This window comes from Kaistia dalseonensis (genome assembly GCF_030814715.1).
Classification (GTDB): Bacteria; Pseudomonadota; Alphaproteobacteria; order Rhizobiales; family Kaistiaceae; genus Kaistia; species Kaistia dalseonensis.
Map to the genome: position 1 here is coordinate 745,642 of NZ_JAUSVO010000001.1, position 115,343 is coordinate 860,984.

General features: G+C 63.9%; 96 protein-coding genes, 4 tRNA genes and 1 riboswitch (1 of these 101 running past the window's edge). Of the genes, 69 read left to right on the top strand and 31 right to left on the bottom strand.

Annotation, left to right across the window (positions count from 1 at the left end; all coding sequences use genetic code 11):
• Positions 1–216 carry the end of a flavin reductase family protein gene (locus tag QO014_RS03405; protein WP_266347233.1) on the top strand. 333 nt of this gene lie to the left of the window's left edge, so 216 of the gene's 549 nt are visible here — the last part of the coding sequence; its start codon lies beyond the left edge, outside the window; its stop codon occupies positions 214–216.
• Between the two features lie 53 nt (positions 217–269).
• Entirely contained in the window at positions 270–1,898 is a 1,629-nt protein-coding gene (locus QO014_RS03410) for a GMC family oxidoreductase (protein WP_266347234.1), read from the top strand.
• Positions 1,899–1,917: 19 nt separating this feature from the next.
• On the opposite strand, the gene QO014_RS03415 is transcribed toward QO014_RS03410, so the two are convergent.
• Entirely contained in the window at positions 1,918–2,679 is a 762-nt protein-coding gene (locus tag QO014_RS03415; protein WP_266347235.1) for an IclR family transcriptional regulator domain-containing protein, read from the bottom strand.
• Positions 2,680–2,813: 134 nt separating this feature from the next.
• Here QO014_RS03415 and QO014_RS03420 point away from each other — a divergent pair, with 134 nt between their 5' ends.
• From QO014_RS03420 to pcaF, 3 genes are read left to right on the top strand one after another with little or no spacing between them, the layout of a single operon-like run.
• Positions 2,814–3,545 carry a 3-oxoacid CoA-transferase subunit A gene (locus tag QO014_RS03420; protein ID WP_266347236.1) on the top strand — a complete coding sequence of 244 codons (732 nt, stop codon included), beginning with the start codon at positions 2,814–2,816 and terminating at the stop codon, positions 3,543–3,545.
• 1 nt (position 3,546) lies between these two features.
• Entirely contained in the window at positions 3,547–4,218 is a 672-nt protein-coding gene (locus QO014_RS03425) for a 3-oxoacid CoA-transferase subunit B (protein WP_266347237.1), read from the top strand.
• A gap of 1 nt (position 4,219) precedes the next feature.
• The gene (pcaF, locus tag QO014_RS03430; RefSeq protein ID WP_266347238.1) at positions 4,220–5,422 is read left to right on the top strand and encodes a 3-oxoadipyl-CoA thiolase; all 1,203 of its coding nucleotides are present in this window, start codon (positions 4,220–4,222) and stop codon (positions 5,420–5,422) included.
• A gap of 105 nt (positions 5,423–5,527) precedes the next feature.
• Here pcaF and QO014_RS03435 read toward each other — a convergent pair whose 3' ends face one another.
• Both QO014_RS03435 and QO014_RS03440 read right to left on the bottom strand, forming a co-directional pair.
• Positions 5,528–5,770 carry a hypothetical protein gene (locus QO014_RS03435; RefSeq protein ID WP_266347239.1) on the bottom strand — a complete coding sequence of 81 codons (243 nt, stop codon included), beginning with the start codon at positions 5,768–5,770 and terminating at the stop codon, positions 5,528–5,530.
• 283 nt (positions 5,771–6,053) lie between these two features.
• A tRNA-Asn gene (locus QO014_RS03440) sits at positions 6,054–6,129 on the bottom strand.
• Between the two features lie 253 nt (positions 6,130–6,382).
• On the opposite strand from QO014_RS03440, the gene QO014_RS03445 reads away from it, so the two are divergent.
• The 8 genes from QO014_RS03445 to QO014_RS03480 all read left to right on the top strand — a co-directional run bounded on the left by QO014_RS03445 (position 6,383) and on the right by QO014_RS03480 (position 15,639).
• Positions 6,383–6,649: a hypothetical protein gene (locus QO014_RS03445; RefSeq protein ID WP_266347780.1), complete on the top strand. Its 267-nt coding sequence runs from the start codon at positions 6,383–6,385 to the stop codon at positions 6,647–6,649.
• 28 nt (positions 6,650–6,677) lie between these two features.
• Positions 6,678–6,894, top strand: a riboswitch (cobalamin riboswitch).
• A gap of 32 nt (positions 6,895–6,926) precedes the next feature.
• On the top strand, positions 6,927–7,115 hold the full coding sequence (locus tag QO014_RS03450) for a CbtB domain-containing protein (RefSeq protein ID WP_266347240.1): 189 nt from the start codon (positions 6,927–6,929) through the stop codon (positions 7,113–7,115).
• Positions 7,116–7,131: 16 nt separating this feature from the next.
• Complete coding sequence (locus tag QO014_RS03455; protein ID WP_266347241.1) at positions 7,132–7,872, top strand: CbtA family protein; 741 nt, start codon at positions 7,132–7,134, stop codon at positions 7,870–7,872.
• A 6-nt stretch (positions 7,873–7,878) separates the two neighbouring features.
• Positions 7,879–8,433: a bifunctional adenosylcobinamide kinase/adenosylcobinamide-phosphate guanylyltransferase gene (cobU, locus tag QO014_RS03460; protein WP_266347242.1), complete on the top strand. Its 555-nt coding sequence runs from the start codon at positions 7,879–7,881 to the stop codon at positions 8,431–8,433.
• Complete coding sequence (gene cobW, locus QO014_RS03465) at positions 8,430–9,446, top strand: cobalamin biosynthesis protein CobW (protein ID WP_266347243.1); 1,017 nt, start codon at positions 8,430–8,432, stop codon at positions 9,444–9,446. Before cobU ends, cobW begins: the two co-directional genes overlap by 4 nt.
• Before the next feature lie 4 nt (positions 9,447–9,450).
• The gene (gene cobN, locus QO014_RS03470) at positions 9,451–13,542 is read left to right on the top strand and encodes a cobaltochelatase subunit CobN (protein ID WP_266347244.1); all 4,092 of its coding nucleotides are present in this window, start codon (positions 9,451–9,453) and stop codon (positions 13,540–13,542) included.
• Entirely contained in the window at positions 13,539–14,162 is a 624-nt protein-coding gene (gene cobO, locus QO014_RS03475; RefSeq protein WP_266347245.1) for a cob(I)yrinic acid a,c-diamide adenosyltransferase, read from the top strand. Before cobN ends, cobO begins: the two co-directional genes overlap by 4 nt.
• 16 nt (positions 14,163–14,178) lie before the next feature.
• Positions 14,179–15,639, top strand: a complete 1,461-nt coding sequence (locus QO014_RS03480; RefSeq protein WP_266347246.1) for a cobyric acid synthase — start codon at positions 14,179–14,181, stop codon at positions 15,637–15,639.
• Here the strand turns inward: QO014_RS03480 and cbiB are convergent.
• Positions 15,614–16,597, bottom strand: coding sequence for an adenosylcobinamide-phosphate synthase CbiB (cbiB, locus tag QO014_RS03485; RefSeq protein WP_266347247.1), 984 nt, complete (start codon positions 16,595–16,597; stop codon positions 15,614–15,616). The two genes, QO014_RS03480 and cbiB, sit on opposite strands and share 26 nt — an antisense overlap.
• A 386-nt stretch (positions 16,598–16,983) precedes the next feature.
• On the opposite strand from cbiB, the gene QO014_RS03490 reads away from it, so the two are divergent.
• Positions 16,984–17,059: transfer RNA gene (locus tag QO014_RS03490), tRNA-Lys, on the top strand.
• A gap of 158 nt (positions 17,060–17,217) precedes the next feature.
• On the opposite strand, the gene QO014_RS03495 is transcribed toward QO014_RS03490, so the two are convergent.
• Positions 17,218–19,872, bottom strand: a complete 2,655-nt coding sequence (locus QO014_RS03495; RefSeq protein WP_266347248.1) for a calcium-binding protein — start codon at positions 19,870–19,872, stop codon at positions 17,218–17,220.
• A 393-nt stretch (positions 19,873–20,265) separates the two neighbouring features.
• On the opposite strand from QO014_RS03495, the gene QO014_RS03500 reads away from it, so the two are divergent.
• The 4 genes from QO014_RS03500 (at position 20,266) to QO014_RS03515 (ending at position 27,461) form a co-directional block, all read left to right on the top strand.
• Positions 20,266–22,008, top strand: coding sequence for a type I secretion system permease/ATPase (locus QO014_RS03500; RefSeq protein ID WP_266347249.1), 1,743 nt, complete (start codon positions 20,266–20,268; stop codon positions 22,006–22,008).
• The gene (locus QO014_RS03505) at positions 22,005–23,303 is read left to right on the top strand and encodes an HlyD family type I secretion periplasmic adaptor subunit (protein WP_266347250.1); all 1,299 of its coding nucleotides are present in this window, start codon (positions 22,005–22,007) and stop codon (positions 23,301–23,303) included. The genes QO014_RS03500 and QO014_RS03505 overlap by 4 nt, the downstream gene beginning before the upstream one ends.
• A gap of 322 nt (positions 23,304–23,625) precedes the next feature.
• Positions 23,626–26,013: a tetratricopeptide repeat protein gene (locus tag QO014_RS03510; protein ID WP_266347251.1), complete on the top strand. Its 2,388-nt coding sequence runs from the start codon at positions 23,626–23,628 to the stop codon at positions 26,011–26,013.
• A 137-nt stretch (positions 26,014–26,150) separates the two neighbouring features.
• Positions 26,151–27,461: a glycosyltransferase family 4 protein gene (locus QO014_RS03515; RefSeq protein ID WP_266347252.1), complete on the top strand. Its 1,311-nt coding sequence runs from the start codon at positions 26,151–26,153 to the stop codon at positions 27,459–27,461.
• A gap of 58 nt (positions 27,462–27,519) precedes the next feature.
• Here the strand turns inward: QO014_RS03515 and QO014_RS03520 are convergent, their stop codons facing one another.
• The 3 genes from QO014_RS03520 to QO014_RS03530 all read right to left on the bottom strand — a co-directional run bounded on the left by QO014_RS03520 (position 27,520) and on the right by QO014_RS03530 (position 31,231).
• Positions 27,520–28,611 carry an alginate lyase family protein gene (locus tag QO014_RS03520; protein WP_266347253.1) on the bottom strand — a complete coding sequence of 364 codons (1,092 nt, stop codon included), beginning with the start codon at positions 28,609–28,611 and terminating at the stop codon, positions 27,520–27,522.
• Between the two features lie 90 nt (positions 28,612–28,701).
• Positions 28,702–29,556: a glycosyltransferase family 2 protein gene (locus QO014_RS03525; protein ID WP_266347254.1), complete on the bottom strand. Its 855-nt coding sequence runs from the start codon at positions 29,554–29,556 to the stop codon at positions 28,702–28,704.
• A 172-nt stretch (positions 29,557–29,728) separates the two neighbouring features.
• The gene (locus QO014_RS03530; protein WP_266347255.1) at positions 29,729–31,231 is read right to left on the bottom strand and encodes an SGNH/GDSL hydrolase family protein; all 1,503 of its coding nucleotides are present in this window, start codon (positions 31,229–31,231) and stop codon (positions 29,729–29,731) included.
• Between the two features lie 217 nt (positions 31,232–31,448).
• Here QO014_RS03530 and QO014_RS03535 point away from each other — a divergent pair, with 217 nt between their 5' ends.
• From QO014_RS03535 to QO014_RS03585, 11 genes are all read left to right on the top strand, one after another.
• Positions 31,449–32,621, top strand: coding sequence for an acyltransferase family protein (locus QO014_RS03535; protein WP_266347256.1), 1,173 nt, complete (start codon positions 31,449–31,451; stop codon positions 32,619–32,621).
• A gap of 83 nt (positions 32,622–32,704) precedes the next feature.
• Complete coding sequence (locus QO014_RS03540; protein WP_266347257.1) at positions 32,705–33,226, top strand: acyltransferase; 522 nt, start codon at positions 32,705–32,707, stop codon at positions 33,224–33,226.
• A gap of 11 nt (positions 33,227–33,237) precedes the next feature.
• Positions 33,238–34,515 (top strand): polysaccharide biosynthesis protein, encoded by a 1,278-nt coding sequence (locus QO014_RS03545; RefSeq protein ID WP_266347258.1) that lies wholly within the window; start codon positions 33,238–33,240, stop codon positions 34,513–34,515.
• Positions 34,516–34,577: 62 nt separating this feature from the next.
• On the top strand, positions 34,578–35,207 hold the full coding sequence (locus QO014_RS03550) for an SGNH/GDSL hydrolase family protein (protein WP_266347259.1): 630 nt from the start codon (positions 34,578–34,580) through the stop codon (positions 35,205–35,207).
• 13 nt (positions 35,208–35,220) lie between these two features.
• Positions 35,221–36,012 (top strand): polysaccharide deacetylase family protein, encoded by a 792-nt coding sequence (locus QO014_RS03555; RefSeq protein WP_266347260.1) that lies wholly within the window; start codon positions 35,221–35,223, stop codon positions 36,010–36,012.
• 316 nt (positions 36,013–36,328) lie between these two features.
• Complete coding sequence (locus tag QO014_RS03560; RefSeq protein ID WP_266347261.1) at positions 36,329–37,342, top strand: acyltransferase family protein; 1,014 nt, start codon at positions 36,329–36,331, stop codon at positions 37,340–37,342.
• Positions 37,343–37,408: 66 nt separating this feature from the next.
• Entirely contained in the window at positions 37,409–38,890 is a 1,482-nt protein-coding gene (locus tag QO014_RS03565; protein WP_266347262.1) for an SGNH/GDSL hydrolase family protein, read from the top strand.
• A gap of 46 nt (positions 38,891–38,936) precedes the next feature.
• On the top strand, positions 38,937–39,518 hold the full coding sequence (locus QO014_RS03570; protein WP_266347263.1) for a serine O-acetyltransferase: 582 nt from the start codon (positions 38,937–38,939) through the stop codon (positions 39,516–39,518).
• A gap of 172 nt (positions 39,519–39,690) precedes the next feature.
• Positions 39,691–40,779 (top strand): O-antigen ligase family protein, encoded by a 1,089-nt coding sequence (locus tag QO014_RS03575; protein WP_266347264.1) that lies wholly within the window; start codon positions 39,691–39,693, stop codon positions 40,777–40,779.
• The gene (locus tag QO014_RS03580; RefSeq protein WP_266347265.1) at positions 40,776–41,894 is read left to right on the top strand and encodes an acyltransferase family protein; all 1,119 of its coding nucleotides are present in this window, start codon (positions 40,776–40,778) and stop codon (positions 41,892–41,894) included. Before QO014_RS03575 ends, QO014_RS03580 begins: the two co-directional genes overlap by 4 nt.
• Positions 41,895–41,990: 96 nt before the next feature.
• Positions 41,991–43,403 (top strand): SGNH/GDSL hydrolase family protein, encoded by a 1,413-nt coding sequence (locus QO014_RS03585; protein ID WP_266347266.1) that lies wholly within the window; start codon positions 41,991–41,993, stop codon positions 43,401–43,403.
• 170 nt (positions 43,404–43,573) lie between these two features.
• On the opposite strand, the gene QO014_RS03590 is transcribed toward QO014_RS03585, so the two are convergent.
• On the bottom strand, positions 43,574–44,836 hold the full coding sequence (locus tag QO014_RS03590) for a nucleotide sugar dehydrogenase (protein WP_266347267.1): 1,263 nt from the start codon (positions 44,834–44,836) through the stop codon (positions 43,574–43,576).
• Between the two features lie 542 nt (positions 44,837–45,378).
• Between QO014_RS03590 and QO014_RS03595 the strand changes: the two genes are divergently transcribed.
• From QO014_RS03595 to QO014_RS03620, 6 genes are all read left to right on the top strand, one after another.
• Positions 45,379–46,707 (top strand): UDP-glucose dehydrogenase family protein, encoded by a 1,329-nt coding sequence (locus tag QO014_RS03595; protein ID WP_266347268.1) that lies wholly within the window; start codon positions 45,379–45,381, stop codon positions 46,705–46,707.
• Between the two features lie 357 nt (positions 46,708–47,064).
• Complete coding sequence (locus QO014_RS03600) at positions 47,065–48,225, top strand: efflux RND transporter periplasmic adaptor subunit (protein ID WP_266347269.1); 1,161 nt, start codon at positions 47,065–47,067, stop codon at positions 48,223–48,225.
• A gap of 55 nt (positions 48,226–48,280) precedes the next feature.
• Positions 48,281–51,442, top strand: a complete 3,162-nt coding sequence (locus QO014_RS03605; protein ID WP_266347270.1) for an efflux RND transporter permease subunit — start codon at positions 48,281–48,283, stop codon at positions 51,440–51,442.
• A 110-nt stretch (positions 51,443–51,552) separates the two neighbouring features.
• On the top strand, positions 51,553–51,999 hold the full coding sequence (locus QO014_RS03610; protein WP_266347271.1) for a hypothetical protein: 447 nt from the start codon (positions 51,553–51,555) through the stop codon (positions 51,997–51,999).
• Between the two features lie 268 nt (positions 52,000–52,267).
• Complete coding sequence (locus tag QO014_RS03615) at positions 52,268–53,563, top strand: amidohydrolase family protein (RefSeq protein WP_266347272.1); 1,296 nt, start codon at positions 52,268–52,270, stop codon at positions 53,561–53,563.
• A gap of 64 nt (positions 53,564–53,627) precedes the next feature.
• The gene (locus QO014_RS03620; protein ID WP_266347273.1) at positions 53,628–54,416 is read left to right on the top strand and encodes an endonuclease/exonuclease/phosphatase family protein; all 789 of its coding nucleotides are present in this window, start codon (positions 53,628–53,630) and stop codon (positions 54,414–54,416) included.
• Between the two features lie 9 nt (positions 54,417–54,425).
• On the opposite strand, the gene QO014_RS03625 is transcribed toward QO014_RS03620, so the two are convergent.
• From QO014_RS03625 to moaC, 3 genes are all read right to left on the bottom strand, one after another.
• Complete coding sequence (locus QO014_RS03625; protein WP_266347274.1) at positions 54,426–54,662, bottom strand: hypothetical protein; 237 nt, start codon at positions 54,660–54,662, stop codon at positions 54,426–54,428.
• A 147-nt stretch (positions 54,663–54,809) separates the two neighbouring features.
• Positions 54,810–56,021, bottom strand: coding sequence for a molybdopterin molybdotransferase MoeA (locus tag QO014_RS03630; protein WP_266347275.1), 1,212 nt, complete (start codon positions 56,019–56,021; stop codon positions 54,810–54,812).
• Positions 56,018–56,515, bottom strand: a complete 498-nt coding sequence (gene moaC / locus QO014_RS03635) for a cyclic pyranopterin monophosphate synthase MoaC (protein ID WP_266347276.1) — start codon at positions 56,513–56,515, stop codon at positions 56,018–56,020. Before moaC ends, QO014_RS03630 begins: the two co-directional genes overlap by 4 nt.
• Before the next feature lie 317 nt (positions 56,516–56,832).
• On the opposite strand from moaC, the gene QO014_RS03640 reads away from it, so the two are divergent.
• The gene (locus QO014_RS03640; RefSeq protein ID WP_266347277.1) at positions 56,833–58,278 is read left to right on the top strand and encodes a Ppx/GppA phosphatase family protein; all 1,446 of its coding nucleotides are present in this window, start codon (positions 56,833–56,835) and stop codon (positions 58,276–58,278) included.
• A complete protein-coding gene (locus QO014_RS03645) occupies positions 58,275–59,036 on the top strand; it encodes an RlmE family RNA methyltransferase (protein ID WP_266347278.1) in 762 nt (253 codons plus the stop codon). The genes QO014_RS03640 and QO014_RS03645 overlap by 4 nt, the downstream gene beginning before the upstream one ends.
• Before the next feature lie 69 nt (positions 59,037–59,105).
• Here QO014_RS03645 and QO014_RS03650 read toward each other — a convergent pair whose 3' ends face one another.
• A complete protein-coding gene (locus tag QO014_RS03650; RefSeq protein ID WP_266347279.1) occupies positions 59,106–60,548 on the bottom strand; it encodes a DHA2 family efflux MFS transporter permease subunit in 1,443 nt (480 codons plus the stop codon).
• A 266-nt stretch (positions 60,549–60,814) separates the two neighbouring features.
• Between QO014_RS03650 and QO014_RS03655 the strand changes: the two genes are divergently transcribed.
• From QO014_RS03655 to QO014_RS03665, 3 genes are all read left to right on the top strand, one after another.
• Entirely contained in the window at positions 60,815–61,051 is a 237-nt protein-coding gene (locus tag QO014_RS03655; RefSeq protein WP_266347280.1) for a CysS/YqeB C-terminal domain-containing protein, read from the top strand.
• Positions 61,048–62,646 (top strand): citramalate synthase, encoded by a 1,599-nt coding sequence (cimA, locus tag QO014_RS03660; RefSeq protein ID WP_266347281.1) that lies wholly within the window; start codon positions 61,048–61,050, stop codon positions 62,644–62,646. The genes QO014_RS03655 and cimA overlap by 4 nt, the downstream gene beginning before the upstream one ends.
• 121 nt (positions 62,647–62,767) lie before the next feature.
• The gene (locus tag QO014_RS03665; RefSeq protein ID WP_266347282.1) at positions 62,768–63,067 is read left to right on the top strand and encodes a hypothetical protein; all 300 of its coding nucleotides are present in this window, start codon (positions 62,768–62,770) and stop codon (positions 63,065–63,067) included.
• Positions 63,068–63,112: 45 nt separating this feature from the next.
• Here the strand turns inward: QO014_RS03665 and QO014_RS03670 are convergent, their stop codons facing one another.
• A complete protein-coding gene (locus QO014_RS03670) occupies positions 63,113–63,724 on the bottom strand; it encodes an LOG family protein (RefSeq protein ID WP_266347781.1) in 612 nt (203 codons plus the stop codon).
• Between the two features lie 227 nt (positions 63,725–63,951).
• Between QO014_RS03670 and QO014_RS03675 the strand changes: the two genes are divergently transcribed.
• The 4 genes from QO014_RS03675 to pssA all read left to right on the top strand — a co-directional run bounded on the left by QO014_RS03675 (position 63,952) and on the right by pssA (position 69,270).
• Complete coding sequence (locus QO014_RS03675; RefSeq protein ID WP_266347283.1) at positions 63,952–65,481, top strand: LysM peptidoglycan-binding domain-containing protein; 1,530 nt, start codon at positions 63,952–63,954, stop codon at positions 65,479–65,481.
• Positions 65,482–65,612: 131 nt separating this feature from the next.
• Positions 65,613–67,580: an ABCB family ABC transporter ATP-binding protein/permease gene (locus QO014_RS03680; RefSeq protein WP_266347284.1), complete on the top strand. Its 1,968-nt coding sequence runs from the start codon at positions 65,613–65,615 to the stop codon at positions 67,578–67,580.
• A gap of 139 nt (positions 67,581–67,719) precedes the next feature.
• Positions 67,720–68,439, top strand: a complete 720-nt coding sequence (locus QO014_RS03685; protein ID WP_266347782.1) for a phosphatidylserine decarboxylase — start codon at positions 67,720–67,722, stop codon at positions 68,437–68,439.
• Positions 68,440–69,270, top strand: coding sequence for a CDP-diacylglycerol--serine O-phosphatidyltransferase (gene pssA, locus QO014_RS03690; RefSeq protein WP_266347285.1), 831 nt, complete (start codon positions 68,440–68,442; stop codon positions 69,268–69,270).
• A gap of 18 nt (positions 69,271–69,288) precedes the next feature.
• Here pssA and QO014_RS03695 read toward each other — a convergent pair whose 3' ends face one another.
• Positions 69,289–70,122, bottom strand: a complete 834-nt coding sequence (locus tag QO014_RS03695) for a DUF1194 domain-containing protein (protein ID WP_266347286.1) — start codon at positions 70,120–70,122, stop codon at positions 69,289–69,291.
• A 346-nt stretch (positions 70,123–70,468) separates the two neighbouring features.
• A complete protein-coding gene (locus QO014_RS03700; protein WP_266347287.1) occupies positions 70,469–70,684 on the bottom strand; it encodes a hypothetical protein in 216 nt (71 codons plus the stop codon).
• Between the two features lie 198 nt (positions 70,685–70,882).
• On the opposite strand from QO014_RS03700, the gene puuE reads away from it, so the two are divergent.
• From puuE to QO014_RS03715, 3 genes are read left to right on the top strand one after another with little or no spacing between them, the layout of a single operon-like run.
• Positions 70,883–71,794 (top strand): allantoinase PuuE, encoded by a 912-nt coding sequence (puuE, locus tag QO014_RS03705; protein ID WP_266347783.1) that lies wholly within the window; start codon positions 70,883–70,885, stop codon positions 71,792–71,794.
• Between the two features lie 58 nt (positions 71,795–71,852).
• Positions 71,853–74,108, top strand: coding sequence for a DNA topoisomerase IV subunit A (gene parC, locus QO014_RS03710; RefSeq protein WP_266347784.1), 2,256 nt, complete (start codon positions 71,853–71,855; stop codon positions 74,106–74,108).
• A 6-nt stretch (positions 74,109–74,114) separates the two neighbouring features.
• Positions 74,115–74,645 (top strand): ATP-binding protein, encoded by a 531-nt coding sequence (locus tag QO014_RS03715; protein WP_266347288.1) that lies wholly within the window; start codon positions 74,115–74,117, stop codon positions 74,643–74,645.
• 131 nt (positions 74,646–74,776) lie between these two features.
• Here QO014_RS03715 and QO014_RS03720 read toward each other — a convergent pair whose 3' ends face one another.
• The 5 genes from QO014_RS03720 to hemB all read right to left on the bottom strand — a co-directional run bounded on the left by QO014_RS03720 (position 74,777) and on the right by hemB (position 79,891).
• Entirely contained in the window at positions 74,777–75,523 is a 747-nt protein-coding gene (locus tag QO014_RS03720) for an arginyltransferase (RefSeq protein ID WP_266347289.1), read from the bottom strand.
• A gap of 78 nt (positions 75,524–75,601) precedes the next feature.
• The gene (locus tag QO014_RS03725) at positions 75,602–76,102 is read right to left on the bottom strand and encodes an RDD family protein (RefSeq protein ID WP_266347290.1); all 501 of its coding nucleotides are present in this window, start codon (positions 76,100–76,102) and stop codon (positions 75,602–75,604) included.
• Positions 76,103–76,218: 116 nt separating this feature from the next.
• A complete protein-coding gene (locus tag QO014_RS03730) occupies positions 76,219–77,451 on the bottom strand; it encodes a threonine ammonia-lyase (protein WP_266347291.1) in 1,233 nt (410 codons plus the stop codon).
• A 15-nt stretch (positions 77,452–77,466) separates the two neighbouring features.
• Positions 77,467–78,843 (bottom strand): branched-chain amino acid ABC transporter permease, encoded by a 1,377-nt coding sequence (locus QO014_RS03735; protein ID WP_266347292.1) that lies wholly within the window; start codon positions 78,841–78,843, stop codon positions 77,467–77,469.
• Positions 78,844–78,868: 25 nt separating this feature from the next.
• Positions 78,869–79,891, bottom strand: a complete 1,023-nt coding sequence (hemB, locus tag QO014_RS03740; protein WP_266347293.1) for a porphobilinogen synthase — start codon at positions 79,889–79,891, stop codon at positions 78,869–78,871.
• 235 nt (positions 79,892–80,126) lie between these two features.
• On the opposite strand from hemB, the gene QO014_RS03745 reads away from it, so the two are divergent.
• Positions 80,127–80,834: a M24 family metallopeptidase gene (locus tag QO014_RS03745; protein ID WP_266347294.1), complete on the top strand. Its 708-nt coding sequence runs from the start codon at positions 80,127–80,129 to the stop codon at positions 80,832–80,834.
• A gap of 51 nt (positions 80,835–80,885) precedes the next feature.
• Here QO014_RS03745 and QO014_RS03750 read toward each other — a convergent pair whose 3' ends face one another.
• Positions 80,886–82,178, bottom strand: a complete 1,293-nt coding sequence (locus QO014_RS03750; RefSeq protein WP_266347295.1) for a hemolysin family protein — start codon at positions 82,176–82,178, stop codon at positions 80,886–80,888.
• A gap of 274 nt (positions 82,179–82,452) precedes the next feature.
• On the opposite strand from QO014_RS03750, the gene QO014_RS03755 reads away from it, so the two are divergent.
• The 3 genes from QO014_RS03755 to ldtR all read left to right on the top strand — a co-directional run bounded on the left by QO014_RS03755 (position 82,453) and on the right by ldtR (position 84,621).
• The gene (locus QO014_RS03755; RefSeq protein ID WP_266347296.1) at positions 82,453–83,499 is read left to right on the top strand and encodes an enoyl-CoA hydratase/isomerase family protein; all 1,047 of its coding nucleotides are present in this window, start codon (positions 82,453–82,455) and stop codon (positions 83,497–83,499) included.
• Entirely contained in the window at positions 83,496–83,918 is a 423-nt protein-coding gene (locus tag QO014_RS03760; protein WP_266347297.1) for a DUF6163 family protein, read from the top strand. Before QO014_RS03755 ends, QO014_RS03760 begins: the two co-directional genes overlap by 4 nt.
• A 190-nt stretch (positions 83,919–84,108) precedes the next feature.
• Complete coding sequence (gene ldtR, locus QO014_RS03765) at positions 84,109–84,621, top strand: transcriptional regulator LdtR (protein ID WP_266347298.1); 513 nt, start codon at positions 84,109–84,111, stop codon at positions 84,619–84,621.
• Between the two features lie 270 nt (positions 84,622–84,891).
• Here the strand turns inward: ldtR and QO014_RS03770 are convergent.
• Positions 84,892–84,965: transfer RNA gene (locus QO014_RS03770), tRNA-Gln, on the bottom strand.
• Positions 84,966–85,551: 586 nt separating this feature from the next.
• Here QO014_RS03770 and QO014_RS03775 point away from each other — a divergent pair.
• The gene (locus QO014_RS03775; RefSeq protein ID WP_266347299.1) at positions 85,552–86,586 is read left to right on the top strand and encodes a GGDEF domain-containing protein; all 1,035 of its coding nucleotides are present in this window, start codon (positions 85,552–85,554) and stop codon (positions 86,584–86,586) included.
• A 16-nt stretch (positions 86,587–86,602) separates the two neighbouring features.
• Here QO014_RS03775 and uvrA read toward each other — a convergent pair whose 3' ends face one another.
• Complete coding sequence (gene uvrA, locus QO014_RS03780) at positions 86,603–89,530, bottom strand: excinuclease ABC subunit UvrA (RefSeq protein WP_266347300.1); 2,928 nt, start codon at positions 89,528–89,530, stop codon at positions 86,603–86,605.
• A gap of 262 nt (positions 89,531–89,792) precedes the next feature.
• On the opposite strand from uvrA, the gene QO014_RS03785 reads away from it, so the two are divergent.
• The 5 genes from QO014_RS03785 (at position 89,793) to QO014_RS03805 (ending at position 94,687) form a co-directional block, all read left to right on the top strand.
• Positions 89,793–90,317, top strand: coding sequence for a single-stranded DNA-binding protein (locus QO014_RS03785; protein WP_266347301.1), 525 nt, complete (start codon positions 89,793–89,795; stop codon positions 90,315–90,317).
• A 24-nt stretch (positions 90,318–90,341) separates the two neighbouring features.
• Entirely contained in the window at positions 90,342–90,845 is a 504-nt protein-coding gene (locus QO014_RS03790) for a mismatch-specific DNA-glycosylase (RefSeq protein WP_266347302.1), read from the top strand.
• A gap of 648 nt (positions 90,846–91,493) precedes the next feature.
• Complete coding sequence (locus QO014_RS03795; protein WP_266347303.1) at positions 91,494–93,485, top strand: tetratricopeptide repeat protein; 1,992 nt, start codon at positions 91,494–91,496, stop codon at positions 93,483–93,485.
• A 36-nt stretch (positions 93,486–93,521) separates the two neighbouring features.
• Positions 93,522–94,274, top strand: coding sequence for an MOSC domain-containing protein (locus QO014_RS03800; RefSeq protein ID WP_266347304.1), 753 nt, complete (start codon positions 93,522–93,524; stop codon positions 94,272–94,274).
• Positions 94,275–94,291: 17 nt separating this feature from the next.
• Entirely contained in the window at positions 94,292–94,687 is a 396-nt protein-coding gene (locus QO014_RS03805; RefSeq protein ID WP_266347305.1) for a DUF2306 domain-containing protein, read from the top strand.
• A gap of 43 nt (positions 94,688–94,730) precedes the next feature.
• Here QO014_RS03805 and QO014_RS03810 read toward each other — a convergent pair whose 3' ends face one another.
• A complete protein-coding gene (locus QO014_RS03810; RefSeq protein WP_266347306.1) occupies positions 94,731–95,390 on the bottom strand; it encodes a MarC family protein in 660 nt (219 codons plus the stop codon).
• 243 nt (positions 95,391–95,633) lie between these two features.
• Between QO014_RS03810 and gyrA the strand changes: the two genes are divergently transcribed.
• Complete coding sequence (gene gyrA, locus QO014_RS03815; RefSeq protein ID WP_370877086.1) at positions 95,634–98,384, top strand: DNA gyrase subunit A; 2,751 nt, start codon at positions 95,634–95,636, stop codon at positions 98,382–98,384.
• 171 nt (positions 98,385–98,555) lie between these two features.
• Here gyrA and QO014_RS03820 read toward each other — a convergent pair whose 3' ends face one another.
• Positions 98,556–98,786, bottom strand: coding sequence for a hypothetical protein (locus QO014_RS03820; protein WP_266347307.1), 231 nt, complete (start codon positions 98,784–98,786; stop codon positions 98,556–98,558).
• Between the two features lie 200 nt (positions 98,787–98,986).
• Here QO014_RS03820 and coaD point away from each other — a divergent pair, with 200 nt between their 5' ends.
• The 6 genes from coaD to tgt all read left to right on the top strand — a co-directional run bounded on the left by coaD (position 98,987) and on the right by tgt (position 104,682).
• The gene (gene coaD, locus QO014_RS03825) at positions 98,987–99,481 is read left to right on the top strand and encodes a pantetheine-phosphate adenylyltransferase (protein WP_266347308.1); all 495 of its coding nucleotides are present in this window, start codon (positions 98,987–98,989) and stop codon (positions 99,479–99,481) included.
• A 72-nt stretch (positions 99,482–99,553) separates the two neighbouring features.
• On the top strand, positions 99,554–100,072 hold the full coding sequence (locus tag QO014_RS03830) for a peptidylprolyl isomerase (protein ID WP_266347786.1): 519 nt from the start codon (positions 99,554–99,556) through the stop codon (positions 100,070–100,072).
• A 60-nt stretch (positions 100,073–100,132) separates the two neighbouring features.
• Positions 100,133–100,606, top strand: a complete 474-nt coding sequence (locus QO014_RS03835; RefSeq protein WP_370877087.1) for a peptidylprolyl isomerase — start codon at positions 100,133–100,135, stop codon at positions 100,604–100,606.
• Positions 100,607–100,857: 251 nt separating this feature from the next.
• Positions 100,858–101,607, top strand: coding sequence for an SDR family oxidoreductase (locus tag QO014_RS03840; protein WP_266347309.1), 750 nt, complete (start codon positions 100,858–100,860; stop codon positions 101,605–101,607).
• A gap of 865 nt (positions 101,608–102,472) precedes the next feature.
• Positions 102,473–103,555, top strand: a complete 1,083-nt coding sequence (gene queA, locus QO014_RS03845; protein ID WP_266347310.1) for a tRNA preQ1(34) S-adenosylmethionine ribosyltransferase-isomerase QueA — start codon at positions 102,473–102,475, stop codon at positions 103,553–103,555.
• Entirely contained in the window at positions 103,552–104,682 is a 1,131-nt protein-coding gene (gene tgt, locus QO014_RS03850; protein ID WP_266347311.1) for a tRNA guanosine(34) transglycosylase Tgt, read from the top strand. Before queA ends, tgt begins: the two co-directional genes overlap by 4 nt.
• A gap of 3 nt (positions 104,683–104,685) precedes the next feature.
• On the opposite strand, the gene QO014_RS03855 is transcribed toward tgt, so the two are convergent.
• Entirely contained in the window at positions 104,686–105,108 is a 423-nt protein-coding gene (locus tag QO014_RS03855) for a DUF4864 domain-containing protein (protein WP_266347312.1), read from the bottom strand.
• 153 nt (positions 105,109–105,261) lie between these two features.
• Between QO014_RS03855 and QO014_RS03860 the strand changes: the two genes are divergently transcribed.
• Positions 105,262–105,498 carry an Lrp/AsnC ligand binding domain-containing protein gene (locus QO014_RS03860; RefSeq protein WP_266347313.1) on the top strand — a complete coding sequence of 79 codons (237 nt, stop codon included), beginning with the start codon at positions 105,262–105,264 and terminating at the stop codon, positions 105,496–105,498.
• Here QO014_RS03860 and cobD read toward each other — a convergent pair.
• On the bottom strand, positions 105,479–106,483 hold the full coding sequence (cobD, locus tag QO014_RS03865) for a threonine-phosphate decarboxylase CobD (protein ID WP_266347314.1): 1,005 nt from the start codon (positions 106,481–106,483) through the stop codon (positions 105,479–105,481). The two genes, QO014_RS03860 and cobD, sit on opposite strands and share 20 nt — an antisense overlap.
• A gap of 26 nt (positions 106,484–106,509) precedes the next feature.
• A tRNA-Cys gene (locus QO014_RS03870) sits at positions 106,510–106,583 on the bottom strand.
• Between the two features lie 169 nt (positions 106,584–106,752).
• Here QO014_RS03870 and QO014_RS03875 point away from each other — a divergent pair.
• The 4 genes from QO014_RS03875 (at position 106,753) to QO014_RS03890 (ending at position 112,872) form a co-directional block, all read left to right on the top strand.
• Positions 106,753–107,436: a protein-L-isoaspartate O-methyltransferase family protein gene (locus tag QO014_RS03875; RefSeq protein WP_370877089.1), complete on the top strand. Its 684-nt coding sequence runs from the start codon at positions 106,753–106,755 to the stop codon at positions 107,434–107,436.
• 207 nt (positions 107,437–107,643) lie between these two features.
• The gene (locus QO014_RS03880) at positions 107,644–109,005 is read left to right on the top strand and encodes a TolC family outer membrane protein (RefSeq protein ID WP_266347315.1); all 1,362 of its coding nucleotides are present in this window, start codon (positions 107,644–107,646) and stop codon (positions 109,003–109,005) included.
• 173 nt (positions 109,006–109,178) lie between these two features.
• A complete protein-coding gene (locus tag QO014_RS03885; RefSeq protein WP_266347316.1) occupies positions 109,179–109,823 on the top strand; it encodes a PopZ family protein in 645 nt (214 codons plus the stop codon).
• 217 nt (positions 109,824–110,040) lie between these two features.
• On the top strand, positions 110,041–112,872 hold the full coding sequence (locus QO014_RS03890; RefSeq protein ID WP_266347317.1) for a valine--tRNA ligase: 2,832 nt from the start codon (positions 110,041–110,043) through the stop codon (positions 112,870–112,872).
• Positions 112,873–112,923: 51 nt separating this feature from the next.
• Here QO014_RS03890 and QO014_RS03895 read toward each other — a convergent pair whose 3' ends face one another.
• Both QO014_RS03895 and gltA read right to left on the bottom strand, forming a co-directional pair.
• Positions 112,924–113,682 carry a hypothetical protein gene (locus QO014_RS03895; RefSeq protein WP_266347318.1) on the bottom strand — a complete coding sequence of 253 codons (759 nt, stop codon included), beginning with the start codon at positions 113,680–113,682 and terminating at the stop codon, positions 112,924–112,926.
• A 230-nt stretch (positions 113,683–113,912) separates the two neighbouring features.
• Positions 113,913–115,205 carry a citrate synthase gene (gene gltA, locus QO014_RS03900; protein ID WP_266347319.1) on the bottom strand — a complete coding sequence of 431 codons (1,293 nt, stop codon included), beginning with the start codon at positions 115,203–115,205 and terminating at the stop codon, positions 113,913–113,915.
• Between the last annotated feature and the right edge of the window lie 138 nt (positions 115,206–115,343).

Here is a 115,343-nt window from a genome sequence, read left to right on the forward strand (position 1 = left end):
ACGGGCGTCGCCACATGGTTCCGTGCCCGGCGCCTCGGCCTGCTGCCGATCGAGGGTGCGACGCTGGTCGCGGCCGAACTGCTCGAGGGCGAGGCCCATCCGGAAGAGGCGCCGCCCGAGGCGCATTCGCTTGTCTACCTCGACCGGCGCTGGCATCGGTTGCACAAGGAACTGGACGGTTCCGACTCGCTTCTCGAAACGTCACATTTTCTTTGAGCGAGCCGGCTTCGCGCCTCGACTGAAGCCAGCGACCTCCGCGGAAAGACCTTATGCCCGACGCCAGCCAGCAGCCGGCCGATTTCGGCACGTTCGACGTGATCATTGTTGGCGCGGGTTCGGCCGGATCCGTGATCGCCAATCGCCTCTCGGCCGATCCGCGCCGCAAGGTTCTGCTCATCGAGGCCGGCAAGAGCGACAATCACCCCTGGGTGCATATTCCCGTCGGCTATCTCTTCGCCATCGGCAATCCGAGGCTCGACTGGGGCTTCAAGACAGAGGCGGTGCCGGGGCTGAACGGCCGCAGCCTGCTCTATCCCCGCGGCAAGGTGCTCGGCGGCTGCTCGTCGATCAACGGCATGATCTACATGCGCGGCCAGCGCCAGGACTATGATGGCTGGCGCGATCTCGGCAATCCGGGCTGGGGCTGGGCCGACGTGCTGCCGCTTTTCCGCCGCTCAGAGCATCATTTCGGCGCGGCCGATGAGGCGCATGGCACGACGGGCGAATTGCGCGTGGAGCAGCAGCGTCTCAAATGGCCGATCCTCGACGAGGTCGCGAAGGCGGCAGCGGAGATGGGCATTCCGGTTTCGCGAGATTTCAACGCCGGCGACAATGAGGGCGTCGGCTATTTCCCGGTGAACCAGAAGCGCGGCATACGCTGGAACGCGCGCAAGGCCTTCCTAGAGCCCGCTCGCCGCCGGCCCAATCTGGCGATCGTGACCGAATGCCATGTGCGGCGGCTGCGGCTCGACGGACGGCGCGTCACCGGCGTTGTCTTTTCGCGCGGCAACGCCCTTTTCGAAGCGCATGCCGGGCAGGAGGTAGTGCTCTCCGCCGGAGCGATCGGGTCGCCGCAGATCCTCGAACTCTCGGGCATCGGCAGGCCGGACGTGCTGGAGCGGATCGGCGTGAAACTGGCCCATGCCCTGCCGGGCGTCGGCGAGAATCTGCAGGATCATCTGCAGATCCGCACCATTTTCTCGATCACGGGCGCGCACACGCTGAACGACCGGGCTGCGACGCTGCACGGCAAGGCCGGCATTGCGCTCCAATATGCGCTGACTCAGAGCGGGCCGATGGCGATGGCGCCGAGCCAGCTCGGCATCTTCACCCGCAGCAGTCCGGCGCATGATCGCGCCAATATCGAATATCACGTTCAGCCTCTGTCGCTGGATGCCTTCGGCCAGCCCTTGCATCGCACGCCCGCGCTGACGGTATCGGTGTGCAATCTTCGTCCGACGAGCCGCGGATCGAGCCATGCCGCGGGCGCCGACCCGTTGGCGGCGCCTGCGATCCAGCCGAACTATCTCTCGACCGAGGCCGACCGCCGCGTGGCCGCCGACAGCATCCGTCATGCGCGCCGGCTGATGGCGCAGCCGCATCTGGCGCGCTACCGGCCGACCGAGATCAAGCCCGGTCCGGGCCCGGAGGATGACGAGACGCTGGCTCGGCTCGCGGGCGAGATCGGCACGACGATCTTTCACCCGGTCGGCACCGCCCGCATGGGCCATGACGGGGACGCGGTCGTCGGTCCTGATCTGAAGGTGCATGGGCTCGACGGGCTGCGCATCGCCGATTGCTCGGTGATGCCGACCATCGTCTCGGGCAATACGCACGCGCCGGCCGTGATGATCGGTGAGAAGGCGGCGGAGAACATCATCGCCGCAGGCAACCGATAGTCTTCCGTCGCGGTCGGGTTCAGCGGAGGATTTCCCGCATACGGGTGCTGACGTCCCGCAGCGCCGGCAGATAGCGCGCCACGAGTTCCTCGATCGGCTCGCTGCGGGCCGGCAGGCCGAGGTTGAGGGCTGCGACGGTAGCCCGTCGCGCGGTCGTGAGGGGCACCGCGATCGAGCGCAGGCCGATCTCGACCTCCTGGTCGATGACGGCATAGCCTTGCTGCCGGACATGGGCGATCTCGGCCAGGATCGCTTCCGGCTCGATCAGCGTATGCGGCGTGCGGCGGGGCAGGGGGGCGGAACCGAGACGCTCGCGCGCTTCGGCTTCGGGCAGGGCGGCGAGCAGCACCCGGCCCATTGATGTGCAGTAGGCCGGCAGACGCGAGCCGGGCATCAGCGCGATCGACATGACCTTCCGCTGTGCCGCGCGGGCAACATAGACGATCTCGGCGCCGTCGAGGATCGAGACCGACGAACTCTCGCCGATCGCGTCGGACAGCTCGTCGAGCAGTGGCTGAACCAGTTGCGGCAGCGGCATGGTGGCGAGGCAGGCCGTGCCCAATCGCAGCACGCGCGGCGTCAGCGTGAAGAATTTCCCGTCATAATCGGCATAGCCGAGATGGGCGAGCGTCAGCAGGCAGCGACGCGCCGTCGCCCGGTCGAGGCCAGAGGCGACGGCGACCTCCGAGATCGACTGCCGCGGATGATCGGGGCTGAACGTCTCGATGACGGCGAGGCCCTTGGCAAGGCCGCCCATGAGATCGCGTTCGGGAGTTGTCACGGGCGCAGACCTCTGCGTTTGAGCGATATGCGAACAAATGAATCATATCGCACAAATCAAATGGACGGAAGCACGAGCGCGGCCTATCGCTTCACCTCGCACCGGGCGTTTTGCGCCACGGAGGGAGACATCGCATGGACAAGACAGTCGCAAACCTCGCCACGGCGGTGGCGGGGATCGAGGATGGCATGACCGTGATGATCGGCGGCTTCGGTGGGGCGGGCTCGCCGATCGAGCTGATCCACGCGCTCATCGACCGCTTTCTCGCCACGGGCCATCCGAAGGACCTGACGATCATCAACAACAATGCCGGCAACGGCCATGTCGGCCTCGCCGCGCTGATCGAAGCCGGGATGGTGAAGAAGCTGATCTGCTCCTTCCCGCGTTCCGCCGATCCGGTGGTGTTCACCGATCTCTACCTGGCCGGCAAGATCGAGCTGGAGCTGGTGCCGCAGGGCACGCTCGCCGAGCGCATCCGCGCGGGCGGCGCCGGCATCCCGGCCTTCTATACGCCGACCTCCTATGGAACCGATCTCGCCAAGGGCAAGCCGGTCGAGGAATTCGAAGGGCGTGCTTACGTCCGCGAGCGTTGGCTGAAGGCCGATGTGGCGTTGGTGAAGGCGGAGACGGCCGATACGCACGGCAATCTCACCTACCGGGCTGCGGCGCGGAACTTCAATCCGCTGATGTGCATGGCGGCGGCCCTGACGGTTGCGCAGGCGCGGCGGGTCGTGCCGGCCGGCGGCATTGACCCCGAGATCGTGATCACCCCCGGCATCTTCGTGCAGCAGGTGGTCGAGGTGGCCGATCCGCAGCAGGAAGAAGATCTGAACCGCGCCAACGCCGTCTATCCGGGAGTTGCCTGACATGACCGCGAAGCTCTCCAACAACCAGATCGCCTGGCGCGCCGCGCAGGACATTACCGACGGCGCCTATGTCAATCTCGGCATCGGCTTCCCGGAGAAGGTGGCGCAGTATCAGCCGCCGGGCCGCGAAGCGATCTTCCACACCGAGAACGGCATCCTGAATTTCGGCGAGCCGCCGCCAAAGGGCCAGGAAGACTGGGACCTGATCAATGCCGGCAAGAAGGCCGTGACGCTGAAGCCGGGCGCCGCCTTCTTCCACCATGCCGACAGTTTCGCGATGGTGCGGGGCGGGCATCTCGATGTCGCGATCCTGGGCGCCTATGAAGTGGCCGAGAATGGCGATCTCGCCAACTGGTCCACCGGGCCGAAGGGCGTGCCGGCGGTCGGCGGGGCCATGGATTTGGTCCACGGCGCGAAGCGCGTCGCCGTCATCACCGACCATGTCACCAAGGACGGCAAGCCGAAGCTCCTGAAGCGCTGCACCTTGCCTTTGACCGGCGTCGGCTGCGTCACGCGGGTCTACACCTCGCTTGCCGTGATCGACATCGAAGGCGGACGCTTCGTCCTGAAGGAGAAGCTGCCGGCGCTGTCCTTCGACGAATTGCAGGCCGTGACCGGCGCCGAATTGCTGGTGTCCGGCACGGTTGCCGACTTGATCGTTCCGGAGCTTTGAGATGACCGACGTTTTCATCTGCGACTATATCCGCACCCCGATCGGCCGTTTCGGCGGCGCGCTTGCGCCGGTCCGGGCCGATGATCTGGGCGCCATCCCGCTGAAGGCCCTGATCGCGCGCAATACCGGCGTCGACTGGGAGGCGGTCGACGACGTGATCTTCGGCTGCGCCAACCAGGCGGGCGAGGACAACCGCAACGTCGCGCGCATGTCGCTTCTGCTCGCCGGCCTGCCGGTCGGCGTGTCGGGCACCACGATCAACCGTCTCTGCGGCTCCGGCATGGATGCGGTCATCACCGCCGCGCGTGCCATCAAGGCGGGCGAGGCGGAGCTGATGATTGCGGGTGGCGTGGAGAGCATGTCGCGCGCGCCCTTCGTCATGCCGAAGGCCGAAACGGCCTTTTCGCGCCATGCCGAGATCCACGACACGACGATCGGCTGGCGTTTCGTCAATCCGTTGATGAAGGCCCAGTACGGCGTCGATTCGATGCCCGAGACGGGCGAGAACGTGGCGGAGGATTTCAACGTCTCGCGCACGGACCAGGACGCCTTCGCCGTCCGCAGCCAGGCCAAGGCGGCAGCGGCGCAGGCGAACGGTCGGCTCGCCCGCGAGATTACGCCCGTGACCATCCCGCAGCGCAAGGGCGAGCCTGTCATCGTCGACAAGGACGAGCATCCGCGCGCCACCACGATCGAGGCGCTCGCCAAGCTGCCGACGCCCTTCCGCAAGGGCGGCACAGTGACGGCCGGCAATGCCTCGGGTGTCAATGACGGCGCGGCGGCGCTGATCCTCGCCTCGGCCGAGGCAGCCAAGAAATACGGCCTGACGCCGATCGCCCGCGTTCTGGGCGGTGCGGCGGCCGGCGTACCGCCGCGCATCATGGGCATAGGCCCCGCGCCGGCCTCCAAGAAGCTGATGGCGCGCCTGGGTCTCACCGCTGCGGATTTCGACGTGATCGAGCTCAACGAGGCCTTCGCCTCGCAGGGCCTCGCCACGCTGCGCGATCTCGGCGTCGCCGATGATGATGAGCGCGTGAACCGGAATGGCGGCGCGATCGCGCTCGGCCATCCGCTCGGCATGTCCGGCGCGCGGATCACCGGTACGGCCGCGCTGGAACTGGGCCTGATCGGCGGCCGCCGCTCGCTTTCGACCATGTGCATCGGCGTCGGCCAGGGTATCGCCGTCGCGCTGGAGCGAGTCTGACAAACGCCGGTAGGGGAGGCGCGAGCCTGCCCTCCCGTCTTGATTCGGTCGCAAGGCTATCGCGATGGAAGCGGCCGCGATTCGTAGGCGGCTATGCCGTCCGCGTTATTGGTCCAGCGGCTTCCTGGGCTCGCCCTTGAAGATGCACTGGCCCGAACGCTCGACATTCAGGTAGCGCACGCGACCGGTTGGGTTCGTCATGCTGACGCCGGCGCGGCCACAAGCCTCCTGCGTGGCGAATCCCTCGATCGTCGTGATGTTGGTCGACGCGATCTGAAGCTGGTCGGTGCCAACAGGCCCGCCCGGCGTCACCGCGAAAATATACGTCGTGATCACCAACGCCCACATGCCGAAAGCTCCCCGAATGGCCGGCCTTATTGTGGGCGCCCGGCAGCGAACGTTCAAGGGAGCGGAAACGAAGCGCGGTTCGCAGGCCCGGACAGTCGGGCGGATGTGTCCGCAGACGGCCGCCCGAAAAAGAACCGCCTTCCGTGGCAATCGCGAAGCAGCTTTGGCTGATGACGCACGACAAGTCGCCGTTCGAGCGTGAGCGGAGGCGTTGTCGCGCGTATAGCGACGCTTCAAATGAAAAAGGGGCCGGACGAATATCGTCCAACCCCTTGATCAAATCTGGCTCCGCGAGTTGGACTCGAACCAACGACCCGGTGATTAACAGTCACCTGCTCTACCAACTGAGCTATCGCGGAACAGCACTTCGTGCCGACGGGCGTGGCTATAGCAAAGCCGGCGTCGGCTTGCAAAGCCCAAAAAGCAGAGATTCACAGCTCGTCCCCAAAAGGGGCGGGATATTCGCGCGCCATCGGCTGGACGCCGTCATGCGCTCGTCCCATTTATGCGCTGTATTCCTTGCAGTCGGCGGCTGTATCGGTGAATTTATCCACCTGCGGCCACCCCGGCGCCACCACCACTTCAAGTCGCTCGCTCGAGAACAAGAACCCGATGCCATCCATCCGATTCGGAAAGAGATCGATCAAGCTCCCCGACAGTCGCCTCCTGCGAGTCGGGCTCGGCGGCACGTTCATCGCCGGAGGTTTGTTCAGTTTCCTGCCCGTGCTCGGTATCTGGATGCTGCCGGTCGGCCTGATCATTCTCTCGCATGATTTTCCGAGGATCCGCCGCTTCCGCCGGCAGTGGGAAGTGAAGATCTCGCGCCGGTGGGCGCGGTTTCGGGGGCGCTCGACGGCTGCCAACAGCCGGGCCGCCTGATCGGCTTGCGCGCCCCGCCTAATCCTTCTAGCTTCAAGGACGCGTTGGTTCCCCCGACGGATCTCAGATCCGGGGGGATGAAATGGGAATTCGGTGAGGCCTGACCCTGACGGGAGCCGATGCCGAAGCTGCCCCCGCAACTGTAAGCGGCGAGCGACCTCGCACCATGCCACTGGGAAACCGGGAAGGCGGCGAGGGAGCGGCGACCCGTGAGCCAGGAGACCAGCCTGCGCGTGAAGTAGACCAGCCGTCGGTGGGACGGCCCAGGAGATACGCAATGGTTACCTCGTCCAGTTCGATTCCCTCGATCCAGTCCGCCGCCTCGGCGCAGAGCCGCGCCGTGCCGGCCGTGCTCGCGCTCGCCTTTGGCGTTCTGCTCTTCCTCGGCACCGGCTTCGCCGCCCCGAGCATGATCCACAACGCGACGCACGATACGCGCCACGCGCTCGGCCTTCCCTGCCACTAGGCCGTCCGAGGACATCATGCTGAAGACCATCATCGTCAGCGCCTTTGGCGCAGGCTTGCTCGTGGGCGCGATTCTGACTGGCGTGCAGCTTGTCACGACCGAGCCGCTCATCCTCCACGGCGAAACGTTCGAAAAGGCGGCAGAGGCCGCACCAGCGGTCGCTGCGAGCGTGCCGCACGACCATGGAGCCGACTCGGTATCGCATGGGCCTGCTGCCGCCCCCGAGGCGCATCATCACGACGAAGGCGCCTGGGAGCCGACGGACGGTTTCGAGCGCTCCGCCTATACGCTGCTCGCCAATCTGCTGATGGGTGTCGCCGTATCGGCGATCCTGCTCGGCGTCATGACGCTGAAGGGCGGGCGCATCGATGCGCGGACCGGCGTGCTCTGGGGCCTTGGCGGTTTCTTCGCCGCCTCGCTGCTGCCCTCGCTCGGCCTGTCGCCGGAACTGCCGGGAACGGCCGCGGCCGAGATCACCTCGCGCCAGATCTGGTGGCTCTCGACCGCCGCAGCGTCGGCCGTTGGCCTCGCGCTGATCGTCTTCGGATCGGCATGGTTCTGGAAGGCCGCAGGCGTCGTCATTGCCATCGTCCCGCATGTGATCGGCGCGCCGCAGCCGCCGACGCTGGAAGCCGCCTATCCGGCGGCGCTCGGCGCGGAGTTCGTCGCCGCCTCGCTCGTCGTCAGCGCGCTGCTCTGGTCGCTCTCCGGCGTCTTTTCCGGCTGGCTCTACCAGCGCCTGTCGCGGAGCGACTGAGAGGCCATGTCCACACCACGACATCCGCCGAGAACGGCGCTCGTTCTCGGCGGGGCCCGCTCCGGCAAAAGCCGCTTTGCCGAGGACCTTGCGATTCGGACCGGGCTGGAGCCCGTCTATATCGCCACGGCCGAGGCGCGCGACGGCGAGATGAGCGATCGGATCGGGCATCATCGTGCGCGGCGCGGCGATCAATGGTCGACGATCGAGGCGCCACTCGCCCTCGTTCCCGCCCTCGTCGCGCAGGCGGATGTCGGCCGGGTCGTCCTGGTCGACTGCCTGACGCTCTGGCTCTCCAACCTCATGGAGGTTGGGCGCGATCCGCTGGCGGAAGGCGAGGCGCTGGCTGCGGCGCTTCTCGAAATCGCTGGTCCCGTCGTGCTCGTCTCGAACGAGGTCGGCAGTGGTATCGTGCCTATGAATGCGCTCGCGCGCCGCTTTGCCGATGAGCAGGGCCGGCTCAACCAGACCATTGCGCGGGCCGCAGCATCCGTCTTTCTCGTAGCGGCGGGACTGCCCGTTAGCCTCAAGCCCAATCCGCACCCGGAGTATTCGCTTTGACCCCCCGCATTCCCGCCACCATCGTCACCGGCTTCCTCGGCGCCGGCAAGACGACGCTGATCCGCAACCTGATCGCGCAGGCGAACGGCAAGCGCATCGCGCTCATCGTCAACGAATTCGGCGATATGGGCTTTGACGGCGAACTTCTCGCCGATTGCGGCGATGACGACTGCAAGCCCGATACGGTGATCGAACTCACCAATGGCTGCATCTGCTGCACGGTCGCCGATGATTTCCTGCCGACGATCGAAGCGCTGCTGGCGCGAGAGCCGGCGCCGGATCATATCGTGATCGAGACCTCCGGCCTCGCTCTGCCACAGCCTCTGGTCCGCGCCTTCACCTGGCCCTCGGTCCGCCATCGCGTCACCATCGACGGCGTGGTGACGGTCGTCGACGCGGCGGCGGTCTCGGAGGGGCGGTTTGCGGTCGACGAGGTGGCGCTGGCGGCGCAGCGGGCGGCCGATCCCTCGCTCGATCATGACGATCCGATCGAGGAATTGTTCGAGGACCAGCTCTCCTGCGCCGATCTGATTGTGCTCTCCAAGACGGACCTGCTCGATGCGGCCGCTATCGCCGGCGTCGAGGCGATCGTGCGCGAGGGATCGCGTGGTGCGGCGCGCAGCGTCCATGGCACGCCGAACGGCCTGCCCTCCGAAATCCTGCTCGGTGTCGGCGCAGCGGCGGAAGACGACGCCTTCGAGCGCAAGAGCCATCACGATCTCGAAGGCGAAGAGCACGATCACGATGATTTCGACAGCTTCGTCGTCGAGACGAAGGCCTGGCCGTCGATCGATGCGCTCGGCGATGCCGTCCGTCTGGCGATGGGCGCGGCCGGCGTGCTCCGGATCAAGGGCAGGGTGGTCGTGACCGGCAAGGCGGCACCGGCCGTCGTCCAGGCGGTGGGACCCCGCGTCGAGACCTATTTCGCGCCGGGCGACAAGGCCGGCCGTCTGGTGGTGATCGGCGCGCGCGGGCTCGACCGCGCCACCGTCGAAACGCATTTGAAGGCCTGAACCCATGCATCTCGTCGCCGGCGAAATGGAGCGGATCGACGATGGCGGCAGCGCCGTCGATCTCGACCAGTCGCCCGGCGACATCGTCATTCTATCGGCGGCCGATAGCGAACTCGCGGCGTTTGCCGCAGCCGCGAGCCGGGCGGGCGAAGGGCCGTCACTTCGCCTCGCCAATCTGATGCGGCTCAGCCACCCTTATTCGGTCGATCTCTATATCGAGAAGACTCTCGAAGGCGCCCGGCTGGTCGTGATCCGCATGATGGGCGGTGTCGGCTATTGGCCCTATGGGCTGGAGGCGATGCGGAAGCTCGCACGCGCCGGTGGGCCGAGGCTGGTGGTCGTTCCCGGCGAGGATCGCTGGGATGTTGGGCTCGAACCGTTCAACACTGTGCCGATCGATCAGGCGCGGCGGATCTGGCGCTATTGCGTCGAGGCGGGGCCTGAGAATATCGGCCGCGCGCTGGCCTTCGGCCGTTATCTGATTGGCGATGGCCGGATGCCGCCCGAGGCGGAGCCCTTGCCGCCTATGGGCTTCTACCGGCCGTCCATCGGTGTCGTCGACGAGGACGCGGCGCTGGACGTGGTTGCAGGACGGCCGGCGGCGTTGATCGTATTCTATCGCGCTCTGCTGGAGGGCGGCTCGACGGGTCCGATCGACGGCCTGGTCGCGGCACTGGACCGGCAGGGCATTGCGGCCGTGCCGGTTTTCGTCACCAGCCTGAAGAACGATGTCGTCGCCGGGCGGATGATGGCGCTGACGGACCGGCTCGATCCTGCGATCGTGCTGAACGGGACCGCGTTTGCGATCTCCAAGCCGGGGCACGGCCATGCACCGACCGTGCTCGACCGACCTGGCCGGCCGGTGCTGCAAATCGTCTTCGCCGGCACCAGCCGCGACGCCTGGGCCGAATCGAGCCGGGGGCTCGGCCCGCGCGATCTGATCATGAATGTCGTGCTGCCGGAGGTCGACGGTCGCATCCTGACGCGGCCGGTCTCGTTCAAGGAGGAGATCCAGCGCGACGACGTGACCGATAGCCGGATCGTCGCCTACCGTCCGGATTTCGAACGGATCGATTTCGTCGCTCGCCAGGCCGCCGGCTGGGTGCGGCTTGGAGGCAGGCGCGCCAGCGAGCGGCGGATCGCGCTCGTGCTCTCCAACTATCCCGACCGCAATGGCCGCATCGGCAATGGCGTCGGCCTCGATACGCCGGAAAGCGCGACGCGGATCGCCGGCGCGATGGAGGCGGCAGGATATGCGATGGAGGGTTTTCCCGGGACGGGCAGGGCGCTGATGCAGGTTCTGCTCGGCGGGGCGATGAACGAAGCTGTGGATCTGTCCTCTGAGACGTTGCCCAGCGGCCCGCTCCCCCCATCCGGTTCCGTCATCCCGGGCGAAGCGCAGCTTCGACCCGGGACCCATGCAGCCGTATCCCTGGCAGCTCGGGCGATCGATGCCTCGGCTGAATGGGTCCCGGGTCAAGCCCGGGATGACGGAACTGGTGAGGGGGGAGGCCACTTCGCGGAAGCTGGCCAAGCAAGACCCTCACCCCACCCTCTCCCGCAAGCGGGCGAGGGAGTCCGGGCGGAGCGCGTGCCCGCAGTCTTGCCCCTCGAGGCCTATCGCGCGTTCCATGACGCCCTGCCTGAAACCGTCCGCGCGGCGCTCGCCGATCGCTGGGGCGCCCCCGAGGCAGACCCGCACTTTGCCGATGGGGCCTTTCAGCTCGCCATCCATCGCTATGGCAATGTCGTGGTCGGCATCCAGCCGGCGCGCGGCTATGGCATCGATCCGAAATCAACCTATCACGATCCCGATCTCGTTCCGCCGCATCATTATCTCGCCTTCTACGCCTGGCTGCGGACCGCATTCGCCGCGGACGCCATCGTCCATGTCGGCAAGCACGGCAATCTCGAATGGCTGCCCGGCAAGGCGCTCGGCCTCTCCTGCGCATGCTGGCCGGAAGTGGCGCTTGGGCCGACGCCGCTGATCTATCCGTTCATCGTCAATGATCCGGGCGAGGGCGCGCAGGCCAAACGACGAAGCTCCGCGGTGATCATCGATCATCTGATGCCGGCGCTGACGCGGGCTGAGGCGCATGGCGCCTTTGCCGAGCTGGAGACGCTGATCGACGAATACCAATTGGCGTTGGGCGCTGATCCGCGCCGACGCGACTATCTCGAGCGCGAGATACTCGATCGCGCCGCGCGCCATGGCATCGACCGCGATTTGAATATCGGGCGCGAGGACACGGGCAAGGCGCTGCGCGCGATCGACGCCCATCTCTGCGACATCAAGGAACTGCAGATCCGCGACGGGCTGCACATTTTCGGGGCGAGCCCGCTCGACGAAGCTCGGATCGACACGTTGCTCGCCATCGCCCGCGTGCCGCGCTCCGGTGGGCGGCCCGAGAATGGCTCGCTCACGCGTGCCATCGCCGCCGATCTCGGGCTCGGCGGTTTCGATCCGCTCGCCTGCGATCTCGGAGCGGAATGGGATCGCCCGAAGCCGCAGGCGCTCGCCGAGATCACCGACGCGCCGTGGCGGACGGAAGGCGATGCGGTCGAGCGGATCGAGATGCTGGCAAAGGCCTTAGTGCGCCGCGACCTGCCCCCTCTCCCCGAAGGGGGGAGGGCCGGGGAGGGGGACCGCCCGCTCGATCTCGCCGATCCCGCATCGTCTCTTGCTGTCGATCCTGACGTATCGCGCCCTTTGCCGGGCGTAGCACCCCCTCTCCAACTCTCCCCCCTTCGGGGAGAGAGGGTTGTGCCGGCATCTGGCCCCGCCACGGCGCCCATCCTCGACTGGATTGCTTCCGATCTCGCCCCCTCGCTCGATCGCTCCGGCGGCGATGAGATCGCCGCCGTGCTGACTGCGCTCGATGGTCGTTTCGTGCCGCCCGGCCCTTCCGGCGCGCCGTCGCGTGGGCGGCCGGACGTGCTGCCGACGGGCCGCAATTTCTACGCCGTCGACACGCGCGCCGTGCCGACCGAAGCGGCATGGCGCATCGGCAAGCTCGCCGCCGAGGCGCTCGTCATGCGCTACATGCAGGATGAAGGCGAATGGCCGCGCTCGGTCGCGATTTCGGCCTGGGGCACGGCCAATATGCGCACCGGCGGCGACGACATTGCGCAGGTTCTGGCCCTGATCGGCGCCGAGCCCGTCTGGGAGGCGGGCACGGGCCGCGTCACCGGTTTCCGCGTGTTGACCCTCTCGGAACTCCGCCGGCCGCGCGTCGACGTCACGCTGCGGATTTCGGGCATGTTCCGCGATGCCTTCCCGGAGCAGATCGACCTGATCGATTCGGCCGTTCGCGTCATCGCCGCGCGCGAGGAGCCGGACGACGCGAACCCAATCGCCGCCGCGCGCCATGACGGGCAGGATCTGGCGCGGATCTTCGGCGCCAAGCCGGGCGCCTATGGCGCCGGGCTGCAAGCCATGATCGACGGCAATCTCTGGGAGGCGCGCGACGACCTCGCCGAGGCGTTCGTCGCCTGGGGCGGCTTCGCCTATGGCGCTGGCGTCGACGGCGCGCCAGCGGCCGATCATCTGCGCGCCCGCCTCGCCGCGACCGATGCGGTCCTGCAGAACCAGGACAATCGTGAGCACGACATTCTCGACAGCGACGATTACTACCAGTTCCAGGGCGGTCTCTCCGCGACCGTCGAGATGCTGAAGGGGCGGGCGCCCCGCCTCTACCATGGCGATCATGCGCGGCCGGAGAACCCGGTGGTGCGGCCGCTTTCCGAGGAGATCGGCCGGGTCGTGCGCGGCCGGGCGATCAATCCGAAATGGATCGCCGGCTGCATGCGCCATGGCTATAAGGGCGCCTTCGAGATGGCGGCGACGCTGGATTTTCTCTTCGCCTTCGCCGCCACGACCAATGCGGTCGGCGATCATCACTTCGATGCGCTCTACGACGCCTATCTCGTCGACGACACCGTGCGCGACTTCATCGCCGACGTGAACGCGCCGGCGCTTTCGGAGATGGCGGAGCGCTTCAGGCAGGCGATCGATCGCGGCCTCTGGGCGCCGCGCCTCAACAGCGCCTACGATCATCTGGCGCGGCTCACCGCCGCGAGCAAGGAAACAGCATGACGACCGAAATGACGGAAGCCGAGATCAACGCGCGCCACGCGGAGAAGATGAAGAAGAAGAAGGCGGTGCGAGACAAGATCCTCGCCTCGAAGACGGTCGAGAAGGGCCTGATCATCGTCCATACGGGCAAGGGCAAGGGCAAGTCGACCGCCGCCTTCGGCATGATCTTCCGCTCACTCGGCTATGGCTTCCCGGTCGGCATCGTGCAGTTCGTCAAGGGCTCGTGGGAGACGGGCGAGCGGATCGCGCTGGAGAAATTCGGCGACCTCGTCACCATCAACCGGCTCGGCGAGGGCTTCACCTGGGAAACGCAGGATCGCGAGCGCGACATCGCCGCGGCGCGTAAGGCCTGGGAGACGGCAAAGGAACTGATCAAGAGCGGCGCCTGTCACATCGTGCTGATGGACGAGCTCAACATAGTGCTGCGCTATGACTACCTGCCCGTCGACGAGGTCGTCGCCTTCCTGCGCGATGAGAAGCCGGCCGATGTCCATGTCATCATTACCGGTCGCAATGCGCCCGAGGCGCTGATCGAGATCGCCGATCTCGTCACCGAGATGGAACTGGTCAAGCATCCCTTCCGCTCCGGCGTGAAGGCGCAGAAGGGCATCGAGTTTTGAGCCGCGCCAGCTAGCGATGGCCACCCCCGCGATCATGTTTCAGGGCACGGGCTCGAATGTCGGCAAGTCGACACTCGTCGCCGGCCTTGCGCGGCTGTTCTCACGTCGCGGCCTAAGGGTCGCGCCGTTCAAGCCGCAGAACATGTCGAACAACGCCGCGGTGACCATCGACGGCGGCGAGATCGGCCGTGCGCAGGCGCTGCAGGCCCGCGCCGCCGGATTGCCGCCCAGCGTCCACATGAACCCCGTGCTGCTCAAGCCGGAGAGCGAGACCGGATCCCAGATCATCGTGCAGGGCAGGCGCTTCGGCACGATGAAGGCGCGGGAATATGGAAGCCGCAAGGCCGAATTGCTGCCGAAGGTCCTGGAGAGCTTCGCGATCGTCGGCCGAGATGCCGATCTGGTGCTCGTCGAAGGGGCGGGAAGTCCGGCCGAAATCAACCTGCGGCGCGGTGACATCGCCAATATGGGCTTTGCCGAAGCGGCCGACCTCCCCGTTGTGCTCGTCGGCGACATCGACCGGGGCGGCGTGATCGCCAGCCTGGTCGGCACGCGCGCGATCCTGCCGCGCGCCGATCGCGATCGCATCCAGGCCTTCCTCATCAACAAGATGCGCGGCGATGTTCGTCTCTTCGACGAGGGCATCACCGCGATCTCTGGCGCGACGGGTTGGGCCTCGCTCGGCGTCGTGCCGTGGTTTTCGGAGGCGGGTCGCCTGCCAGCCGAGGATATTCTCGATCTCGGCCGGAGCGCGCCGACATCGGGCGGCATCGTGATCGCCGTGCCGATGCTGCCGCGAATCGCCAATTTCGACGATCTCGATCCGCTGAAGCTCGAGCCCGGCGTCTCGGTCGTTCTGGTCCGGCCCGGCGACCCGATCCCGATCGCCGATCTCGTTCTCATTCCGGGCTCGAAATCGACCATTGCCGATCTCACCTTCCTGCGCGCCCAAGGCTGGGACATCGACATTGTCGCGCATCGCCGGCGCGGCGGCCGGGTGGTGGGCATCTGCGGAGGTTATCAGATGCTCGGACGGACCATCAGCGATCCGGACGGTATCGAGGACCCGCCCGGAACTGTTGCTGGCCTCGGCCTGCTCGACATCGAGACCGTGCTGACCGCCGACAAGACGACGGCGCCTTTTTCAGGGCGCGCTGCCGGATCGGAGAGGCCGGTCATCGGCTATGAGATCCATCTCGGCCGCAGCAGCGGACCGGATCGGGAGCGGCCCTGGCTAATGGGCGCCGGGGGCGGCGAGGGGGCGGTATCAGGCGATGGCCGCGTGCGCGGCTCCTATGTGCATGGGCTCTTCGCGGGCGACCAGTTCCGCCGCGCCTTCCTGGCCGAACTGGGCGCTGGACCGTCGAATCTTTCCTATGAGGCGGAGATCGAACGGGTCCTGGACCGGCTGGCCGACCATCTGGAACAGCATGTCGATTGCGACGCGATCCTCAGGATAGCAGCCAGAGCGCGATGATCGCGACCAGGACGCCGGCGAGTGCGGTGGCGGCGAAGAGCACGCGCGAGGCGCGCTTGATGTCGTTGACGGAGGCATCATGGCGGCCGGAATCGTTCAGGAAGGGATCATCCACGATCCGCTCGCCATAGCGGCGCGGTCCTGCGAGCGCGATGTCGAGCGCGCCGGCCATCGCCGCCTCCGGCCAGCCGGCATTGGGGGAGCGATGCTTGCCGGCATCGTCGAGCATGACGAGGAAGGACTGCTTGATGGTGCCGCCGACAAAGGGCGCCGCCATGGCGATCAGGAAGCCGGAAAGCCGGCTCGCGGGCAGATTCACCAGATCGTCGAGCCGCGCCGCCGCCCAGCCGAAGGCTTCGTGACGCGCGGTGCGATGGCCGATCATCGAATCGGCCGTGTTGATCAACTTGTAGGCGAAGAGGCCGGGCAGGCCGAAGATCGCCATCCAGAGCGCCGGCGCGACGAAACCATCGGAGAAATTCTCGGCCGTCGATTCGATCGCGGCGCGGGACACGCCGGCTTCATCGAGGCTGTCGGGATCGCGGCCGACAATCATCGACACGGCCTTTCGCGCCGCGCGCAGCCCGCCGTCCGCAAAGCTCTGGCGGACCCGGTCGACATGATCATAGAGGCTGCGGCTCGCCAAGAAGACCGAACCGATCACCGGAACGAACACGAACCCATGGTCGAAGCGGGCGAGGCTCCGCTCGATCAACAATCCTGCAGCCCAGGCCAGGGTGACCAGCACGACGATCGTGAACGTCCCCATAGCGCGGCGCAGCGCCTGTCCTGAACTGTCGCGATTGAGCCATCGATCAAATGCGCCGATCAGCGCGCCAAACCAGGTGACCGGATGCGGGATACGGCGCCAGATCCAATCGGGATCGCCGATCGCCGCATCGATCACGATTGCGGCGAGCACGAGCCAGAGCCGGGCTTCGAGCGAAAATGCGGTCATCGTCTCGTCCCCTGTCGCATATCGGCAAACGATGCCGGTATCTGTCTGGCTGCGACGAAGACGATGGCATTCCCGGTGGAGCGCGGCGGCAGTATCATAAGCACCCGCTCATTCGATCGCCTCTCCGGCGATAGTCGGTACGCGCACGTCACGTCATTTTGTGTCGGCGGGACGCGTGAGCTGGACGGAAGAAGTCCACCCGACAGCGGTCTCGCTGATCAGCCAATTTGGCGTCGCTCATCTGGTAGCCTGCACATGGCGCCACATCAACCGCTTGGCATCAAACACGGGAGAGGCTGGAAAAGGGGGCTGAAGCCGGGCCGCCCGCACTTGACCCCGGCCCCTCGGCCCACTAGGTTCCGCCCCAATTCGAGGCAAGCCTCGATGAGCCCGTAGCTCAGCCGGTAGAGCACGTGACTTTTAATCATGGGGTCTCGGGTTCGAATCCCGACGGGCTCACCATTTTCCCCAATGATGTCGATGCGCCGGTTTTGCCCAGCTACGCCCGTCTCCGGAGAGCATACGGCTCAACCGGGACGTCGCACGCCGCTTCGCCAATGCGCTCGACGTGTCCGCTGGGTTCCGTGGGAACCCAGCGGCAGGGCGACCTCTCGGTGCCGCTAGACCACCACGAAGTCTGTTTCGCTCAGCGGCAAGCCGGCGGTGACGGTCGCAAAGAGGATCGGCGCGGCGCCGCCGGGGCCGTCGGCATCCCATGAAATGCGGCCAGTCGCCTGATTGTAGACGATGTGCTCGTCGAAGGCGGCTTTGTCGAGGTCGCCGAGGTTGAGGCCCTCGAAGACGCTCGACGAGAGCGCGATCTTGTCCTCGCCTCTGGTGAAGTCGGCGATGATATCGGCGTTGGCGGCCAGGATCGGTGCATCGAAGAGGAAGATGTCATGGCCGTTGCCGCCCACCAGATAATCGTTGCCTGCGCCACCCGACAGCGTGTCGTTGCCGTCATAGCCGTATAGACGGTCATTGCCGTCGAGACCCCTCAGCACATTGTCGCCGCTCGTTCCGGTCAGGAGATTGGCGGCGCTCGATCCGGTGGCGTCGATGTTGCCCGTTCCCTGCAGGCGAATGTTCTCGAGGTTCGTGCCTTCGATCGAGTACGAAATGCTCGCCCAGACCGTATCATTGCCGCCATCGACCTCTTCGACGACCGTGTCCAACTCGTCGACATAGTAGTGATCGTCGCCATTGCCGCCCACCAACAGGTCGGCGCCCGGCCCACCACGCAGCGTATCGTTGCCATCCCCTCCATAAAGCGCGTCCGCTCCATCGCCGCCGTCCAGGATATCGTCCCCGGCCCCGCCGTAGAGCGTATCGTCTCCCGACTCGCCAGAGAGCGTGTCATTGCCATCACCGCCATAGATGATGTCATCGCCGCCGCCTCCATAGACGAGGTCGTTGCCCGCACCGCCGTCCAGAACGTCGGCGTGGACGGATCCAATGATCCGGTCATTTCCGTCCAGGCCCGATATGATCGCCCCGTGCGTCGAGGCGGTTGTTGCCCTCAGAATATCGGCACCGTCCGTTCCGGTTATGATCTCGGCATTCGTGCCGGATCCGGCGGCAATGGGCGCCATGACATAGGCGGCGACGTTGTCGAGCGTGAAGTTGGAGGCGATCACATTCGAGAGCGTGGCGAGCGTCACCCAGACGCCGGCGGTTTCGGATACCTGGACCAACGTGCTCGTTCCCGATTGGACGACCCGCAAATGTCCATCAGCGATGACGTCGTCGCGGTTCCAGCCATTGCGGGCCGCAAGCGCAGAGATGTCGATGACATCGCCGCCGGCTCCGGTCTGGAAGTCGGTGATCGTGTCGCCACCTTCGGAGGTATAGAGATAGACGAAGCGGTCGCTGCCTGCGCCTCCGGTGAGAACATCCTGGAGTTCGCCGCCCCAGATATAATCACTGCCGGCCCCGCCGGAGATCGTATCGTTGCCGAGCCCACCGAGAAGCATGTCGTTTTCGGCGGTCCCGATGATCGCATCATTAATGTTGGTCGAATCTTCAATATAGGTTGTATTTTCGACGGAAACAACACTCGGAAGGACGTTGTACCCGTGATAGAAACTCTCAAGATAGCTATTTATGATTGCATTGTTTTCGGGGCTTCCCGATATGACGATATTGTACTGAGTTGTGTCGCGCAGGGTCACGTTATCGACGAGCAATCCTCGCGCGTCATTGTCACCATACTCGTAGAACTGAAGTCCGCGATAGTTCCCCGCTCCTCCGCTGTTGGATATCGTATTATCGAGTCCGCGCATGCCGATCAGCAAGGCGGAGTAGAAGCCGAAGACATTGTCGTACAGGCCGTTCTCTGCCTCACTATGCCAGTCATAGGCGGAACCGCTCGCCCCGATCACCAGCGAATCCTTGCCGGTCAAACCGATATCGGCGCCGTATTTCGCCACCTCGGAGGAGTCCGGCACGGTTCCGACGCCGTTGTTGGAAATGCCGTGGCGAACGTCCTCGGCAAAGAGGCCGATCACGGTGGTGCCTGTCGACGCTGCCGAATGGACGGCGATCCCGTAATAATATTTGGCCGGATCGTCGGTGAGGTTGAGGGCGATGACGTCTTTGACCAGCGCATTGACGGAATCGACGATGTTGATGCCGGTGCCGTTCGAGTCTTTGACCGTCACGTTCTCGACGACCGGGTCGACCGCCGAGCGCACGTGAATGAGGTTCTGGGTCCACGTGGTATTCGGATCACCCGAAACGGTACCGTTCTTCAGTTCGAACGTTCCGCCGACATATTCGGAGGCGCGTATATTGGTCTGGTAGAGGTCCTGATTGACCAGGCTACCGGCGAATGTGACGGTATTGCCGTCGATCGAGGTGACCTGGAGGGCTTGGCCGAGCAAGGTCGTGTAGCCATTATCGGTTGAGTCGATATGGTCGCCGGGAATGGAATCGTCCGAGACGACCTTCACCCAATCGCCAACCTGCAGGGTGCTTGGCAACGTCGCGTAGGTGATGGTCGCATTGCCGGCCGCGTCGAGCCCGAGGGAAACGTCTTCGAGGGCGGTATGGGCGCCAGTCGCATAGATCACGGGCGTATTCGCCGCCTGAACCAGCGTCGATCCATTGAGATCGATTGTGATGTCCCGCGTCGAAATATCGACGACAAGGCTCTTCGAGACTGAAATCGTCGCGTCGGCCGGCAAGGTCAATGTGCCGCCATCTTTCATCGACGCCAATGCGCGGATGATGTCGTCCTGTGTAGCCCCAGCAGACAATTGAATGTTCGTTGTCATTTGCATGAGCCTCATGTAGAGATAGTGAATACATTAGTAGATATTTCGATCTGAAATCGATTACATAAAATTTGAATTACATTGTAATTGCCTTTGATTTATTTGTTTGGTATGCTTATCGTATATCATCTATACGATAAGTGATAGGTCTCTCATGAAAACGTGAGGGTGGTGTTTTTTTGTTCTGTCGTCATTCGACAGTCAGCCTGCTTTTGCGGCTTCGGCAGGCGGCGCGGCCGTCGGGATCGCGCGAGTGGGCGGATCGGACGGGGCCGGCCGGAATAAATTGAGTCGATTGCCGCGAGCTGCTGTAACGGATGCTGCAATGCGGTGTAGTTAGGATCGGCCGGTCGGGGCAGCGGGCGCGATGGCGGCAGGCGAGAGCGGATGGTGATGGCGGACGAACGTGATCTATCGAGCCAGGATCGTTTGAGGCGCGCAATACGTCTGTGCCGCGGCGAGCTCATATCGGTCGCTGCATTCTCCACAGTGTTTAACGTGCTCGTGCTGGCCGGCCCGATCTATATGCTGCAGGTCTATGATCGAGTCCTCGAAAGCCGCAGCGTCGCGACGCTGGTCGCGCTCAGCCTCGCTCTGGTCGGTGCCTATGCCTTGCAGGCCGTGATCGATATCGTCCGCGGTCGGCTTCTCATCCTGATCGCGGGCGTGTTCGACAAGAATGTGCAGCAGCCGGTCCACGACGCGACCATCGGTCTGTCCATTCTCGATCGTGGCAGCGCGAGTGCTCTGCAGCCGATCCGCGATGTCGATGCCATTCGCGCCTTCCTGATGGGCTCAGGGCCTGTCGGGCTAATGGACTTGCCCTGGGCACCAATCTTCCTGGTGCTGTGCTTTCTGATCCATCCGCTGATCGGCTGGATCGCCGCAGTCGGTGCGTTGATCCTGTTCTGTGTCGCGCTTCTGGCCGAGCGGTCGAGCCGGACCCAGCCACATTCGGCCATTCGTGACGGACGCCTCCGATATACGATGCTCGAATCCAATCGGCGCAACGCTGAAACCATCGTGGCGATGGGATTGTCCGGGGCGCTGGCCGAACGCTGGGAGCGCTCCAATGCCGACCATCTCGCCGCGCAGCATCGCACTTCGGCGACGATCAACGGCTACACCAGCCTCACGCGCGCTCTGCGGCTGCTGCTGCAATCAGCGATACTCGGAGCCGGGGCCTATCTCGTCATCCACCGCGATGTGACATCGGGCGCAATGCTCGCCTCGTCGATCATGATGACCCGCGCATTGGCGCCGATCGAGCAGGTGATCGCGAACTGGCGCGGCCTTATCGGCGCGCGCGAGGCCCTGCAGAGGCTCGCCAGCGATCTGGCGCGGGGTTCCCGGCTGGTCCCCCAGACGAGCCTCGCCGCGCCGAAACACACCGTCGAGGTGTCGCATCTCGTTTTGGCCCCTCCCGGTTCGCGATCCTCGATCCTGTCGGATATCAATTTTTCGCTGGTCGCCGGTGATGCACTCGCGGTCATCGGGCCGAGCGGAAGCGGCAAGACCACCCTCGCCAAGGCATTGCTCGGCATCTGGCATCCGCTCGCGGGTTCAGTCAGGCTCGATGGCGCCACCCCGGACCAGTGGGATCCCGTCAGGCTCGGCCCGCATGTCGGCTATGTGCCGCAGTCCGCCGATATATTCCCTGCCTCGATCGCGGAGAATATCAGCCGCATGTCGCTCGAGCCCGATTCCGATGCGATCGTGAAAGCGGCAAAGGCGGCGGGCATCCATCAACTGATCCTGCGGCTGCCGTCCGGATACGATTCCCAGATGGACGAGACCAACAGCGCGCTGTCGGCCGGGCAGAGGCAACGGCTCGCACTGGCGCGCGCGCTGTACAAGGATCCGTTCCTGCTGGTTCTCGACGAGCCCAATTCAAATCTGGATGGCGAGGGTGAGGTCGCCCTTCTCGAAGCGGTGCGCGCGGCGCGGTCCCGCGGCGCAATCGTCGTCCTGATGACGCATCGGCCGGCAGCGGTGGCGATCTGCAACAAGGTGCTTCTGCTGGCCGGCGGGAAACAGCGCGCCTTTGGCGAGCGCGACGAGATCCTCGGCAAGAATTTGCGACAGGCCCGGCCGCGCGCCGCCGGCGGCCCGAACCGGATCGAGGCCGCCGAATGACAAACGAACACGCCGAACTGCGACGACTGAAAATCATCGGCGGCCTGGCTGTCCTCCTGTTCGGTGGCGGCTTCATGCTGTGGGGTAGCTTCTTTGAGTTGTCGGGCGCGGTCATTGCCGATGGTCGCTTCATTGCCGAGAGCAACATCAAAAAAGTGCAGCATCCCAATGGGGGCGCCATCGCCGTCATGGCAGTGAAGGAGGGCGACAAGGTCGAGCAGAACCAGTTGCTCGCGCGTCTCGACGATACCGACGTGAAGGCCGAGCTCTCGATCATCGAAAACCAGATCGACCAGCTCGATGCACGGGTTGCGCGATTGATTGCCGAGCGCGACCAGAAGGCAGAACTGGCATTTCCGGACGCACTCGTCAGCCGTTCGAAGTCGGACGCCAAGCTGGCGGGTTGGCTGGACGACGAATCCCAGCTATTTCGGGCCCGGCGGGCCAGCATGGCCAGCCAGAAGCGCCAGCTTTCGGAGCGTGCGGGCCAGTTGTCGTCCGAAATCGACGGGTTGAAGGCCCAGGAGGTGGCGGTCGAACAGCAGGTCGCTCTCCTCGATACGGAGCAGACCGGAGCATCGTCCCTGCTCGAGAAGGGGTTCATCGAGGTGACCCGCGTGAATTCCCTCCGGCGCCAGGTGGCCAATCTGAAGGGCGAGCATGGCCGGCTCGTTTCGGAGATGGCGCGGGCGGAAGGGCAGAAGATCGAGCTGCAATTCAAGCTCGACCAACTCGACGACGACATGAGGTCCGAAGCGGGGGCTGCGCTGCGCGACACACAGGACAAGCTCCGAGAACTCGGCGACAAGCGCATTGCAGCGCAGGACCGGCTGAACCGGATCGATATCCGTGCCCCGCAGGCGGGCTATGTTCACCAACTCCAGTTTCATGTCGCGGGTGAGGTGGTCGAAGCCGGGGCGATCCTCATGATGATCGTGCCCGACATGGATCAGCTTGTCGTCGACGCGTCGGTCGCGCCGAAGGACATCGATCAGATCCATGTCGGCGCGCGCGCCAATGTTCGTGTCATGGCTGGCGACTACCGTTCCACATCGGAACTTGATGGCAAGGTCACGCGAGTCGGAGCGGATCTCATCACCAACCAGCAGACGGGCGTGAGCTATTATTCGGTTCGCGTCACCCTCGACCAGGGACAGGCGGCGCAACTGGGCGACTTGCAACTCGTGTCCGGCATGCCTGTGGAGTGTTTCGTTCAGACAGGCTCGAGAACCCCGCTGCAATATCTGACCAAGCCGTTGATCGACCAGATCTGGCGGACATGGCGCGAGCGGTAGCGCGTGGCAGGGCCCAGCCGGAAAACTCGATGGATTCACGGCCTTTTGACAGCCCGGTCTGGACGATGCGGCGGGTGGACGAGGCATTGTCAGGCGTCTGATCCGGGGCCGTTGAACGGGCTCCGATTGCCACCCCTTCAACCGGACGTCACATCAGTTCCATCGAATTGCGGTTGGATGGAACGGGCATGGACGGCCGTCCCATGCTTGTTTGGTCGGGCCTAAGATGTTCTGATGATGCGGTCGACGCGGACCGGGCCTCGTTTGGCCGACCGCCTTTTTGTGCGACCGGCGCCTGTGTCGCCTTTTTTCGAACGGATCATTGACCGCGATATTTGGGAAAGGAATTGCGATGCGTGTTGTATTGACGAGGGCGCTGTTCCTGCTTGGAATAGCCGCCATCGGGATCGGCAATCCTCTTTGGGGCGGCGTGGCTTTGGCCCAGAAAGCCGGCTCGGGCGTGGACGCCGATCGAGCCTATCTCTATCTCAAGGTCGCCGCTGATGGCGGTCAGACCGATGCTCAGGCCCGGCTCGGCGAGATGCTGGTCAAGGGCGACATGATCACGGCGAACGTGCCGCAAGGCATGAGCTATCTCGAGAAGGCCGCCGACGGTGGAAATGCTGGCGCTGCTCTTCTGCTTGGCGACATTCTCGTTCGCGGCACGTATGGGGTCGCCGCCGATCCAGCCAAGGGACGAGCCTTGCTGGAAAAGGCCGGCGAGCAGCGCGCCGATGCCAAGGCCAAGCTAGGGGAATATCTCCTGCGCGGCACCATGATGCCCGCCGATCCGAAGGCCGGCGTCACTCTGCTGCAAGCTGCATCTGACATGGGCTGGACACGCGCCACGACCGTTCTGGCGGACGCATATCTCAGCGGTAGCATCGCGGGCATTCCCGCCGATCAGGCGCGCGGCATTGCGCTTCTGCACAAGGCGGCGGACGCCAAGGACGCCGACGCCATGGCGAAGCTCGGCGAGTACCTGTTGCGCGGCCGCTATATGGATGCCAACGAAACGGAAGGCATGGCCTATCTGCGAAGTGCGGCCGCCGCGGGGTCTTCACGCGCTGATTTCGTCATGGCAACCTTTCTCCTGAAGGGCAGCGACAAGATGCCTGCCGATCAGAAGGCTGCGCTGGTGCTGTTTGACGCGGCGGTAGCCTCGGGAAACAGCGACGCCATGGCTACGTATGGCGACATGCTCCTGCGTGGTCGCACAGTTCCGCTTGACGCCGTGCGCGGCGTATCGCTCCTCAAGACATCAATGGATGCGGGCAACAGCCGTGCGAAATTCCTGCTCGGATCGGCCTATCTTCGCGGCATAGGTGTTGCGGTTGACGCGACGCAGGGTGAGAAGCTGCTGAACGAGGCCGTGCAAGACGGCTCTACCGAGGCGATGGCTGCGCTCGGCGAGGCGCTGGTCAAGGGCGATCCTCTGCCAAAGGATGTTGCCCGCGGCGTGCCGTTGCTGGAAAAGGCCGCAGCCAGCGGCAATGCGAGGGCCAACTACCTCCTTGGCGAGGCCTATCTGCGCGGCGGCTTCTCGCTGCTGCAATCGCCGGAGAAGGGCCGCGCCTATCTGCAGGCTGCCAGCGATGCCGGCTATCTCCTCGCCCAGCGAAAGCTCGGCGAGGAGCTACTCTCGGGGAATCAATTGGCGAATGACGTGGAGGGCGCGATTACCCGCCTGACCGCGGCAGCCGATGGTGGTGACTCGCGGGCTGCCTTCCGGCTCGGCCAGATCTATCTGACCGGGCGCGACGGCATCCCGCAGGATGCAGCCAAGGGCGAGGCGCTGCTCAGATCCGCCATGGACGAAGGCGATATCGATGCGACCGCCGCCTTGGGGGACCGGCTTTTTTCCAGCGATGCCGTCGACCGGCGCGCGGAAGGGCTGGCGCTATTGCAGCGAGCCGCCGATGAGGGGCAGGCGCGGGCCGCCTATCTGCTTGGCCGGGCCTATATGGACGGACATGCGGGTGTCACCGTCAACACCAAGGCCGGAATCGATTTGCTGCAGCGTGCAGCATCGTCGGGCTTTGGCTGGGCGTCGATCCGTCTTGGAAACGCGGCGCTGAAGGGGGAGGGGCAGAGCCGCAATACGGCGGCTGCTCGCGAGCATTTTAAGGCGGCCCTGGCTTCAGGCGCCACTTATGCCGTGATTCCGCTTGCGAATACTTATCTGAAGACCGGCCCGGGTGCCGCGGCCGATCCGAAGCGTGGTCTGGCTATCCTGAGCGAGGAGGCCGAGAAGGGCAACCTCGATGCCATCAGGCAGCTTCTCTCCTTCTACGGCGAGGGGCGGTGGCAGGTTACCGAGCCGAACCGTGCTCTCTGGTCCAAGAATTTCGCACTTCTCGAACGCTTCGGCACACCGGACGATGTCGCCGTCGAGACCGTCCTGACCGAGCTTCGTCGCTCCAGCAAGCCGGCGACCTATGCCAAGCTGGCCACCGCGATGGCGTCACTCCCCGCTAGCAACCAGTCGGGCATGATAGGCCGGGTCCTCAAGGTCAGCCCGAACGCGTTCGTCTACGTCATGCAGCAGCGTCTCAATGACAGCGGCAGGTATCGTGGACCGATCAATGGTCGACTGACGGGACAGACCATTCGCGCGATCAACGTGGCTTGTGCCGATGCCGCCGGCAGCGCGAATTGCGAGGCGCCGCTTTCGATCGCGACGGGCGCCTACATCGTCTCCAAATTCTAGCCGCTGCCAGTTTGCATTATTTGTGCGACGCAGTATAGTTATTGCGTTGCAAGACGTGGAGCATACGCGGGAACCGTGATCGCGGTACGCGTTACTGGCTTCGCGCCCGGTCCTAGCCTCCTTTCGCGAGTATTGCATTGCTCGAAGTTGTTAAAAAGCCGGCAGATGTCGCCGCCAAATTGCTCGCAAGCCAGCCGCTTTCAGGCCGTCGCATCCTTATCATCGTCGAGAATTTGCCTGTGCCGTTCGATCGCCGGGTCTGGCAGGAAGCCACCACCCTTGTGCGGGCCGGCGCGACCGTTAGCGTCATTTGTCCGTTCGGCAAGGGCTATACGGAGCCCTACGAGTTTCTCGATGGCGTTCATATCTATCGCCATGCCCTTCCGCTCGATGCGCGAGGCGCCAGTGGCTATATTCTCGAGTACTCCGCCGCGCTGTTCTGGCAGACGGTTCTGGCGTTTCGTGTGAACGGCAAGCAGGGCTTTGATATCATTCAGGGCTGCAATCCGCCGGATACGATTTTCCTGGTTGCATGGATATTTCGTCTGTTCGGCAAGTCTTTTGTCTTCGACCATCACGACATCAATCCGGAGCTTTACGAGGCCAAGTTCGGCCGGCGCGACTTTTTTTGGCGCATGCTGCTCTGGGCCGAAAAGTTAACGTTCAAGACGGCGCGTATTTCGATCGCGACGAATGAAAGCTACCGCAAGATCGCCATCGAGCGCGGCGGAATGAAGCCTGAGAATGTCTTCGTCGTCCGTAGCGGGCCGGATTTGCGGCGCGTCAAGGAAGTCGCGCCCAATCCGGAATTGCGCAAGGGGCGCGATTTCCTCGTCGGCTATGTCGGCGTGATGGGCGCGCAGGAAGGGATCGATCTGCTGCTCGACTCGGTCAAATACATCGTGAACGAGTTGAAGCGCACCGATATCCAGTTCTGCCTTGTCGGAGGCGGTCCGGAACTGGAACCGCTGAAGCAGATGGCCAAGGATCTCGGGGTCGATGACTACGTGACCTTCACCGGCCGCGCGCCTGACGCCGTCTTGTTCGAGGTGCTGTCGACGTCGGATGTCTGCGTGAACCCGGACAGGGTGAACGAGATGAACGACAAATCGACGATGAACAAGATCCTCGAATATATGGCCATCGGTCGGCCGATCGTTCAGTTCGACGTTACCGAGGGACGTTTCTCGGCCGGCGAGGCATCCGTATACGCTCTGGCCAATGATTCCCGCGATTTCGGCGACAAGATCGTCGATCTGCTCGATGATCCCGAGACGCGCAAGCGCATGGGCGCGATCGGGCGCGAGCGCGTCGAGCAGAATCTGTCCTGGGATCACGAGGTGCCGAAGCTGATCGCCGCCTATCAGCGTGCCTTCGGCTTGGTGAGCCCCGGTGTTGGGGGCCAGGTTCAGCAGCGATCCGACACCAAGGCGCGCGAAGGCGCCTGACGGTCGCGCGTCGCTCTCGATATCTGCCGCGTCGCTTTCGCGCGATCGCTCGCCCCAATCAGGGCGTGGAAACAGGCGCGGCGGGGACGGGTCCGTAAAAGCGCGTCTGAAGCGGGCCGACCGTCCGGGCGTATTGGCGCATCTTGATTGCCAGTTCGGGGTCGTTGACCTCGATCGTGGGCAGGATCACGTCGATCCAGACCAGTTCGTCCCTGACCCCCTGCATGAGCTGCTTTTGCGCCATCTTTGCCTCGAAGGCAGCGGGATCCGTGTTCGCATCCAGGGTAAAGCGGACGAGACGCAGCAGATCATCCATCTGGGCGTCCGACAGTTCATAACCGGTCTCGTTGGCGATGCTGACCAAGCCAGCGATCGGCAGCACTGCGAAGTTCATGTAGTGGAGCGCACGCTCGCCGCGTGCCATTTCCCGAGGCAGTGCGCCATCGTCGTCGACCGCGTCGAGCGCCCGATCCAACTCCTTCATGCCGGCCTGGAGCAGGCGACTGTCGCCCGTCAGGACGCCGACGCGCGCCTGTGCCAGGCCGGCCCAATGGCTGTGGTTGGCGACCTGTTTTTTCCACGCAGGCTTCTTCGGCGAGCGGAGGAATTCACTGTGGATGGACCAGGCGAGTTTCTTCAGCCATTGAATGACATCGCGATATTGCTCCGAGGCCGTATCGATATCCGGCGTCTGCCGTAGCGCGGACGTGATCGCGACGACAGCCCAGGCCTGCAGCATCGCCGCCTGCCTTTGCCCGACATCGTCATTCCGCTTGATGCCGCGGGTGAGCGCATTCGTCCGAGCCCAACCATCCAACTGGCGCAACAGACATGAAGTGCTCGGCGGCGGAGCACTCGCTGAGCCATTTGCAGCCGACGCGACAGCCCCGAATTGGACGACAAACTTGAGCAGATCGTCAAAGTCCCGCGTACGCTTGATATAGAGATCGTACTTGTCCGGATCGATCGTCGATTGTGAGCTCGTGTTCGCGTAGAACGACGCCAGATGCGAAACGTCCACCATCGGCGGGATGAGGCTCGGGCAATCGGCGGAATTGGGCTTCGATGTCGCGGCCTGCGCGACAGGTATGGCCAGCAGCGCATAGAGCGCCAGCGCACCCAGTCTACCGAAGCAGCGGCGCCCTACCATTCTTCGTTCCACATCAAATCTGGCGAACCTTGATCTTCGATCATGGCCGGTCTCTGCCCATCCTCATAGTCGTCGCGATATGCAATCCGACTATCGGAAAGGGGAGGGCGGAAGTGGCTTGTGCCCGGCGATATTGGCGCTGAGGAGCCTGGATGCCGGCATCTCGCCCTTCAGCGAGAGTGCGCCGCCGACCGCGATCTTGCGCACATATTCGAAGGCAATGCCGAAGTCGGCCAATGCGTGCCGCCGCAGCGCCAGGAGCGATCCGCGATAGTACTTCGCGCGCAGCGAACGGTCTTTGTCGCGGTGGCCGACGATTTCTGCATCGAGAAAGGCTGTGCGGCGGGAAACAAGGAAGGCGCGCAGGGCATATTCTATATCCTCGCCGCCATTGTTGCGCGTGCCCACGCCGAGATCCTCATCGAACGAACCAATGGCGATGGCGACCGACCCACGCAGAAATATGGTGTTCGAGGATGCGTTGCGCACGACATCGCGCACCTTGGCCGGACGGGTTTGACCAGCCACGGCCGCGAACGCCAACGGCTTGGTCGAATAGCTGCAGAAGAAGAAATCGAGCGGCTCTGCGCCACTGAAACGCGCCTGGATGCCGGCGAGAAGTCCGCTCGGATACCAGCAGTCATCGTCAGGAAACGCGATCAGGGCATCGGGCTCGACGAGCCCGCGCGAGAAGGCTGCACGAAGCAGGATGTTGCGCGCCGCCGACAGCGATATGATGGATCCATGGAGGATCGGAACGACGAAATCGGGAAGGGCCGGCACTGTCGCGAACTGCTCATCGGTGCAGTTCTGAATGAGCAGCAGAAGGGTTATGTCCCCGAGAGCCCCGGAGCCTTTTTGCTCGCCAATTGACGCGACCATTCTTGACAGCACGTCGGGAAGGCCATCCCTGAAAATGCTGGTCGTCAGAAGAACCGTGTTCATTGCGCGCTCGCCTGTGCCGATGCGTTGATCTCTAGAGCAGCGGACCGAAAAGTGAAATCCGACTCTCGGGTCGATTCGATGCGAAAACAAAGAGATAGATCACCTCTTTGCGTCCGGTAGGACAGATGGCGATCCACTCTTCGCGGAACCTGAAGCACCAAACTGTCTCTCATCATTTTTGTGCGCGCATCAGGCCGTCCCCCTCGATGGCGGGAAATTTCGCGATGGCCTTGCTGAGAGCCAGTGCTGCCATCGCATGTGCCTGTTCGGCGGGATGCGTTCCATCGGGCGTCGTAGCAGTCTCCGATGTCGCGAAGGGGGGAGGCCATAGGCCACTCATGGCCCCGAGCGCACCGTAGAGATCGAAGAAATAGTCGCCCGTCTCAGGCGAGGGCGCCTGACCGGCATAGACGCCGCGACGGAGCACATAGTCGCGCCACGCATAGCGCGCGCCATCTGGCCAGCGATCATCCGGTGTCCTGGGTGTCTGGCTGGCCGGTGTCAGCCATCCGTCAGTCGAATCCGTTCGGGGCGGGTAGGTGGTTCGTATGATCTTGGCGTGGGCGGCGGCATGGGTGCGCAGATAGGCCGTATGCGCGGTGATCAAACCGAGCAGACTGCCGGGCTGCCCTGCCGCGCCGAACCCGATCGAACCGAGGTCATTGTTACCACTATCGGTCAGGATGACGTCGGCCCGGCGAATCCAGCGGGCGCGTATCGCAAAGGCATCATAGTCGAGCACGTAGCGCATGTTCGTGCCGGAGACCGAGAGGTCGAAATATGAAAAACCGGCCGCGTTGAGCGCACGCTTGGCGAAGCACAATGCGCCATCGGCGTCGCCATCGTCGACGGCTTCCGAAATGATGCTGTCGCCATCAACCATGAAGACGGGGCGTCGATCGGTTGTCTTGCCCCATATGAAGGAGGGACTGAGCAAGACCGAGGCGACAGAGGGGAAATATGACCAGTCTGCTTCGAAAACGGCGTTGAACGGCGTGGTCTGGAAGATGACGGCGTCACCGAGATCCGGCCGGCTACGGAACGTGAGGGGGCGCAGCGTGCCCTCTGCCCGGTAATCCTCGGTCTGGACGAAGAAGCGTTCGCCGGCGGCCAGGCTCACGCCTTTGATCGGGTCTGAGCGGATGATCGCGCCCGGGGGCACCGATATCCAACTGCCGTCTTCGCCGATCTCGCCGCCCGCCGACCGGAAGGCGGGGTCGGCGCCCATGCGGTGCCAGGTGACTTGGGTCAGTGTCGTCTGCGGCTGCTTTGAATCGGTTCCCGTAATGCCCGTCAGGATCGAAGCCCGCAACCGCGTCGCTTCGCAAGAGCGTTCGGGGGACTGGCCGGAATAGGTCGATGGACCTGTATTGAGAACGAGGCCATTCCAATATTCGAGCGAAATCCCGCTCAGCGGAACATTGGTCTTGTGCGCCGTGCGAAAGGTCATGGCGCGGTTCTTGTTCACGGCGCTGGACCGCGTGTTGATTCGCGCTCTGACCGATCCCGACGCGATTCGGGCCGCGCTCGCATGATCGGCGCCGAACGTGGTGTCTGCGCTCGGCTGCGTCGCATTTTGCAGCGTCGCGGCGAGGAGCGGGGAGGCGGGCAGGGCGGCGGCAAGCGGAACGCCAGCCGCGAGGCTGCGCAAAACCGCACGACGAGAGATCGGCATTGACGGGATCGGCTCCTCGCTCCTGATGAGGACATCGCGCCACAGCATGTAGCGCATATTCGCGTGCGCTGCGGCAACGCATTGTGCTTTGCGATATCGGAAAGTAAAGTCACCAGGCAAATTCATGGTTGAAAGTGTCGTCTCCGCGGCCACGCTAACGGTATCCTAAGGCGCGGTCGATCCGATTGATTGGTTCGCTCTTCCGAAGGCATGCTCGATGAACGACCAGAGGATTCCCCTACCCCCGTCGGATGAGCCGCGGCGCGGATACCTGCGAGGCCTGGACGGCCTGCGCTTCGCTGCTGTCATAATCGTCGTGCTCGGCCATTTTCGGCTTTCGACCGCGATCCCTGGTGGCTTTGGAGTCACCATCTTTTTCGCGATCAGCGGCTTCCTCATATCGCGCCTGTTGCTGGCGGAGGAGACAAGAACCGGAGAGATCGCCCTCGGCCCGTTCTTCGCGCGTCGCTTCATCCGCCTCATTCCGCCGCTGATCATCATGTTCGCCGTGACGCTGCCAATCTACTGGCTCGTCGATCCCGGCTCGATTAATGTCGCGCAACTCCTGCTGGCGCTCTTCTATTTGGGCAATTTCTTCACGCTGGGCCAGGTCGTGGGCCTGCTCCCCGACGGCGGCGTGCACGGCTATGGCGTACTCTGGTCGCTTGCTGTCGAGGAGCACTTCTATCTGTTTTTTCCGCTGTTTCTCGTCTTCGTGCGGAATTTCAACACCCGCCTCTGGGCCCTGTGTTCAATCATCTTCGGAAGTCTGGTATTGCGGCTCATCATCTATGCGGCGATGCCTATGGCCGACGACGTGAACTACTATTTCACCTTCACGCGCTTGGATTCCATTGCTTGGGGCTGCCTTCTCACCCTGATGCTCGTCGATCCACGCATGAGGCAGGGCCTGCGGCCATTGCGGGGGCTGGGCGGTTTCGCCTTCGCCGTAGCGCTTCTTCTCGGCGGTATTGCGTTCCGCAACGACTTCTTCCAGGAGACTTTTCGCTACTCGCTGCACGGGTTGGGCATGTTCTTGCTCTTGAACGCGTTCGTCTTCGGCACCGCGACGAACGGTCTGATGTGGATCGCGGAATGGAAGCCCGTACGCTGGGGCGGACGTACCAGCTACGAGATTTACCTCTGGCACACCCACATCTATTTCTTCACCAGTCTCGTGATCGAGCCCTACTGGATCCGCCTGCCGGTGGCCCTGATCATTACGGGGCTCGTGTCACATTTCGCCTACCAACTCACCATGGCTGGGACGCGGGGGGTCGCCGCCCGGTTTGGCAGTCAGCGCGTCGAGGATGTTCGCAAGGAGCTCGGTGACGAGCCGGGTGCCCTTGCGCCGAATATAGTCGCCAGGCCAACCGCAACGGCAAGTTAGCCAATTCAATAGCGAGTCGGGTCCGGATCTCCATAGAACCAGCAGGATCGGTCGCGATACGCAGTCAGTTATACGGGGAATAGATGGCCAGTCGTAGTCTGAATAAGTTGCTCTGGTTGAGAAATATCATAGTGAAGTGTAAGTATTACTACTACACGAAGCTGTGGGGAATGGACATTCATCCGACGGCAACCTATTCGTTGAGTGTAAAATTCGACAAGACATATCCGAAGGGTGTTCACATCGGCGAATATTCATATATCGCGTTTGATGTGGCGATCCTAGCGCATGACAGGACACGCGGGCTTTATCGCGACACGCGGATTGGCAAGAACTGCTTCATCGGGGCGCGGAGCATCATTCTTCCCGGTGTCGAGATCGGCGATGATTGCGTGATCGGTTCCGGCAGCGTGGTCACCAAGAACATTCCGGCGCGCTGCATCGCCGCCGGCAATCCGGCGCGCATCATTCGCGAGAATATCGAAGTCGGGCGCTACGGTCGCTTCCCCTTCGCCGACACTCCGGAATCCCAGCGCGCCGTAACCCGGAAGCCGGGTACGGCCTCGCTGCAATCGTCGACACCTCCTGCCGATCCAGTCAACTGAGGGGGCGTCCAGTGCAGGGCACGGCTACGTTAACCTCAAGCCGCTTACAGTTCTGGCGTCGAAAAGGGGGGAGCTTGCCCCGCCCCATTGTTCGCATTCTGGCCTTTGCCGATCAGGGCTTTATATCGCTCGCGAATTTCGTGATCACCGTGGCTCTCGCGCGCATCTATCCGCCGCACGACTTCGCGGGCTACGGCATCGGCCTCGCGGTGGCGCTGACCGTAGGCGGGGCCTACAGAACGTCGTTCGCGGTGCCCACGGCGCTTCTTTCCGAGCGTCGGTTCTGGCGCCGCGTCCGTGGTCTTGCCGGGCTTCATCTGGCGCTGATTGTCGCGATGTCGGCGATCTTTGCGATCGGTGTCGTTTGTTCATTCATCTTCTCGCAGGACGACCTGACCCAGGCGATCGCGCTCAGTATCTTCGCGACATTCCCGCTCTATCTGTCGCTCGACAATGACCGGGTGCTGTCCTTCCGCTCGGCCGGACCGCTCGTCCCCGCTTTGCTGTCCATTACGTTTTTCTTCGTCTCGGTGCTGCTGGCCGGCGCAGCGTGGCTCGTCAAGATTCCTTTTCCCGCGGTCATGATCGCCTTCGGACTGTTCGCGATCGGCAAGACGGCCGTCGTGTGCTTCCTGCCGGGCGCGCCGGATTTCCGTCATGCGCTTCTTGTGATGGCGGAGCGCATCAAGAATACGGTCGGCTGGGTCACCGTCGGCACGATGGCATCGGCCGGCTACAGCCACGTCCCACTTTGGATCCTGTCGACGCTCGCCGCGCCTATACATGCCGCCGCCTATGCCGCTATGCGCAGCCCGCTGCAGCCGATGCAGATCGTTGTGCGCAGCCTCGACGTCGTGGACAAGATCACATTCGGCAAGATCGACCCCAGCGACCGTGCCGCGCGGCGACGCCATGCGTGGCGGACCTATTTCATCTATCTCGGTGTCGCCATCGTCTTCATGCTGTTCGCCTGGGCCTTTGCCTACCAGCTGGTGCATCTGGTGCTCGGCGATACCTATCTGCCGTTCGTGAGCACGCTGCGGATCTGGGCTGTCGTCTTCGTGCTGGTGACGACCAGCAATTCGCTCGAGACAGTCATCTACGAGAACCGCCGCTACAAGGCTTATGCGATGGCTCAGATCGCCGGCGGCATCGTGGCTATTGCAGCCGCCTTTCCGCTGTCTATGGCCTATCAGGAGGCTGGAGCGTCGTTCTCCTGCTTCATCGGCTCGCTGATCCCCTATGGATGGCTGCTATGGACGTTCAACAGGGACCTGAAGCATCAATGAGAAGAAAGCCGCTCGGTGGCCGGCTCTTCGGCTGTCTTGCGCTGTGTTGGCTTGGTCTCATCATGACTTTGTCGCCTGCGAACGCCGCGCCGACCGACGCCGAATCGCCGGCGCACGACAGCGCGCGGCCGCTCTCCGTGCTGTTCCTCGGAACCAGCTTGACGCTTCGTGGTGGCTGGACGGAGCCGGTTGAAGCCGCACTCGCCCGCTGCCTCAATCGGCCAGTCGTCACACGGACGATCGCGCTCTCGGGCGCCAACTCGGACTGGGGTATCGAACAACTGCCGCTCGTGCTCGACTTCCACCCCGATCTGGTTACGATCGAGTTCTCGATGAATGATGCGGCGCTTCAGCGCGGGATGTCGCTGACGCGCAGTCTCGACAATGTCGAGACGATGATTCAGCGGATCCGAGGCGAGGGAGGTGATCGTCGGATCATTCTCATGGCCATGAACCCCGTCGCGGGGCTGCGTGGATGGGCTCGCCCCCGGCTCGACAGCTATTATGATGCGTACGGTGCTCTTTCGGCCAGCAAGAGCGTGGAATTTGTGGATTTCAGGCCCGATTGGCTCGCCCTGGCTGATGCGCGCGACGCCGCAATTCCTGATGGCGTGCACCCGACGACCGAGGCGGGCGCGCGCATTGTCGCCCCGAAGCTCGTGCGCGCCATAGCGGGTCGAGACTGCCAATAGCCGGGGCGCGGCAATGGAGCATTTGAAGCCGGTGACACAGCTGAGGTTTGCGCGAATCGCGGTTGTCGCCTTTCTCTTTGCGTGCGCGCATGTCGCGTCGCCAAAGGCCGCCACATGCGGCGAGGACGCGTTGGGCACGGAGCGCGTCATCAATCTGGACGAGATCGATGGCGGCAAGTTCGGTTCGATTCAGTATGCTTCATTGCCGCTCGAAGATCGGGAAGTCGTCCTGACCTTCGATGACGGCCCGCGGGCGGAGACGACGCGCGAAGTCCTGGCGGCGCTCCGCGAGCAATGTGTGCGGGCCACGTTCTTCCTGCTCGGGAATCGAATCGAGCGTGAGCCCACCATGGTGGCCGAGATCCTGGCGCAGGGTCATAGCGTCGGCACTCACACCTATTCCCATCCAGACCTCACCCATCTCGATGGGGCGGCTGCCATGGCCGAAGTCGGGAAGGGGTGGGATCCTCTGGTGGCCAATCTGCCCCCCGATATGGACAGCTCGAAGGTGCGGATGTTCCGCGCGCCGAATTTCGGATCGACCGATGAACTGGACGAGGCGCTGCGGGAGCAGGGATTCTTCCTGATCAGCGCTGATGTGACGGCCCAGGATTTCGACGATCCGTCGGCCTTGTCAGTGGTCAATCGACTGCTCGACAAGCTCGCGCGCGTACGCAGGGGAATTGTGCTCATGCACGACATCAAGCCGGTCACTGCGCGCATGCTTCCGCTATTCCTCTCCGAACTCAAGCTGCGCGGTTTCAAGGTCGTTCAAATTGACATTGCGGGCGAGCAGCCCGGATAGAGCCGGCAGCACTCGTTGGGCAGGCGACCCTGCGCACCAACAATTTCCCGTGATCAGCGATCGCGGCGCCATTCCAACGACGCGAACTGGCCGCGGCCTGTGCGCGCGGCGGGTGATAACGGCTTGACGCGGGTGCCTCGTTTGGATTCAATCGCAGTGCAGCATGCATTGTGCAAGTGCGACGTAGGGTTCGTTGCATCCGAGCTATAATGAGGCACGAGATGCCAACTATGGAAAAATGCGACCGTCCGGTATCCTTCGGCAGGTCGCCTTATGTACCATCCGCCATGCGCGATCACATTCCGACGGGGTTCTGATGTCTGCTGCTGCCGAGGGTCACCGCTCCAGGGAACGCCTGCTCGACATTGAGCGTGGCAAGGGGCTCGGCATCATGCTGGTGGTGTATGGCCATCTGTTGATGTATGGAACGCTGGGGGAGCAGCTATGGTATGCTGCCTCGAAATCGGCAGTCTATCTGTTCCATATGCCGTTCTTCATGTATTTGAGCGGCTTCATTTACTTCTATACGGCGGGCCATAAGCGCTTCGGCAGCGGATATCCACAATATGTGGCGCGCCGCGCCGATCGGCTTCTTGTTCCGTTCCTCGCCATGCTGGTTCTGGTGGTCACCGGCAAATATATCGCATCGAGATATACTTACGTCGATGCCGGTGTGGCGAGTTATTGGGAAGGGTATCGGGACGCTGTATTCAATACGGAATATAGCCCGGTCCTTTCGATCTGGTACATTTTCGTTCTGTTTGTCTACAGCATTGCCGTTCCGGTGCTCTGGCGTCTGGCGGGGGCCCGGGTTCTTATCCTCGTTGCCCTCGGCTTCATATTATACTTCACGCCTGCGACGACCGATTTCTATATCTACAGGATTTTCCACTATTTCATATTCTTCGTGATGGGGGGCTTGGCCTTCCTCTACAAGGATGTCGCGTTGGCCGCCTATCGAAAGTACCTGCCGCTGTGGCTGGTCCTCTTTGCCGCCAGCCTGTTTCTCAATCGCGACTGGTATCCTGCCGTCCTGATCAGTGGATTGCTTTCGATACCCGCCTTGCATGGGCTGGTACGACTCGACCTTTTCAGTAAGGATCGTATCCTTCTGTATCTGGGCGCCAATTCGATGGTTATATATCTATTTAATACGATATTTATCGGTGTGGCCAAAGCAATTTATATAAAAATACTTCCCTATGATGGCATCTATTTTGTATTCTTTATGCTTGTTTTGTTTCTGTGTGGCCTTCTGCTCCCGCTTGTTGTCAAGAATGTGATGGAGCGCTTAGCTGTAGCGCGACCCTTGTTGAGATATGTTACCTGATGTTGATGGGTTTCGTTCACGGACGTTCGGTCATCATTCGGGTAGCTTAAGTCGGAGCCGGTTGCGATGAACCGCCGTGAATTCATGTTCTTGACCGGAGGCGCGTTTGGCGGCGTGCTTCTTGGCGTTGCGGGCGCGCGGTACGAAGCGCTTGCGAAATTCGTCAGAGGCAGGGAGGCGCCGGTCGCCACCGCTCAGCCGCGGCCCGCCGAGGGCCTGCTGCCTGCGGGTAGCCGCGTCCTCTTCATTGGCGACAGTATATTCGCGAGCAACAATACCGCGACCTATAATGGCCGGTTCGAGAGTCTCTCCCACAATGCGAATGGCGAGATCGTGTGGGCCTGGATGCAGGATCCGCGCTTTCATCTGGACGTCTGGAATGTACCCGAGGGGCGGGTCACCAACCCCGACTACAAGTTCGATGGCGCCAATCAGGGCGTGAACGGCTCGCGCGTGACACGGCTCGCGGACGAAAAAGAGATCGCCCATATCCGCGAGTTGGATCCCGATCTCGTGATCGTCGGCTTTGGCGCGAATGATATTCCATCCAAGACCAGTGCGGGCACCTTCACGAGCTATGTCAAGGCCTTCTGCGACATGATGGTGAATGTCGACGGCCGCCGCGTCGTGGTCGGCACGGTTCGGCCGCATGTGCGCAGCGGGGCAGGGCAGGACAATTACAACTACCCTGAAGGCGACCCGCGCTGGGCCGTACATTTCGCGATCAATGACTTCATCACGAAGCAGCTTCCGCTTCTCTACAAGCCGGGCCAAGTGAAAGCTTGGGATTCGTTTTCAGCTCTGGCTGATCCGAACTCGTATCGCGGCGGTGAATTCCTGCCGGGACTTCATCGTGATGGCGTTCACCTGACGGATGTCGCGGCGTACCGTTCCGGCAGGAACCTGATGCCGGTATTGGGGTCCATGATTCAACCCGGGCTGTTTTTTGACGTCGATCCGGCAGCGTCGAACCTGTTGCCAAACGGGACGCTTGAAGGTGGCGGCGGCAAGATCCAAGGCCCCGTCATTGGTTCTCTGCCGTATGGATGCTCGCTGTCCCGCACGGCCGGCGATGGCGGTGTGGCCAAGATCAGCCGTGAACACGATCCGGAGTTCGGCAGGGACAAGCTGGTTATCTCGCTGTCGAGCAATGCCGGCGCCGCCCCGCAGGAGTTCCGCTTGCTGTTTCATGATGACGTCAGCATTTCGATTGACGATGCCGGTGGCCGGGATGTGCAACTCTTCGTGCCGGTGGAAATCGACAGCTATAGCGGCTTCATCGGCGTGACGAGTTTCATCGCCGATGACCAGTATGAGCATTTCACAGAAGGTCTGCGGCCATACGACAAATCCAAGCCGGTTTGGCATGGCGAGGCGATATCCGCTTGGGTCATCACGCCGGCCTTGCGGTTGCCCGAGGGCGCCAAGGGGATTCGCGCAGGAATTTCTATTCGGTTCGCCGCGGGCGAGGGCAGTTCTGTCGTGAAAATCCGGCCCAATGTCATTGCGCGCGTCGTTGCCAACCCGCGATTGACGGTCCAGTCATGATGGTTGTTGCGGCGTTCAGCATGTCAGATTTCGGGACATATTGGTTGTGACTGTGCAGACTGGCCCAGGTGCTTTCCGTAGACAGGCCGAACCGGCGCAGTCTATCGGCTATTTCGGCCTCCTCGCCGAGGACTATCGAAGCTATAAGGAGCGCCTGTTGGCCCAGGGGTTCTGGGCGATCCGAATCCATCGGTTCGGCACAATGGCGCGGCACGTCAGATTTGCGCCGCTGCGCATCGTCCTGAAGATCATTCATCGCATCTTCTCGAAGCTGTCTCAGATATTCTTCGGCATCTATATCGGCGCGAACGCGCAGGTTGGCCGGCGCTGCATTATCGAGCATTTCGGGGAGATTATCGTTCACAGCGAAGCGGTGATCGGCGACGATGTGAGATTGCGTCAGGGCGTGACCATCGGCAATCGCAGCGAAGAGGCTCCTCTGGACGTTCCGGTTATTGGCAACCGGGTCAATATTGGCGCGGGTGCCAAGATATTGGGTCCCATCTCAATCGGCGACGACGTCGATATCGGCGCCAACGCCGTTGTCCTGACGGACGTGCCTTCGGGTTCGATTGCGGTCGGCGTACCGGCCAGGATCAAGCCAAAAAAGCCGAAGCAGACTGGCTGATGGCCCGACAAGCGCGCTTGATCCCGACGAGCAACACGCCTGCTCCATCCCCGTCCGATGAGGGGACAAGCGCATGAACTTTCGCGTCATCCTGCTGCTGGCCTATGGCGTTATTCTTCTGAATACGGGCTTCGTGCTCCGCATTTCGGGCGCGAATGCCTATGAGAAGGGCTTGCTGCTCTTCGCATCGATCGCTTTCGTCATGACGCGGCCGCGCGTGGGCTACATGCTCGGTGCTCTCGCACTCATGATTCTGACCACGTTCATTTCGGCGTTGATGACCCGGTATCCGGCATTCAACTGGTCTGTCTACATCATGTCGCTGAACCAGATCGTGGTGCCGATGCTGTTCTTGTCGGCGCGCCCGACGATCGTCGACCGCGACTTCGTGCTCCGTATGGCGAGTTGGGTGCCCATCACATGCGCTGTGCTGGGTCTGCTCTATCAAGCGGCGGGCATCCGGAATGTCTTTGGCTATGAGTATGGATCGGGCCTGCCGCGCTTCCAGGGCAGTCTCATTCCTGCGCTTTTCGCGGGCTTCACGCTGTCCGGATCCGTGGCTGCGATGAAATATGCGCATCTTGTCAATCGACGCTATCTTTGGCTGGCCTGCATCAACATCGTCCTGCTGGTCCTCAGTGGATCGCGCGTGCCTACGGCGATAGCGCTGGTTCTGTGCGCATTCATCTTCTACACAAACTTCAACGGTCAGCGCCGTCTCAAGGTCATGGGCACAATCATTGCCGGCGTCGGCATGGTCATTCTGCTCAGTACGGTCGGGTCCGGGATCATCGAGCGCTTCTCGCAGAACGGCCTCAGCGGCCGTGACGTGATGTGGTCCTATCTCGAGATCGTCCTGGCGCAATATAGCGACTTCGGGATCGGTTTCGGGCACCAGATGTCGGCCGTTCCGCGCGAGGTTCTGATCGTCACAGGATCGACCGCAGCTCATAATGATTATCTGCGACTGGCACTCGAACTCGGCTATGGCGGCGCTATTGCCTTCTACGCGCTCTTCATGGGTTCGGTGCTGCTGCTCTGGAATTCGCATTACCAGCGCCGTGATCCACTCATGCTCATGGGTGCCATCAGCTTCTTCATACTCTCCCTGACGGATAACGCGCTCGCGGCGCCGTCGCATTTTCCGCTGCTGCTCATTACCACCTATTCGACGGCCAAGTTCGGCCAGAGCGCTGAGACGCGGCGTCGCCCTGCGGGCATGCAGGGTCCGGGACTTCGCCCATTACGGGGATATGCATGATCGCTCGCCAGAGGATCCACTCGCTCGACGGATTGCGCGGCGTTCTGGCGCTGTTTGTTTGCATCTATCACCTGACGAACTCGTTTCCCGAGTTCAAGCAGACATTGCGCGGCTGGACCGCGCTTCTCGACCAGGGATGGGTGGCCGTCGACGTCTTCTTCGTCTTGAGCGGCTTTGTCATGTGCTACGTCTACGAGAAAGACTTTCGCGATGGCGTGAACTGGCCCAAATGGCTGAACTTCATGTTGGCACGCGTCGCTCGTCTCTATCCGGTGCACCTCGCAACCTTCGCCATCCTGTTCCTGTTCCTGATTCCGTTCATCTATAATACGCCCCGTTTCCTGGACGATGCCGGCCGATATTCGTGGAGTTCGGCGATCGCGTCCATCTTCATGCTGCAGGGGCCCTGGGTCGATCATCGGACCTGGAACTATCCGTCCTGGTCGATCAGCGTCGAATGGCACCTCTATGTGCTCTTTCCGTTCATGCTGGTTCTCATCCGGAACCGAATGGCCTGCTTCGGCGTGGTGCTCGGCGGGACGATCCTCGTACTCATTGTCTATCTCACGGGCTTCGGCGCCGAGGCGGTCGTTACAGGAGGCGATTGGGAACCCTACCCGACAAACGGCCCCGTAGCGTTGTTGCGCGGCTTGCTGTTGTTCAGCGCAGGCATCGCCGTCTACGGCATACGCGACATAGCGGGGCCGGCTCTCAACATCGTCGCTCTTCCGGTCGTGTTCGGCTTTGTCGGGCTGTTGCTGTTCGAGCCGACGGCGCCGTTTTCCGTCTTGCTCGTCCCTGTCCTGATCCTGTGCGTCATGACGAACCCACTGGTCTCGGATGGTTTGTCGGGCCGGATACAACTCTTCCTAGGCAAGATCTCCTACAGCCTCTATATGACTCATGCCTTGGTCCAGATCATTTTCGTCAATCGCGTAAAAGACTATCTGCAGGCGGGCGGAGGTGTCCCGTCCGATCTGGCGATTACGGTCGTCATTCTCGCCGGCGTCGCTCTGTCGATAGTCTTTGGCTATCTGATGTATCGCTATGTCGAGCTCGGGGGACGCCAATTCGTCAGGCGTTTGATCGACCGATCGGCGCTTGCATCCGCCTGAGTGGCATTTCCTGCCGGAATGACCTCGAATGGTCGCAAATGCCTGCTCTTCTGAGTGGTGATGCACCTACGCTCAAATCCGACGAAGGGAAGACATATGAATCGCCGCGAATTCCTGGTCGGCCTGACTGCGCTTGGCGCCATCGCTGCGCCGTTTCCGCTGCAGGGCTTCCTCGCTCGTGCGGCCAGCGAGGCGAGCGCGACGCCGCTGCCTGCCGGTGCCAAATTGCTCTTCATCGGCGACAGCATCTTCGCGGCCGCGACCACATCCTATCTCGGCGATCGCGGCGACTATCTCTCCCACAATGCGGCTGGGGAGATTGTCTGGGCCTGGATGACGGATCCGCGCTTCCGCCTCGACATATGGACGACCGAGGCGGGCCGCGTCGAGGTGCCGGCGATCAAGGACGATGGTGCCAACCAGGGCATTCCGGGCACGACAGGCTACCGGCTCAATGGCGCTAAGGAAATCGCACGCATTCGCGAACTGGACCCGGACGTTGTCGTCATCGGGTTTGGCGCGAATGACCTGGCGATGGGCATGCCGCCACAGTATTTCAAGCGCAACTTCACCTCGTTCTGTCGCCAGATGATCGAAGTCGACAAGCGTAAGGTCGTCATCGCCCTGATCCGCCCGCACGTCACCAGTGGCGCCGCACAGCCGAAATACAATTATCCCCCCGAGGACCCGCGCTGGCAGACCCATGCCGATCTCAACGCATGGTTCAGCGGGGAGTTGAAGGCGACCTATCCCGGATCGCTTGAGATCTGGGACACCGAGACCCCGCTCTCCGATCCGAAGGCGGACCGACCCGGCATATTCCTGCCGTCTGCGACGCGCGACGGCATTCATCTGACCGATTACGGCGCCTATCTCTCGGCTGGCACCCTTCTTCCGATCCTCCAATCAATGATCGCGCCTGGGACTTTCTTCGATACGAACCCAGCAATTGACAACCTTTTGCCCAATCCGTCTCTGGAGGGAAATGCGGGGACTGCGGGGCCTGGCGCCTCCGGCACAATTCCGGACAAGACCCGCATTGGGCGTGAGATCGGCAAGTTTGGTTCCGTCGCTGTCGAGGCCGGCCCATCGCCAGGTGTCACGCTGAGTGTGGGCGCTGAGCCCGGAGAGGACGAGGTTCAGGAGGTCCGCTTCTGGCTCCATGGCGATCGTTCGCTGCCGATCGAGGATGCTGGCGGCCGATTCGTGCAACTCTACGTCCCCATTGAGGTCGAGCGCTCGGCGAGCATAGTCGGCGTTACGGCATTTCTAGCCGACGACAGTGCGCGCAACCGCGTCGAGGGGCTCAAGTCCTCCGCTCGCGATACATCGAACTGGAGTGAGCGCGACTTCAAGGGTTGGCTGATTACGCCGGCGCTGCGGTTGCCTGATGGGGCGAAGGGCGTTCGGGCCTCAGTGAACATACGCTTCGCGGCCGACGGATCGCGCTCGAAGATCCATATCGGCGATGGGGCCATCCTGCGCTACGTCCCAGCGCCACCCGTCTGACCGGCCTGCCGGAGAACTTGGCGACGGCCCCATTGTTCGGCGGCAATAGCAGGTGCAACGGCCACACCTTCTTCCAGGTCTCCAAATCGAAGGCCGCGATCGACAAGCGAATTCGGATGTCGATCGCAGCCTTGTTTTGGTCGAGCAGGGTGGCTCCCGTCTGGATTGACTTATTGGATCGCGCTGACATCGACGATGTTGGTCGAGGCGAGCGTCAATTGCTTGGCGCGGCCATTCGTGTCGATCACGACGTCGTACGTGCCCGCCTCGGCCGTATCCTTGTCGACGAGCAAGTCGCTGATCGAGGGCAGGTTCATATAGGTGTAGCCGAGATTGGCACCGGTCATCTTGGTTGGGTCGATAGCCGGATCATAGATGTCGAGATCGAATCCCTCCGTCAGGAGCTTGCGCGCCATGTCGAGATTGGGGCTCTCGCGGAGATCGTCGCTGTCCGGCTTGAAGGCGAGGCCCAGCATCAGGACCTTGGCGCCCGGCTTCAGGCCCTTCGTCGAATGCTCGAACAGGAAGCGCTTGTGCGCCTCGTTCGATTTGAGCAACGAATCGATCAGAAACGCGTAGCCGCCGACATCCTCGGAGATGTAGCTGAGCGCGCGGACGTCCTTCGGCAGGCAGGATCCGCCGAACGGGCCACCCGGACGCAGATAGTAGGGCGAGATGTTCAGTTTGGTGTCCGAGATGAAGATCTCGTGGACCTTCTTCGCGCTGATACCGAGCTTGGCGCAAACGCGGCCGATCTCATTGGCAAACGTCACCTTGACCGCATGGAAGCTGTTGTCGACGAACTTGGTGACTTCGGCCTCGCGGAACTGCGTGTAGAACACCGGGGCCGTCAGGTTCTTGTAAAGCTCGTCCATATTCGCGGAAGGCAGGCCATCATGGGTGCCGATCACGATCTTGGGCGGATTGAAATAGTCCCGGATCGCAACGGATTCACGCAGGAATTCGGGATTATAGACGAGCTCGACCGCGCCGATCTTGTCCTTCAGGAAGGTCTTGAAGATCGGCGTGATCAGCTCTTCGATCGTGCCGGGACGGAACGTGCTGCGGAATGCCACCGTGAGCGGCTTCGCGCGCGAAGTATCGAGCTGTGACGCAATCTGGCGCGTCACTTCCGCGATATAGGACATGTTGTGCGAGCCGTCGGCGCCGCTTGGCGTGCCGACGCAGATCATCGCGATATCGCAATCGTCCAACTGGTTCTCGATGCGCTGCGTGAGGATCAGTCGACCCTCGGCAATTCCAAGCGCCAGCAATTCATCGAGGCCGGGCTCGTAGATCGGCGACTTGCCCGAGTTGATCGTGCGGATCTTGTCCTCGTTCGGCTCCACACCGACGATCGTGTGGCCCTCCTTGATAAGGCAGCCCGCTGCCGTCAGACCGACGTACCCAAGACCTAAGATACCGATCTTCATATGACGATTTTCCACTTCAATCCAGGTTTTCGATCAGTCTACGGTAACACAAACCGTGACGGTGATATCATCATAGTCGCGTTTCAGCCACTATGAGAAATATGCGCAGTAGAATTTGATATGTCTGGAAAGACAATTTGCATAAATACTTGGCTAATCGCATATGCGAGCCCGAGCTATGCAATCGACTTGCCTGTTGACAACGGTATTCTTGTCCACTCCGACATGCGGGCCTTATCGAAAGCGGTCTGGCAGGCGACGAAATACCATCATCCACACAGGCGCGAAATCAATATAGCTGAAGTATATTGCAGTGCAATAAGACTTTGGCGCTGCGAGTTCAGCCCGCGGCGGCGGTGCAGCGGGGCCACACCGCGCCATGCCTTTGGCCGGCACTGATCGAGGCGCCGTCGGGAAATCGACCTGGGCGTGGGCGCATCGGGGCTGGCGCCCATTCGCCCGAACTTCGAGGCCGGGGGGCGGCCCTATACAAAAGCGCCTTGGGCCGATAGGTGTTTGCCGCCCGTTTCCAAGGTGGTGCCATGAAGATAGCAATGATCGGTTCAGGCTATGTCGGACTGGTTTCCGGAGCCTGCCTGGCTGATTTCGGCCATGAGGTCGTCTGTATCGACAAGAGTTCGGTCAAGATCGATGCGCTGAAGCGCATGGAGATGCCGATCTTCGAGCCGGGCCTCGAGGATCTCGTGGCCGCCAATGTGCGGGCGGGGCGATTGTCCTTCACGACGGAGCTTTCGGCGCCCGTGGCAGAGGCCGATGTCGTCTTCATCGCGGTCGGCACGCCGTCGCGGCGCGGCGATGGGCACGCCGATTTATCCTATGTCTATGGCGCGGCGCGCGAGATCGCCATGGCTATTCGGGGCTTCACGGTGGTGGTCACGAAGTCGACCGTCCCCGTCGGCACAGGCGACGAGGTGGAGCGGATTATTCGGGAGGCCAATCCCGATGCCGATGTCGTCGCGGTGTCGAATCCCGAATTCCTGCGCGAGGGCGCGGCGATCGCCGACTTCAAACGCCCCGACAGGATCGTGATCGGGATCGAGGACGAGCGGGCGAGGGAGCCGATGACGGAAGTCTATCGGCCGCTTTTCCTCAACCAGTCGCCGCTTATGTTTACGGCCCGGCGCACCTCCGAACTGATCAAATATGCGGCCAACGCGTTCCTGGCGACGAAGATAACCTTCATCAATGAGATCGCGGATCTCTGCGAGAAGGTCGGTGCCAATGTCCAGGACGTCGCACGCGGCATCGGCCTCGATAATCGGATCGGCAGCAAGTTCCTCAACGCCGGACCTGGCTATGGCGGTTCTTGCTTTCCGAAGGATACGCTGGCGCTTGTGAAGACCGGCCACGACCATGGCAGCCCGCTGCGCCTCGTCGAGACGACGGTTGCGGTCAACGAGCAGCGCAAACGCGCGATGGCGCGTAAGGTATTTGCGGCCTGTGGCGGCGATGTGCGCGGAAAGTCGATCGCAATTCTCGGGCTCACCTTCAAGCCGAACACAGACGACATGCGCGAGGCGCCCTCGTTGGCGATCATCCAGGCGCTTCAGGACGGCGGGGCGATCGTTCGGGCTTACGATCCCGAAGGTATGGAGCAGGCGGGGCTATTGTTGGAGGGCGTCCAATATGGGCAAGGCCCTTATGACATAGCCGAAGGCGCCGACGCCCTGGTGCTCTTAACGGAGTGGGACGCCTTCAGGGCGCTGGATTTCGTCCGTTTGAAAACGCTGATGGCTGCCCCGGTGTTTGTCGACCTGCGCAACGTCTACCGCCGTGAACAGATCGAACGCCATGGTTTCCATTATCTGAGCGTCGGCAGACCTGGCGAGGACTTGGCCGCCGCCGTCTGAGGCGGCATTGGCCGGCACCGGCCCGCCGTCTTCCCATCCCACCCGCCATGAGTCCTTAACAGTCGCTGGACTATATTTCGCCGCTTGGCGAGGGCTGGCTGGGCCGGTCGCGAAAAAACGTGGCTTTTCTGCCCGGCCGTCGTCCAACCGGCGGGCGGCACGCGTTGGACTGTGTGTTGGACGTTGTTTGATCTTGCGGATTGTTTCAATGTGGCTTGACTGAGGCACGGCTGCGGCTGCAGTTCGTGTCGGCCGCGATCGGCTGTCTGCGTCAGGATTACGTTACCGGGGGCTGTTTTCGTGCTTAGGCCAGGACTTCAAATGATCAAGGGGCTCGGTTTCTCTCGGACCTCCGGCATGCTGTCGGTTTGCGTCGTCGGTGCTGCCGGTCTTCTGCTCGCCGGCTGCAACGAGAAGAACGCCTATGTTGCGCCGCCGCCATCCAAGGTGACCGTGGCGCAGCCGATCCAGCAGCCTGTCACGCTCTATATGGAGCTCACCGGCAATACCGCTGCGGTCAACCAGGTTGATCTGCAGGCGCGCGTCGCCGGCTTCCTCGAATCGATCAACTACAAGGATGGCCAGGCGGTCAAAACCGGCGATCTGCTGTTCGGCATCCAGCGCGACACCTATCAGGCGCAGCTTGACCAGGCGACCGCGAGCCTCCAGTCGGCCCAGGCCGACCAGGAAAACAAGCAGATCCAGTACGACCGCCAGAACACGCTGGTGCAGCAGCAGGTTGCGTCCGTCGCCAAGGCTGATGACGCCAAGGCCGCGCTCGACCAGGCGATCGCCTCTGTCTCCGAGGCCAAGGCCAATGTCGAGGTCGCCCAGATCAATCTCGGCTACACCAGCGTCCAGGCGCCGTTCGACGGCGTGGTGACGAACCATCTCGTCGATGTCGGCGCGCTCGTCGGCTATTCGGGCCCGACCAAACTCGCCACCATCGTCCAGGTCGACCCGATCTACACCTATTTCACGGTGAGCGAGCGGCAGGTGCTCCTGATCAAGCAGGCGCTCTCCAAGACGGGCAGGACGCTGCAGGATATCCATCAGATCCCGGTAGAGATCGGTCTCGAGACGGAAGATGGCTATCCGCACCAGGGCGTCATCGATTATGTCGCGCCCAATGTCGACCAGAACACGGGAACGCTCGAGGTTCGCGGCGTCTTCGACAACAAGGCGCGGCTGCTGATCCCGGGCCTGTTCGCGCGGGTGCGCGTGCCGTTGCAGAAGAAGGACGATGCCGTGCTGGTCCCTGATACGGCCATCGCGACGAGCCAGGCCGGCAGCTATGTCCTCGTGGTCAACAAGGACAATGAAGTCGAGCAGCGCGTCGTGACGGTTGGCCAGCTCGACGGTCAGCAGCGCGTGATCGAGACCGGCCTGACGATCGACGACAAGGTCATCATCGGCGGCAACCAGCGTGCCGTTCCGGGCAACAAGGTCGATCCCACAGTCGTGAGCATGACCGCCAACGCCGCCGCTGCGCCGGCAGCGCCGTCGGCCAGCCCGTAGGGGCTGGCTCGAAGCGAACGTCGCAGATAGCGGTCAAAGGGCAGGCGGGTTTCCAATGTTCTCACGGTTCTTCATCGAGCGTCCGGTTCTCTCCAACGTGATGGCGCTCGTGATCGTCCTGCTCGGTGCAGTGGCGCTCTACACGCTTCCGGTTTCGCAATATCCCAATGTCGTGCCGCCGACTGTCCAGGTCACGACGAGCTATCCGGGCGCCAGCGCCAAGACTGTGATGGACTCGATCGCGCTGCCGATCGAGCAGCAGGTCAACGGCGTCGAAGGCATGATCTACATGCAGTCGACCAGCGCCAGCGACGGCAGCTACACGCTGACGGTGACATTCGACATCGGAACCGACCCGAATTTCGCGCAGGTTCTGGTGCAGAACCGCGTATCGATCGCGCTCGCCTCGCTGCCGCAGGCCGTGCAGGTGCAGGGCGTCAACGTCCAGAAGATGTCGACGGCCGTCCTGCAGTTCATCACGCTGTCCTCGCCGGACAATCGCTATGACGGCCTGTTCCTCTCCAACTATGCCGTCATCAACCTCCAGAACGAGCTCGAGCGCCTGCCCGGCGTCGGCAGCGTCACCGTCTTCGGCGCCGGCCCTTATGCGATGCGCGTCTGGATGGATCCGGAGAAGCTGCAGTCCTACGGCCTGGTGCCGAGCGATGTGGTCAGCGCGATCCAGCAGCAGAGCCAGGAAGTCACGGCCGGCATGACCGGCATGCCGCCGGCTCCCAATGGCCTCAATTTCCAGTACACGGTCAACATCAACGGCCGTTTCGACAATCCGGCCGATTTTGAGAACATCATCGTCAAGGTCGACAACCAGAACGGCGGCCGCCAGATCCGTGTCAAGGATATCGGCCGTGTCGAGCTGGGTTCGCAGAGCTACAGCCATACCGCGACGTATAATGGCGCGCCGTCGGCGGCCATCGGCATCTACCAGCTGCCGGAGGCGAACGCGCTCGCGGTTGCGACCGAAGTGCGCGCCAAGATGGTCGAGCTCGCCAAGGCATTCCCGCCGGGCCTGACCTATAGCGTTCCTTTCGACACGACGGAGTTCGTGAAGGCGTCGATCGACGAGGTCTACAAGACGCTCATCGAGGCGGCGATCCTGGTGCTGATCGTCATCCTTGTCTTCTTGCAGGATTGGCGCGCCATGCTGGTGCCGGCGACAACGGTGCCGGTCACGATCATCGGCGCGTTTGCCGCGATGTCGGCGCTCGGATTCAGCGTCAATACGGCGACGCTTTTCGCCATCGTGCTGGCGATCGGCATCGTCGTCGACGACGCCATCGTCATCGTCGAGGGCGTATCCCGCCATATGGAAGCCGGATTGAGCAGCCGCGAGGCTGCCGTCAAGGCGATGAGCGAGCTGTTCGGCCCGATCATCGGTATCACGCTCGTGCTGATGGCGGTGTTCCTGCCGGCGGCGGCGCTGCCGGGCCTGACAGGGCAGATGTACAAGCAGTTCGCGCTCGTGATCGCTGCGACAGCGGTGATATCCGCGATCAATGCGGCGACGCTGAAGCCGACACAGTGCGCGCTTTGGCTCCGCGTACCGACGCCGCCTGAGAAGCGGAATATCCTCTTCCGCGGCTTCAACCATGTCTATGACTGGTGCGAACATCACTATGCCCGGCTGATCAAGCGCATGGTGGCGGTCAGCTATCTGATGGTTGCCATTGCTCTGGTGTTGATCTGCGTTGCGTTTTGGGGGATGAGCCGAATCCCGACGGCGTTCCTGCCGGTCGAGGATCAGGGCTACGTCGTCGTGGCCGTCCAATTGCCGGTCGGATCGTCGCTCCAGCGCACCGACAGGGCCGTGGCCGAGGTATCGAAGATCGCGCTCGCGACGCCCGGCGTCGCCAATGTCGTCGGCGTGTCCGGCGTCTCGGTGCTCGACAACAACGCGACCTTGTTCAATGCAGGCATGGTCTACGTGATCTTCAAGGACTGGTCGGCACGCGGCAAGACGGAGAGCCTGCGCCAGATCTATGTGAACATGACGAAGGCGCTGAACGATATGCCGGACGCGACGGGCTTCGTTCTCGTGCCGCCGCCAATCCAGGGCATCGGCAATTCAGGCGGCTTCACCATGGAGCTTCTGGTCAAGGATGGCAGCTCCGATTTCCACCAGCTCGAGGCGACGGCGCGGCAGGTGATCGCCAATGCCGACACGCAATCCGGGTTGCAGCGCGTGAACACCAGCTTCAGCGCCTCAACGCCGCAGTTCCAGCTCGCGATCAACCGCGTCCTGGCGGAAAACCTCGGCGTTTCGGTGGGTCAGGTGTTCTCGACCATCGAGGCCTATCTGGGGTCGACCTACGTCAATCAGTTCAACAAGTTCAACAACGTCTTCCAGGTCTATGTGCAGGCTGATCCGGACCATCGCCTGCAGCCATCGGACATCTTGAAGCTCAAGGTGAAGACCGCCGCCGGAGAAATGGTGCCGCTCGGCTCGCTCGTCGCGGTCAGCATGGTCGACGGCCCGCCGCTGATCACGCTCTATAATCTCTATCCCGCTGCCACGCTGTCCGGTGGCCCGGCGCCGGGCTTCAGCTCGGGTCAGGCGATGCAGCTGATGGGGCAGATCGCCAACGAGACGCTGCCGCCCGGCTATGGCTATGCCTGGACCGCGATGTCCTACCAGGAGCAGATCGTGGGCAACCAGATCTACTTCGTCTTCGCGCTGGCGATCGTGTTGGTCTATTTTGTCCTGGCCGGCCAGTATGAGAGCTGGATCCTGCCGTTCGCGGTTCTGCTTGCCGTGCCGCTGGCTTTGCTCGGCACCGTGATCGCGCTGACGTCGCTTGGGCTCAGCAACAATCTCTATACGCAGATCGGCATCATTCTATTGATCGCGCTCGCGGCGAAAAATGCGATCCTGATCGTCGAATATGCGCGCGAAAAACGGCAGGAAGGCATGGAGATCGCCGATGCGGCCGTCGAGGCGGCCCGGCTGCGTTTCCGCCCGATCCTGATGACGTCCTTCGCATTCATTCTCGGCGTGCTGCCGCTGGTGTTCGCGACGGGTGCCGGCGCCAGCTCGCGCGCATCGATCGGCATCGCCGTGGTCAGCGGCATGCTGGCCTCGACCTGCCTGGCGGTGCTGTTCGTGCCGTCCTTCTTCGCGGTGCTGCAGCGTCTCGACGAGCGCAAGGCGCCGAAGGCAAAACCGGCAGCACCCGCGCCCGCGGTGACTGCGGCGGAGTAGTTTGGCGCGGCCGGCGTGTGAATCGCCGGCCGCGTTCACAAAATGGAACAAGGCGACCCGTGACATGCGGTGGCCCAACGGGCCACCGGGCGGGCAGGGGAGGAACGGCGATGTCTCGGCTTCGTTATGCGGCAGCGGTTTCGGCGGCGACGATCGGTCTGGTGCTGGTTGGCGCGTCGACCGGCTTTGCACAGACCTCGCAGAGCCAGACCGAGCAGATGGAGAAGGATCTCGGCATGGACGCGACGCCCGACCAGGGCGCGCTGTCATTCGTCGACGACATCTCCACGCTCGAAGAGTGCCAGAGCGGATGCCGCGCCGTCATCAACCAGATGCTGAAGAAGTACAAGGGCGGCGTCAAAGCAGGCGGCAACGCCAAGCTCGGTGCTGATGACATCACCCAACTCGGCGCCGCGCTCGCCGTTGCGGCCGCGACGCTCAGCAAGGACGAAGCGGCGTCGGTCGAAAAACAGGTCAGTGCGGAGCTGGGCCCGGAAGCGGACACAGCCTACAGCGCGGCCTATGCCGCCGCCGTGGCGCCTTACGCACCGAAATAGTCGCCCTCCATCGGGTGGCGTTCCGGCATCTGCTGGCCCCGTCCTGAGCCTCAGGCCGCTGAGCCGATGATTCCCGTCTCGAACGGCCAAGCTGCGGCCTTGTTCACGCGACGGCCAATCGATGGCAGCGCCGGCATTGCCAGATGCCGTGCTCCGCCGGTGCAGATGACGGCTATCGAATCCGTCGCACCATGCCGCGCCCGAGGCGCTTGCAAGACGCCGGCTCTCCTGTTCCGATAGCGGCCTGACCGTCGACAAGGGTTTCCCAATGGCATTCGATCTCATCGTCAAGAACGCGACACTTCCCGATGGGAGGACCGGCCAGGACATTGCCGTTGCCGCGGGCAAGATCGTGGCGATCGAACCCGGCATCGCCGCCGAGGCCGGCAGGGTGATCGATGCCGCCGCGCAACTGGTGGCGCCACCCTTCGTCGATTGCCATTTCCACATGGATGCGACCCTGTCGCTCGGCATGCCGCGCATGAACCAGTCCGGCACGCTGCTGGAGGGCATCGCGCTCTGGGGCGAACTGAAGCCGCTGCTGACGCATGAAGCGGTGATCGAGCGGGCGCTGCGCTATTGCGATCTCGCCGTCAGCCAGGGCCTGCTGGCCGTGCGCAGCCATGTCGATATCTGCGACGATCGACTGCTCGCCGTCGAGGCGCTGATCGAGGTGCGGGAGAAGGTGAAGCCCTATCTCGACCTGCAGCTCGTGGCTTTCCCGCAGGATGGCTATTACCGCTTTCCGACCTCGGTGAAGAACCTTGAGCGCGCGCTCGATATGGGCGTCGATGTCGTTGGCGGCATCCCGCATTTCGAGCGCACCATGGCCGACGGCGCTGCCTCGGTCCGGGCGCTCTGCGAGATCGGTGCCGAGCGCGGACTGATGGTCGACCTGCACTGCGACGAATCGGATGACCCGCTGTCGCGCCATATCGAGACGCTGGCTGCCGAAACGCAGCGTCTCGGCCTCGCCGGTCGCGTCACCGGTTCGCACCTGACTTCCATGCACTCGATGGACAATTACTACGTCTCGAAGCTGCTGCCCCTGATGAAGGAAGCGGGTGTCTTCGCGATCGCCAATCCGCTGATCAACATCACCCTTCAGGGCCGGCACGATACCTATCCGCGCCGGCGTGGCCTGACCCGCATCCCGGAAATGCGCGCGATGGGCATTCCCGTTGCGCTCGGCCAGGATTGTTGCATGGACCCCTGGTACGGGCTCGGATCCGGCGACATGCTCGAAGTCGCGCATATGGGCGTCCACGCCGTGCCGATGACGAGCCGCGAGGCGATCCGCTGGGCGTTCGAGGCGGTCACGACGATCCCGGCGCAGCTGATGGGGCTGGAAGGCTATGGACTCGCTGTGGGAAAGAACGCCGATTTCGTCCTGCTGCAGGCGGCGGATACGATCGAGGCAATCCGCATGCGCGCCGCGCGCCTCGCGGTCATCCGCCGCGGCAAGGTCATCGCGGAGACCGCGCCGCGCGTCGCGCAACTGGCGCTCGAGGGCCGACCCGCTCTTGTTGATCCATCGCATTACGCGCCAAGGGCGGCCAACTAGTCTGATTGCGAGGGAATCGGCAGCTCCGCCTTGCTCCCGTCAAAAGGGTCGCTAACTTAAGAGCATGAGCCGCTTCCGCATTCTCTCCTATAATGTTCACAGCTGTATCGGTATCGACAAGCAGCATTCACCCGATCGTATCGCGCGGGTGATCGCGAGCTGTTCGCCCGATATTGTCGCCCTGCAGGAGATCGACGTCGGTCGCGAACGCACGGGCGGCGTTGATCAGGCCCATATGCTGGCCTCCATGCTGGGCATGAAGGCGCATTTCAATGCGTCGACCCATGTCGGGCCGGAGCGCTATGGCGATGCCATCCTGACGGCGCTGCCGATCTCCATGCGGCGGACCGGCCAGTTGCCGGGCTTTCATGACCGCATCAAGGTGGAGCCGCGTGGGGCGCTCTGGGCGTCGATCGAAGTGGGCAACCGCAGCGTCCAGGTCGTCAACACCCATCTCGGCGTCTGGCCGCATGAACAGATGCTGCAGCTCTCGACGTTGCTGGGGCCGGACTGGCTCGGCCATCCCGATTGTCACGATCCGGTGGTGTTCCTGGGGGACTTCAACGCGCCGCCCGGTCTTTCGCCCTATCGGCGCCTCGCTTCGGAATTCACCGATGTGCAGAAGGTCTGGGGCGAACGGAAGGCCAAGCCGACCTTCCCGGGCCGCATGCCGACCTTGCGCATCGATCATGTCTGGCTGAGGGGCCGGGCCGATATCGAGAATGTCGAGGTTGTCCGGACGCCACTGGCGCGCGTTGCGTCGGACCATCTGCCGCTCGTCGTGGATCTCGATATCCATGCCGGCGCCACACGCCAGCACGGCAAGCCACGTCCGGCCCACGTCGGGGGCTGAGCGTCGGTCTCAGTCCTTGCGATACATCCAGCGGACCCAGCGCGGCCCATGCGATTGCGGCCGGTCTGCCCGGCGCGCGGGCCGTGGAGCGTCGATGCTGAACCGGCTGAGATCGGCGATCAGGTCGTCATAACGCGTCAGGCCGGACCGGTTCATGTGCGACAGCATCAGCGCACCCGCCGCAAAGGTCGAGCCGATATCCAGCGTCCGTCTGCCCAGAGAGGGCTTATGCTCGTAACGTGCCATGGAAATATCCTGCCACTGCGCCGGACGTTCAAGTCTTGAGACTTGTTGTTCGTTCCGCCGGCAAGCCTTGCCCTTCTATCAATATAGCGCGATCGCACACGAAGTGTGAATCAATGTTGCGAATCGTTGCTTCATTCCAAAGCAGGGTCAGGGCAGCCGCAGAATGCGGCACGCGGCTCCGATGGCGGCGGGCGGCGCGAAGGGCTCGCGGATGATCAGGCAGCCCGCCTCGGCGAACGTCGACAGCATCGAGCTGTCCTGCCGCGCGAAGGCCGTGGCGATACGACGACCATCCGGCTCTTCTGAGAGTGTCGCGCGGACATAGTCCTGCCGGCGGTCATTGGCCTGCATCGGTGCCCCAAGCTCGGCCGTCTCGGTACGGTCGATCGGCGGCAGGCCCAGCAGTGCCTCGATCAGCGGGCGAAGGAAAAGCAGGGCGCAAACGAGGCTCGAGACCGGATTACCGGGGAGGCCCAGGACGCGCATCGGCCCAAGCCGGCCGAAGATCAGGGGCTTGCCAGGGCGCATGGCGATTTTCCAGAAGCCGAGCGTCATCCCACGGCTGGCAAGAACCTCCTGGGCGAAATCATGATCGCCCACGGAAGCGCCGCCGAGCGTCACCAATATATCGGCGCCCTCCAGCACGGCGCGGTCCACCGCCGCGGCGAAAGCGCTGCGATCGTCGGGCACGATGCCGAGATCGATCGGCAGGCCACCGAGCGAGCGCACCAGCGCCTCGATGCCGAAGGTGTTGGAGGCGACGATGCGGTCTGGAGGCGCGTCGGCGCCGGGCGGCACGAGCTCGTCGCCGGTGGCGATGATCGCAACGCGCGGTTCGCGACGAACCGGCACAGCCGCATGGTTCATGGCGGCCGCGAGTGTCATCTGGCGCATGCCGAGGCGGGTGCCGGCATCCACCATCACGCGCCCTTCGACGAAATCGAGACCGCGAGCCCTGACATGCTGTCGGGGACGCACGACCTCCTTCGCGACGAGCGCGCCATCCTCCGCGATGGAGGCGTCCTCCTGCAACAGGATCGAATCGGCGCCCTCTGGCAACGCGGCGCCGGTGAAGATGCGCACCGCCTGGCCTGCTTCGACCCGCCCGGCAAAGGCATGGCCGGCCGGCGCTGCGCCGATCACCGCCAGTTCGGCCGGCAGCGTGGCGACATCGGCGGCGCGAACGGCATAGCCATCCATGGCCGAGACGTCGAAGGGCGGCTGCGTGCGCTTGGCTGCGAGCGGCGTCGCCAGCACGCGGCCGAACGCTTCGGCGAGCGATACGGTGTCGCTTTCGACCGGTTCGACATCAGCCAGCACCCGGGCAAGGGCCTCGGCGACGGGAAGAAGTGCGCTCACTGGCCTTCTCCGATGCCGCCGGCGCTCCATGTGCCGGAGCGGCCGCCGGTCTTTTCGAGCAGCCTGATCGGCCCGATGCTCATGCCGCGGTCGACGGCCTTGGCCATGTCGTAGATTGTGAGGCAGGCGACCGACACCGCCGTCAGCGCCTCCATTTCGACGCCCGTACGATCGGCGACCTTGGTCATCGCGCGCACTCGAAGTCCGGGCAGCGAGGGGTCGGCGTCGATGTCGACGGTCACCTTGGCGAGCATGATCGGATGACAGAGGGGGATCAGCTCATGCGTCTTCTTCGCCGCCATGATGCCGGCGATTCGCGCCGTCGCCAGCACGTCCCCCTTGGCGGCGAGGCCGGATGTGATCAGGTCGAGCGTCGCCGCAGCCATGGTGACGGCGCCTTCGGCGATCGCCGTTCTGCTGGTCACCGCCTTTTTGGAGACATCGACCATATGGGCGGCGCCGGTCTCGTCGAGATGGGTGAGGCGAGGGGGCATGGTTTCGTCCTTCCGCATCGGGCTCGTCGCGGGATCAGGCCGTGATCGCCTGCCGCGCGTCTCGATCCTGCGGCCGGGCGACCGCATCTGATGAGGTTCAATAGAAAACCGCGACGCCCGGCGCCACTATTCTCTTTCGTGTCAGCTTGATGCCAGCGATGCGGAATATGACCGCCATGCAATCGAGGGACGTCGGCGCGGCGCGGCACGCCGCTTGTATGGTCGCTCATAGCTGCTTACACTTAGGGTCAACAAGGCACGCGATGAGCTGCGCGCCGGGCTGTTTCGCCCGAGCCGACGCGGCCAAAGGATTTGATGTGACGAACACGGGCGAGGATCCGCGAGATGCGGATTCCACTGCGCCCGCCAATGGCGCGCAGCCTCCGGGCCGCAGCCATGTCGGGACGGTCGAGACGTCCGGCGCGCCACATGGGGCGACCGGGCAGCCGGCCAAGAAGAAGGGGCGCCGCCGCAAGAAGAGGCGGCCCGTCTATGCGAACGCGAATGGCGGCGCAGGGCAGGGTGCGAACGGCGCAGGACGCTCGGCCCCGCACGGGAAAGCTGCGCGTCCTGCGCAGCCGACCCGATCCGGCCCTCCCCCGCGACCAGACCGGCAGCGCGGTGATCCGCCGAACAGTCCCGCTCGCGGCGAGAACGCGGGCGCTAATGGTCATGCCGTCTCGAATGTCCATGCGGTCGGGCCGGCGCCGATTCGCCGCGGCGATAATCCCGTCCAGGACGGTCCGGACCGCCTCTACGCGGCGCTGGATCTTGGCACCAATAATTGCCGGTTGCTGATCGCGCAGCCCCGTGACCGGGGTTTCCGTGTCGTCGATGCGTTTTCGCGGATCGTCAGGCTCGGTGAAGGCGTCGGCAAGAGCGGGCGTCTCGGCGAGGCGGCGATGGACCGTGCCGTCGATGCGCTGCGCATCTGCCGCTCCAAGCTCGCCGATCGTGGCGTGATGCGCACGCGGCTGATCGCGACCGAGGCGTGCCGCGCGGCGGAGAATGGCGAGCTCTTCCTCGAGCGCGTCCGTGTCGAGACGGGGCTGGCGCTGGAGATCGTCTCGCGCGAGACCGAGGCGCGGCTGGCCGTATCGGGCTGCGCATCACTGATCGATCCGAATACGAGCGGCGCGCTGCTATTCGATATTGGCGGCGGCTCCTCGGAACTCGTCTGGATCGACCTGACGCGGACGCCGGAGCGCAATCGTCGCCGCATGTCCGATCGCATCCGGACATGGGCGTCGCTGCCCGTTGGCGTCGTGACGCTCTCCGAGCGCCATGGCGGCGAGCGGGTCACGCCGGCCGTGTTCGAGGCCATGGTCGCCGAAGTGACCGAGATGCTGCTCGTCTTCCCCGAGGCTGCCGCGCTCGACCAGGCGGTGGCCGGCGGTAATCTGCACATGCTCGGAACGTCCGGCACGGTCACGACGCTCGCGGGCGTTCATCTGGGCCTGCCGCGCTATGACCGTCGCAAGGTGGACGGCACCTGGATGACGGCCGACGAGGTCAACCAGATGATGACCATCATCACGGGCATGGACTATGAAGCGCGCATCGCCAATCCCTGCATCGGCAAGGAGCGGGCGGATCTCGTTCTGGCGGGCTGCGCCATTCTCGAGGCGATCCGGCGCCGCTGGCCCTGCCAGCGGCTGCGTGTCGCCGATCGCGGCCTTCGCGAAGGCATTCTGGTGGAAATGATGGCGGAGGATGGCGTTTGGCGCCGCCAGCCGCCGAGACAGGGGGGACGGCCCTCATGACCGGTATCAAGGGAAAAGGTCCGGGCGGCCGCGAGCTGACGGTTAAGGTCAAGACCTCGCGCGGGCGCACGGCATCATCGCAGCGCTGGCTCGAACGGCAGCTGAACGATCCCTATGTCGCGCGCTCGAAACGCGAGGGCTATCGCTCCCGCGCGGCCTACAAGCTGATCGAGATCGACGACAAGCATCATATTCTGGCGCCCGGCATGCGCGTGGTCGATCTGGGCTCCGCGCCCGGCGGCTGGTGCCAGGTCGCCGTCGACCGCGTGAAGTCGACCGACGAGCGCAAGCTGGTGGTTGCTATCGACTATCTCGAAATGGACCAGCTTCCGGGCGTGATCCTGTTCCAGAAGGATTTTCTGGACGAGGACGCGCCGGGGCTTCTGAAGGATGCGCTTGGGGGCCCGGCGGATGTCGTGCTCTCCGATATGGCGGCGCCCACGACGGGCCACCAGCAGACCGACCATCTGCGCACCACCTATCTCTCGGAGGTCGCCGTCGATTTCGCGCTCGACGTATTGAAGCCCGGCGGTCACTTCCTGACCAAGGTGTTTCGCGGTGGCGCCGAGAACCAGGTGTTGCAGACGCTGAAGCGCAGCTTCGCCAGCACCTATCACATCAAGCCGCCAGCGAGCCGGGCCGGCTCGGTGGAGCTCTTCCTGCTCGCCAAGGGCTTCAAGGGCCGCGCGAAACTCGACCCGCGCGACCAGGCTGCGGCCGAGGACGAGGGCGACGAGCAGGAGAGCTGGCGTCCCTGAGGCGCGCCTTTTTCCTGCACGGGCGTTGGTTCATCCCTATCCGTTGAACCCACGGATCGCTCTGTAGCGTCAGGCCCGCTCGCGCATCGCCGTGACCGGGTCGGGTGCCAGGTTCTTGCGCGGCCGCCCGGACATTTCCTCGCCCGCGTCGCGCGGCATCCTGATGAAGAAGATCGCCGAGCACATCGAGATCACGCCGATGGCGATGAAGGCCGGGCGGAAGGTCGAGACATCGATGACGCCGCCGGATGCGTTCAGGCTGAGCTCCAGCGCGATGGCGCCAATCGACACGCCGATCGACATGGAGAGCTGCTGAAAGACGCTGGTCATGCTCGTGGCGCGGCTCATGCGTGCCTGCGGCACGTCGGCGAAGGACAGCGCGTTGGCGCTGGTGAATTGCAGCGAGCGGAAGAAGCCGCCGACAAAAAGCAGCCCTGTGATCAGATGCATGGGCGTGCCGATCGAGAAGGCAGCCGGCACCGCCACGAAGAAGGCCGCGATGAAGGAGTTCGCGATCAGCACCGTGCGGAAGCCGAAACGGCGCAACAGCGGCGGCGCGACGAACTTCATCGCAATGGCGCCGATGGCCGAGACGAAAGTGATCGATCCGGACTGGAACGGCGTCAGCCCGTAGCCGAGCTGCAGCATCAGCGGCAGCAGGAAGGGCAGGGCGCCGATGCCGATTCGGAAGAGCAGGCCGCCGATGACGCTCGCCGAGAAGCTCGGAATGGCGAAGAGCGACAGATCGAGGATCGGCGCCGGAACGCGGCGGCTATAGATCACATAGGTGACGAGCAGCGCCGCGCCGGAGAAGAGCAGCGTGAGCACGATCGGCCAGGGCATCAGGTTGAGGCCGAGCGAGGTCGAGCCGGTGATGAAGCCGGCCAGCCCGAAGCTCGACAGCAGAAAGCCGATGAAGTCGAACTTGACGCGTTCCTCGCCATGGATGTCGGGAATGAAGAGCGTGGCGAGGACGACGCCGAGCACGCCGATCGGCACGTTGATCCAGAAGATCCAGCGCCATTCGAAATAGGTCGTGATGAAGCCGCCGAGCGGCGGGCCGACCACCGGGCCGATCAGCGCCGGCACGGTCAGCCAGGCGAGCGCGCCGACCAGCTCCGATTTCGCGACCGATTTCAGGATGACCAGCCGGCCGACCGGCACCATCATCGCGCCGCCAATGCCCTGCAGCACGCGGGAAGCGACCAGCTCGCCGATCGAATGCGACAGGCCGCAGCTGATGGAGCCGGCCGTGAAGAGGATGATGGCAAGGCGGAAGATGGTCCGTGCGCCGAAGCGATCGGCGAGCCAGCCCGAGGCCGGAATGAAGATTGCGATCGTCAGCAGATAGGACGTTAGCGCCAGCTTGAGCTTGATCGGGCTCGTGTCGAAATCCCGCGCGATCGCCGGGAGCGAGGTCGAGAGAACCGTCGAGTCGAGGTTCTCCATGAACAGGGCGCAGGCGACGATCAAGGGGAGGAGGATACGATCAGGCAGCAGGCGGGCAGGCATGGGGATCGATTCCGGCGCGGGCGACGGGTCCGCGAACACGGTCTCGTCTGGATGGTCTTGCTGCCGATCGCGAGCGGGGCGGAAGCCGACGGCGAGCGGAAAATACTGCAGCCTTACGATAGATCAAGCGGCGTGACCGTTCGGCACGCAGTTGTGATCGCGCTCCGATATGCCGCTCGAAAGGCCCGGAAAACAAGATTTCGATTGGCCGCGCGGAATGGCGAGGGTATGACCGACCACCTTCCGGCCGGGCCGGAGGTTCCCGCATGTCGGGACGAGAGAAGAAAGAACACCAGATGACGACCGAACCCCTCGACGAAATCCTCATCGAACAGCTCATCGCGGACCGTATCGACGCCCGCCGCGCCAAGGATTTTGCGAAGGCGGATTCGATTCGGAAGACGCTCGACGCCATGGGTCTCATTATTATCGACGGCAAGGACGAAGCCACCGGAGAATTCTGGACGACCTGGGACGTAAAGCCGAAAGACGAGACGCCATGACGCGCGCACGACTGACACTCTTCGATACAACACTGCGCGATGGCGCCCAGACCAACGGCGTCGATTTTTCCGTCGAGGACAAGGTCCTCATCGCGGGCCTGCTCGATGAACTGGGCCTCGACTATGTCGAGGGGGGATATCCCGGCGCCAACCCGACGGATACGCGCTTCTTCTCCGAGAAGCGGACCGAGCGGGCGCGGTTCACCGCCTTCGGCATGACGAAGCGTGCCGGCGTCAGCCTCTCCAACGATCCCGGTGTCAACACGCTGCTCGCCGCCCAGTCGGATGCGGTGTGTTTCGTCGCCAAGAGCTGGGACCACCAGGTCAAGGTGGCGCTCGGCGCGACGCTGGAGGAGAACCTCGAGGGCATTCGCCAGTCCGTTGCGGCGGCGATCGCCGCCGGCAAGGAGGCGCTGGTCGATTGCGAGCACTTCTTCGATGGCTACAAGGCGAATCCGGATTATGCGATCGCTTGCGCGCGGACGGCCTATGAGGCCGGGGCGCGCTGGATCGTGCTTTGCGACACCAATGGCGGCAGTCAGCCAGCCGAGGTCGAGGCGATCGTCCGCGCGGTGAGCGTCGACGTGCCGGGCAGCCATCTCGGCATTCACGCCCATAACGATACCGAGCAGGCGGTGGCGAATTCGCTCGCCGCCGTGCGCGGTGGCGCCCGCCAGATCCAGGGCACGCTGAACGGCATCGGCGAGCGGTGTGGCAATGCGAACCTGACCTCGATCATCCCGACGCTGCTGCTGAAGCCCATCTATGCGCAGGCCTATGAGATCGGCGTGACGCTGGAGGCGCTGAAGGGCCTGACGGCGCTGTCGCGGCGGTTCGACGAGATCGTGAACCGCGCGCCGAACCGCCAGGCGCCCTATGTCGGCGCCTCGGCTTTCGCCACGAAGGCCGGTATCCACGCGTCCGCCATTGCCAAGGAGACGAGCTCCTACGAGCATGTCGAGCCTGAATCGGTCGGCAACCACCGCCGCGTACTCGTGTCCGACCAGGCCGGCCGCAGCAACCTGCTGGCCGAACTCGCCCGTCTCGGCATTCCCGTCGACAAGTCGGACCGGCGGCTCGATATGCTGCTCGCCGAGGTGAAGGAGCGCGAGGCCATCGGCTACTCTTATGAGGGCGCGGACGCTTCGTTCGAATTGCTGGCGCGGCGCACGCTCGGCAATGTGCCGGATTTCTTCACTGTGGAGAGCTTCCACGTCACCGTGGAGCGGCGGCTGAACGCGCTTGGCAAGATGGTGTCGGTGTCGGAAGCAGTCGTTAAGCTGATCGTCGGCGGCGAGCGGCTCCTGACCGTCGCCGAGGGCAATGGCCCGGTCAACGCGCTCGATCGCGCGCTGCGCAAGGATCTCGGCGTCTATCAGGACGTGATCGCCGATCTCGAACTGGTCGACTACAAGGTGCGCATCCTGAATGGCGGCACCGAGGCCGTGACGCGCGTGCTGATCGAGAGCCGTGATTCGTCAGGCGACAGCTGGTCGACGATCGGCGTCTCGGAAAACGTCGTCGACGCCTCGTTCGAGGCGCTGATCGATTCGATCGTCTACACGCTGATCAGGAAAGGTGTTGCGCCAAATTAGGCACACTGTCTGTATGGATCGGAAAGGCGTAAAATAAGTCGGTCCGGCCGGGTGAGCCGGACCGATGGGAGGAAGCAGCATGACAATGTTTGCTATCGCCGTACCGATCGAGCGCGGAAAAATGGCGCATTTCGAAGACTTCATCGGCAAGCTGAATGGAGAGCGCAAGGCCGAGTTCGTTGCAAGCCGCAAGAAGCGCGGCGTCCGCGAGCGAGCCTTTCATCAGCACACGCCGATGGGAGACTTCGTCATCGTGACGCTGGAGGGTGATGATCCCGCGGGCGCCTTTGCGAAATTCGGAGCGGGCGACGATCCGTTCACGAAATGGTTCAGCGCCGAGGTCGCGTCCATCCACGGCTTGGATCTGAGCGCGCCGCCGCCAGGGCCACTGCCCCGACTGGTGATCGACTCGGGCGCCTGAAGATCACGGTGACGGCGCGGCGGGCCGGTCCGCCGCGCCGTCCGATCAGAGATCTGCGATGGGGATCGATGCGGGTTCCGTCGCCTTGTGCTTGGCGGGCGGCGCGCTTGTCGCTGCCCGCAGCTTCGGGACGATGTCCTCTACACGGTCGGCCACGAGATAACTGACCTCGAAGCCGTTGCGGATGAAGCCCTCATCGGCCATGTGGCGCAGCAGGCTGACCAGCGGGTCCCAGAAACCGTTGATATTGGCGAGAAGCACCGGCTTCTTGTGCTGACCGAGCTGGGCCCAGGTCATCATCTCGACCAGTTCCTCCAGCGTGCCGATACCGCCCGGCAGCGCCACGAAGGCGTCCGAGCGCTCGAACATGGCCCGCTTGCGCTCGTGCATGTCGCCGGTCACGACGAGCTCATGCGCGGTGTCGAGCATGACTTCGCGCTCTTTCAGGAACTGCGGAATGATGCCCGTGACGTGGCCGCCTGCCGCCATGACCGAGCGGGCCATGATTCCCATCAGGCCGATCGAGCCGCCGCCATAGACGAGACCGATGCCGGCAGCGCCCATGGAGCGACCGAGGCGCTCCGCCTCGGCGGCATAAATCGGATCGCCGCCCGCTGAGGAACCGCAATAGACGCAAATCGATGAAAGAGCTGTCATAGAGCTTTCCTCGCATCCGCAGCACGCATCGTCAAGCACCCGGTAACCACGCTTGCAGGCAGGGGAATCAGCCGTTTCTGCGCCTTGTCGCGCTGCGGAATCCGCGTATAACAAGTTGGTGATCACCGCAAAATGCACCGCATCAAGGTGCTGGCGAAGAAGTTGGCAGCCCGCAGGGCAGCGGATGCGGATAGACGCACCGTTACGAGGGACAGGTTTGATCGTCGATGGCTGAGCAGACACCACCCGGTCCGAAAACATCCGGCCGGATTGCCGGGATAATCGCGATCGTTGTCCTCGTCGTCGGCGGATATTATGGCCTGATCGCCAAGCCGGCTTCGAAGTCGGATGCGACCGTGGCCGACGCCGAGAAGGCCGCTGTTCCTGAAGCCGCGCCGCAGTCGAGCGCGCCGGCCGCATCGACTGATGCCGCTCCTTCCAGCGCCGATGGCCAGGCGAAGCCGACCGAATCTGCGTCAGCCGTGCCGTCTGCGAGCCCGACCGGCGAGAGCGCCAAGGCAGGCGAGGCTCCCAAGGTCGGCGAGAATGCCAATTCCGGCGAGACCGTGAAGACTGGCCCCACCTTCGATGTCGTTCGCGTCGAACCCTCGGGCGAAACCGTCGTTGCCGGCCTTGCCGACCCGAAGGCCAAGGTTGAGGTGCTGGACGGGTCCGCGCCGATCGGCGAGACCAAGGCCAATGAGCGCGGCGAGTGGGCGATCGCGATCGATAAGCCGCTGGCGCCCGGGACGCATGATCTCTCGATCCGCGCGACATCGCCGGATGGCAAGACCGAATCATTCTCCGGCCAGCGCGTGGCCGTCGAGGTCGCGAAGCCTGGCGATGGCGAGCCGCTCGTGGTCCTGAACGAGCCGGACGCGCCGAGCCGCGTATTGCAGAAGCCGGCAGCCGAGCCCACGCCGCAGGTGGCCGAGCAGATCGCTCCGCCGGCAGGCGAGGGCGCCGCGCCCGGCACGACGGCCGACAATCAGACCGCCGAAACGACGCCGGCTCCGGGCGCTGCCGGCTCAGATGCCTCTGGCCAAACGAAGACCGCCACGGCCCAGGCGAACACGACGCCGGCGCCTGATGGTGCCGCGGCGAGCGCGGGCGCCAATGGTGCCGCGACCACGGCCCAGTCCGGTGCCGCTTCGGCTCCCGCCGCGCCCGCGACGGGTGAAACCGCCACAGCCGAAAACAAGCCCGCGCCGACGACCGGCACAGACGTTGCCACCACGCCGCGCGTGACCGTCGACGCGGTCGAGTTCGAGGACGGCAAGCTCTACATTGCGGGCTCTGCGGCGACCGGCCAGACCGTACGCATCTATGTCGACGGCACGCTGGTCGGCGAGGCGAAGCCGGGCGTCGGTGGCCGTTGGCTCCTGGAAGTCTCCCGCGCCGTCAGCCCCGGCCGGCACAATGTCCGCGTCGATCAGGTCGAGGAGGGCACGGGGCAGGTCATCGTCCGCGCCGAAGTGCCGTTCGATCGCACGGAAGACGTTGCAGCACTCGCCCCGGTGACGACGGCTGGCAGCGGTTCGGGCGGCGCCAATGCCTCCGGCGACGTGCCGGCGCCGCAATCGGTGATTATCCGCCGCGGTGACAATCTCTGGCGGATTTCGCGCCGCCTCTATGGCCGTGGCGTTCGCTTCTCGACCATCTACGAGGCGAACAACGACCAGATCCGCGATCCGCATTGGATCTATCCGGGGCAAATCTTTGTGCTTCCGGCCGGTGATACGGGCTGGACGAACTGAACTCGACACCCCATCTGCAATAAAATGGCGCGTCAGCGCCGGTTGACCCGCGTCGCGGCCCTCCGCGGCGCGGTTTCGTCTTGAGGCCTCCTTGCCGGGAGCCCGCCGTCCCGCGACTGGGGGAATGAAGAATGAGTGCGCCCACAAGCACCGCGCCCGCGAATGCAGCATCCACGAGCGGTACGCCGAAGATTCCGATCAATCCCAAGGCTGCGCTGCAGGACGAGGCGACGGCCTTTTCCACGGTCAAGCGCCTCTGGCCCTATATCTGGCCGCGCGATCGCAACGATCTGAAGGTCCGCGTCGTTGCTGCCCTGGTGGTGCTGGTCTTCGCCAAGGTCATCACCGTCCTGATCCCGTTCCTCTACAAATGGGCGACCAACGCGCTGGTTGGCCCGGACGCGCTCAAGGAGCCAGCGACGGTCTCGCTGATCCTGACGGTCCCGGTCATGCTGATCATCGCCTGGGGCTTCGGCCGCGTGCTGCTGACCGCCTTCAACCAGCTGCGTGACGCGCTGTTTGCCCGTGTGAGCGAATATGCGATCCGCAAGCTCGGCCACCGCGCCTTCGTGCATATGCATCGCCTGTCGCTGCGCTTCCACCTTCAGCGCCGCACGGGTGGCCTGTCGCGGACGATGGATCACGGCATGAAGGGCGTCGACGCCATCGTCGACCACATCATCCTGAATACCTTCCCGACCCTGCTCGAGTTCATCCTCGCGGCCGTCGTCATCGCCTATCAGTTTGATCTCGCTTATCTCGGCGTGATCACGGTGACGATCGTCGCCTATGTCTGGTTCACCGTGGTGGCTTCGAACTGGCGCATCGCGATCCGCCGCGACATGAACGCCTCCGATACAGAGGCGAATGCCAAGGCCGTCGATTCTCTGCTGAACTACGAGACCGTCAAATATTTCGGCAATGAGGAGATGGAGGCGCGGCGCTACGACCAGTCGCTGGAGCGCTATGAAGAGGCCTCGATCAAGACCTGGACGTCGCTCGCCTGGCTGAACCTCGGCCAGACCGTGATCTTCACACTCGGCATGACGACCTGCATGGTGATGTCGGGCATGGCGATCATGCGCGGAACGCAGTCGATCGGCGATTTCGTCATGATCAACGCGCTGCTGATCCAGCTCTCCTTCCCGCTCAATTTCATCGGCACGATCTATCGCGAGCTGAAGCAGGGGCTGGCTGATGTGGAAGCCATGTTCCAGCTTCTCGACGTGCCGGAAGAGGTCCAGGACAAGCCGGGCGCACCTGCGCTGGTGGTCAAGGAAGGCGCCGTTCGTTTCGAGGACGTGACGTTCGCCTATGACCCGGCCCGCGCGATCTTGAAGGGCATCAGCTTCGAGGTGCCCGCCGGCAAGACGGTGGCGATCGTCGGCCCCTCGGGGGCCGGAAAGTCGACCATCTCGCGGCTGATGTTCCGCTTCTATGACGTGACGAGTGGGCGCATCACGATCGACGGCGTCGATATCCGCGATGTGCAGCAGAAGAGCGTGCGCGCCGTCATCGGCATGGTGCCGCAGGATACCGTGCTCTTCAACGAGACCATCGCCTACAACATCCGCTATGGCCGGCCGGATGCCACGGACGCCGAGATGCGCGAGGCAGCGCGCATGGCGCAGATCGGCCCCTTCATCGAGACGCTGCCGGACGGCTTCGACACGGAAGTGGGCGAGCGCGGCCTCAAGCTTTCGGGTGGCGAGAAGCAGCGTGTCGCGATCGCGCGCACGATCCTGAAGGCACCGCCGATTCTCGTCCTCGACGAGGCGACCTCGGCACTCGACACGCATACGGAGCGCGAGATCCAGGGTGCGCTCGACCGTGTCTCCGCCGGGCGCACCACGCTCGTGATCGCCCACCGCCTGTCGACGGTGGTCAATGCCGACGAGATCATCGTGCTCGAGGCGGGGCAGATCAAGGAACGCGGCCGACATGACGTGCTGATGGCCCAGGGCGGCCTCTATGCGTCGATGTGGAACCGCCAGCGCGAGGCGGCCGAGGCTGCCGAGCGCCTGCGCCAGGTGCAGGAGACCGATACGCTCGGCATCGTCAAGCGCGGGCCTAAGGCCGAATTGGAGGCGATCGGCTGAGGCACGCTGCCGCCCTGCCTGTGCAAAGGCTCGCCGGAACGGAGGATTGCCGGAGTTTGCCCCGCCAATCTGTCCGGCGCGGCCGGTCCGGCGCTTCACAGACCCGCCGTTCCATGGTTTACCGATGCGCCGCATTCACATGGAGGCAGGGCGAAGCATGGATTCTGTGCTGAAATCGATCCGGGGATCCTTCGTCCCGATTCACCGCGAAGGCTATCCGTTCATTGCGATTCTGGCATTCGCATCGCTCTTCCTGGGCTGGCTCTGGGGGCCGCTCTTCTGGATCGGCCTGCTTCTGACGGCGTGGTGCGTCTATTTCTTCCGCGATCCGCCGCGTGTGACGCCGCTTGGCGCCGATCTCGTGATCAGCCCGGCCGACGGACGCGTGTCGTCGGTGGCACCGGCCGTTCCCCCGCCGGAGCTGGGCCTTGGCGCATCGCCGCGCATGCGCATCTCGGTCTTCATGAACGTCTTCAATTGCCATGTGAACCGCGCGCCCGTCGGCGGCCGCGTTCGCAAGATTGCCTACAAGCCCGGCCGGTTCCTGAATGCCGAGCTCGACAAGGCGAGCGAGGACAATGAGCGCAATGGCCTCCTGATCGAGAGCGCCATTGGGGTCGTTGGCGTCGTGCAGATCGCTGGTCTCGTGGCGCGCCGCATCGTCTGCTTCTCGCGCGAGGGCGAGGAGCTCGCGCCCGGGCAGCGTTTCGGCCTGATCCGCTTTGGGTCCCGGCTCGATGTCTATCTGCCGGAAGGCGCCTATCCGCTCGTCTCGGAGGGCCAGACGGCCATTGCCGGCGAATCGGTGCTGGCGCGCTTCGGCGGCCCGGCGATCGATCGCGCGGCGCGGGTCGATTAAATGGAGACCCTGTTTCCGCCCTTCGACCCGGATGACGGCAATCGGCCACGCCTGAGGCAGGTCCGCCAGATCCCCATCCGGATGATCCTGCCCAATCTGATCACGCTGCTCGGCCTTTGCGCAGGGCTGACCGCGATCCGCATGTCGATCGAGGCGCGCTATGGCGAGGCGATCGCCATGATCGTCATCGCAGCGGTGCTCGACGCCGTCGATGGCCGCGTCGCACGGCTCTTGCGCTCGACATCGCGTTTCGGCGCCGAGCTCGACTCGTTGGCCGATTTCGTCAATTTCGGCGTCGCCCCGGCCATCATGCTTTACGTCTGGACGCTCGACGAGGCACGCTCGCTCGGCTGGATCGCCGCGCTCGTCTTCGCGATCTGCGGTGCCCTGCGGCTGGCGCGGTTCAACGTCGCGCTGGATGGGCCGAAGAAGCCGGACTGGCAGCAGGATTTCTTCACCGGCGTTCCGGCGCCGGCCGGCGCGCTGATCGTCTTGTTGCCCGTCTATCTCGAAAATCTGGACGTTCCGAATGGCCGCTTCACCGTGCCGATCGTGCTCGTCTACACGATTGCCGTGGGGCTCCTGATGGTGAGCCGTCTGCCGACCTGGTCGGGCAAGAAGTTCAGCGCCAGAGTGCCGCGCGAGATCGTGCTGCCGCTCTTCGTCGTGGTCGTCGTGCTGGCGGCGTCGCTTCTGAGCTATCCGTGGCATGTGCTCGCCGGCGGCGCGATCGCCTATCTGATCGCCCTGCCCATCGGCTGGCGGGCATGGCAGAAGCTCAGCCGCAGTCACCCGGCCCCGTCGGCGAGCCCGCATCGGGCCGCGGACTGAGTCAACCCGCGCCTGCCGTCAGCGCATCGTGGATAGGTCCTGCCCGATGACGTAGGGCCAGTGCTCAAGGTCGCCGAGCATGCTGATCTCCGTCCGCCCGCGGATTTCGCGGATCAGCTTGCTGCGGATCGCGTCGGAAAAATCATCGATATGAAGGACGGGCTGGACGAAGGCGCCGGGTCCTCCGATGACGTCGTCCTGGAAATAGCGCACCAGCATCTCCGGCGGCAGTTCTTCCTCCGCGGCGGTCAGATTGAGGCCGACGTCCCGATAGGCGATCGGCAGCCCGTTGATGGTGATGCCTTTCGCGAGCACACTCTGCCTGGCGAGTTCCAGCGGCCGGCCATTGTTGCTCACGCCGTCACCTGAAAGGTCGATGGCCTGGCGGGCGCCGTGAATGCCGTTTCCCTCGAAGAGTGAAGCCGACCTGATCAGCGCGTCGCCAATGGCCGTGCCGCGTGCCAGCCGTCCCGGCACGCGCCGCTCCAGATCGCCGGCAAAGGCATAGGCGGACGCCTTATCCTCGATCACTCGCCACGGCGTCACGACGACCTGACGATCGACACCGCCCCATTCGACGAAGGTTACCGCGATGCGACCGTGCGGCCCCCCGGTGATGGCGCCGATCACCTCCGGATCGCGAAAGGCTTCGACAAAGCCCTGCTGCTGCAGGCGTCGCTCATGGACGTCCATGGAAACCGAAACATCGGCCGCGATGACGAGTTCGAGATCGACGATCGCTCCGCTTGCTGCACTCGCCGCATGAGCCCGTGCTGCAAATGCGAAGAGTCCAAAGCATATCGCAAGCGCTTCGATGGAGTAATGGACAGCATTGGAGAGACGGCGCTGCATTTCCGATACTCGCCCAGTACTTCCAAGCGTGTCCGCTCGCGGTAAGGAACGTATGACTTACCGTCACAATACACGCAAAAGGCGATATTGGAAATGTCGTGCGAGTATTGCTCGAATTGGTGCATTCGAGGGCGAGGAAAAACCGACACTCTATCGCGGCAAGTTCGGTTGCCTGACTTTATTCACGGCGTGCTTTCGGCCCGTTCATTCGGGCTGCGGGCCGCAACTTTGGATTGAGCGCGTCAGGGAGCGGCGTGGCCAATGCCTCGTCAGAACAGGCCGCCGAGCAAGAGGTCGCCAGTGTCCTGGCGATCGCAAATCACGTTTGGCCGAATGCAGCGCCCGGTCAGGCGCGCTGGCCCGCGACAGCGCGGGCGCGCTCTTCGAAGGGGGCATTCGGGAAGGCGTCGCGCAACGAGCGGAGCGCATCGGCGCCGGTGGTCGGCGCCATCAGTTCGAGCACACGACGCATCTGGGCAATCTGCAGGTCGAGCGCGGCCATGAAGCGGGGATCGTCCGCCGGAAGCGTCGCGACCTGGAACTCTCTCGGCACGGCCTGCATGTCTGTCCTCCTTGGACGGTTGGCAGCGCGTCGATGGCTACCAATCGATTAAAGTTTGATCCATGAAGGTTAACGTCGCGTAAATCGCGAGGGCGCGGCGTCATGTCGTTCGGCCGCTCTTGTCCGCGCGCCTGCTCTCTGATGCAGTAGCGGTTCATTCCGAAAACGACCTGCATCCAGACAGAGAGCTTGATGACGATGACGACCCCGTACCCGCGCGACCTGATCGGCTATGGCCGGAACACGCCCGATCCGAAATGGCCGGGCGGGGCCAATGTCGCCGTGCAGTTCGTCGTCAATTACGAGGAAGGCGGCGAGAGCAACATCCTCGACGGCGACAAGGCGTCCGAATCGCTTCTCTCCGAGATCGTCGGCTCCCAGCCCTGGCCGGGTCAGCGCAATCTCAACATGGAATCGATCTATGAATATGGCTCCCGCGCCGGCTTCTGGCGGCTCTGGCGCCTGTTCGAAAGCCGCAAGATTCCGGTGACCTGCTACGGCGTGACACTCGCCATGGCGCGCAATCCGGACGCGGTTGCCGCCATGAAGGAAGCGGACTGGGAACTGGCGAGCCACGGGCTGCGCTGGCTCGAATACAAGGACTTCCCGGAGGAGGAAGAGCGGCGCCACATCATGGAGGCGATCCGTCTTCACACCGAAATCGCCGGATCGCGTCCGCTGGGCTTCTACCAGGGCAAGCCCTCCGACAATACGCTGAAGATCCTGATGGAGGAGGGCGGTTTCCTCTATACCTCAGATAGTTATGCCGATGATCTCCCCTATTGGGTTGAAGGACCGAACGGGCCGCACCTGATCATCCCCTATACGCTCGAGGCGAATGACATGCGCTTTGCCACGCCGCAGGGCTTCAATTCGGGCGATCAGTTCTTCACCTATCTGAAAGACACCTTCGACGTCCTCTATCAGGAGGGCGAGGAGGGCTCGCCGAAGATGATGAGCGTCGGCCTGCATTGCCGTCTCGTTGGTCGCCCCGGACGCGCCGCGGCCCTTGCCCGCTTCGTCGACTATGTCGCGTCGAAGGAGAAGGTCTGGATCCCGCGCCGGATCGACATCGCCTGGCATTGGCACGCCCACCACAAGCCGGCGTGAACAGGCTAATCGCAGCTTTCCTTGATTCGGCGGCAATCGGCTTGTACTTCCCTTGGTCATGGGAAAAGCGCTGATTCCGCCGTCGGGCGGCGACATTGAGAGCATCAACCTTCGCGAGGCGCTCGAGGAGCGCTATCTCGCTTATGCGCTGTCGACGATCATGCATCGGGCATTGCCCGATGCGCGCGACGGGCTGAAGCCGGTTCATCGCCGCATCCTCTATGCGATGCGGCAACTCCGGCTTGATCCGAATACGGGCTTCAAGAAGTCCGCCCGTGTCGTCGGCGACGTCATCGGCAAGTATCACCCGCATGGCGACCAGTCCGTCTATGATGCGCTGGTCCGCCTGGCGCAGGATTTCGCCGTTCGCTTTCCGCTCGTCGACGGGCAGGGCAATTTCGGCAACATAGACGGCGATGGCGCCGCCGCGATGCGCTACACCGAAGCGCGGATGACCGAGGTCGCGGCGCTGCTGCTCGAAGGCATCGACGAGAACGCCGTCGATTTCCGCGAGACCTATGACGGCGAAGAGCGCGAACCGATCGTGCTCCCCGGCAATTTCCCGAACCTGCTCGCCAATGGTTCTTCCGGCATTGCCGTCGGCATGGCGACCTCGATCCCGCCGCATAATGTGGCGGAGATCTGCGACGCGGCGCTTCTTTTGATCAAGCAGCCCGATGCGCCGGTCGAGGAACTGGTCAAGCACATTCAGGGCCCGGACTTCCCGACTGGCGGACTGATCGTCGAGAGCCGTTCGTCCATTCTCGAATCCTACCGGACGGGCAGGGGCGGTTTCCGCGTCCGCGCGCGCTGGCATGTCGAGGATCAGGGCCGCGGCACCTATCTGATCGTCGTGACCGAGATCCCGTATCAGGTGCAGAAATCGCGCCTGATCGAGAAACTGGCCGAACTGGTCCAGACGCGCCGCGTACCCTTGCTCGCCGATGTCCGCGACGAATCCACCGAGGATGTCCGCATCGTGCTGGAGCCGCGTGCGCGCACCGTCGATGCGGCGCTGCTCATGGAATCGCTCTTCAAGATGAGCGATCTGGAAAGCCGCATCTCGCTCAACATGAACGTCCTCTCCAAGGGCGTCGTGCCGAAGGTGATGAGCCTTGGCGAGGTGCTGCGCGAATGGCTCGACCATCGGCGCGAAGTCCTGCTGCGCCGTTCCGAGTTCCGCCTGGATCAGATCCGCCGCCGGCTGGAGATCCTCGGCGGCTACATCATCGCTTATCTCAATCTCGACGAGGTGATCCGGATCATCCGCGAGGAGGATGAGCCGAAGGCCGAACTGATGCGGACCTTCGAGCTCACCGACGTGCAGGCCGAGGCGATCCTCAACATGAGGCTGCGCTCCCTGCGCAAGCTCGAGGAGATGGAGCTTCGCCGCGAGCATGCGAACCTCTCCGAGGAGATGGCGCAGATCGAGGCGTTGCTCGCATCCGAGCCGAAACAATGGCAGACCATCGCCTGGCAGATCGGCGAGATCCGCAAGACGTTCGGCCCGGAGACACCGCTCGGCAAGCGCCGCTCGGGCTTTGCCGACGCGCCCGAGCACGACGTGGCCGATATCCAGCAATCGATGATCGAGCGCGAGCCGATCACCGTGATCGTCTCGGAGAAGGGCTGGATTCGTGCGCTGAAGGGCCATGTCAGCGATTTCGCTACGCTGACGTTCAAGACCGACGACCAGCTCAAGATCGCGCTCCACGCGGAGACGACGGACAAGCTGCTGGTGTTCTCGACCGGCGGCAAGTTCTACACGCTCGGCGCCGACAAGCTGCCGGGCGGCCGCGGCCATGGCGAGCCGATCCGCCTGATGGTCGACATGGAAAACGACCAGGACATCGTCACGGTCTTCGTGCACAAGCCCGGCCGCAAGCTGCTGCTCGCTTCCACCGAGGGGCGTGGCTTCGTCGTGCCCGAGACCGAGGTGATCGCCAATACGCGCAAGGGCAAGCAGGTCCTGAACGTCGACGGCACCGAGGAAGCGAAGCTCTGCGTCGAGGCCGCGGGCGATCTGGTCGCCGTCATCGGCGAGAACCGCAAATTCCTGATCTTCCCGCTCGAGCAGATCCCGGAAATGACGCGCGGCAAGGGTGTTCGCCTCCAGCGCTACAAGGATGGCGGCCCGGCCGACATTCGCGTCTTCACGCGGGCGGACGGCCTGACATGGGTCGATTCGTCGGGCCGCAACTACACGCGCACAGCGGAAGAGTTGAAGGACTTCATCGCCGAGCGCGGCCAGGCAGGCCGCCTGCCGCCGGATCGTTTCCCGAAGTCCAACAGCTTCGGCACGCCGCCGCTCTGAATCTCGATGGGCGTCAGGAACTATCTGATCGAGGGTGTTTCCGGGTCCGGCAAGACATCGGTTGCATCAGAACTGCAACGGCGCGGCCATCATGTCGTCCATGGCGACCGCGAACTGGCCTATCAGGGCGATCCGGAAACGGGCGAGCCGCTCAGTTCTGCCGCGCGTGACGGATCAGGCGGCGATGTCGCCTTCGAACACAGGCATCATATTTGGGATGTCGACAAGGTCCGGTCGCTGGTTGCGGATCAGAGCCATCCGATCACGTTCTTCTGCGGTGGCTCCCGGAACTTCCATCGCTTCATCGGCTGGTTCGACGATGTCTTCGTCCTCAGCATTGACCCCGACACATTGGAAAGCCGGCTGGCCGACCGACCGCATGATGAGTTTGGCGGCACGCCGGAGCAGCGAGCATTCATCCGGCTGTTGCACGGGGCGCAGGACAACGTGCCGGCAACTGCGACGGCCATCGACGCGACCGCCCCGCTGATGAGCGTCGTCGATGACATCCTCTCAAGGTGTCGGCGTGGCCTGTGACGAATAGCCGGCGAGGGTTTTGCTGGCATCGGCAGGGTGGTGCCTGACCGGCCCGATCCGCCGGCTGTTTCAACACCCGTAATCACGCTGCGCGGGGAGTCGTCGCAGAGACCAATCCGAGCCTGATATTTTCAGGGCATCGGTTCCCAGCCCCGGGCGCCGAGATGCTCCTGCGGCTGGAAGCGCGCCTTGTAGCCCATCTTGCGCGAGCCGTTCACCCAATAGCCGAGATAGACATAGGGCAGGCCCATCTTCCGGGCGCGGGTGATGTGATCGAGGATCATCATCGTGCCGAGCGAGCGATCGAGATAGTCCGGCTCGTAGAACGAATAGACCATCGACAGCCCGTCTGAGAGCAGATCGGTGAGGGCGGTCGCGATCAGCGGCCCGTCGCCCTGCCCCGTGATGGCTGAATCCGGTCCGCGGAAGCGATACTCGACGAGCATGGTGTCGACATGCGTGTCCTCGACCATCATCGCATAGTCGAGCACCGTCATGTCGGCCATGCCGCCATCGGAATGGCGCGCGTCGAGATAGGCGCGGAAAAGCGAATACTGCTCGGAGGTGGGGGCGGGATCGACCCGCGTGCCGACTAGGTCGCGGTTCTTCTCGATGATGCGCCGGAAGCCCTTGGTGACGATGAAGCGCTCGACGGGAACGCGCACCGAGACGCAGGCCTTGCACGTCTCGCAGGCTGGCCGATAGGCGATGTTCTGGCTGCGCCGGAAGCCGCCCTGCGTCAGGATTTCATTGAGCGCCGAGGCGCGATCGCCAACGAGATGCGTGAAGACCTTTCGCTCCATCTGCCCCGGGAGATAGGGGCAGGGGGATGGCGCGGTCAGGAAGAACTGCGGCGTCTCGGTCGAATGCTGTGTCATCAATCCGCTGGTCGACAGGCCTCAACTCTTAGTCAGGTTAATAGCCCGCCGCCGATGTCGAAAGCGGAAATTGCATCCTCAGCGCCGCGTGCGGATCAAGGGATCGGCATTCATGATGACGGTGCCGAGCAGGATGTCGTGCAGCAGGCGCTTGCGATTGGAGAACAGGCCGACAATCAGCACCAGCGGCGTCAGGAAGGACAATGAGAACCAGAACAGCAATGCGTGCGCGGCGGCAATGATGAAGCCGATCCGCTCGCCCGACATGCTGCGGATCTGGAGGCCGGCGAGCCGCATGCCGGGCGTACCCGCGTTCGGGCCGCCCAGCGTCAAGGCCACATAGAGCACGGCAACGATCGCGAAGAGCGGCAGCGCAAAGAGGAACCAGCCAATGCCGAGCGTGACGACGCCCAGCGCGAAGATCACGACGGAAGCGAGCAGAAGGAACAGACCCACCAGTATGGCATCGACGATAAAGGCCAGAACCCGCTTCGAAAGCACGCCGCTGAACAGCTCCGGCTCGCGGAATGGATCGAACGCGGCACCGTAGGCGCTATAGCTCACGTCATACTGCGTCATCGTCGAATTACCCCTGCACGCTGCTGGTTCGGCGCGCGTGCGAACCGCCCATCTCACTGCTCTCAGAAATGTGAGCAGCGGCCGTTCATTTCAAGAACTTTCGCCAGCATCGGGGCTCAGGGGGCCTCGAGGCGGTGGACGATATAGCCGCGCTCCGCCAGTGCCGCCTCGATTTCACGGCCGTGGTCGGGTCCGTGGGTCTCAATCGTGATGTCGACGCTGGCGCCCTTGGCCGGCACGCTGAGAAGCCGGCGGTGGTGCAGGACCTCGAGAATATTGCCGCCGCCACGGCCGATGATGGTGGCGATGTCGGCCAATATGCCTGGCCGGTCGGGGATGCTCAGGCGGAAGGAGATGATCCGCTCGGCGCGGGCGAGTTCGCGCACCATGATCGAGGCCGCGATGCGCGGGTCAATATTGCCACCGGAGAGGACGAGGCCGACGCGTTGGCCAGCGAAACGCTCGGGGAAGGCGAGCAGCGCCGCGAGGCCGGCTGCGCCCGCGCCCTCCGCCATGGTCTTCTGCAGTGTCAGATAGGCGTTGACCGCACGCTCGATGGCGCTCTCGGGCACGAGGAGCACGTCGTCGACATAGCGCCGCGCAATCTCCAGCGTCAGGCGGCCGACATTCTTGACCGCGATGCCTTCGGCGAGCGTATTGCCGCCGCATTCCTCGACCCGGCCGTCGAGAGCGGCGCGCATGGATGGATAAAGCTCCGTCTCGACGCCGATGACCTTGGTCCGGGGCGAAAGCGCCTTGGTCGCGATCGCCATGCCGCCGATCAGGCCGCCGCCGCCGATGGGCACGACGAGAACATCGAGCGGCGGACCGGCCTCGATCATTTCCAGCGCGATCGTGCCCTGGCCGCGAATGACATGCGGATCGTCATAGGGGTGGACCCAGATCGCGCCGGTCGTCTCCCCGATCTCGTTCGCGATCGCCTGCGATTCCGCCAGTGTCTCGCCCTCGACCACGACCCTGGCGCCGAATGAGCGCGTCGCCTCGATCTTCACGAAGGGTGTGGACCGCGGCATGACGATCGTGGCGGGGATCTTCAGCCGCTCGGCATGATAGGCGACGGCCTGCGCGTGATTGCCAGCCGACATGGCGACGACGCCATGGCGCCGTTCATCCGCGCTCAGCGAGAGCAGCTTCACCAGCGCGCCACGCTCCTTGAAGGAGGAGGTGACCTGAAGGTTTTCGTATTTCACCGTGACCGTCGCGCCGGTCAGCTGCGAGAGGCGCGGCGCTGGCAGGAGCGGGGTCTTCAACACCTCGCCCTCGATCAGCCGCGCGGCATCGCGTATGTCGTCGATCGTCGGAAGGGGCGGCAAGGCCGTTTCGTTCATTGCAATCTCCAGACGTCACGACAGGCGGATGATCCGGCCTTCCTCGATTGTGCGGCCACGGCCGAGCAGGCCGTTCGGCCGCAACAGGAACAGGATCGTGATGACGCCGAGTACCACGATATCGCGCTGGCTCGCGTCGAAATAGGCCGACCAGCCCGTTTCCAGCACGGCGATCAGGATCGCGCCGAGAATTGCGCCCATGAGCGACCCGGCGCCGCCGACTAGGCTCGCGAGCAGCGCCTTCAGTCCGATCATCAAGCCCATCGTGTAGGTCATGCCGCCATAGCTGAGCGCCAGCACCGCGCCGGCGAGCCCGGCCAGGGCGGAGGCGAGGACGAAGGTCAAGCCCGTGACGGCGACCGGATCGACGCCGGAGAGACGCGCCATCAGAGCGTCATCGGCGACGGCGCGCCAGGCGCGGCCGAAGGCGGAGCGCTTCATGAGGATCAGCACGGCCGGCAGGATCAGCGCGGCGCCGAGAATGATCAGGAGGCGCATCTCGGTCACCATGACCGGAAAGGGGCCGCCCGCGAGGGTAATCGGCGTTCCGAGGATTGGCTGGAGCCAGATGTCGCGCGACCCTTGGCTGAGGCGCAGGCCCTCGGAAAGCGCGAGCGCCAGTCCGAACGTCGCCACGATGAACGGCCGGCTGGGCGCGGCAGCCAGCGGCAACACAACGGCACGGCCGACAAACCAGCCCCAGAGTGCTGCCAGCGAAAGCGCGACGACAAGTGCCATGCCGAGCGCCAGCCCTAGCCCGGGCAGCCGTGCGCCAATGGCCGTCTCAATCCCGAAGATCGCCCCGAAGGCGCCGATCATCGCGATCTCGCCAAACGCCATGTTGATGCGGCCGATCAGCCCGTAGATCAGAGCATAGGCCAGCGCGAGCGGGGCATAGAGCGCGGCGATGTTCAGCGTATTGGTGAGCTGCTGCAAAGCGAACCCGACCGACTTCGGCAGATCCAGGGGAAGGATTGCCGCGTTTGGCGGGGTCCAATCGGTTTCCCGGACGGCGGCGGCGACTGCGCCGGGCTCGTCGATGAACCAGCGTTTCAGCAGGAAGAACCGGCGATCCGGCATCATGCCGTCATAGCCGCGAACGGCGGCAAGATCGGTTCGGCCGGCTTCGAGCGGTCCGCCCGAGAAGCCGCAATCGACGAAGAATCGCGGGCCGCCGTCGCCGGCCGTGAAGAGAACACGCAAGGCGTGGGCAACGCCCGACAGCGGCTCGACTGAGTCGATCGAAACGCGAGCACCTTCCGGCGCTATGGCGGTCGCGACAGCCACGCAGATTTGCGCCTGATCGCGGTCGATGCGGCTGCAGCCCGAAAGCAACAGGCCGAGGCAGAGCGCAAGCCCTGCCGCGAGGACGGATCGGGCCCGGACGTTCATGCTGCGCGGGCCATGAGGACGTGGCTCAGCGGCTGAGCATGGGCGCGACGAGCGGGGCGAAATAGGTCAGGATGCCGTCGGCGCCAGCGCGCTTGAAGGCGGAGAGCGCCTCGATGATAGCGCGGTCGCCATCGATCCAGCCATTTTGCGCCGCCGCCTGGATCATCGCGTACTCGCCCGACACCTGGTAGACGAAGGTCGGCATCGCGAACTCGTCCTTCACACGGCGGACGATGTCGAGATAGGGCATGCCCGGCTTGACCATGATCATGTCGGCGCCTTCGGCGATATCGAGCTCGACCTCGCGGATCGCCTCGTCGCTATTGCCGAAATCCATCTGGTAGGTCCGCTTGTCGCCGATGAGCGTCTTCGATGTGCCGATCGCATCGCGGAACGGGCCGTAGAAGGCCGAGGCGTATTTCGCCGAATAGGCCATGATCTGCGTGTCGGTCATGTCCTGGTCGTCGAGCGCCTGGCGGATGGCGCCGACGCGGCCATCCATCATGTCGGAGGGCGCGATGACATCCGCGCCGGCCGCAGCCTGGTTCAGGGCCTGGCCGACGAGGACCGCGACGCTCTCGTCGTTCAGGATCACATGGCCGCTCATGACGCCGTCATGACCGTGGCTCGTATAAGGATCGAGCGCGACGTCGGTGATGAGGCCGATTTCCGGCACGGCCGCCTTGATGGCCCGGCAGGCCTGGCAGACGAGATTATCCGGATTGAGCGCTTCGCTGCCCGAGGGATCGCGCAGCGACGGCTCGGTGAAAGGGAAGAGCGCCAGCGCCGGAATGCCATATCCCGCCGCGCGCTCCGCCTCGATCACCGCCTGGTCGACCGAAAGGCGCTGCACGCCCGGCAAAGAGGCGACGTCCTGGCGGACATTGGTGCCATCGACGAGGAAGATCGGCCAGATCAGATCGTCCACGGTGAGCTTGGTTTCGCGCACGAGCCGTCTCGACCAGTCTGCGCGGCGATTGCGGCGTAACCGGCGGCCGCCGAGAATGGCGTCCATGTCGTGCTTGGGGTAGGGCGTGTGATTGTTCATGGCATCCTCGCTGTCGCGGCGCGGCGGACGTTAGCACCAGCTTTTGTCATGGCAAGCGCCGTGCTGTCGCGGCGTCCGCACCTTGTTGGCGGAAGCACCTGTCCATGATCCGAAACATGGGGCGGTTAGGGTTTGCAAATCGCCCGCCAACCCTCGATCCTCATATCTAGGCTCATCGCGATGGGCTGCCACAGTGCACCCACATGCATCGCTATCCGGGGATCGAGGCTGATTGATGAATTCGGGAACGCCTCGGGCATGGACCACCTACAATGCCGCGCAGGATATTGCGCGTCGCGTGCTGGTCGATATCGGACAGTACATCGTGCCCGGCGCCTCGGAGCGCACGCTGCATGAAGCCTGTCACCGATTGATGCTGGAGGCGGGCGCATCGGGCTATTGGGGCAATACGCCGGCCATCGTCCTTTCGGGCGACCGGCTGCGCCTGTCCGTGTTCGATTCGAGCTATGCGCCCTCCGCCACGCCATTCGCGGAAGACGAGACCGTCACCATCGATGTCGGACCGCGCATTGGCGACTGTTTCGGCGACAGCGCGAGGACCTATTTCCTGCGGGGCGGCCAACTCGTGACCGCCGATGAAGCTGGCGCCGAGGCGGCAGCGGCCATGGCTCTGGAGCAGGCGCTGCATGCGGCGCTCATCGAGAGCGCGCATCCGGAAATGACCTTTCGCGACGCTTATCTTGCAGCAGAATCGACGGTGCGCGCGGCGGGCTTCGAGAATCTCGACCTGCTCTCCAATTACGGCCACAGCATCGAGACCTCGGTCTCGGCATTCATCTCGATCGATGAAGCAAACCAGCGCCCGCTCGGCAGCGTCGACTATTTCACCTTCGAGCCGCACATTGCGCGACCGGGCAGCCCGCTCGCCGTCAAGCATGAGGAAATGTACTGCTTCGTCGGTGGACGCCTGACGGTGGTCTGACCCATCAGGCGATCGGATCGTTGGGTCCGACCGCCTGTGTCAGGGCTTGGCCTATTCGTCGCGCTTTTCGACCAGAACCTTGTCGATACGGCGCCCGTCGAGATCGACCACCTCGAAGCACCAGCCCTCATGCGTGAAATGCTCGCCCGGCTTCGGGATATGGCCGAGATTGTGCAGCATGAAGCCGGCGATGGTCGCGAAATCCTCGTCCTTGGCGAGCCCCTTCAGGCCGAGCGTCCGCTCGACGACGTCGATCGTCGCGCTGCCGTCGATCAGCCATGAGCCGTCGTCGCGCTGGATGGCGTCGGGCTCCTCGTCGCCCGCGCGCTCCGGCATGTCGCCGGCGATCGCGGTGAGGATGTCCATCGGCGTCGCGACGCCCTGGAACGAACCATACTCGTCGAGGACGACCGCCATATGGACGTTCGAGCTCTTGAAGCGGTCGAGCAGCTTCAGGATCGGCATGCGCTCGTCGACATAGAGCGGCTCGCGCAGCACGGTCGAGAGGTCGATCTCCTGGCCCTTATGGATCTGCGACAGCAGGTCCTTGGCGTGGACGATGCCGAGCACCGCGTCGATCTCGCCCTTGCTGACGGGAAAGCGCGTATGGCCCGAGGCGAGGATCGTCGCCGCGACATCGGCTGGCGGGTCGTCGGCATCGAGCCAGACGACGTCGGGCCGCGCCACCATGATCGTACGGACGGAGCGGTCGGCGACACGGATGACGCCTTCGATCATGTCGCGCTCGGCCTGATGGAACACGCCGGATTCGGTGCCTTCGGCGATCAGCGACTTGACCTCTTCCTCGGTCACGCCGCGATCATCGTTCTTGCTCTTGCCGAGCAGGCGCAGGATCGTATCGGTTGACAGGCGCAGGAACCAGACGATCGGCAGCGCGACCCGCGCGATGATGCCGACCGGGCCCGCGACAAGGCAGGCGACCCGCTCGGGATTGGTGAGCGCGAGGCGCTTCGGCACGAGCTCGCCGCAGATCAGCGAGAAATAGGCGAGGCCGAACACCACCGTCACGGTGGCGATCGACGATGCGTTGCGTGCGAGCTGGGGAAACGCTTCGGTGAGGAACGCGGTCAGCGGCGTGGCGAGCTCGGCCTCGCCATAGGCGCCCGAGAGGATCGCCACCAGCGTGATGCCGATCTGCACGGCCGAGAGGAAGCCTGTCGGGTCCTCGGCGAGCCGCAGCGCGCCCGCGGCGCCGCGTATGCCCTCGTTCGCCATCGATTGCAGGCGAGCGGGGCGCGATGAAACAACAGCGATCTCCGACAACGCAAAGAATGCATTGCAGGCGATCAGCACGGCGATAATCAGGATGTCTCCCCAGGGCATGATGGTCCTAACGGGCCGCCCTGCCGGGACAATAAGGTTCGTCGGAGGACTGGGGATCGGCCGCGGGCGAGGGCGCTCGCTCGGGCTCCGGTCCGGCTATGGCATTGGTACAATGTGTTGTCATGGCGTGTAATGATAACCAAGGCTGGCGTTTCTTGCCAGCATAGATCGGCATGCACGACGCTAATGCGAAATGAGGTGGGGACTTTCGGCGATGCGGGCTTGCCGCAGCGCCCTTGCGGCCTACCATCGGCGCGATCTTCAGGAGGGCAGCATGGCGTCGGAACCGGAAATCCTGTTCGACCGGAAAGGTCGGGCCGGGCTCGTCACGCTCAATCGCCCCAAGGCGCTCAATGCGCTGTCCTATGACATGGTCATGCTCATGGCCGAGCATCTCGCCATCTGGCGCGACGACCCCGCGATCGGCGTGGTGGTGGTGCGCGGTGCAGGGCGCGCCTTCTGCGCCGGCGGCGATGTCCGCGCCGCCTATGAGGCTGGTCGCGCCGGCCCGTCGCCGGCCGCCTTCTTCCGCGACGAGTATCGCCTGAACGCGGCAATCAAGCATTTTCCCAAGCCCTATGTCGCGCTCGTCGACGGTTTCGTCATGGGGGGCGGTGTCGGTATTTCGGCGCACGGTTCCCACCGCGTCTTTGCCGAGAATGCCGTATTCTCGATGCCGGAGACCGGCATCGGCTTCTTTCCCGATGTCGGATCGAGCTATTTGTTGGCGCGCATGCCGGGGGAGAGCGGCCTCTATGCGGCGCTCGCCGCAGCCCGGCTCGGCCGAGGCGATTGTCTCCATGCCGGCATCGCCACCCATGCGGCGCCGGCGGCGAACTTTGATGCGATCGTCGACGCGCTGGCGGAGGGCGACGATGCCGATCGCGCGCTCGCGCCATTCCTGCACGGCCCGGTCGCTCCCGAGACGCTGCGCGAGCTCAACGATCCGATCGCCGCGATCTTCGGCACGGGAACGGTCGAGACCATCCTCTCGCGGCTCGACGAGGCCGAAGGGCCGCACGCGCCCTGGGCCGAGCGGACCGCGGCCGATATCCGCGCCAAATCTCCGACCAGCCTCGTCATTGCGCTGAAGCAGATCCGGGCCGCACGCACGCTCGACTTTGACGATTGCATCCGTCTCGACTATCGCATCGCCAGCCAGATTCTCGACGGCCATGATTTCTATGAAGGCGTCCGCGCTGCCCTGGTCGACAAGGACAAGGCGCCGCGCTGGCGGCCGGATACGCTTTCGGCGGTCGACCCACGCGTGATCGAAGCTCATTTCGGCGTGCCCTCGGACGGAGATTTTACCCTGCCATGATCGACAGCGAGGTCACCCAGCTTCCGAGCGAGCCGGACAACCCCTATGCGCTCGCCCTGACCATCTATCTGCGCGGCATCGCGCTGGTGCTGATCGTTCTCGGCCTCAGGCACTGGCTCTTCATCGTCGGCGTCTTCGAGGAGGACGGCTGGAACCTGCAGACGATGAACAGCGCCTGGCGCTTCGTCACCATCCATCTGGGTGTCATAGATCTCGTGGCTGCAGTTGGCCTCTGGATGCGCGTCAGCTGGGGCAATGTACTTTGGATATATGTGACGATATTTGAACTCGCCATGCATACCGTTTTTGCCGAGCGTTTCGGCTTCTACCCGATCCTTGTCGGGTTTCAGACGATCTCGCTCTGTGTCTTCGTCGCGCTGCTCGTCATGGAGAAACGTTTCGACGCCAACCCACGCTGAGGGCGTTGGTTTGCGATTTGCTGTGCGCGGCGGATAGCAAGTTTTTAACGATAAGAATCGTTTCGAATTCGGAAAGCGCAGGTAAGCCTACGTTAAGCGTGCTGTTTAAGGCGATCTTCAAATCGGCTCTCTAAGGTGCGTTCTCATCAGGCGGGAAGAATACCCGCGGCGTAACAGAGAGGCTTACAAGATGATCAACGCGAAGCGGGCAGTGGAATCGCTCAATCAACCGCAGACGGCGCCAGAACTGAAGCCGCTCTACATGGAAGCGCTGACGTTGGTGGAGCGCCTTCATCGCCGTCTGCTGGATGTGATCAAGGACGAGTTCGACCGCGCTGGTCGTTCCGACGTGAACAGCGTGCAGGCGCTGCTCCTGTTCAACATTGGCGACGCCGAATTGACGGCGGGCGAGCTTCGCACCCGCGGCTATTATCTTGGCTCGAACGTCTCGTACAATCTGAAGAAGCTGGTCGAGATGGGCTACATCCATCACCAGCGCTCCCGCATGGACCGCCGCTCGGTGCGCGTCAGCCTGACGCCGAAGGGCCAGGAAATCGCCGACGTCGTCGGCAATCTCTACGAACGGCACATCAAGTCGATCCAGCAGGTCGGCGGCATCCAGATCGACGACTTCCAGCTCCTCAACAAATCCCTCCAGCGCCTCGAACGCTTCTGGACCGACCAGATCCTCTATCGGCTCTGAGACTGACGCTATAACGCATCTCTCACGCCAGCCTGGCGGGAGAGATGCGTCAGAATATCCGGGCGAGGCGGCCTGGACCGCTTTGGCGCCTGCCAATCGGATTCGCGGGCTCGTCGATTCGACGTTCGATTGCGCGGAATAACAGCGCGTCAGACAAACACAGCCGCCGAAACAAACGGGCTCAGGCCGCCTCTATCTGAGCGATTGCCGGATTCCCGCTGCAGCCGACTGACCGGCTCAGAACGAGCAGTATCTGGTTTTTGAAGAGAGTGGCTGGGGAACCTGGATTCGAACCAAGACTAGCGGAGTCAGAGTCCGCTGTTCTACCATTAAACTATTCCCCAAGAAAATCAGCGCCTTAGCGTGTGATTTCCGAGACGGTGTCGCTCCGTGAAGCAGCGTTCCGTGGGCGTTCTCCTATCGCAGCCAATCGGGCGCGTCAACAGCCCCTGTGGATGAGTTGGGGGAGAGCGGCCTGCAAGATCGGAATGGGCGGAATTGAGATGCGCTCGATCGCTGCCCGCGATCCGGTGAGAGACACGGAACGGACCCGTCTGCCCTGGTCGCATTCCTGCAAGCTGCGGGTTCTGCCCACAGCAGCATTGGCCGTCGAGCAGTTCAGGGTCTGTCATGCCGCCGTGTGAGCAATGGTGTCGATGCTGACCTCTTGCCCTGGGCATCAACAACAAGGGCGTCGCGGCATCCACGGCGTCTTTGACTGCATCGTGATGCGCAAGACTATCCACTCCTGATCTCCTGCATGAATTCCGCGAGTCGAAGCGACCCGGCGTGAAGGCCAGCCATTTGAGTCTATTGCGGCATGTCGGGCTGGAACAATGCTTAACCGTTGGGCCTTACTTTGCGCGCGTGCGGGGGCGATCGGGCCGCTGTTGCATTTGGCGATGAGGCGCGATGCGGGCGAGGTTGGCTGTGCGACGAAAACGGATCATCCGGCTCTTCATCGCCGGCGGCGTTCTGGTCTTTTCAGCGCTCTGGTGGGCTGAAAGCGCCGCGGGCATCATCCTGCCCTTCGATAGCCATGCCTATCCCGTGGTGATCGGCTTCCTCGCGGCGAGCCTCGCCATCATGCTGGCCCTGCCGCAGTTCGAAGCCGCCCTCGAACTCGCCTGCTTCCTCGGCGTTGCGATCTACATGCTGCTGCTCATCGCCGTGATCGGCTTCGGCGGCGGCGCCGGGAACATCTATACGGTTGCCAACACTCTGCTCTGGATGCCGGTCATCTATGTCGCGGCCTTCGTGTTCTTTCCCCGCCGGCGCGCCATCATCGCGACATGGGGCACATTCGCGATCTCACTGATCGTCCTCGGCGGCGCGTTCCTGGTTCACAGCAAAGGCGTCGCGAGCGTCGGAGTCCAGTTGCTGCTGGCCAATGCTGTGGGCTGCCACATGCTCGTGCTGCTCTGCCTTTCGCTGGTGACGGCGCTGCGGCAGGAATTCGAGCGCGTTGCGAGCCATGCGCGGCTGATGGAGGATGCCGCCAATACCGACCCGTTGACCGGCATCGCCAACCGTCGCGGGCTGGAACAATGGCTCGCTTCGGAATCGGCAGTCCCGAGCGAGCGCGCCTCGCTGATTCTCTTCGACATCGATCATTTCAAGTCGATCAACGACCGCTTCGGCCATCTCGTCGGCGACGAGGTGCTGTTCTCCACCGCCCAGTTGATCAAGAGCCAGCTGCATGGCGGCGACATTGTCGGGCGCTGGGGCGGCGAGGAGTTCCTCGTCATCATGCCGGGCGGCTCCTTGCCGAGCGCCGCGGCCCTGGCGGATCGCGTCCGCCAGATCGTCAGCGCCTCGTCACACCCCGTGGCTGGCATGGTGACGCTCAGCGCGGGCATCGCCGTTTGGCAGGACGACTTACCGATCGTCGAGGCGTTCCGCGCCGCCGACACTGCGCTTGCCTCCGCCAAGCGGAATGGGCGCGATCGCGTCATCATCCACTGAAGCCAAACGAGACGGACTACTCCGCCGCCTCGACCTTGCGCCGCTTCGAGGCCATCTTCGCCTTGTCGAGCACCGGCTTCAGGAAGCGGCCAGTATAGCTCGCCGCGACCTTGACGATATCCTCCGGCCGGCCCTCGGCGACGATTTCGCCGCCGCCATCGCCGCCTTCGGGACCGAGATCGATGATCCAGTCCGCCGTCTTGATCACTTCGAGATTGTGCTCGATGACCACGACCGTATTGCCCTGGTCGACCAGCGAATGCAGCACCTCCATCAGCTTGGCGACGTCGTGGAAATGCAGGCCCGTGGTCGGCTCGTCGAGGATGTAGAGCGTCTTGCCGGTGGCGCGGCGCGACAGTTCCTTGGCGAGCTTGACGCGCTGCGCCTCGCCGCCAGAGAGCGTCGTCGCCTGCTGGCCGACCTTCACATAGCCGAGGCCGACCTCGTCCAGCGTCTCCATCTTGTCGCGAATGCCGGGCACGGCCTGGAAGAAATCGCGCGCCTCCTCGACGGTCATGTCGAGCACGTCGGCGATCGATTTCTGCTTGAACTTCACATCCAGCGTTTCGCGGCTGTAGCGCTTGCCCTTGCAGACCTCGCAGGTGACATAGACGTCCGGCAGGAAGTGCATCTCGATCTTGATGACGCCGTCGCCCTGGCAGGCCTCGCAGCGCCCGCCCTTGACGTTGAACGAGAAGCGCCCCGGCCCATAGCCGCGCGCCTTGGCCTCCGGCAGGCCGGCGAACCATTCGCGGATCGGCGTGAACGCGCCGGTATAGGTCGCGGGATTCGAGCGCGGCGTGCGGCCGATCGGCGACTGGTCGATGTCGATGATCTTGTCGATGAACTCAAGGCCTTCGATCCGGTCGTGCTCGGCCGGATGGATATGGGCGCCGTTCAGCCGCCGCGCGACCGCCGCATAGAGCGTATCGATCAGGAAGGTCGACTTGCCGCCCCCCGAGACGCCGGTGACGCAGGTAAACGTGCCGAGCGGGATATCGGCCGAAACATTCTTCAGATTATTGCCGCGCGCGCCGACGACGCGGATCTTCTTGGTCTTCGAGATCGGGCGCCGGCTCGAAGGCACGGGAACGGAGAGCTCGCCGGTCAGATACTTGCCGGTCAGCGAGGCGGGATTGGCCATGATCTCGGCCGGCGTGCCCTTGGCGATGATCTGCCCGCCATGCACGCCCGCCGCCGGGCCGACATCGACGACGTAATCCGCCGTCATGATCGCATCCTCGTCATGCTCGACCACAAGGACCGTATTGCCGATGTCGCGCAAGTGCCGCAGCGTTTCGAGCAGGCGGTCATTGTCGCGCTGGTGCAGGCCGATCGAGGGCTCGTCGAGCACATAGAGCACGCCCGTCAGGCCCGAGCCGATCTGCGAGGCGAGGCGGATGCGCTGGCTTTCGCCGCCGGAGAGCGTGCCGGAATTGCGCGACATCATCAGATAGTCGAGCCCGACATCGATCAGGAAGGAGAGGCGTTCGCGGATCTCCTTCAGGATGCGGACCGCGATCTCGTTCTGCTTGTCGTTCAGTTGCGCCGGGAGCGCCTCGAACCAGGCGGATGCCTTGCGGATCGGCATTTCCGAGATCTGCGCGATATGGAGCCCGGCGATCTTGACCGCCAGCGCCTCGGGCTTCAGCCGCGTGCCGCCGCAGACCTTGCACGGTGTCGAGGCCTGGTAGCGCTCGATCTCCTCGCGCGCCCAGTTCGATTCCGTCTCGCGCCAGCGCCGCTCGAGATTGGTGACGACGCCCTCGAAGGTCTTCTCCGTGCGATAGGCGCGCGTGCCGTCGTCGAAGACGAAGGCGATCTTCTCCTTGCCGGTCCCGTGCAGAATGGCATTCTTGGCCGCCTCGGGGATATCGTCCCAGGGGTCGTTCATCGAGAAGCCGTAATGCAGCGCGATCGCCTCGAGAGTCTGCGCGTAATAGGGCGAGGATGATTTCGCCCAGGGCGCGACAGCCCCCTGCTTCAGCGAGACGGAGCCATCGGGCACGACGAGATCGGGGTCGATCTTCTTCTCGAAGCCGAGGCCGTCGCATTCCGGGCAGGCGCCGAAGGGATTGTTGAACGAGAACAGCCGCGGCTCGATCTCGGCAATGGTGAAGCCAGAGACGGGGCAGGCGAATTTCTCCGAGAACAGGATGCGGCGTTCATTGCCCTTCTCATCCTTCTCGTCGGCGAATTCGGCGACCGCGATGCCTTCGGCGAGTTCGAGCGCCGTCTGGAAGCTGTCGGCGAGGCGGGCGGATATATCGCCGCGCACGACGATGCGGTCGACCACGACGTCGATATCGTGCTTGAGCTTCTTGTCGAGGGCAGGGGCGTCGGCGATCTCGAAGAAGACACCGTCGAGCTTGATGCGCTGGAAGCCCTTCTTCTGCAGTTCGGCCAGCTCCTTCTTGTATTCGCCCTTGCGGCCGCGGATCATCGGCGCGAGCAGAAAGAGCCGCGTTCCCTCCGGCAGCGCCGTGACGCGGTCGACCATCTGGCTGACGGTCTGGCTCTCGATTGGCAGCCCGGTCGCCGGCGAATAGGGAATGCCAACGCGCGCGAAGAGCAGGCGCATATAGTCGTAGATCTCGGTGACCGTGCCGACGGTCGAGCGCGGGTTCTTCGAGGTCGTCTTCTGCTCGATCGAGATCGCTGGCGACAGGCCGTCGATCTGGTCGACGTCGGGCTTTTGCATCATCTCCAGGAACTGGCGGGCATAGGCCGAGAGGCTCTCGACATAGCGACGCTGGCCCTCGGCATAGATCGTGTCGAAGGCAAGCGACGACTTGCCGGAGCCGGAGAGGCCGGTCAGGACGACGAGCTGATCCCTCGGAATATCGATGTCGATATTCTTGAGATTATGCTCGCGCGCCCCGCGCACGGAAATGAACTTCCCGGAGGTCGCGCCGGATTTCCGGGCGTCAGCGTCCTGAACCATGAATCGTATTTCCATTGGAAGAAGCGGCGGCGCGAGCGCCAACGCTCACATTTAAGCGATCAGGCCGCCGAGACAAGAAGGGGAGCCGGCCGGCGGCGAAAGCGTCGCGATTCTGCTGACGTGATCTTGCCATTTCAGGCCGGATTGTCTAGAACAAAAAGAGAACGAGAGCGTTAACGTTTGTGGACAAGGCCGAATGGGTTCAGCGGGCCGTTCGGTTTCGGGCTAATTTGGCGTCTTGAAGCGATAGAAGGAAGGCAACATGGCCGGCAGCGTCAACAAGGTCATTCTGGTCGGCAATCTCGGGCGCGATCCCGAAATCCGGCGCATGGGTTCTGGCGACGCCGTCGTCAATCTCAACATCGCGACGTCGGAGAGCTGGCGCGACAAGCAGAGTGGCGAGCGCAAGGAAAAGACCGAGTGGCATCGCGTGGTGATCTTCAACGAGAACCTCGCCAAGATCGCCGAGCAATATCTGAAGAAGGGCTCGAAGGTTTATGTCGAGGGCCAGCTGCAGACGCGCAAATGGCAGGACCAGTCGGGCCAGGAGAAGTATACGACCGAGATCGTGCTGCAGCGTTTCCGCGGCGAGCTGACCCTGCTTGACGGTCGCTCGGGTCCCGGCGGTGATTCCGAGGAATATGGCCAGGGTGGCGGCAATGATTTCGGCCGCAGCGATTTCGGCCGTTCAAGCCCGCTCGAGGCCCCGCGTGGCGGTGGCCGCCAGCCGGCCCCGGCGACGACCTCGTCCTACGCCGCCGATCTCGACGACGATATTCCGTTCTAGGCCGGCGCTGCGCCGGACGCGGCCATGCCGATTCTTCCCGACGTGCTGGCGCCCGGGCTCGCGATCGTGTTCTGCGGGACGGGCGCGGGGGCCTGGTCGGCGAAGGTGGGCGCCTATTATGGCAAGCCCGGCAACAAGTTCTGGCCGACCCTTCATGCGGTCGGCCTGACGCCGCGCCTGCTGGCGCCGGCGGAATATCCGCTGGTCCTCTCCTTCGGTATCGGGCTCACCGATGTCGCCAAGGAGCATGTCGGCCAGGACGACGCGATCGACCTGTCGCTGGTCGACGCGGCCGCTCTGCATCGCAAGATCGAGCATTTTGCGCCGGCAGATCTCGCCTTCACCAGCAAGAAGGCGGCGAGCCTGGCGCTCGGACGGCCGACCGGCGCGATTCCCTATGGCTTGCAACCGGACCGCATTGGCCGGACGCGCCTCCACGTCCTGACGTCGCCATCGGGTGCGGCCGGCTCATACTGGTCGATCGAACCCTGGCGGGCGCTCGCGTCTGGGCTGGGCGACCCGATTTAGGTCAACTTGCGTATGAACTACTATTTCATTCGTGGCACAGCGATGTTGAATTGCAGTGAGCGGCCGACGGACGCAACGGGACGATGGGCGGTCAGACTGCATGCCTTGCATCATACTCGGCCTATCGGACATTTGCGCGTAACTTGGAACTTTGCGACGCCTGCCGTCGCAGTGACCTCGGGCTGACTCCGGCACATGATCGCGCTCAGCGAACGTCCTCGCCTAGAACGAAGCCGCGACATGATGGTCGGGAGTTGTGGACAACGCCGAATGATCGAAGCAGGGTTCTGGCGGATGGGCGATATTGGACTTGCCCGAGATGGAGACCGCCTCTTGCCGGAGACGGTCTCCCATTAGTCACGGGCTGGCGCGCCCGGGCCCTGGCGATCTTCTAAAAGAGGATCGTCAGGGCCAACATACCGTCACCAATTGGTGACGCAATGCCATATTGCTGACCTCGACGTGCGTTGTCTCCGCCTGTGGACAAATTCGTCTGAGGTTCGGCGTTGCGAGTTCGAATTCTCCGGGGTGGCAGTGCGCGTTGATCTAGCCGCCCCGACTAGATAAGACGCGGTTGCAGGCGGAACTGTGTGGGATGCTGTCCTACACCCTGGCCGTCATGCGGCCGGTGAGGGAGCGAGCAGCATCATGAACACGACGACGCCATCGGCGCTTCAGGCCACCTTCGCCAAGGCGGTCGGGGCCTTCAATGCCGGCCGGCTGACGGAAGCCGAGCGGCTCTGCCGGTCGGTGCTCTCGGCCCGTCCCAACGTGTTCGACGCGCGCCATCTGATGGCGCTCATCCAGTCCGGCCTCGGGCAGGACAAGCAGGCGATCGAAAATTTCGACCGCGCTCTGGCGCTGAAGCCCACGCCCGAAGTCCTGAACGGCAAGGCGACGTCGCAGCAGAAGCTGAGGCGCTATGATGATGCGCTGGCGAGCTATGACCGCGCCATCGCGCTCAATCCCCGCTTCGCCGAGGCGCATTATAACCGCGCCACCACACTCGAAGCGCTCGGCCGTCAGGAGGAGGCGGTCGCAAGCTATGATCGCGCCATCGCGGCGCGGCCGGATTTCGTCGAGGCCTTCAACAATCGGGGCAACCGCCTGGCGGCGCTGGGGCGGACCGACGAGGCACTGACGAGCTATGATCGTGCGCTGGCGTTGCGCCCCGATCACGTCGCGGTGCTGCACAATCGCGGTCGCCTGTTGCGCACGATCGGCCGTCATGACGCCGCGCTGACGAGCTATGATCGCGCGCTGGCGCGCGCGCCCGACAGCGCGGATATCTGGAACAGCCGCGGCGTCGTGCTGCAGGATCTGGGTCGCTCCGAGCAGGCATTGGCGAGCTTCGATGCGGCGCTGCTGCGTAATCCGAACGATGGCGGGGTGATGCTCAACCGGGCGAAGACGCTGCTGAAGCTCCGCCGCGACGCCGAGGCGCTGGAGGCGCTGGAGGGCACGCGGCGCGCCGGTGTCGATGAGGCCGAACTACTGGCGCTCAAGGGCAATGCGCTCGGCGAACTCGACCGCGTCGGCGAGGCGCTGGACGACTATGACGCGGCACTGCGCCTGCGGCCGGACGATTCGGCGGTGCTTGCCGACCGCGCGAACGTGCTGCGCCTGCTCGGCCGCTCCGAGGCTGCGATGGCCGACTACGACCGCGCGATCGCGCTCGATCCCGCAAACGAACATGCGGTTTATGGCCGGGGCACGCTGGCGCTGTTCATGGGGCGATATGCCGAAGGCTGGCGCGATCTGGAGAAGCGGCGTTCCGTCGATTCCTGGCCGGATCGCGGTCTTTCGACGCCGGAATGGGATGGCGGCGACATTGCCGGCAGGACGCTGCTGATCCATGCCGAGCAGGGGCAGGGCGATACGATCCAGTTCTGCCGTTTCGTCGGCCTCGCGGCGGAGCGGGCCGGCAAGGTTCTCCTCGAGGTGCCGCCGAGCCTGCTCGATCTCGCTTCGACGCTCCCGGGCGTCACGGCCTTTGCGCGCGGCGCCGATATTCCGGCGCATGACGTGCATCTACCGATGATGAGCCTGCCCTTCGTGCTCGGTGTCGGTGATCGGCTGTTGCCGGAAAGCGTGCCCTATCTCAAGGCCGATCCCGCGCGCGTCGCGGATTGGGCGGAGCGCCTGCCGGCCAAGGGATCGTTCCGGATCGGCATTGCATGGCAGGGCAATCCGAATGCGCGTGTCGATCGCGTCCGATCGGTGCCGCTCAAGGCCTTTGCGCCGCTCGCGCGCCTGCCCGGCGTCACCCTGATCAGCCTGCAGAAGCATGATGGCCTCGACCAGCTCGCCGATCTGCCGGCCGGCATGACGGTCCTGTCGCCGGCGGCTGACTATGCGACGGGCAGTGGCTCGTTCATGGAGGCGGCGGCGATCATCGAAAATCTCGATCTCGTCGTCTCGATCGATTCGGCCGTGACGCATCTGGCCGGCGCGCTCGGCCGGCCCGTCATCGTGGCGCTGAAGCAGGTGCCGGAATGGCGCTGGATGGCCGAGGGCGAGGGATCGCACTGGTATCCGAGTGCGCAGCTCTTCCGGCAGGCCCACGCCGGCGATTGGGACGAGCTCTTCGGGCGCATCGCCGAAGCCGTTGCTGCCCGCTTGAACGTGACGGATCGATAGCCGATCCTGCCTGTCACCCACGCCCGAGGATTGTCCGTGCCCGAGATCGCCAGCCTCTATCGCTATCCCGTCAAGGGCTTCTCGCCCGAGCCGCTCGATGCGGCGGAACTGGCCGTCAGCCGGCCGATCGCGGGTGACCGAATCTATGCGATCGAGAACGGACCGTCCGGTTTCGATCCCGCCGCGCCGGCCCTCCAGCCGAAGGTCAAGTTTCTCTGCCTGATGAAGAATGCGCGGCTCGCCAGGCTGCATACGACATTCGACCATGAGAGCGGGCGCTGGACGATCGAAGGTGCGGGCGCGCCGTTCACGGCCGATCTCTCGACCGAGGCCGGGCAGGCGGCGACCGAAGCGCTCCTGAGCGATTTCATGGCGGAGGAACGGCGTGGACCGCTCAAGGTGCTGTCGGCGCCGGGCCACAGCTTCTCCGATGTCGGCAAGCCCTATGTCTCGTTCATCAACCTGGCCTCCGTCGCGGCGCTCGGCGAACTGATCGGCCAGCCGGTCGATCCGCTGCGCTTTCGCGCCAACATCTATCTGGATGGCCTCGACCCCTGGGCCGATCTTGACCTTGTCGGTCGCGCGGCACGCCTCGGCGAGGCCGAACTCGTCTTTGTAAAGCGCACGCGGCGCTGCGTCGCGACCAATGTCGATCCCGTCACGGCGGAGCGTGACCTGGACATTCCCGGCACGCTGCAACGCGCCTTTGATCATATGGATTGCGGCATCTATGCCGAGATCACGCGCGCGGGTGCTGTCCGGCCTGGGGACGGCCTCGTCTTCGCATAGCGGGCAGGCGAGGGGGCATGTCGCTCAAACCACTTCTCGACGCCGCGCCGGTCATCCAGCTCCACGCCTTCGCGGCGATGGCGGCCTTTGCGCTTGGCCTCATCCAGTTCGCGGCGCCCAAGGGCACGCTGCCCCACAGGGCCGTCGGCTGGGGCTGGGTGCTCCTGATGGCGGCAGTGGCGCTCTCCTCATTCTGGATCCACACCATCCGGCTCTGGGGCCCGTGGAGCCCGATCCATATCCTCTCGATCGTCACGCTCCTGGCGCTGCCATCCGCCGTGTTGGCGGCGCATCGCCACCGGGTCGATCGCCACAAGCGGGCCATGTCGATCCTGTTCGTGGCGGCCCTGGTCGTCGCCGGGCTGTTCACCTTCCTGCCCGGTCGCATCATGCATGCGGTGGTGTTCGGCTAGCATTGCCCCGGGCGGGATCGGCGAACGATGCCTGCCGGCCTGATCATCCGCCGCCCGCCTGCGCGGCGCGCGCAATCGCCACGACGCCATCGGCGACGAACTGGACCGCCAGCGCCGAAAGCAGCACGCCGAGCAGGCGCGACAGCACGATGCGGCCTGTTTCGCCGAGCGCCCGGTCGAGCGGCCCGGCCAGGCGGAAGACGAGGTAGCAGGAGCCGATCAGCGCCGCGACGATGATCAGCAGCCCGATCAGGCCGAGCGTGCCGGGGGCCGAGGAGGCGAGCAAGATCGTCGCCGAGATGGCGCCCGGCCCCGAGATCAGCGGGATCGCGAGCGGGAAGATGGCGAGATAGCGCACGTCATCGGCATCGACGACGGCCGTCTCGCCCAGCGCGCGGTCGGCGCTCGCCTGCTTGCGGCGGTCGCGTCGCTCGAACACCATCTCGAAGGCGATCCAGAACAGCAGCAGACCGCCCGCGATCCGGAAGGCCGGCACCGATATGCCGAGGAAGGTCAGCAGGCCCTGCCCGCCGAGCGCGAAGGCGAACAGGATCGCCATGGCGGTGAGGCTGGCCCGCGTCGCCGTCTGGTGGCGCTGGGCCGACGTCATGCCCCGCGTCAGGCCGATGAAGATGGGCGCAAGGCCGATTGGGTCGAGCGTCACGAAGAGGGTGGCGAGCGCGTTCAGGAAATAGTCGAGCACGGAGACTCCGGGGCTTGGCTGGCCACGCGATGATGCCAGTCTTCCCGCCGGCGCGCCATCAGTGCCGCGCCGTCGCGGCATCGGGGCGCCGGTTCGAACGCGTGATGAGCCCGGATGCGCGGATCATCCAACAATAATCGGTCGATCGGCCGTGGAAAGAGCCCGATTCCGGCCGCTTTCCTTGAACCGCCACAATGGGGGCTCTATGATGCTCGTTCATAGAAACTGATTCCGGAACATAACTTGTCCGATCCCAACGAGCCGCCACGCCCCGACGAACCGGGTGACGGCCGGCCATCCGAGTTCGAAGGCATCTCAATCACCGACGAGATGAAGCGCAGCTATCTCGATTACGCCATGAGCGTGATCGTGAGCCGCGCGCTGCCCGATGCCCGCGACGGCCTGAAGCCCGTGCATCGCCGCATCCTGCATTCGATGAACGAGCAGGGCTACGACTGGAACAAACCCTACCGCAAATCGGCCCGCGTCGTCGGCGACGTGATCGGTAAATATCACCCGCATGGCGACCAGTCGGTCTATTTCGCGCTCGTCCGCATGGCGCAGGAATTCTCCATGCGCGTCATGCTCGTCGACGGTCAGGGCAATTTCGGCTCGGTCGACGGCGATAGCCCGGCGGCGATGCGATATACCGAGGTGCGCCTCGCCAAGCCCTCGCGCTCGCTGCTCGACGATATCGACAAGGACACGGTCGACTTCCAGGACAATTACGACGGCTCCGAGCGTGAGCCCGTCGTCCTGCCGGCCCGCTTCCCCAACCTGCTCGTCAATGGCGCCGGCGGCATCGCCGTCGGCATGGCGACCAATATCCCGCCGCATAATCTAGGCGAGGTGATCGACGCCTGCATCGCCTATATCAACGATCCGGCCATTCCCGTCGAAGGCCTGATGGAATATGTGCCGGGGCCTGACTTTCCGACCGGCGGCCTGATCATCGGCCGGGGCGGCATCCGCTCGGCCTATCTCGAAGGTCGTGGTTCGGTGCTGATGCGCGGCCGCGTGGCCGTCGAGACCATCCGCAAGGAGCGCGAGGCGCTCGTCATCACGGAGATCCCGTATCAGGTCAACAAGGCGACCATGATCGAGAAGATCGCCGAATTGGTGCGCGACAAGCGCATCGAAGGCATCTCCGACATTCGCGACGAGAGCGACCGTCAGGGCATGCGTGTCGTCATCGAGCTGAAGCGCGATGCCGTCGCCGATGTCGTGCTGAACCAGGTCTATCGCTTCTCGCCGCTGCAGACCTCCTTCGGCGTCAACATGGTTGCGCTGTCGGGTGGCCGGCCGCTGTTGATGAACCTGCGCGACCTGATCCAGGCGTTCATCAACTTCCGCGAGGAAGTGGTGACCCGGCGCACGCGCTTCCTGCTCAACAAGGCGCGCGACCGCGCGCATGTGTTGGTCGGCCTCGCCATCGCCGTCGCCAATATCGACGAAGTCATCCATCTGATCCGCACCGCGCCCGATCCTTCGACGGCGCGCGAGCAGTTGATGGAGCGGCATTGGCCGGCGCTCGATATCGCGCCGCTCGTCGCCCTGATCGACGATCCGCGCCACAAGCTGGCCGAGGACAACACCTACCAGCTCTCCGATACGCAGGCCCGCGCAATCCTCGATCTGCGCCTGCAGCGCCTTACCGCGCTCGGACGCGATGAAATCGCCGACGAGTTGAACAAGCTCGGTGCCGAGATTTCGGATTATCTCGAGATCCTGCGCTCGCGTGCCCGCGTCTTCGCCATCATCCGCGACGAGCTTATGGCGGTGCGTGAGGAGTTTGCCACGCCGCGCCGGACCGAGATCATCGAGGGTGGTGCCGATTTCGAAGACGAGGACCTGATCCAGCGCGAGGACATGGTCGTCACGGTCAGCCATGAGGGCTATATCAAGCGCGTGCCGCTCGCGACCTATCGCGCCCAGCATCGCGGCGGCAAGGGCCGCTCGGGCATGGCGACGAAGGACGAGGATTTCGTCACGCGCCTGTTCGTGACGAACACCCACACGCCGGTGGTGTTCTTCTCCTCGCGCGGCATTGCCTACAAGATGAAGGTCTGGCGCCTGCCGCTGGCCGCTCCGCAGGCGCGCGGCAAGTTCCTCAACAACCTGCTGCCGCTGCAGGATGGCGAGCGCATCACCTCGATCCTGCTGCTGCCGGAGGACGAGGATAGCTGGGATACGCTCGACGTCATGTTCGCGACGACGCGCGGCACCGTCCGGCGCAACAAGCTGTCCGACTTCGTCCAGGTGAACCGCAATGGCAAGATTGCCATGAAGTTCGAGGATGAAGGCGACGCGATCGTCGATGTCCAGCTCTGCTCGGAGCGCGACGACGTGCTGCTGACGACGGCGGCAGGCCAGTGCATCCGCTTTGCGGTCACCGACGTCCGTGTCTTCAAGGGCCGCGATTCGACCGGCGTGCGCGGCATCCAGCTCGCCGACGGCGACAGCGTCATCTCGATGGCGATCCTGCATCATTTCGATGCGCTGGGCGATGAGCGCGCGGCCTATCTGAAGATGAGCCGTGCCGTTCGCGGCGAGGTCGAGGATGCGACGATCGTCGAGCCGGATGCGGAAGAGCTTCCCGTCGCCGACGCGCTGCCGCAGTCGCGCTATGCCGAGATGAGTGCGGCCGAGCAGTTCGTTCTCACCATCTCCGAGAACGGCTATGGCAAGCGGACTTCGTCCTTCGAGTACCGCATCACCGGCCGCGGCGGCAAAGGCATCGTCGCCATGGCCGTCAACGAGCGCAACGGCAAGCTGGTGGCGTCGTTCCCGGTCGAGGACAGCGACCAGATCATGCTGGTCACCGATGGCGGCCAGACGATCCGCATGCCGGTCGGCGGCGACAAGCCGATCCGCATCGTCGGCCGCGGCTCGCAGGGCGTGATCGTGTTCGATACCGGCGAGGGCGAGACGGTCGTTTCGGTCGATCGCCTGGGCGAGGAAGCCGAGGAAGAGGGCGCGGCCGGCGAGGCGTGATCCCGGTCGGCGCGGCGTTGACCAGTACGCGGCGCCCCCTCGCACCAAAAGAAATGCCGGCCTCTCGGCCGGCATTCGCAGTTTTTGGGGTGGGGAGGTTATTGGGGGTCAGTCTGCAGTCAACTTTGGCGGCCGGACGTTTTCGATCGGCCCGCCCTCGATGAGGGAAGCTCAGTTGGTATCGGTTATCGGAACACGCGTGACGATCGACATGCCTTCGCCACGTTGCTGCACGGTGATCTCGGGCATCTTCATGTCGCCACGGACACCGACGATCAGCCGATCCGCCTTCTTCGCGCGCGGCGCATCGATGTCACTGTAAACGGCAGCGCTCGCAAAGCCGACGGCGATGGTGGCCGCGGCGCAGGTCGCTAGGATCGTCGTATGAAACCACGTGCTCATGGCTTGGCTCCCTGTGTCTTGTTCCCCTGAACTTGGACACATATTGATCTTGTCGCTATGAACGGCATCACAAGGCGCCGTTCACTTGTCATTCACATAGGTAACCAATGCCAGTTTGGAGAGATGGTTCCTGTCGCACTTGCACGATTCTTCGGTAAAACTTCTGTGACTTCCAACATGGTCTTGCCAGGAACGACAGCATGACTCGCATCGCGCTCTATCCCGGGTCTTTCGATCCGCCGACTAATGGTCATCTCGATATTCTCGAGGCTTCGCTCGCCTTTGCCGACCGTGTGATCGTGGCGGTTGGCGTTCATCCGGGCAAGACGCCGCTCTTCACCTTTGAGGAACGCGTCGCCATGATCCGTGAGCTTGCCGAAAAGATTACGAATGCTTCCGGCCGCGTCGATGTGGTGTCGTTTGACGGGCTGACGGTCGATGCCGCGCGCGACAATGGCGCAACGCTGCTGGTGCGCGGCTTGCGCGATGGAACCGATCTCGACTACGAGATGCAGCTCGCCGGCATGAACGGGGCCATGGCTCCCGCCATCCGGACGATCTTCCTGCCGGCCTCGCCGGCGAACCGCCCGATCACGGCGACGCTGGTCCGCCAGATCGCCAGGCTCGGCGGCGATGCCTCGCCTTTCGTGCCGCCGCTGGTCGCCCGAAAGCTGACACAAAAATTGGCTTCCTGACCGCGCCGCAATTCGCGGTCGCCCGCCTGACCGGAGAGTCCCTTGACCCGTTTCCTTGGCCTGATTGCGGCGATGGCCGCCGCCTTCTTCCTTGTCGCCGCGCCGGCCCAGGCCGCGAGCGAGAAGCTCGATCCTGAAAACACCATCTATCTCGACCTGAAGGATGGCCGCGTCGTCATCAAGCTGCGTCCCGATCTCGCGCCCAAGCATGTCGCGCAGATCAAGAAGCTGACCCGCGAGGGCTTCTATAACGGCATCGTCTTTCACCGCGTGATCGACGGCTTCATGGCCCAGACGGGCGACCCGACCGGCACCGGCATGGGCGGTTCGAAGGAGCCGGACCTTGCAGCGGAGTTCTCGAAGGCCCATTTCGCCCGCGGAACACTCGGCATGGCGCGGGCACAGGATCCTGACTCCGCCAATTCGCAGTTTTTCATCATGTTCGCCGATGGCGGCTTTCTCGATGGCCAGTATACGGTCTTCGGCGAAGTCGTGAGCGGCATGGAGTTCGTCGACAAGATCAAGAAGGGTGAGCCGCCGGCCAATCCCGACAAGATCATCAAGATGCAGGTCGCCGCCGACGCGAAATAGTCGGACCCATCGCCGGGCGGCCCGCCGCCCGTCTATCGATCACACGAGAAGGAGACCCCCGTGGCCGAAATCAAGGACCCGGAAAACACGCTGATCCTGGAGACCACCAAGGGTACGGCCATCATCAAGCTTCGCCCCGATCTCGCGCCCAACCATGTCGCGCGGATCAAGGAACTGGCCCGCGAGGGCTTCTATGACGGCATCGTCTTCCATCGCGTGATCGAGGGCTTCATGGCCCAGACGGGCGATCCGACCGGCACCGGCATGGGCGGCTCGGGCAAGAAGCTGAAGGCCGAGTTCTCGCGCGAGCCGCATGTGCGCGGCACGGCCTCGATGGCCCGCGCGCAGAACCCGGATTCGGGCGACAGCCAGTTCTTCCTCTGCTTCGGCGACGCCGGCTTCCTGAACGGCCAGTATACGGTCTGGGGCCAGGTCATCGAGGGCATGGAGAACATCGACAAGATCAAGCGCGGCGAGCCGGTCAAGGATCCCGACAAGATCGTCTCGATGAAGGTTGCCGCCGACGTGGCGTAAGGCGAGGGCGCCGCTGCGGCGACCCGAGATTGGAACTGCGAGATGGCCGGGCTTGTCCCGGCCATTTTCGTTTGCAGGGCGCGCCGGCTGGCCACGATGCGTTCGTTCTGCTGTCCCGGGCGACACGGCGAGCTCTGGACGAACATTGCGATTGCAACCATTCGCTGTTTTCGCCACAGCTTGTTCCCGTGGGCCGTCGTTCTGGCGATATCCGACCCGAGGCGGCGTGGAGCGAAGCGGGAGCACTCGGCATGGGACGACTTCAAGGCAAGACCGCCCTTATCACGGGAGGCACGAGCGGCATCGGTCTCGTCACCGCGCAGCGCTTCATCGAAGAGGGTGCTCGCGTGGCCGTGACCGGCGTGAGCCAGAAGGGGATCGACGCGGCTCATGCGGCGTTCGGACCCGAGGTCACGATCATTCAGGCCGATGCGGGGGATGTCGGCGCACAGAGAGAAATCGCGGCCAAGGTCGGCGCGGCGTTCGGCAAGCTCGATATCGCCTTTCTGAATGCCGGGGTGGCCGATCTGCGGCCGATCGAAGGATGGGACGAGGCCGGCTTCGACCGCTCGATCGCCGTCGATCTCAAGGGCCCCTATTTCCTGGTCCAGGCCCTGCTGCCGATCCTCAACAATCCGGCATCGCTGGTGCTGTCCGGCTCGATCAACGCGCATCTCGGCATGCCGGCCACCAGCGTCTATTCGGCCGCCAAGGCCGGCATGGTGTCGCTGGCGCGCACCTTTTCCGGAGAACTGATCGGTCGCGGCATCCGGGCGAACGTCGTCAGTCCGGGGCCGATCGATACGCCCCTCAACGGCAAGCTCGGCCTCGACAAGGAAGCCTCCGAGGCGCGTGCGAAGGCGGTCGTCGCCTTGGTTCCGGCCGGCCGCTTCGGCCAGGCGGTCGAGGTCGCCAATGCGGTGGTGTTCCTCGCCTCCGACGAGGCGCGCTTCATCGTTGGCAGCGAACTGATCATTGACGGCGGGCTGGGAATCCTCTGAGCCGTCGCCGCGGCTCCCCTTGACCCGCCCGCAAGGGGCGGGTTGAGCGGAGCTTGGATTTCGCTCGGGCGAGCCGCCGAACCCGCCACAGGCCGTCATCCCGGGCGGAGCGGAGCGCAGACCCGGGATCCATACAGCCCGAGCGGCGGCGCCTTTCATTCCCAACGCTCCGGCTGAATGGGTCGCCGCTTTCGCGGGGATGACGGCACTGGAAGGGCTTGGTCCAAGCCGAGCATGACGGCGCAGGCAGTGGGGCCGCGACCCCCCTTAAACCCGCCCCTGGAGGGCGGGTCGAAAGTGCAGAGCACTTTCGGGGCGGGGGTAGCTTCGGCCCTTGCCGAAGCGTGCTTGGGCGGCTGGTTTCGGCGGATGCCGGATAGGACAGGGACCGGCCGATCAACGCACCCCCTCCCCAAAACCGCTTTGCGGTTTTGACCCTCCCTCAGGGGGAGGGTTTGGACCGAGCCCGTCATGGTCTGCAGCGGCCCAACCCAAGGCTGTCATGCCCGCATTCATTGCGGGCATCCACGTCTTGCTTTCGGACGGAGAGCGGTGAGGCGAAGAGCCGAAGCGGCGGGAAGGCTCCGCTTTCGCGGTGATGACGATTCTGAAGTCTGACTCCGCTTGAGCCGAGATGACAGCGGACGCGGCTGGAGGGCGCGGCTCCGGCTTAGCCCGCACCAGCACGGTGCTTTTCGAGCATCCGTCCCCCCGGCAATATCACCGGTCGACATCCATTCGCATCTCCCCGGGCGCGATCCGTCGCGGGATCGTGTGCGCGCGCCCCAACATCTAGGTTGAGCTAAGCGGCTGAGGCCGTTAGGAACGAGCCGCCCGGCGGCGTTTCGCCGTCATGGAATGAAGAATGCGCGTCGACCTTTTCGATTTTGATCTCCCCGAGGACCGTATCGCGCTGCGCCCGGCGCGCCCGCGCGACAGCGCACGCCTGCTCGTCGTGCGGCCGGGCGCGCCGCTCGAGGATCGGGTCGTGCGCGATCTGACGGAGCTGCTGCGGCCGGGTGATGCGATCGTCTTCAACGATACCAAGGTCATTCCCGCTCAGCTTTTCGGCGAACGCGTGCGTGACGGCGTCTCTGCGAAGATCGGTGTGACGCTGCACATGCGCGAGGCGGCCGATCGCTGGCGCGCCTTCCTGCGGCCGGCCAAGAAGATTGCCGAGGGGGACCGCATCCTGTTCGGCGAGACGGTCGATCGCGCCTGCCTTGCAGCCGGGCTCGCTGCGACGGTGGTCGAGAAGGGCGAGGCGGGCGAAGTCGTGCTCGCCTTCGATCTCTCCGGTCCGGCGCTGGACGAGGCGATCGCGAGCGTCGGCCATATTCCGCTGCCGCCCTACATTGCCTCGAAGCGGCCCGAGGATGGCGAGGATCGGCGCGACTACCAGACCATCTATGCCCGCGAGGAGGGCGCTGTGGCGGCCCCGACGGCCGGGCTCCATTTCACGCCCGAGCTGTTCGAGCGCCTCGACGCCATGGGTGTCTCGCGCCATTTCGTGACGCTCCATGTCGGGGCCGGCACCTTCCTGCCGGTCAAGGCCGACGATACCAGTGACCACAAGATGCATGCCGAGCGTGGCGAGGTTTCGGCCGCGACCGCCGATGCGCTGAATGCGGTTCGCGCGCGCGGTGGACGGGTCGTCGCCGTCGGCACCACCTCGCTCCGCCTGCTCGAAAGCGCGGCCGGCGAAGACCATATCATCCGGCCGTTCAATGGCCCGACCAGCATCTTCATCACGCCGGGCTATCGCTTTCGTGCCATTGACGCGCTGATGACGAACTTCCATCTGCCGCGCTCGACGCTCTTCATGCTGGTCTCTGCCTTTTCCGGCCTCGAGACGATGCGGGCGGCCTATGAGCATGCGATCGCGACGGGCTATCGCTTCTATTCCTATGGCGATGCGTCGCTGCTTTTTCCTGCCGGGACACCATGACCGATAAATTCACCTTCACCCTTCTCGCCAAGGACGGCATGGCGCGCCGTGGCGAGGTGTCCATGCCGCGCGGCACGATCCGCACGCCGGCCTTCATGCCCGTCGGCACCGCCGGCACCGTCAAGGCGATGTATCCGGGGCAGGTGCGCGAGCTCGGCGCCGATATCATCCTCGGCAACACCTATCATCTGATGCTGCGCCCCGGCGCGGAGCGGGTCGCCGGCCTCGGCGGGCTGCATGTCTTCGCCAACTGGCCGCATCCGATCCTGACCGATTCCGGCGGCTTCCAGGTCATGTCGCTGGCGCAATTGCGCAAGATGGACGAGAAGGGCGTGACCTTCCAGAGCCATGTCGACGGCCGCCGCTACGAGTTGACGCCCGAGCGCTCGATCGAGATCCAGGGCCTGCTCGACAGCGATATCCAGATGCAGCTCGACGAGTGCGTCCGCTTGCCGGCGAGCGAGACGGAGATCGAGCGGGCGATGCAATTGTCGCTGCGCTGGGCGGAGCGCTCCAAGGCGGCCTTTGGCGACCAGCCGGGCAAGGCGATCTTCGGCATCGTGCAGGGCGGAGACGTGCCGCGGCTACGCGTCGAAAGCGCCGCGGCACTCGCGGCGATGGATTTCAAGGGCTATTCGGTCGGCGGCCTCGCGGTCGGCGAGCCGCAGGCCGTCATGCTTGAGATGCTCGCGATCACCACGCCGGTGCTGCCCGAGCTGAAGCCGCGCTATTTGATGGGCGTCGGCACGCCGGACGACATCATCGAATCGGTCGCGCGTGGCATCGACATGTTCGATTGCGTGATGCCGACGCGGGCAGGGCGCCACGGCCTCGCCTTCACGCGCTTCGGCAAGGTCAATTTGAAGAATGCCCGCCATGCCGACGATCACCGTCCGCTCGATGAGGCTTCGGATTGCCCCGCGAGCCGCGATTATTCGCGCGCCTATCTGCATCACCTGTTCAAGGCGAACGAGACGCTGGGCGCGATGCTGCTGACATGGAACAACCTCGCCTATTATCAGAGCCTGATGGCCGGTATTCGCGCCGCGATCGACGAGAGCCGGTTTGACGATTTCCGCCTGGCGACCAAGGACGGCTGGGCGCGGGGCGACATTCCCGCGCTCTGATGCTCAGATGGTCGGCGCGGTGTCCTTGACGATCGCGACGCCGGAGATCTTCCAACTGCCGTCCGGCTGCTTCTCGAAGCGGTAGCGGGCGACCCAGTTCTGCCCGTCGGGACCGGTCAGGAAGATATCCTGCGTGATGCCCTCGGGCCGCTCGATCACGGCGCCATAGGTGACGCTGCGCGGGCGATAGACCTGCGGATAGGCCTGGCGGACCATGTTCATGAACGCCTCCGGCGTCCGGAATATGGTCTGGATGCCCGGCGCGGCGAAGGCATAGGCCGTGACGCCATCATCGCGCTGGAAGGCGTTCAACTGCGACTGGACGACGTCGTGCATCGCCTGCTTGTCGGCGCCGCTGGGCTCGGCGAAGGCAGGCGCGGCGGAAAGGGCGAAGAGGATCAGGATGGCGGAGCGGACAATGTGCATGAGAGCCTCCGGCGGCGGACGGGACGAGGGATGGTTCCCTTCGAGCGAGCTACGCTCGCAGGTCTCACAAGGTTTCGCGGCCGGCGAACGCGGCGCATTGCCGGGCGTGGGCAGGACCTGCTATCCCGGGCCGCATCAACGCCGGAGATTGCGATGAAAGCCCTGTTCGTCCAGATCAAGTGCCATCTCGGCCGCGCCTATGATGTCGCGAACGCGATCGCGGAAGCGGAGATCGCCTCGGAGATCTATTCAACCGCCGGCGATTTCGACCTTCTGGTGAAGTTCTATCTCGAAGACGACGCCGATGCCGGCCATTTCGTGACCGAATCGGTGCAGCGCTTCGACGGCATCAAGGATACGCGGACGATCATCACCTTCCGCGCTTTCTGAGCGCCTCTTCCAGGCGGTCGAAGGCGCATTCCGGCGGCATGCCGAAGCGGATGAGGCTTTGATCCTCGGCGAAGATGCGGGTCCAGATGCCCCGCTTGGCCAGGCGCATGTGGATTTCCTGGGCACGGGCCGACCGAGCCAGCAGGAAGAGATCGGTGCCGCCGATGACCCTGAGGCCAGCCGGTTCGAGCAGGTCCGCGAGGCGCTGGCGATCGGCGGCAAGCGCGATCCGTGTCGCATCCTGCCACGCCGTATCGCGGAGCGCCGCGATCCCGGCGGTGATCGCCGGCCCGCTGACCGGCCAGTCGCCGAGCAATGCGCGCAGGCGCGTGCAGGGGGCGGGCGCGCCGATGACGAAGCCGAGGCGGAGGCCCGCCAGGCCGAAGAACTTGCCGAAGGAGCGCAGCACGACCACGGGCTCGTCGCCGATGATGGGCAACAAGCTGAGCGAGGGATCGAGGTCGGCAAAGGCCTCGTCGACGACGAGAAGGCCGCCTTTCGCGGCGAGGAGCCGGGCCGTCCGCAACAATTGCAGCGGATCGACGGTGCGGCCGTCGGGATTATTCGGATTGGCGAGCACCAGGATCGGTGCGCCGCCGGCATCGATCTCTGCGATTCGGCCGACCGTCCGCCCGGCATTGCGCCAGCCTTCCTCGTGGCCGGAATAGGTCGGCGCGAGGATATCGACCGCGCCCTCGGGCGCGATGAGCGGGAGCAGGCGCAGCGCGAGGTCGGTGCCGGGCGCGGGAACGATTTCGAGCTGCGCACCGACGCGATAGGCGCAGCGCGCCGCCTCTGTCAGCGCCGCAAGCGACTGCGGGTCGGGCAAGCGCGTCCAGTCGACCGGGTCGCCGGGTGAAATGGGGTAGGAGCGGGGATTGATTCCGGTGGAGAGATCGAGCCAGTCCGCCAGCGGAATGCTATAATGGGCAGCCGCGGCGCGAAGGCCGCCGCCATGCCGGGGAATGGTCAATCGTTCCGGCATCGTGGGTCTATGCCCTCGAAGAAAAGTGGAGGCCTCGCCCGGAATCGAACCGGGATGCAAGGATTTGCAGTCCTCTGCGTAACCATTCCGCCACGAGGCCCTCGGGCAGCGGATGTATGGGAAGGCAGGGGGGAGGGCAAGCATTTTCTGGAAACGATCCAGACATTTCGGCGGCGTGGCATCGCGCGCCCTGCGGCGCCGCATCGCGGCGGGGCGGCTTGTCACTCCCGGCTGCGATGGGTATGGAAATAGAGGAAACCATTCTGAAAATGAGGCTCACGAGCATGGTCGATTTCGCCAAGGCGCGAACCACGATGGTCGACTGCCAGATCCGGACCGTCGATGTCACGGATTTCGACATTCTCGACGCCTTCCTGGCGGTCCCGCGGGAGGTCTTCGTCCCGGACCAGCTGAAGCCGTTCTCCTATATCGACGAGGACATCCTCGTGAGCGCGCCCGGTACGCCCGGTCGCTATGTCATGGAGGCCGGCCCGCTCGCCAAGTTGATCCAGCTCGCCGGTGTCGCGGCGACGGACAAGGTGCTCGATATAGGCGCCACGACAGGCTATGCGGCCGCGCTGCTCTCCTCACTCGCCGCGAGCGTCGTTGCGCTCGAATCGGATCCGGCCCTCGCCGATCAGGCGCGTGCCAATCTGGCGTCGCTCGGCAAGACCAACGTCACGGTCGTGACGGGTTCGCTCCTGGCCGGTTATTCGGCTGCGGCGCCGTATGACGTGATCCTGATCGAGGGCGCGGTGGAGGAGATTCCGGACGCTCTGACGGCCCAGCTCTCCGAGGGCGGGCGAATCGTTACGGTGGTCGGCGCCAACGGACTGGCCGCAAAAGCGACCATCTACACACGCTCCAGTGGGTCGCTGAGCGGTCGTCCCGCCTTCAACACCTATGTGCGGCCACTGCCGGGCTTTGAAAAGCCCAAGGTCTTCGTGTTCTGATAATTCAACGATTTCAATATTTTATCTGTTTTATCGCGTATGGGGCAGGATCGGGGCATGTGGCTTTCGCGCCGCAATGAACCGATTATCAACCGTTTGAGGCGTCCGGCCATTTGACGGTCATGGACGCAAGGGTATCTTAACAAAGTATTGTCCGACGGTGGACGTCCGTAGGGGGGCGTCGCCTCGCAACGCCGAGGTTCGATAGTGCTGTTTTCCCGGGTCTATTTTGCATCCGTGGCGGTAGTCGCGGTTCTTGCGACAGCCCCCTTCGCAAGCGCCGATACGTTGGCGACTGCGCTCGCCCAGACGTACAACAACAATCCGACGCTGAATGCGATGCGCGCTCAGTTGCGCGCGATCGATGAAGGCGTTCCCCAGGCTCTGTCCGGTTATCGGCCCGTGCTGACCGGTACGGCCAATGCTGGCCTTTCGACCACGCGCACGTCGTTCGGGACGACCGGGCTTTCGCCGAGGACGGTGGCGCTGACGATCGAGCAGCCGATCTTCCGCGGCTTCCAGACCCAGAATAATGTGAAGCAGGCCGAATCGTCCGTGCTTGCCGGCCGTGAGACACTGCGCTCGACCGAGCAGGATGTGCTGCTCGACGCCGTCTCCGCCTACACCAATGTGCTGCAGACCCAGGCGATCCTGGCCCTGCGCGAGCAGAACATCGTCTTCCTCAAAGAGCAGGTTCGCGCGGCTCAGGACCGTCTGAAGGTCGGCGAGGGCACGCGTACCGATCTCGCACAGACCGAAGCCAGCTTGAGCGCGGGCCAGACGGATTATGATGTCGCGGTCGCCAATCTGAACACGGCTAACGCGACCTATCTGCAGGTGATCGGCATCAAGCCGCGCAGCCTCACTTCGCCGTCGTTCAGCGACAAGGCGCTGCCGAAATCGGTCGACGCCGCGATCCAGGTCGGCTTGAAAAACCATCCGGCCATTCTGGCGGCGAGCTATAATGTCGATACGGCCGCATTCAACGTGAAGTCGATCGAAGGCCAGCTTTTGCCGACCGTGTCGTTGCAGGGCCAGGTCGCTCATGCCGACGATTCATCTTCTTCGATGCCGTGGGCCAATTCCGCGACGATCACCGCCAATATGACGGTTCCGATCTACGAAGGTGGCGTCGTCTATTCGCAGGCGCGCCAGGCCAAGGAAACGCTCGGCCAGCGTCGTATCCAGCTCGACAGCGCCCGCGATCAGGTTCGTTCCGCGGTCGATTCGTCCTGGGGCAACCTCGAGGCTGCCCGCGCGGCGATCGTTTCTGCCCAGTCGCAGATCAAGGCTGCCCAGCTGGCGCTTGAGGGCGTCATCGAGGAGCAGAAGGTCGGCCAGCGCACCACGCTCGACGTCTTGAACCAGCAGCAGTCGCTCATCCAGGCGCGCGAGACGCTGGTGATCGCGCAGCGTGCCCAGATCGTGGCCGCCTATACGGTGCTGTCCTCGATGGGCGCCCTCTCGGCCCAGAAGCTCTCGCTGAAGGTTCAGGAATACCAGCCGACGCAGCATTACAACGCGGTTCGCGACAAGTGGATCGGCCTTCGGACGCCTGACGGCCGGTAGTCGGCCGCAGACATTCGATCTTAGGCGGGGAAAAGCGACCGGCGACATGTTCGCCGGTCTTTCTTTTCGCTACGCTTTTATTGGGAATTGGCTGAGAATCGCATGGTTCGCCAGCTGGCGTAGTGAGTATTGGGGTGGCAATGGCCAAAGTTAGTCAGGCGCAAGAACCGTCGATGGAGGAGATCCTCGCCTCCATTCGCCGTATCATTGCTGATGATGATGCGCAGGCGACGCCGCAGCCGGTACTGCAGACCCCCAATCACGGCCCGATTGGCATTTCGACCGACGATATTGACGCATTGTTCGGCGCCCGCACTGCGGGACCTCCTCGCCAGGCGAAGCCGGAGCCTGCGCGGCTTGATCCCGCCCGGGCCGAGCCGGTCAGGCGGGAGTCTGTCGCGCCGAAGCTCGATCCCGCGCCGGTCCGGCCGGCACCGCTTGCAACCGAACCGGCGCAGCCGCAGTTCCGCCGTGCGGAACCGGGCGAGCATAAGGCCGAGCTGAATGGCCCCGTTCGTCCCGCCGCGCCGCCTGTGCGAGCGCCGTCACCCGGTATTGACCAGGGTCGCCCGGCCATGCACGCCGAAGCGCCGGTCGCGTCGCATGCGCCCTTGATGTCGCCTGCGGCCGACGCCGCAGTTCATGCGGCCTTTGGCAGCCTCTCCGGTGCAGTCGGCTCTTCGCAGTCGCGCACGATCGAGGATCTGGTCAAGGAGGTGCTTCGGCCGATGCTCAAGAACTGGCTCGACACCAATCTGCCGCCGCTCGTCGAGCGTCTGGTACGCGACGAGATCGAGCGGGTATCGCGCGGCCGCTGAAGCGTGTCTTTGGCCTGTCTCGCGATGTTGGTGGCGTGAGCCGAGGCGAATCTCCAGGCCGATGGCCGGCGATCCATCGCGAGCGGGCTTCGCCGACGAGCCATCGCATCAGGGCTGCCAATATCGCAGTCGCGACACTACCTATGGGCTGGCGCGGTTGACTTGATCCCGCCCATCCGATTTACCACAGCCAACGAATTCTCATCCGGAAGCGGTCATGCTCGACAAGAATTACGACGCGGCGAAGGTCGAGCCGCGCATCTACGAGGCTTGGGAGAAGGAAGGCGCCTTCAGGGCCGGCGCGGGCGCTGCGCCCGGCGCGGAAACCTTCGCCATCGTCATCCCGCCGCCCAATGTGACGGGTTCGCTCCATATGGGGCACGCGCTCAACAATACGCTGCAGGATATTCTCATCCGCTTCGAGCGCATGCGTGGCAAGGACGTGCTCTGGCAGGTCGGGCTCGATCATGCGGGCATCGCGACCCAGATGGTCGTCGAGCGCCAGATGGCGGAGCGGCAGGAGCCGAACCGTCGCGTCATCGGCCGCGAGGCCTTCGTCGACAAGGTCTGGAAGTGGAAGGCCGAATCCGGTGGAACGATCATCGGCCAGCTGAAGCGCCTCGGCGCCTCGGCCGATTGGTCGCGCGAGCGCTTCACGATGGACGAGGGTCTGTCGAAGGCGGTTTTGAAAGTCTTCGTCGAGCTTTATCGGCAGGGCCTCATCTACAAGGACAAGCGCCTCGTCAACTGGGACCCGGCGCTGGAAACTGCCATTTCCGATCTCGAGGTCATTCAGGTCGAGACCAAGGGCAAGCTTTATCATTTCCGCTATCCGATCGAGGGCAAGACCTTCGATCCGGACGATGCGACGACCTTCATCACCGTTGCGACCACGCGGCCCGAGACGATGCTGGGCGACACCGCCGTTGCCGTCCATCCCGAGGACGAGCGCTATCAGGCGTTCGTCGCTGCGAAGGCGCATGCGATCCTGCCGCTGGTCGGCCGCCGCATTCCGATCGTCGCCGATGAATATTCCGATCCGGAGAAGGGTTCGGGCGCGGTCAAGATCACGCCGGCGCATGACTTCAACGATTTCGAGGTCGGCAAGCGCCACAAGCTGCCGATGATCTCCGTGCTTGACCGGCAGGCGAATATCGCGATCGCCGGCAATGCCGATTTCCTGGCCGGCGTGCCGGCGACGGCTGCGCTCGCGGATCTGGTTTCGGCCGTCGACGGCCTCGATCGCTTTACCGCGCGCAACTCCATCGTCGCCATGATGGAAGAGCAGGGTTATCTCGACAAGATCGAGGACCACGGCCACACCGTGCCGCATGGCGATCGCGGCGGTGTTCCGATCGAGCCTTTCCTGACCGAGCAATGGTATGTCGATGCGCACACGCTGGCGCAGCCGGCCATCGCGTCGGTGCGCGAAGGGCGCACGGATTTCGTGCCGAAGAACTGGGAAAAGACCTATTTCGAGTGGATGAACAACATCCAGCCCTGGTGCATTTCGCGCCAGCTCTGGTGGGGCCACCAGATCCCCGCCTGGTATGGTCCGGACGGTACGATCTTCGTCGCCTATGACGAGAGCGAGGCGCAGGTCGAGGCGCTGCAGCATTACCGGTCGCTCTATCCGAATCTGGAGCGTGTGAGCACCGATGGCACGTTGTCGTCGGCGGCGCCTGTCGGATCGCCTGCAGACATTCTCGAGATTGCGCTTCGTCGCGACGAGGACGTGCTCGACACGTGGTTCTCTTCGGCGCTCTGGCCGTTCTCGACGCTCGGCTGGCCCGAGGCGACGCCGGAACTCGCCCGCTATTACCCGACCCAGGTTCTGATCACCGGCTTCGACATCATCTTCTTCTGGGTCGCCCGGATGATGATGATGGGCCTTCATTTCATGAAGGATGCCGAAGGCAAGCCGATAGAGCCCTTCAAGGACGTCTATATCCACGCCCTCGTCCGCGACGAGAAGGGCGCCAAGATGTCGAAGTCCAAGGGCAATGTCATCGATCCGCTCGGCCTGATCGACGAATATGGCGCCGACGCGCTGCGCTTCACGCTGACCGCCATGGCTGCGCAAGGGCGCGACATCAAGCTCGCAACGTCTCGCGTCGAGGGCTATCGCAATTTCGCGACCAAGCTCTGGAATGCGGCGCGTTTTGCCGAGATGAACGGAGCTGTCCGCGTCGATGGATTCGAACCGTCGGCCGCACGCGAGAAGCTCAATCGCTGGATCGCGACGGAGACGACGCGCACGGCCAATGCCGTGACCGAGGCGATCATCGCCTATCGCTTCAACGATGCCGCCAACGCGCTCTACCGGTTTGTCTGGAACAATTTCTGCGACTGGTATCTGGAACTTGTGAAGCCGGTGCTGAACGGCGAGGATGAGGCCGCGAAGGCCGAGACGCGCGCGACCATTGCCTGGACGCTCGACCGGATCGTCACGCTGCTGCATCCGATCATGCCGTTCATCACGGAGGAGCTCTGGGCTCGCACCGGCGAGACGGGGCCGGCGCGATCGCAGCCGCTCATCCTGACGGCGTGGCCCGAGCTGACGTTTGAGGATTCCGACGCCGCCGCCGAAATCAACTGGCTGGTCGAGCTGATCTCGACGGTTCGTTCTGTTCGCTCCGAAATCAACGTGCCGCCGGGTGCGCAGGTGCCGCTCGTCATCGTTGGCGCGTCGAGCGTTACGGCGGAACGGCTTGCAACGCATGACACCCTGATCCGCCGCCTGGCCCGTGCGTCCGATATCACGGCTGCCGATGCGCCGCCCAAGGGCGCCGTCCAGGCTGTTCTTGGCGAGTCGACGATCGCGCTGCCGCTCGAAGGCGTGATCGATCTCGCCGCAGAACGCGCTCGCCTCGGCAAGGAGCTCGACAAGGCCGCCAAGGAGATCGCCAAGATCGAGGCGAAGCTCGGCAACGAGCAATTCGTCAGCCGCGCGCCGGAAGAGGTGATCGAGGAGCAGCGCGACCGCTTGGCCGAGGCCAGTGAGCTCAAGGCCAAGTTCGAGGCGGCGCTGGAGCGTCTGAAGGGGTGATCGGAAAGGAGAGCGCCGGCGAATGACGCTGGCGCTCCTGACTCCTCAACATCATTGCTGGCCGCGAAAGGCCTCGGGCAGTTTGCTGACGTCAGCGTTCAGAGCAGGCTTGTAGTCGAGCCCGCCCTTTTCGTTGATGTAAGGCTTCAGGATCGTAACCTTGAAGAAGCAAGCGGCCGATTTCCCTGAGCACTCATAAGAACTGCCGTTTCTGATCGCGACCTTGACAGGAACACCCAGGCCCGGCGCCGTCACGGAGACGCTGGCGACACTATCGGTTCCGTTGGCGCCGGCTGTCGTCAGGACCGTCTTGTCCGTCCTGATCACGCCGGTGATGACGACGTAATAATAGGGCGATCTGGGCTTGGTGGCGTCGGAGACATACCAGCGCTCGCGCAGATTCTCGCCACGCGCCTGCCCTTCGAGGTAGGCCGCCGTCAGTCCGGTATAGACGGAATCATAGCGTTCGCGGATCAAGTTTTCCGCCTTGAACTGAAGCGAGCGGCCGACCTCGGCGGCAATGGCGATCTTCGTTGCCTCGCTCCCTGTGCCGCCCTCGATCTGAATGCCCTGAATATCGCTGGCGACAATCGTCGCCGGCGGTTCGCGGTTTGGCTTCGCCGTCAGCGGAATATCGTCCGCCAGCTGGACAAGCTTGTTGCTGCGTGTGTCCCACAGAAACAGATACCCCGCCTCATAACGGGCATTGTTCCGGTATCCGAGTTCCTTGACCTCAACAAACTTCATATCGGCGATGTAGCAGCCCGAAAGCGATCCAACGCACAAAGCTGCTATCAGCAAATTTCGCATACCCGTCCCCCGAGATTTGGCCGAATCGGCCGTTGATTGCCGCACTTGGCTCATCGGGATCAAAGGTTGTGCGGTCGGAGTTGTGAATGCAATAGTTGAATTTATGAGCGCTGATTATCTAAGGTTGTAGGGTGCACTTTCGACGGCCGGCTTGCGGCCCGGATAGGCTCGCAAACAAAAAGGGCGCCCGAAGGCGCCCTTGAAGTATTTCGGTGATCGACCGTGAATGCTTAGCGGCGCTTCGAGACCGGCACGTAGTCGCGGCTTTCGGCGCCGGTGTAGAGCTGGCGCGGACGGCCGATGCGCTGGCTCGGATCCTCGACCATTTCCTTCCACTGCGCGATCCAGCCGACCGTGCGGGCGAGAGCGAACAGCACGGTGAACATGGTCGTCGGGAAGCCGAGCGCCTTCAGCGTGATGCCAGAATAGAAATCGATGTTCGGGTAGAGCTTCTTCTCGACGAAATAATCGTCATGCAGCGCGATGCGCTCCAGCTCCAGCGCCACTTCGAGCACCGGATCATCGGTGATGCCGAGCTCGCCGAGAACCTCATGGCAGGTCTTCTGCATGATCTTGGCGCGCGGATCGTAGTTCTTGTAGACGCGATGACCGAAGCCCATCAGACGGAACGGATCGTTCTTGTCCTTGGCGCGGGCGATATACTCCGGGATCCTGTCGACGGTCCCGATCTCCTGCAGCATGTTGAGCGCCGCTTCATTGGCGCCGCCATGGGCAGGACCCCAGAGACAGGCGATGCCGGCCGCAATGCACGCGAACGGGTTAGCTCCGGACGATCCCGCGAGACGGACAGTCGAGGTCGATGCGTTCTGCTCGTGATCGGCGTGGAGGATGAAGATCCGGTCCATCGCGCGCGCGAGGATCGGGTTCACCTTGTATTCCTCTGCCGGCACGGCGAAGCACATGCGCAGGAAGTTCGAGGCGTAGTCGAGCGAGTTCAGCGGATAAACGAAGGGCTGGCCGACATGGTACTTGTAAGCCATTGCCGCGATCGTCGGCATCTTGGCGATCAGGCGCAGGCTCGCAACCATGCGCTGGTGCGGATCCGATATGTCGGTCGAGTCATGATAGAAGGCCGACAAGGCACCGACGACGCCGACCATGATCGCCATCGGGTGGGCGTCGCGGCGGAAGCCGGTGAAGAAGCGCGACATCTGCTCGTGAACCATCGTGTGATAGGTCACGCGCTGGTCGAAATCGGCCTTCTGTGCGGCGGTCGGAAGCTCGCCGTAAAGCAGAAGATAGCAGGTCTCGAGGAAGTCGCCGTGCTCGGCGATCTGTTCGATCGGGTAGCCGCGATAGAGCAAGACACCTTCATCGCCGTCGATGAAGGTGATCTTCGAGTCGCACGCGCCGGTGGAGGTGAAGCCGGGGTCGTAGGTGAAACGGCCGGTCTTGGCGTAGAGCGACCCGATGTCGATCACGTCCGGTCCGATCGTCCCTTGCTTGACGCCGAAATCCCAGGACTGGTCACCGATCGTCAGTGTCGCTTTGGTTTCAGTCATGAAGACGAACTCCCTTGGAGAAAGCGAAGATATTGCGTAGCAGGGCTCACGCTGCGGGGACGCCTGATGCGGCGCGGGGGAGCCCAGGAGTGTTTGACCAATTGCCTAGCCGATTTATTGCATCGCGGCAAGCATGGT

Excerpts from the sequence above, each read along its gene's own strand:
- QO014_RS03550 (WP_266347259.1), top strand. The coding sequence starts at position 34,578 with ATGACTTTGTCGCCTGCGAACGCCGCGCCGACCGACGCCGAATCGCCG.
- QO014_RS03875 (WP_370877089.1), top strand. The coding sequence starts at position 106,753 with ATGAGGCTCACGAGCATGGTCGATTTCGCCAAGGCGCGAACCACGATG.
- QO014_RS03540 (WP_266347257.1), top strand. The coding sequence starts at position 32,705 with ATGGCCAGTCGTAGTCTGAATAAGTTGCTCTGGTTGAGAAATATCATA.
- parC (WP_266347784.1), top strand. The coding sequence starts at position 71,853 with ATGGGAAAAGCGCTGATTCCGCCGTCGGGCGGCGACATTGAGAGCATC.
- QO014_RS03665 (WP_266347282.1), top strand. The coding sequence starts at position 62,768 with ATGGCGCATTTCGAAGACTTCATCGGCAAGCTGAATGGAGAGCGCAAG.
- QO014_RS03750 (WP_266347295.1), bottom strand. The coding sequence starts at position 82,178 with ATGCCCTGGGGAGACATCCTGATTATCGCCGTGCTGATCGCCTGCAAT.
- QO014_RS03535 (WP_266347256.1), top strand. The coding sequence starts at position 31,449 with ATGAACGACCAGAGGATTCCCCTACCCCCGTCGGATGAGCCGCGGCGC.
- QO014_RS03585 (WP_266347266.1), top strand. The coding sequence starts at position 41,991 with ATGAATCGCCGCGAATTCCTGGTCGGCCTGACTGCGCTTGGCGCCATC.
- cobN (WP_266347244.1), top strand. The coding sequence starts at position 9,451 with ATGCATCTCGTCGCCGGCGAAATGGAGCGGATCGACGATGGCGGCAGC.
- QO014_RS03675 (WP_266347283.1), top strand. The coding sequence starts at position 63,952 with ATGGCTGAGCAGACACCACCCGGTCCGAAAACATCCGGCCGGATTGCC.
- QO014_RS03410 (WP_266347234.1), top strand. The coding sequence starts at position 270 with ATGCCCGACGCCAGCCAGCAGCCGGCCGATTTCGGCACGTTCGACGTG.
- QO014_RS03795 (WP_266347303.1), top strand. The coding sequence starts at position 91,494 with ATGAACACGACGACGCCATCGGCGCTTCAGGCCACCTTCGCCAAGGCG.
- QO014_RS03525 (WP_266347254.1), bottom strand. The coding sequence starts at position 29,556 with ATGAACACGGTTCTTCTGACGACCAGCATTTTCAGGGATGGCCTTCCC.
- QO014_RS03830 (WP_266347786.1), top strand. The coding sequence starts at position 99,554 with ATGGCCGCCGCCTTCTTCCTTGTCGCCGCGCCGGCCCAGGCCGCGAGC.
- QO014_RS03455 (WP_266347241.1), top strand. The coding sequence starts at position 7,132 with ATGCTGAAGACCATCATCGTCAGCGCCTTTGGCGCAGGCTTGCTCGTG.
- QO014_RS03620 (WP_266347273.1), top strand. The coding sequence starts at position 53,628 with ATGAGCCGCTTCCGCATTCTCTCCTATAATGTTCACAGCTGTATCGGT.
- QO014_RS03435 (WP_266347239.1), bottom strand. The coding sequence starts at position 5,770 with ATGTGGGCGTTGGTGATCACGACGTATATTTTCGCGGTGACGCCGGGC.
- QO014_RS03610 (WP_266347271.1), top strand. The coding sequence starts at position 51,553 with ATGTCTCGGCTTCGTTATGCGGCAGCGGTTTCGGCGGCGACGATCGGT.
- cimA (WP_266347281.1), top strand. The coding sequence starts at position 61,048 with ATGACGCGCGCACGACTGACACTCTTCGATACAACACTGCGCGATGGC.
- QO014_RS03605 (WP_266347270.1), top strand. The coding sequence starts at position 48,281 with ATGTTCTCACGGTTCTTCATCGAGCGTCCGGTTCTCTCCAACGTGATG.
- QO014_RS03450 (WP_266347240.1), top strand. The coding sequence starts at position 6,927 with ATGGTTACCTCGTCCAGTTCGATTCCCTCGATCCAGTCCGCCGCCTCG.
- QO014_RS03755 (WP_266347296.1), top strand. The coding sequence starts at position 82,453 with ATGGCGTCGGAACCGGAAATCCTGTTCGACCGGAAAGGTCGGGCCGGG.
- QO014_RS03700 (WP_266347287.1), bottom strand. The coding sequence starts at position 70,684 with ATGCAGGCCGTGCCGAGAGAGTTCCAGGTCGCGACGCTTCCGGCGGAC.
- QO014_RS03725 (WP_266347290.1), bottom strand. The coding sequence starts at position 76,102 with ATGACGCAGTATGACGTGAGCTATAGCGCCTACGGTGCCGCGTTCGAT.
- QO014_RS03600 (WP_266347269.1), top strand. The coding sequence starts at position 47,065 with ATGCTGTCGGTTTGCGTCGTCGGTGCTGCCGGTCTTCTGCTCGCCGGC.
- QO014_RS03670 (WP_266347781.1), bottom strand. The coding sequence starts at position 63,724 with ATGACAGCTCTTTCATCGATTTGCGTCTATTGCGGTTCCTCAGCGGGC.
- moaC (WP_266347276.1), bottom strand. The coding sequence starts at position 56,515 with ATGCCCCCTCGCCTCACCCATCTCGACGAGACCGGCGCCGCCCATATG.
- coaD (WP_266347308.1), top strand. The coding sequence starts at position 98,987 with ATGACTCGCATCGCGCTCTATCCCGGGTCTTTCGATCCGCCGACTAAT.
- QO014_RS03650 (WP_266347279.1), bottom strand. The coding sequence starts at position 60,548 with ATGCCTGCCCGCCTGCTGCCTGATCGTATCCTCCTCCCCTTGATCGTC.
- QO014_RS03560 (WP_266347261.1), top strand. The coding sequence starts at position 36,329 with ATGTCTGCTGCTGCCGAGGGTCACCGCTCCAGGGAACGCCTGCTCGAC.
- queA (WP_266347310.1), top strand. The coding sequence starts at position 102,473 with ATGCGCGTCGACCTTTTCGATTTTGATCTCCCCGAGGACCGTATCGCG.
- QO014_RS03760 (WP_266347297.1), top strand. The coding sequence starts at position 83,496 with ATGATCGACAGCGAGGTCACCCAGCTTCCGAGCGAGCCGGACAACCCC.
- puuE (WP_266347783.1), top strand. The coding sequence starts at position 70,883 with ATGACGACCCCGTACCCGCGCGACCTGATCGGCTATGGCCGGAACACG.
- QO014_RS03555 (WP_266347260.1), top strand. The coding sequence starts at position 35,221 with ATGGAGCATTTGAAGCCGGTGACACAGCTGAGGTTTGCGCGAATCGCG.
- QO014_RS03855 (WP_266347312.1), bottom strand. The coding sequence starts at position 105,108 with ATGCACATTGTCCGCTCCGCCATCCTGATCCTCTTCGCCCTTTCCGCC.
- QO014_RS03860 (WP_266347313.1), top strand. The coding sequence starts at position 105,262 with ATGAAAGCCCTGTTCGTCCAGATCAAGTGCCATCTCGGCCGCGCCTAT.
- QO014_RS03420 (WP_266347236.1), top strand. The coding sequence starts at position 2,814 with ATGGACAAGACAGTCGCAAACCTCGCCACGGCGGTGGCGGGGATCGAG.
- QO014_RS03840 (WP_266347309.1), top strand. The coding sequence starts at position 100,858 with ATGGGACGACTTCAAGGCAAGACCGCCCTTATCACGGGAGGCACGAGC.
- QO014_RS03885 (WP_266347316.1), top strand. The coding sequence starts at position 109,179 with ATGGAGGAGATCCTCGCCTCCATTCGCCGTATCATTGCTGATGATGAT.
- tgt (WP_266347311.1), top strand. The coding sequence starts at position 103,552 with ATGACCGATAAATTCACCTTCACCCTTCTCGCCAAGGACGGCATGGCG.
- QO014_RS03655 (WP_266347280.1), top strand. The coding sequence starts at position 60,815 with ATGTCGGGACGAGAGAAGAAAGAACACCAGATGACGACCGAACCCCTC.
- QO014_RS03500 (WP_266347249.1), top strand. The coding sequence starts at position 20,266 with ATGGCGGACGAACGTGATCTATCGAGCCAGGATCGTTTGAGGCGCGCA.
- ldtR (WP_266347298.1), top strand. The coding sequence starts at position 84,109 with ATGATCAACGCGAAGCGGGCAGTGGAATCGCTCAATCAACCGCAGACG.
- QO014_RS03480 (WP_266347246.1), top strand. The coding sequence starts at position 14,179 with ATGGCCACCCCCGCGATCATGTTTCAGGGCACGGGCTCGAATGTCGGC.
- QO014_RS03785 (WP_266347301.1), top strand. The coding sequence starts at position 89,793 with ATGGCCGGCAGCGTCAACAAGGTCATTCTGGTCGGCAATCTCGGGCGC.
- QO014_RS03890 (WP_266347317.1), top strand. The coding sequence starts at position 110,041 with ATGCTCGACAAGAATTACGACGCGGCGAAGGTCGAGCCGCGCATCTAC.
- cobD (WP_266347314.1), bottom strand. The coding sequence starts at position 106,483 with ATGCCGGAACGATTGACCATTCCCCGGCATGGCGGCGGCCTTCGCGCC.
- QO014_RS03645 (WP_266347278.1), top strand. The coding sequence starts at position 58,275 with ATGACCGGTATCAAGGGAAAAGGTCCGGGCGGCCGCGAGCTGACGGTT.
- cobO (WP_266347245.1), top strand. The coding sequence starts at position 13,539 with ATGACGACCGAAATGACGGAAGCCGAGATCAACGCGCGCCACGCGGAG.
- cobU (WP_266347242.1), top strand. The coding sequence starts at position 7,879 with ATGTCCACACCACGACATCCGCCGAGAACGGCGCTCGTTCTCGGCGGG.
- gltA (WP_266347319.1), bottom strand. The coding sequence starts at position 115,205 with ATGACTGAAACCAAAGCGACACTGACGATCGGTGACCAGTCCTGGGAT.
- pssA (WP_266347285.1), top strand. The coding sequence starts at position 68,440 with ATGGAGACCCTGTTTCCGCCCTTCGACCCGGATGACGGCAATCGGCCA.
- QO014_RS03445 (WP_266347780.1), top strand. The coding sequence starts at position 6,383 with ATGCCATCCATCCGATTCGGAAAGAGATCGATCAAGCTCCCCGACAGT.
- QO014_RS03715 (WP_266347288.1), top strand. The coding sequence starts at position 74,115 with ATGGGCGTCAGGAACTATCTGATCGAGGGTGTTTCCGGGTCCGGCAAG.
- QO014_RS03680 (WP_266347284.1), top strand. The coding sequence starts at position 65,613 with ATGAGTGCGCCCACAAGCACCGCGCCCGCGAATGCAGCATCCACGAGC.
- QO014_RS03625 (WP_266347274.1), bottom strand. The coding sequence starts at position 54,662 with ATGGCACGTTACGAGCATAAGCCCTCTCTGGGCAGACGGACGCTGGAT.
- QO014_RS03685 (WP_266347782.1), top strand. The coding sequence starts at position 67,720 with ATGGAGGCAGGGCGAAGCATGGATTCTGTGCTGAAATCGATCCGGGGA.
- cbiB (WP_266347247.1), bottom strand. The coding sequence starts at position 16,597 with ATGACCGCATTTTCGCTCGAAGCCCGGCTCTGGCTCGTGCTCGCCGCA.
- QO014_RS03790 (WP_266347302.1), top strand. The coding sequence starts at position 90,342 with ATGCCGATTCTTCCCGACGTGCTGGCGCCCGGGCTCGCGATCGTGTTC.
- QO014_RS03565 (WP_266347262.1), top strand. The coding sequence starts at position 37,409 with ATGAACCGCCGTGAATTCATGTTCTTGACCGGAGGCGCGTTTGGCGGC.
- QO014_RS03820 (WP_266347307.1), bottom strand. The coding sequence starts at position 98,786 with ATGAGCACGTGGTTTCATACGACGATCCTAGCGACCTGCGCCGCGGCC.
- QO014_RS03495 (WP_266347248.1), bottom strand. The coding sequence starts at position 19,872 with ATGACAACGAACATTCAATTGTCTGCTGGGGCTACACAGGACGACATC.
- QO014_RS03615 (WP_266347272.1), top strand. The coding sequence starts at position 52,268 with ATGGCATTCGATCTCATCGTCAAGAACGCGACACTTCCCGATGGGAGG.
- uvrA (WP_266347300.1), bottom strand. The coding sequence starts at position 89,530 with ATGGTTCAGGACGCTGACGCCCGGAAATCCGGCGCGACCTCCGGGAAG.
- pcaF (WP_266347238.1), top strand. The coding sequence starts at position 4,220 with ATGACCGACGTTTTCATCTGCGACTATATCCGCACCCCGATCGGCCGT.
- QO014_RS03590 (WP_266347267.1), bottom strand. The coding sequence starts at position 44,836 with ATGAAGATCGGTATCTTAGGTCTTGGGTACGTCGGTCTGACGGCAGCG.
- QO014_RS03530 (WP_266347255.1), bottom strand. The coding sequence starts at position 31,231 with ATGCCGATCTCTCGTCGTGCGGTTTTGCGCAGCCTCGCGGCTGGCGTT.
- QO014_RS03505 (WP_266347250.1), top strand. The coding sequence starts at position 22,005 with ATGACAAACGAACACGCCGAACTGCGACGACTGAAAATCATCGGCGGC.
- QO014_RS03805 (WP_266347305.1), top strand. The coding sequence starts at position 94,292 with ATGTCGCTCAAACCACTTCTCGACGCCGCGCCGGTCATCCAGCTCCAC.
- QO014_RS03695 (WP_266347286.1), bottom strand. The coding sequence starts at position 70,122 with ATGCAGCGCCGTCTCTCCAATGCTGTCCATTACTCCATCGAAGCGCTT.
- QO014_RS03735 (WP_266347292.1), bottom strand. The coding sequence starts at position 78,843 with ATGAACGTCCGGGCCCGATCCGTCCTCGCGGCAGGGCTTGCGCTCTGC.
- QO014_RS03745 (WP_266347294.1), top strand. The coding sequence starts at position 80,127 with ATGAATTCGGGAACGCCTCGGGCATGGACCACCTACAATGCCGCGCAG.
- QO014_RS03520 (WP_266347253.1), bottom strand. The coding sequence starts at position 28,611 with ATGGTAGGGCGCCGCTGCTTCGGTAGACTGGGTGCGCTGGCGCTCTAT.
- QO014_RS03425 (WP_266347237.1), top strand. The coding sequence starts at position 3,547 with ATGACCGCGAAGCTCTCCAACAACCAGATCGCCTGGCGCGCCGCGCAG.
- QO014_RS03580 (WP_266347265.1), top strand. The coding sequence starts at position 40,776 with ATGATCGCTCGCCAGAGGATCCACTCGCTCGACGGATTGCGCGGCGTT.
- hemB (WP_266347293.1), bottom strand. The coding sequence starts at position 79,891 with ATGAACAATCACACGCCCTACCCCAAGCACGACATGGACGCCATTCTC.
- QO014_RS03595 (WP_266347268.1), top strand. The coding sequence starts at position 45,379 with ATGAAGATAGCAATGATCGGTTCAGGCTATGTCGGACTGGTTTCCGGA.
- QO014_RS03730 (WP_266347291.1), bottom strand. The coding sequence starts at position 77,451 with ATGAACGAAACGGCCTTGCCGCCCCTTCCGACGATCGACGACATACGC.
- QO014_RS03720 (WP_266347289.1), bottom strand. The coding sequence starts at position 75,523 with ATGACACAGCATTCGACCGAGACGCCGCAGTTCTTCCTGACCGCGCCA.
- QO014_RS03895 (WP_266347318.1), bottom strand. The coding sequence starts at position 113,682 with ATGCGAAATTTGCTGATAGCAGCTTTGTGCGTTGGATCGCTTTCGGGC.